This window comes from Xanthomonas sp. NCPPB 3200, assembly GCF_056393585.1.
The window spans coordinates 3,213,735-3,325,863 of the sequence record NZ_CM150785.1; the positions used below are offsets into that span (position 1 = coordinate 3,213,735).

Annotated in this window: 110 protein-coding genes, 1 other RNA gene and 1 pseudogene (1 of these 112 running past the window's edge); 64 read left to right on the plus strand and 48 right to left on the minus strand. The window is 66.4% G+C overall.

Annotated elements, in window-relative coordinates; translation table 11 throughout:
• The 5 genes in view from AC06DU_RS13985 to AC06DU_RS14005 are tightly spaced (at most 28 nt apart) and all read left to right on the plus strand, a layout consistent with a single transcriptional unit that may run on beyond the window.
• Positions 1-1,184: the 3' portion of a methyl-accepting chemotaxis protein gene (locus AC06DU_RS13985; RefSeq protein ID WP_478202666.1), read on the plus strand. The gene continues 973 nt to the left of window position 1, outside the view; the window shows 1,184 of its 2,157 coding nt (coding positions 974-2,157); the start codon falls outside the window, past its left edge; its stop codon occupies positions 1,182-1,184.
• A 10-nt stretch (positions 1,185-1,194) separates the two neighbouring features.
• On the plus strand, positions 1,195-1,722 hold the full coding sequence (locus AC06DU_RS13990) for a chemotaxis protein CheW (RefSeq protein WP_126943524.1): 528 nt from the start codon (positions 1,195-1,197) through the stop codon (positions 1,720-1,722).
• Positions 1,723-1,750: 28 nt separating this feature from the next.
• A complete protein-coding gene (locus tag AC06DU_RS13995; RefSeq protein ID WP_046343551.1) occupies positions 1,751-3,034 on the plus strand; it encodes an EAL domain-containing response regulator in 1,284 nt (427 codons plus the stop codon).
• Position 3,035: 1 nt separating this feature from the next.
• Complete coding sequence (locus tag AC06DU_RS14000) at positions 3,036-3,842, plus strand: CheR family methyltransferase (protein WP_016904063.1); 807 nt, start codon at positions 3,036-3,038, stop codon at positions 3,840-3,842.
• The gene (locus AC06DU_RS14005) at positions 3,839-4,966 is read left to right on the plus strand and encodes a protein-glutamate methylesterase/protein-glutamine glutaminase (protein ID WP_026064711.1); all 1,128 of its coding nucleotides are present in this window, start codon (positions 3,839-3,841) and stop codon (positions 4,964-4,966) included. Before AC06DU_RS14000 ends, AC06DU_RS14005 begins: the two co-directional genes overlap by 4 nt.
• Before the next feature lie 25 nt (positions 4,967-4,991).
• Here the strand turns inward: AC06DU_RS14005 and AC06DU_RS14010 are convergent, their stop codons facing one another.
• From AC06DU_RS14010 to gpmA, 4 genes are all read right to left on the minus strand, one after another.
• Positions 4,992-6,554 carry a phospholipase D family protein gene (locus AC06DU_RS14010; protein WP_478202667.1) on the minus strand — a complete coding sequence of 521 codons (1,563 nt, stop codon included), beginning with the start codon at positions 6,552-6,554 and terminating at the stop codon, positions 4,992-4,994.
• A gap of 152 nt (positions 6,555-6,706) precedes the next feature.
• Entirely contained in the window at positions 6,707-8,806 is a 2,100-nt protein-coding gene (locus AC06DU_RS14015) for a M13 family metallopeptidase (protein WP_478202668.1), read from the minus strand.
• A 249-nt stretch (positions 8,807-9,055) separates the two neighbouring features.
• The gene (locus AC06DU_RS14020) at positions 9,056-9,373 is read right to left on the minus strand and encodes a hypothetical protein (protein WP_054593000.1); all 318 of its coding nucleotides are present in this window, start codon (positions 9,371-9,373) and stop codon (positions 9,056-9,058) included.
• A gap of 165 nt (positions 9,374-9,538) precedes the next feature.
• On the minus strand, positions 9,539-10,288 hold the full coding sequence (gene gpmA / locus AC06DU_RS14025) for a 2,3-diphosphoglycerate-dependent phosphoglycerate mutase (protein WP_016904068.1): 750 nt from the start codon (positions 10,286-10,288) through the stop codon (positions 9,539-9,541).
• 103 nt (positions 10,289-10,391) lie between these two features.
• On the opposite strand from gpmA, the gene nfi reads away from it, so the two are divergent.
• From nfi to AC06DU_RS14040, 3 genes are all read left to right on the plus strand, one after another.
• Positions 10,392-11,105, plus strand: coding sequence for a deoxyribonuclease V (gene nfi, locus AC06DU_RS14030; protein WP_478202669.1), 714 nt, complete (start codon positions 10,392-10,394; stop codon positions 11,103-11,105).
• Positions 11,106-11,529: 424 nt separating this feature from the next.
• Positions 11,530-12,420 carry a pirin family protein gene (locus tag AC06DU_RS14035; RefSeq protein ID WP_039519908.1) on the plus strand — a complete coding sequence of 297 codons (891 nt, stop codon included), beginning with the start codon at positions 11,530-11,532 and terminating at the stop codon, positions 12,418-12,420.
• A gap of 251 nt (positions 12,421-12,671) precedes the next feature.
• Positions 12,672-13,133, plus strand: coding sequence for a hypothetical protein (locus tag AC06DU_RS14040; protein ID WP_047124809.1), 462 nt, complete (start codon positions 12,672-12,674; stop codon positions 13,131-13,133).
• 91 nt (positions 13,134-13,224) lie between these two features.
• Here the strand turns inward: AC06DU_RS14040 and AC06DU_RS14045 are convergent, their stop codons facing one another.
• Together AC06DU_RS14045 and AC06DU_RS14050 are read right to left on the minus strand one after the other, a co-directional pair.
• The gene (locus AC06DU_RS14045) at positions 13,225-13,656 is read right to left on the minus strand and encodes an OsmC family protein (protein WP_478202670.1); all 432 of its coding nucleotides are present in this window, start codon (positions 13,654-13,656) and stop codon (positions 13,225-13,227) included.
• A 34-nt stretch (positions 13,657-13,690) separates the two neighbouring features.
• On the minus strand, positions 13,691-14,548 hold the full coding sequence (locus AC06DU_RS14050) for a pirin family protein (protein ID WP_434981911.1): 858 nt from the start codon (positions 14,546-14,548) through the stop codon (positions 13,691-13,693).
• A 229-nt stretch (positions 14,549-14,777) separates the two neighbouring features.
• Between AC06DU_RS14050 and AC06DU_RS14055 the strand changes: the two genes are divergently transcribed.
• Both AC06DU_RS14055 and AC06DU_RS14060 read left to right on the plus strand, forming a co-directional pair.
• Positions 14,778-16,850 carry a carbon starvation CstA family protein gene (locus tag AC06DU_RS14055; RefSeq protein ID WP_054592997.1) on the plus strand — a complete coding sequence of 691 codons (2,073 nt, stop codon included), beginning with the start codon at positions 14,778-14,780 and terminating at the stop codon, positions 16,848-16,850.
• A complete protein-coding gene (locus tag AC06DU_RS14060; RefSeq protein WP_016904074.1) occupies positions 16,850-17,074 on the plus strand; it encodes a YbdD/YjiX family protein in 225 nt (74 codons plus the stop codon). The genes AC06DU_RS14055 and AC06DU_RS14060 overlap by 1 nt, the downstream gene beginning before the upstream one ends.
• 609 nt (positions 17,075-17,683) lie before the next feature.
• Here the strand turns inward: AC06DU_RS14060 and AC06DU_RS14065 are convergent.
• Complete coding sequence (locus tag AC06DU_RS14065; RefSeq protein ID WP_184614032.1) at positions 17,684-18,388, minus strand: HAD family hydrolase; 705 nt, start codon at positions 18,386-18,388, stop codon at positions 17,684-17,686.
• 240 nt (positions 18,389-18,628) lie between these two features.
• Here AC06DU_RS14065 and AC06DU_RS14070 point away from each other — a divergent pair, with 240 nt between their 5' ends.
• Together AC06DU_RS14070 and AC06DU_RS14075 are read left to right on the plus strand one after the other, a co-directional pair.
• Positions 18,629-19,393, plus strand: coding sequence for an ankyrin repeat domain-containing protein (locus AC06DU_RS14070; protein ID WP_164739558.1), 765 nt, complete (start codon positions 18,629-18,631; stop codon positions 19,391-19,393).
• Between the two features lie 36 nt (positions 19,394-19,429).
• Entirely contained in the window at positions 19,430-20,596 is a 1,167-nt protein-coding gene (locus tag AC06DU_RS14075; RefSeq protein ID WP_154832369.1) for a Tle-like phospholipase domain-containing protein, read from the plus strand.
• Between the two features lie 180 nt (positions 20,597-20,776).
• Here the strand turns inward: AC06DU_RS14075 and AC06DU_RS14080 are convergent, their stop codons facing one another.
• The 8 genes from AC06DU_RS14080 to AC06DU_RS14115 form a co-directional block, all read right to left on the minus strand.
• Positions 20,777-22,027 (minus strand): DUF819 family protein, encoded by a 1,251-nt coding sequence (locus AC06DU_RS14080; RefSeq protein ID WP_478204424.1) that lies wholly within the window; start codon positions 22,025-22,027, stop codon positions 20,777-20,779.
• A gap of 220 nt (positions 22,028-22,247) precedes the next feature.
• Positions 22,248-22,463: a hypothetical protein gene (locus AC06DU_RS14085; RefSeq protein WP_024939372.1), complete on the minus strand. Its 216-nt coding sequence runs from the start codon at positions 22,461-22,463 to the stop codon at positions 22,248-22,250.
• Positions 22,464-22,975: 512 nt separating this feature from the next.
• Entirely contained in the window at positions 22,976-23,584 is a 609-nt protein-coding gene (locus AC06DU_RS14090; RefSeq protein WP_167763945.1) for a nucleotidyltransferase family protein, read from the minus strand.
• A 754-nt stretch (positions 23,585-24,338) separates the two neighbouring features.
• Entirely contained in the window at positions 24,339-25,355 is a 1,017-nt protein-coding gene (locus tag AC06DU_RS14095) for an XdhC family protein (protein WP_167763943.1), read from the minus strand.
• Positions 25,352-27,559 carry an aldehyde oxidoreductase molybdenum-binding subunit PaoC gene (gene paoC, locus AC06DU_RS14100; RefSeq protein WP_046343579.1) on the minus strand — a complete coding sequence of 736 codons (2,208 nt, stop codon included), beginning with the start codon at positions 27,557-27,559 and terminating at the stop codon, positions 25,352-25,354. Before paoC ends, AC06DU_RS14095 begins: the two co-directional genes overlap by 4 nt.
• A gap of 1 nt (position 27,560) precedes the next feature.
• The gene (locus AC06DU_RS14105) at positions 27,561-28,511 is read right to left on the minus strand and encodes an FAD binding domain-containing protein (protein WP_016904084.1); all 951 of its coding nucleotides are present in this window, start codon (positions 28,509-28,511) and stop codon (positions 27,561-27,563) included.
• Complete coding sequence (gene paoA, locus AC06DU_RS14110) at positions 28,508-29,158, minus strand: aldehyde dehydrogenase iron-sulfur subunit PaoA (RefSeq protein ID WP_024939376.1); 651 nt, start codon at positions 29,156-29,158, stop codon at positions 28,508-28,510. Before paoA ends, AC06DU_RS14105 begins: the two co-directional genes overlap by 4 nt.
• A 552-nt stretch (positions 29,159-29,710) precedes the next feature.
• Entirely contained in the window at positions 29,711-30,718 is a 1,008-nt protein-coding gene (locus AC06DU_RS14115; protein ID WP_478202671.1) for a zinc-dependent alcohol dehydrogenase family protein, read from the minus strand.
• Between the two features lie 272 nt (positions 30,719-30,990).
• Between AC06DU_RS14115 and AC06DU_RS14120 the strand changes: the two genes are divergently transcribed.
• The gene (locus AC06DU_RS14120) at positions 30,991-32,496 is read left to right on the plus strand and encodes a sensor domain-containing diguanylate cyclase (RefSeq protein WP_478202672.1); all 1,506 of its coding nucleotides are present in this window, start codon (positions 30,991-30,993) and stop codon (positions 32,494-32,496) included.
• 311 nt (positions 32,497-32,807) lie between these two features.
• Here AC06DU_RS14120 and AC06DU_RS14125 read toward each other — a convergent pair whose 3' ends face one another.
• On the minus strand, positions 32,808-33,332 hold the full coding sequence (locus AC06DU_RS14125; RefSeq protein ID WP_016902371.1) for a single-stranded DNA-binding protein: 525 nt from the start codon (positions 33,330-33,332) through the stop codon (positions 32,808-32,810).
• A 273-nt stretch (positions 33,333-33,605) separates the two neighbouring features.
• Here AC06DU_RS14125 and AC06DU_RS14130 point away from each other — a divergent pair, with 273 nt between their 5' ends.
• Positions 33,606-34,604, plus strand: a complete 999-nt coding sequence (locus tag AC06DU_RS14130; RefSeq protein WP_478202673.1) for a polyprenyl synthetase family protein — start codon at positions 33,606-33,608, stop codon at positions 34,602-34,604.
• A 270-nt stretch (positions 34,605-34,874) separates the two neighbouring features.
• Here the strand turns inward: AC06DU_RS14130 and AC06DU_RS14135 are convergent, their stop codons facing one another.
• The 5 genes from AC06DU_RS14135 to AC06DU_RS14155 all read right to left on the minus strand — a co-directional run bounded on the left by AC06DU_RS14135 (position 34,875) and on the right by AC06DU_RS14155 (position 41,603).
• Positions 34,875-35,675: a dienelactone hydrolase family protein gene (locus tag AC06DU_RS14135; RefSeq protein WP_478202674.1), complete on the minus strand. Its 801-nt coding sequence runs from the start codon at positions 35,673-35,675 to the stop codon at positions 34,875-34,877.
• Between the two features lie 134 nt (positions 35,676-35,809).
• Positions 35,810-37,219, minus strand: coding sequence for a UDP-N-acetylmuramoyl-L-alanine--D-glutamate ligase (murD, locus tag AC06DU_RS14140; protein ID WP_102251608.1), 1,410 nt, complete (start codon positions 37,217-37,219; stop codon positions 35,810-35,812).
• Complete coding sequence (gene murL / locus AC06DU_RS14145) at positions 37,200-38,555, minus strand: UDP-N-acetyl-alpha-D-muramoyl-L-alanyl-L-glutamate epimerase (RefSeq protein WP_478202675.1); 1,356 nt, start codon at positions 38,553-38,555, stop codon at positions 37,200-37,202. The genes murD and murL overlap by 20 nt, the downstream gene beginning before the upstream one ends.
• Entirely contained in the window at positions 38,552-39,010 is a 459-nt protein-coding gene (locus tag AC06DU_RS14150; RefSeq protein ID WP_478202676.1) for a hypothetical protein, read from the minus strand. Before AC06DU_RS14150 ends, murL begins: the two co-directional genes overlap by 4 nt.
• On the minus strand, positions 38,994-41,603 hold the full coding sequence (locus AC06DU_RS14155; RefSeq protein ID WP_024939384.1) for a bifunctional aspartate kinase/diaminopimelate decarboxylase: 2,610 nt from the start codon (positions 41,601-41,603) through the stop codon (positions 38,994-38,996). The genes AC06DU_RS14150 and AC06DU_RS14155 overlap by 17 nt, the downstream gene beginning before the upstream one ends.
• 184 nt (positions 41,604-41,787) lie before the next feature.
• On the opposite strand from AC06DU_RS14155, the gene AC06DU_RS14160 reads away from it, so the two are divergent.
• Positions 41,788-42,666, plus strand: coding sequence for a PhzF family phenazine biosynthesis protein (locus tag AC06DU_RS14160; RefSeq protein WP_478202677.1), 879 nt, complete (start codon positions 41,788-41,790; stop codon positions 42,664-42,666).
• A 31-nt stretch (positions 42,667-42,697) separates the two neighbouring features.
• Positions 42,698-43,579: a PhzF family phenazine biosynthesis protein gene (locus AC06DU_RS14165; protein ID WP_478202678.1), complete on the plus strand. Its 882-nt coding sequence runs from the start codon at positions 42,698-42,700 to the stop codon at positions 43,577-43,579.
• Positions 43,580-43,706: 127 nt separating this feature from the next.
• On the opposite strand, the gene AC06DU_RS14170 is transcribed toward AC06DU_RS14165, so the two are convergent.
• From AC06DU_RS14170 to AC06DU_RS14190, 5 genes are all read right to left on the minus strand, one after another.
• Positions 43,707-44,303, minus strand: a complete 597-nt coding sequence (locus AC06DU_RS14170) for a glycine zipper 2TM domain-containing protein (protein ID WP_478202679.1) — start codon at positions 44,301-44,303, stop codon at positions 43,707-43,709.
• 144 nt (positions 44,304-44,447) lie between these two features.
• The gene (locus AC06DU_RS14175) at positions 44,448-44,888 is read right to left on the minus strand and encodes an OsmC family protein (RefSeq protein ID WP_016902361.1); all 441 of its coding nucleotides are present in this window, start codon (positions 44,886-44,888) and stop codon (positions 44,448-44,450) included.
• A gap of 252 nt (positions 44,889-45,140) precedes the next feature.
• Positions 45,141-46,088 carry an aspartate carbamoyltransferase catalytic subunit gene (locus tag AC06DU_RS14180; protein ID WP_016902360.1) on the minus strand — a complete coding sequence of 316 codons (948 nt, stop codon included), beginning with the start codon at positions 46,086-46,088 and terminating at the stop codon, positions 45,141-45,143.
• A gap of 15 nt (positions 46,089-46,103) precedes the next feature.
• The gene (gene ruvX, locus AC06DU_RS14185; protein ID WP_024939388.1) at positions 46,104-46,571 is read right to left on the minus strand and encodes a Holliday junction resolvase RuvX; all 468 of its coding nucleotides are present in this window, start codon (positions 46,569-46,571) and stop codon (positions 46,104-46,106) included.
• A complete protein-coding gene (locus AC06DU_RS14190) occupies positions 46,564-47,130 on the minus strand; it encodes a YqgE/AlgH family protein (RefSeq protein WP_011051924.1) in 567 nt (188 codons plus the stop codon). Before AC06DU_RS14190 ends, ruvX begins: the two co-directional genes overlap by 8 nt.
• Before the next feature lie 79 nt (positions 47,131-47,209).
• On the opposite strand from AC06DU_RS14190, the gene AC06DU_RS14195 reads away from it, so the two are divergent.
• Positions 47,210-49,054, plus strand: coding sequence for a DUF4153 domain-containing protein (locus AC06DU_RS14195; RefSeq protein WP_478202680.1), 1,845 nt, complete (start codon positions 47,210-47,212; stop codon positions 49,052-49,054).
• Entirely contained in the window at positions 49,051-49,596 is a 546-nt protein-coding gene (locus AC06DU_RS14200) for a DNA-3-methyladenine glycosylase I (protein WP_166770688.1), read from the plus strand. The genes AC06DU_RS14195 and AC06DU_RS14200 overlap by 4 nt, the downstream gene beginning before the upstream one ends.
• A gap of 136 nt (positions 49,597-49,732) precedes the next feature.
• Here AC06DU_RS14200 and AC06DU_RS14205 read toward each other — a convergent pair whose 3' ends face one another.
• The 3 genes from AC06DU_RS14205 to AC06DU_RS14215 all read right to left on the minus strand — a co-directional run bounded on the left by AC06DU_RS14205 (position 49,733) and on the right by AC06DU_RS14215 (position 52,983).
• Positions 49,733-50,407 (minus strand): YitT family protein, encoded by a 675-nt coding sequence (locus AC06DU_RS14205; protein WP_024940756.1) that lies wholly within the window; start codon positions 50,405-50,407, stop codon positions 49,733-49,735.
• A gap of 285 nt (positions 50,408-50,692) precedes the next feature.
• Positions 50,693-51,823, minus strand: coding sequence for a PilT/PilU family type 4a pilus ATPase (locus tag AC06DU_RS14210; protein WP_016902355.1), 1,131 nt, complete (start codon positions 51,821-51,823; stop codon positions 50,693-50,695).
• A gap of 122 nt (positions 51,824-51,945) precedes the next feature.
• Entirely contained in the window at positions 51,946-52,983 is a 1,038-nt protein-coding gene (locus AC06DU_RS14215; protein ID WP_003489919.1) for a type IV pilus twitching motility protein PilT, read from the minus strand.
• Between the two features lie 322 nt (positions 52,984-53,305).
• Here AC06DU_RS14215 and AC06DU_RS14220 point away from each other — a divergent pair, with 322 nt between their 5' ends.
• The 7 genes from AC06DU_RS14220 to AC06DU_RS14250 all read left to right on the plus strand — a co-directional run bounded on the left by AC06DU_RS14220 (position 53,306) and on the right by AC06DU_RS14250 (position 58,315).
• The gene (locus AC06DU_RS14220; protein WP_046343611.1) at positions 53,306-53,998 is read left to right on the plus strand and encodes a YggS family pyridoxal phosphate-dependent enzyme; all 693 of its coding nucleotides are present in this window, start codon (positions 53,306-53,308) and stop codon (positions 53,996-53,998) included.
• A gap of 61 nt (positions 53,999-54,059) precedes the next feature.
• A complete protein-coding gene (gene proC / locus AC06DU_RS14225) occupies positions 54,060-54,905 on the plus strand; it encodes a pyrroline-5-carboxylate reductase (RefSeq protein WP_039519851.1) in 846 nt (281 codons plus the stop codon).
• Between the two features lie 575 nt (positions 54,906-55,480).
• The gene (locus AC06DU_RS14230) at positions 55,481-55,906 is read left to right on the plus strand and encodes an HU family DNA-binding protein (protein WP_026064288.1); all 426 of its coding nucleotides are present in this window, start codon (positions 55,481-55,483) and stop codon (positions 55,904-55,906) included.
• A 135-nt stretch (positions 55,907-56,041) separates the two neighbouring features.
• The gene (locus AC06DU_RS14235) at positions 56,042-56,662 is read left to right on the plus strand and encodes a M23 family metallopeptidase (RefSeq protein ID WP_184378846.1); all 621 of its coding nucleotides are present in this window, start codon (positions 56,042-56,044) and stop codon (positions 56,660-56,662) included.
• Between the two features lie 92 nt (positions 56,663-56,754).
• A complete protein-coding gene (locus AC06DU_RS14240; RefSeq protein WP_024940752.1) occupies positions 56,755-57,063 on the plus strand; it encodes a DUF3861 family protein in 309 nt (102 codons plus the stop codon).
• Positions 57,064-57,342: 279 nt separating this feature from the next.
• The gene (locus tag AC06DU_RS14245) at positions 57,343-57,663 is read left to right on the plus strand and encodes a hypothetical protein (RefSeq protein WP_478202681.1); all 321 of its coding nucleotides are present in this window, start codon (positions 57,343-57,345) and stop codon (positions 57,661-57,663) included.
• Between the two features lie 55 nt (positions 57,664-57,718).
• The gene (locus AC06DU_RS14250) at positions 57,719-58,315 is read left to right on the plus strand and encodes a YceB family lipoprotein (RefSeq protein WP_016902348.1); all 597 of its coding nucleotides are present in this window, start codon (positions 57,719-57,721) and stop codon (positions 58,313-58,315) included.
• Between the two features lie 144 nt (positions 58,316-58,459).
• Here AC06DU_RS14250 and AC06DU_RS14255 read toward each other — a convergent pair whose 3' ends face one another.
• Together AC06DU_RS14255 and AC06DU_RS14260 are read right to left on the minus strand one after the other, a co-directional pair.
• Positions 58,460-59,002, minus strand: coding sequence for a type 1 glutamine amidotransferase domain-containing protein (locus AC06DU_RS14255; RefSeq protein WP_046343621.1), 543 nt, complete (start codon positions 59,000-59,002; stop codon positions 58,460-58,462).
• Positions 59,003-59,108: 106 nt separating this feature from the next.
• Positions 59,109-59,576, minus strand: coding sequence for an SET domain-containing protein (locus tag AC06DU_RS14260; RefSeq protein ID WP_016902346.1), 468 nt, complete (start codon positions 59,574-59,576; stop codon positions 59,109-59,111).
• Between the two features lie 174 nt (positions 59,577-59,750).
• Between AC06DU_RS14260 and AC06DU_RS14265 the strand changes: the two genes are divergently transcribed.
• The 15 genes from AC06DU_RS14265 (at position 59,751) to AC06DU_RS14335 (ending at position 75,403) form a co-directional block, all read left to right on the plus strand.
• Positions 59,751-60,209, plus strand: a complete 459-nt coding sequence (locus AC06DU_RS14265) for an SUF system Fe-S cluster assembly regulator (RefSeq protein ID WP_016902345.1) — start codon at positions 59,751-59,753, stop codon at positions 60,207-60,209.
• A gap of 16 nt (positions 60,210-60,225) precedes the next feature.
• Positions 60,226-61,683 carry a Fe-S cluster assembly protein SufB gene (gene sufB / locus AC06DU_RS14270; protein ID WP_016902344.1) on the plus strand — a complete coding sequence of 486 codons (1,458 nt, stop codon included), beginning with the start codon at positions 60,226-60,228 and terminating at the stop codon, positions 61,681-61,683.
• Positions 61,684-61,795: 112 nt separating this feature from the next.
• On the plus strand, positions 61,796-62,560 hold the full coding sequence (sufC, locus tag AC06DU_RS14275) for a Fe-S cluster assembly ATPase SufC (protein WP_039519836.1): 765 nt from the start codon (positions 61,796-61,798) through the stop codon (positions 62,558-62,560).
• On the plus strand, positions 62,560-63,822 hold the full coding sequence (gene sufD, locus AC06DU_RS14280) for a Fe-S cluster assembly protein SufD (RefSeq protein ID WP_104590126.1): 1,263 nt from the start codon (positions 62,560-62,562) through the stop codon (positions 63,820-63,822). The genes sufC and sufD overlap by 1 nt, the downstream gene beginning before the upstream one ends.
• Complete coding sequence (locus AC06DU_RS14285) at positions 63,819-65,063, plus strand: cysteine desulfurase (RefSeq protein ID WP_478202682.1); 1,245 nt, start codon at positions 63,819-63,821, stop codon at positions 65,061-65,063. The genes sufD and AC06DU_RS14285 overlap by 4 nt, the downstream gene beginning before the upstream one ends.
• A gap of 142 nt (positions 65,064-65,205) precedes the next feature.
• Entirely contained in the window at positions 65,206-65,745 is a 540-nt protein-coding gene (locus tag AC06DU_RS14290; protein WP_478202683.1) for a GNAT family N-acetyltransferase, read from the plus strand.
• On the plus strand, positions 65,742-66,071 hold the full coding sequence (locus AC06DU_RS14295) for a non-heme iron oxygenase ferredoxin subunit (protein ID WP_478202684.1): 330 nt from the start codon (positions 65,742-65,744) through the stop codon (positions 66,069-66,071). Before AC06DU_RS14290 ends, AC06DU_RS14295 begins: the two co-directional genes overlap by 4 nt.
• Positions 66,072-66,640: 569 nt before the next feature.
• Positions 66,641-68,959 carry a TonB-dependent receptor gene (locus tag AC06DU_RS14300; protein ID WP_478202685.1) on the plus strand — a complete coding sequence of 773 codons (2,319 nt, stop codon included), beginning with the start codon at positions 66,641-66,643 and terminating at the stop codon, positions 68,957-68,959.
• 48 nt (positions 68,960-69,007) lie between these two features.
• Positions 69,008-69,694 carry a Fe2+-dependent dioxygenase gene (locus AC06DU_RS14305; protein ID WP_167709259.1) on the plus strand — a complete coding sequence of 229 codons (687 nt, stop codon included), beginning with the start codon at positions 69,008-69,010 and terminating at the stop codon, positions 69,692-69,694.
• Positions 69,687-70,445, plus strand: coding sequence for a tetratricopeptide repeat protein (locus AC06DU_RS14310; protein ID WP_478202686.1), 759 nt, complete (start codon positions 69,687-69,689; stop codon positions 70,443-70,445). The genes AC06DU_RS14305 and AC06DU_RS14310 overlap by 8 nt, the downstream gene beginning before the upstream one ends.
• Positions 70,446-70,452: 7 nt before the next feature.
• The gene (locus AC06DU_RS14315; RefSeq protein ID WP_228911318.1) at positions 70,453-71,091 is read left to right on the plus strand and encodes a PepSY-associated TM helix domain-containing protein; all 639 of its coding nucleotides are present in this window, start codon (positions 70,453-70,455) and stop codon (positions 71,089-71,091) included.
• Positions 71,092-71,113: 22 nt separating this feature from the next.
• Positions 71,114-71,629 carry a DUF2271 domain-containing protein gene (locus AC06DU_RS14320; RefSeq protein ID WP_167709261.1) on the plus strand — a complete coding sequence of 172 codons (516 nt, stop codon included), beginning with the start codon at positions 71,114-71,116 and terminating at the stop codon, positions 71,627-71,629.
• A gap of 171 nt (positions 71,630-71,800) precedes the next feature.
• Complete coding sequence (locus tag AC06DU_RS14325; RefSeq protein WP_126965869.1) at positions 71,801-72,604, plus strand: DUF4198 domain-containing protein; 804 nt, start codon at positions 71,801-71,803, stop codon at positions 72,602-72,604.
• A 67-nt stretch (positions 72,605-72,671) separates the two neighbouring features.
• The gene (locus tag AC06DU_RS14330; RefSeq protein WP_167709263.1) at positions 72,672-73,646 is read left to right on the plus strand and encodes an FAD:protein FMN transferase; all 975 of its coding nucleotides are present in this window, start codon (positions 72,672-72,674) and stop codon (positions 73,644-73,646) included.
• Positions 73,643-75,403, plus strand: a complete 1,761-nt coding sequence (locus AC06DU_RS14335) for a flavodoxin domain-containing protein (protein ID WP_478202687.1) — start codon at positions 73,643-73,645, stop codon at positions 75,401-75,403. Before AC06DU_RS14330 ends, AC06DU_RS14335 begins: the two co-directional genes overlap by 4 nt.
• A 170-nt stretch (positions 75,404-75,573) precedes the next feature.
• On the opposite strand, the gene xopAW is transcribed toward AC06DU_RS14335, so the two are convergent.
• The 3 genes from xopAW to AC06DU_RS14350 form a co-directional block, all read right to left on the minus strand.
• On the minus strand, positions 75,574-76,239 hold the full coding sequence (gene xopAW / locus AC06DU_RS14340) for an EF-hand domain-containing protein (RefSeq protein WP_102251588.1): 666 nt from the start codon (positions 76,237-76,239) through the stop codon (positions 75,574-75,576).
• Positions 76,240-76,391: 152 nt separating this feature from the next.
• Positions 76,392-77,198 (minus strand): HutD/Ves family protein, encoded by an 807-nt coding sequence (locus tag AC06DU_RS14345; protein ID WP_478202688.1) that lies wholly within the window; start codon positions 77,196-77,198, stop codon positions 76,392-76,394.
• 360 nt (positions 77,199-77,558) lie between these two features.
• Complete coding sequence (locus AC06DU_RS14350) at positions 77,559-77,933, minus strand: ComEA family DNA-binding protein (RefSeq protein WP_308409822.1); 375 nt, start codon at positions 77,931-77,933, stop codon at positions 77,559-77,561.
• A gap of 157 nt (positions 77,934-78,090) precedes the next feature.
• Here AC06DU_RS14350 and AC06DU_RS14355 point away from each other — a divergent pair, with 157 nt between their 5' ends.
• From AC06DU_RS14355 to murU, 4 genes are all read left to right on the plus strand, one after another.
• Positions 78,091-79,584: a M20 family metallopeptidase gene (locus AC06DU_RS14355; RefSeq protein ID WP_478202689.1), complete on the plus strand. Its 1,494-nt coding sequence runs from the start codon at positions 78,091-78,093 to the stop codon at positions 79,582-79,584.
• Positions 79,585-79,753: 169 nt separating this feature from the next.
• Positions 79,754-80,026: a GlsB/YeaQ/YmgE family stress response membrane protein gene (locus AC06DU_RS14360; RefSeq protein WP_006452367.1), complete on the plus strand. Its 273-nt coding sequence runs from the start codon at positions 79,754-79,756 to the stop codon at positions 80,024-80,026.
• Positions 80,027-80,081: 55 nt separating this feature from the next.
• Positions 80,082-81,104 (plus strand): aminoglycoside phosphotransferase family protein, encoded by a 1,023-nt coding sequence (locus tag AC06DU_RS14365; protein ID WP_478202690.1) that lies wholly within the window; start codon positions 80,082-80,084, stop codon positions 81,102-81,104.
• Positions 81,101-81,811, plus strand: coding sequence for an N-acetylmuramate alpha-1-phosphate uridylyltransferase MurU (gene murU, locus AC06DU_RS14370; RefSeq protein ID WP_478202691.1), 711 nt, complete (start codon positions 81,101-81,103; stop codon positions 81,809-81,811). The genes AC06DU_RS14365 and murU overlap by 4 nt, the downstream gene beginning before the upstream one ends.
• A gap of 381 nt (positions 81,812-82,192) precedes the next feature.
• Here the strand turns inward: murU and hda are convergent, their stop codons facing one another.
• From hda to AC06DU_RS14385, 3 genes are read right to left on the minus strand one after another with little or no spacing between them, the layout of a single operon-like run.
• Positions 82,193-82,903, minus strand: coding sequence for a DnaA regulatory inactivator Hda (hda, locus tag AC06DU_RS14375; protein ID WP_039515168.1), 711 nt, complete (start codon positions 82,901-82,903; stop codon positions 82,193-82,195).
• Positions 82,900-84,066 carry an AI-2E family transporter gene (locus AC06DU_RS14380; protein WP_478202692.1) on the minus strand — a complete coding sequence of 389 codons (1,167 nt, stop codon included), beginning with the start codon at positions 84,064-84,066 and terminating at the stop codon, positions 82,900-82,902. The genes hda and AC06DU_RS14380 overlap by 4 nt, the downstream gene beginning before the upstream one ends.
• Positions 84,063-85,175, minus strand: a complete 1,113-nt coding sequence (locus tag AC06DU_RS14385; protein WP_478202693.1) for a DUF2066 domain-containing protein — start codon at positions 85,173-85,175, stop codon at positions 84,063-84,065. Before AC06DU_RS14385 ends, AC06DU_RS14380 begins: the two co-directional genes overlap by 4 nt.
• A gap of 22 nt (positions 85,176-85,197) precedes the next feature.
• On the opposite strand from AC06DU_RS14385, the gene purM reads away from it, so the two are divergent.
• The 5 genes from purM to AC06DU_RS14410 all read left to right on the plus strand — a co-directional run bounded on the left by purM (position 85,198) and on the right by AC06DU_RS14410 (position 89,074).
• Entirely contained in the window at positions 85,198-86,331 is a 1,134-nt protein-coding gene (purM, locus tag AC06DU_RS14390) for a phosphoribosylformylglycinamidine cyclo-ligase (RefSeq protein ID WP_478202694.1), read from the plus strand.
• Between the two features lie 14 nt (positions 86,332-86,345).
• Positions 86,346-86,804: a hypothetical protein gene (locus AC06DU_RS14395; RefSeq protein WP_065032605.1), complete on the plus strand. Its 459-nt coding sequence runs from the start codon at positions 86,346-86,348 to the stop codon at positions 86,802-86,804.
• 36 nt (positions 86,805-86,840) lie between these two features.
• The gene (purN, locus tag AC06DU_RS14400) at positions 86,841-87,494 is read left to right on the plus strand and encodes a phosphoribosylglycinamide formyltransferase (RefSeq protein WP_478202695.1); all 654 of its coding nucleotides are present in this window, start codon (positions 86,841-86,843) and stop codon (positions 87,492-87,494) included.
• Positions 87,495-87,559: 65 nt separating this feature from the next.
• Positions 87,560-88,387: a DUF3108 domain-containing protein gene (locus AC06DU_RS14405; RefSeq protein ID WP_065032583.1), complete on the plus strand. Its 828-nt coding sequence runs from the start codon at positions 87,560-87,562 to the stop codon at positions 88,385-88,387.
• A 3-nt stretch (positions 88,388-88,390) separates the two neighbouring features.
• Positions 88,391-89,074: a DUF3108 domain-containing protein gene (locus AC06DU_RS14410; protein WP_016904621.1), complete on the plus strand. Its 684-nt coding sequence runs from the start codon at positions 88,391-88,393 to the stop codon at positions 89,072-89,074.
• A 210-nt stretch (positions 89,075-89,284) separates the two neighbouring features.
• Here AC06DU_RS14410 and AC06DU_RS14415 read toward each other — a convergent pair whose 3' ends face one another.
• From AC06DU_RS14415 to AC06DU_RS14425, 3 genes are all read right to left on the minus strand, one after another.
• The gene (locus tag AC06DU_RS14415; protein WP_046343664.1) at positions 89,285-89,608 is read right to left on the minus strand and encodes a hypothetical protein; all 324 of its coding nucleotides are present in this window, start codon (positions 89,606-89,608) and stop codon (positions 89,285-89,287) included.
• Positions 89,605-90,879 (minus strand): UDP-N-acetylglucosamine 1-carboxyvinyltransferase, encoded by a 1,275-nt coding sequence (gene murA / locus AC06DU_RS14420; protein ID WP_065032584.1) that lies wholly within the window; start codon positions 90,877-90,879, stop codon positions 89,605-89,607. Before murA ends, AC06DU_RS14415 begins: the two co-directional genes overlap by 4 nt.
• Positions 90,880-90,998: 119 nt before the next feature.
• Positions 90,999-91,226, minus strand: coding sequence for a BolA family protein (locus tag AC06DU_RS14425; protein ID WP_016905061.1), 228 nt, complete (start codon positions 91,224-91,226; stop codon positions 90,999-91,001).
• A 53-nt stretch (positions 91,227-91,279) separates the two neighbouring features.
• Here AC06DU_RS14425 and AC06DU_RS14430 point away from each other — a divergent pair, with 53 nt between their 5' ends.
• The 10 genes from AC06DU_RS14430 to rapZ all read left to right on the plus strand — a co-directional run bounded on the left by AC06DU_RS14430 (position 91,280) and on the right by rapZ (position 98,889).
• Positions 91,280-92,281 (plus strand): KpsF/GutQ family sugar-phosphate isomerase, encoded by a 1,002-nt coding sequence (locus AC06DU_RS14430; protein WP_024938742.1) that lies wholly within the window; start codon positions 91,280-91,282, stop codon positions 92,279-92,281.
• A gap of 49 nt (positions 92,282-92,330) precedes the next feature.
• Positions 92,331-92,879, plus strand: a complete 549-nt coding sequence (locus AC06DU_RS14435; protein WP_024938741.1) for a KdsC family phosphatase — start codon at positions 92,331-92,333, stop codon at positions 92,877-92,879.
• Positions 92,876-93,451, plus strand: coding sequence for an LPS export ABC transporter periplasmic protein LptC (gene lptC, locus AC06DU_RS14440; protein WP_039526175.1), 576 nt, complete (start codon positions 92,876-92,878; stop codon positions 93,449-93,451). The genes AC06DU_RS14435 and lptC overlap by 4 nt, the downstream gene beginning before the upstream one ends.
• Positions 93,429-93,989 carry a lipopolysaccharide transport periplasmic protein LptA gene (gene lptA, locus AC06DU_RS14445; protein ID WP_104553050.1) on the plus strand — a complete coding sequence of 187 codons (561 nt, stop codon included), beginning with the start codon at positions 93,429-93,431 and terminating at the stop codon, positions 93,987-93,989. The genes lptC and lptA overlap by 23 nt, the downstream gene beginning before the upstream one ends.
• Positions 93,989-94,708, plus strand: a complete 720-nt coding sequence (lptB, locus tag AC06DU_RS14450) for an LPS export ABC transporter ATP-binding protein (RefSeq protein ID WP_016904606.1) — start codon at positions 93,989-93,991, stop codon at positions 94,706-94,708. The genes lptA and lptB overlap by 1 nt, the downstream gene beginning before the upstream one ends.
• A gap of 40 nt (positions 94,709-94,748) precedes the next feature.
• The gene (locus AC06DU_RS14455) at positions 94,749-96,188 is read left to right on the plus strand and encodes an RNA polymerase factor sigma-54 (protein WP_039519777.1); all 1,440 of its coding nucleotides are present in this window, start codon (positions 94,749-94,751) and stop codon (positions 96,186-96,188) included.
• Positions 96,189-96,275: 87 nt separating this feature from the next.
• On the plus strand, positions 96,276-96,593 hold the full coding sequence (gene hpf, locus AC06DU_RS14460) for a ribosome hibernation-promoting factor, HPF/YfiA family (protein ID WP_016904608.1): 318 nt from the start codon (positions 96,276-96,278) through the stop codon (positions 96,591-96,593).
• A gap of 21 nt (positions 96,594-96,614) precedes the next feature.
• The gene (locus AC06DU_RS14465) at positions 96,615-97,073 is read left to right on the plus strand and encodes a PTS sugar transporter subunit IIA (RefSeq protein ID WP_026064839.1); all 459 of its coding nucleotides are present in this window, start codon (positions 96,615-96,617) and stop codon (positions 97,071-97,073) included.
• Entirely contained in the window at positions 97,070-98,020 is a 951-nt protein-coding gene (gene hprK, locus AC06DU_RS14470) for an HPr(Ser) kinase/phosphatase (RefSeq protein WP_016904610.1), read from the plus strand. The genes AC06DU_RS14465 and hprK overlap by 4 nt, the downstream gene beginning before the upstream one ends.
• A complete protein-coding gene (rapZ, locus tag AC06DU_RS14475; protein WP_024938736.1) occupies positions 98,017-98,889 on the plus strand; it encodes an RNase adapter RapZ in 873 nt (290 codons plus the stop codon). Before hprK ends, rapZ begins: the two co-directional genes overlap by 4 nt.
• A gap of 443 nt (positions 98,890-99,332) precedes the next feature.
• Here the strand turns inward: rapZ and AC06DU_RS14480 are convergent.
• Positions 99,333-99,584, minus strand: a pseudogene (locus AC06DU_RS14480) (GNAT family N-acetyltransferase); the annotation flags it as partial.
• Between AC06DU_RS14480 and AC06DU_RS14485 the strand changes: the two are divergent.
• From AC06DU_RS14485 to AC06DU_RS14505, 5 genes are all read left to right on the plus strand, one after another.
• Positions 99,474-99,797, plus strand: coding sequence for a PTS sugar transporter subunit IIA (locus tag AC06DU_RS14485; RefSeq protein ID WP_369920304.1), 324 nt, complete (start codon positions 99,474-99,476; stop codon positions 99,795-99,797). The pseudogene AC06DU_RS14480 and the gene AC06DU_RS14485 sit on opposite strands and share 111 nt — an antisense overlap.
• On the plus strand, positions 99,790-100,059 hold the full coding sequence (locus tag AC06DU_RS14490) for an HPr family phosphocarrier protein (protein ID WP_016904613.1): 270 nt from the start codon (positions 99,790-99,792) through the stop codon (positions 100,057-100,059). The genes AC06DU_RS14485 and AC06DU_RS14490 overlap by 8 nt, the downstream gene beginning before the upstream one ends.
• Before the next feature lie 58 nt (positions 100,060-100,117).
• Positions 100,118-101,848 (plus strand): phosphoenolpyruvate--protein phosphotransferase, encoded by a 1,731-nt coding sequence (gene ptsP / locus AC06DU_RS14495; RefSeq protein WP_024938735.1) that lies wholly within the window; start codon positions 100,118-100,120, stop codon positions 101,846-101,848.
• Positions 101,849-101,991: 143 nt separating this feature from the next.
• Positions 101,992-103,353, plus strand: a complete 1,362-nt coding sequence (mgtE, locus tag AC06DU_RS14500) for a magnesium transporter (protein ID WP_024938734.1) — start codon at positions 101,992-101,994, stop codon at positions 103,351-103,353.
• 107 nt (positions 103,354-103,460) lie between these two features.
• On the plus strand, positions 103,461-104,300 hold the full coding sequence (locus AC06DU_RS14505) for a carboxylesterase family protein (RefSeq protein WP_478202696.1): 840 nt from the start codon (positions 103,461-103,463) through the stop codon (positions 104,298-104,300).
• 37 nt (positions 104,301-104,337) lie between these two features.
• Here AC06DU_RS14505 and cydB read toward each other — a convergent pair whose 3' ends face one another.
• From cydB to AC06DU_RS14540, 7 genes are all read right to left on the minus strand, one after another.
• Entirely contained in the window at positions 104,338-105,354 is a 1,017-nt protein-coding gene (cydB, locus tag AC06DU_RS14510; protein ID WP_039519768.1) for a cytochrome d ubiquinol oxidase subunit II, read from the minus strand.
• Positions 105,354-106,751 (minus strand): cytochrome ubiquinol oxidase subunit I, encoded by a 1,398-nt coding sequence (locus tag AC06DU_RS14515; RefSeq protein WP_024938732.1) that lies wholly within the window; start codon positions 106,749-106,751, stop codon positions 105,354-105,356. The genes cydB and AC06DU_RS14515 overlap by 1 nt, the downstream gene beginning before the upstream one ends.
• Before the next feature lie 185 nt (positions 106,752-106,936).
• Positions 106,937-107,013: non-coding RNA, sX9 sRNA (locus AC06DU_RS14520), on the minus strand.
• A gap of 210 nt (positions 107,014-107,223) precedes the next feature.
• On the minus strand, positions 107,224-108,453 hold the full coding sequence (locus tag AC06DU_RS14525; protein WP_478202697.1) for a dipeptidase: 1,230 nt from the start codon (positions 108,451-108,453) through the stop codon (positions 107,224-107,226).
• Positions 108,454-108,484: 31 nt separating this feature from the next.
• Positions 108,485-108,649, minus strand: coding sequence for a hypothetical protein (locus AC06DU_RS14530; RefSeq protein ID WP_478202698.1), 165 nt, complete (start codon positions 108,647-108,649; stop codon positions 108,485-108,487).
• 88 nt (positions 108,650-108,737) lie between these two features.
• Positions 108,738-110,126, minus strand: a complete 1,389-nt coding sequence (locus AC06DU_RS14535; protein WP_026064748.1) for an amino acid permease — start codon at positions 110,124-110,126, stop codon at positions 108,738-108,740.
• Between the two features lie 259 nt (positions 110,127-110,385).
• Positions 110,386-111,447 (minus strand): pectate lyase family protein, encoded by a 1,062-nt coding sequence (locus tag AC06DU_RS14540; RefSeq protein WP_046343682.1) that lies wholly within the window; start codon positions 111,445-111,447, stop codon positions 110,386-110,388.
• Between the last annotated feature and the right edge of the window lie 682 nt (positions 111,448-112,129).

The following is a 112,129-nucleotide window of genomic DNA, read 5'->3' on the forward strand; positions in this document are numbered from 1 at the left end:
TCAACCAGATGGTGGGCGCGCATATCGCAGTCAAGAAACTGGCGATGGGCGTGGTGGCCGAGTTCGGCCGCGGCAACTTCGAGGCACCGCTGGCGCAGCTGCCGGGCAAGAAGGCCTTCATCAACGACACCGTGGAGCGTGCGCGCGGCAACCTGCGCAGCATTTCCGAAGTGATCCAGGTGATGGGCGCAATGGCCGACGGCGACCTCACCCACACCGTGGAAGGCCGCTACGAAGGCGCGTTCGCCGACATGCAGCGCTACGTCAACACCACCATGAGCCGGCTGACCGAGATCGTCGATGAGGTCAACCGCAACGCCGAGAACCTGGCCAGCGCCTCCGAACAGGTCAGCGCTACCGCGCAGGCGCTGGCCCAGGCCGCCAGCGAACAGGCTGCCGGCGTGGAAGAGACCAGCGCCTCGCTGGAACAGATGACCGCCTCCATCGCGCAGAACACCGAGAACGCGCGCGTCACCGACAGCATGGCCGCCAAGGCCGCCAGCGAAGCGGCCGACGGCGGCGACACCGTGCGCGCCACCGTGGTGGCGATGAAGGACATCGCCAAGAAGATCGGCATCATCGACGACATCGCCTACCAGACCAATCTGCTGGCGCTCAATGCCGCCATCGAGGCCGCGCGTGCCGGCGAACACGGCAAGGGCTTTGCGGTGGTCGCAGCGGAAGTGCGCAAGCTGGCCGAGCGCAGCCAGATCGCCGCGCAGGAGATCGGCGAGGTGGCCGGCTCCAGCGTGGACCTGGCCGAAAGCGCCGGCCGCGTGCTCGGCGAGATGGTGCCCTCGATCCGCCGCACCTCCGACCTGGTGCAGGAAATCGCCGCCGCCTCCGAAGAACAGACTGCGGGCGTCAGCCAGATCAACACCGCCGTCGGCCAGTTGAACCAGACCACGCAGTCGGCCGCGGCCAATGCCGAAGAGCTGGCCGCGACCTCGGAGGAAATGAGCGCGCAGGCCGAACAGCTGCAGCAGTTGATGGGCTTCTTCCGGCTCGGCAACGGCTCGCGTGCGGCGGCGTCGACCAGCAGCAAGCCTGGCCCGCGCCGGATCGCAACGCATGGCAGCAGCAGCGCGGCCAGCGCACCGCCGCGTCGCAGCAACGTGCGCCAGATCAGCGCGGTGGCGACCACCGCCGATGCGATCGACGAATCGCAGTTCGCCAGCTTCTGAGGAAACGACGATGCAACCGCACAGCGCAGCCATCACCACCACACGCACCGTTGCGCCGTCATCGACGGCTCCGCAGCAATACCTGACCTTTCTGCTGGGCACGGAGATGTTCGGCCTGGGCATCCTCGGCATCAAGGAAATCATCGAATACCGCGCGCCCACCGATGTGCCGATGATGCCGCCGGCCCTGCGTGGCGTGATCAACCTGCGCGGCGCGGTGGTGCCAGTGGTGGATCTGCAGCAACGCTTCGGCCGCGACGCCAGCGCGATCACCAAGCGCAGTTGCATCGTGATCGTGGAGATCGCCCATGGCCAGACGCATCAGGTGCTCGGCCTGCTGGTGGACGCGGTGAGCGAAGTGCTGGAGATCGCGCCCGACGCCATCGCCGGCGCCCCCAGTTTTGGCGCCGGCATCGCACGCGACTGCATCCATGCGATGGCCAGGATCGGCGAGCGCTTCGTGATCCTGCTCGACGCCGACGCGGTGCTGGGCAACGACGCACTCGCCCAGCTGCCTGTCGCCGAGCTGGCAGCCTGACATGTCCAGCATGCACGCAAGGACTCCCATGCGCCCCACCCTTCTCTCCTGCAGCTGCGCGCTGGACGGCCCCGTGTTGGTCGTCGACGACAGCGTGGTCCAGCGCGAACACGCGATGGCGCTGTGCCGCCAGCTCGGCGCCGTCGCGGTCGATGGCGCGGTCGACGGCCACGCCGCGCTGGCCTGGCTCGGCAGTGCGATTTCACCATCGCTGCTGCTGATCGATCTGGAAATGCCGGGCATGGACGGCGTGCAGCTGCTCGATGCGCTGGCACGCGGCAAGTACAGCGTGCCGGTGGTGGTGGTCTCGCAGCGCGGCGGCGCCCTGATCGATGCGGTCATGCAGCTCAGCCGCAGCGCCGGGGTGCGCGTGCTCGGCGGCATCGAAAAGCCGATGCATCTGCAGGACCTGGCCAATGTGCTGGAGTGCGAACCGGGGCTGGCCACGAACGCGCCTGCGTTTGCACAGCCGGCGATATCGCCGCTGATGTCCAGCGGTGGCGCGGCGGCATCGCGGCTGGACCGGGCCATGCGCCGCGGCGAAATCCGCGTGGCCTACCAACCCAAACTCGATCTCAGGGATGGCCGCCTGCGCGGTGTGGAAGCACTCGCGCGCTGGCGCCGCCCGCAAGGCGACATGATCGGGCCGGAGCGCTTCATTCCGCTGGCCGAACGCGAAGGCCTGATCCATGCCTTGACCCAGCAGGTGATCGACCTGGCGGTTGCGCAACTGGTGGACTGGCGCGCAGAAGGCTTCGAGCTGAGCCTGGCCTTGAACCTGTCGCCCAACCTGCTCAGCGAGCAGGGCTTTCTCGAACAGCTATGCGGCAAGCTGGGCGACAACGGCCTGAGCCCTGCCGATCTGGTGCTGGAACTCACCGAAAGCGCCATCGTCGAGCCAGCCAATGCCCTGAGCATGCTGGCGCGCCTGCGCCTGCATGGCTTCGGCCTGTCGATCGACGACTACGGCACGGGGTTTTCCTCGCTGCAGCGCCTGGCCAGCATTCCCTTCACCGAACTCAAGCTCGATCGCAGCTTCGTGCATGCCGCCCATCGCAGCCGCAGCCAGCGCACCGTACTCGAATCCACGCTGGAACTGGCGCACCGGCTCGACCTCACCGCCGTGGCCGAAGGGGTGGAAACCCCGGACGACTGGCGCCTGCTGCGCGAGCTGGGCTGCGACCTGGCGCAAGGCTACCTGATGGGCTCGCCGATGCCCGGGCCGATGCTGTCGGAATGGTGGCGCGAACACGCCGTGCGCATCGCCCGCCTGTGCGGCAACGCACTGCCCAGCGATGCGGATGTCGCCTGACATGAGCACGGCCACCGCCATCACCGAACAGGAATTCGGCCGCTTCCAGCGCTTCATCTTCGAAGCGGCCGGCATCAGCATTTCCTCGGGCAAGAAGGCCATGTTGTGCGGCCGCCTGGGCAAGCGCCTGCGCGAACACCAGTTCAGCAATTACACGCAGTACCTGCAGTTGCTGGAAAGCCGCCAGGACCGCGCCGAGATCCAGACCGCGATCGATCTGCTGACCACCAACGAGACCTACTTCTTCCGCGAGCCCAAGCACTTCGAGCTGCTGCGCAAGCTGGCCGGCGAACATCGCGGCGGCCTGCCGTTCCGCTGCTGGAGCGCGGCCAGCTCCAGCGGCGAGGAGGCCTACAGCATGGCAATGGTGCTGGACGACGCCTTGCAGGGGCGGCCGTTCGAAGTGGTCGGCAGCGACATCAGTACCCGCGTGCTGGCCAAGGCGCGCACCGGGCACTACGCGCTGCAACGTATCGACGGCATTCCGCAGGCGTATCTCAAGCGCTATTGCCTGCGTGGTCAGGGCGAGTACGACGGTACCTTGCTGGTGGAGCGCCGCCTGCGCGACCGGGTCAAGTTCGTGCATGCCAACCTCAACACGGCCCTGCCGATGCTGGGCAGCTTCGATGCGATCTTCCTGCGCAATGTGATGATCTATTTCAATGGCCAGACCAAGCGCGAGGTCATCCTGCGCGTGCTGTCCAACCTCAAGTCGGGCGGATATTTCTGCATCGGTCATTCGGAAAGCCTGAGCGAACTCGACATCGATCTGGTCCAGGTGGCACCCTCGATCTTCCGCAAGGCCTGAGCCAAGGATCCGCCGTGTCGATAGCCCTCAACCGCCCTGCCGCCAGCCCCAGTCCCATCAAGGCCATGGTCGTCGACGACTCGGCGGTGGTGCGCCAGGTGCTGGTGGGCGTACTCAACGACGCGGCCGACATCGAGGTCATCGCCACCGCGGCCGACCCGTTGCTGGCGATCGAGAAGATGCGCAAGCAATGGCCGGACGTGATCGTGCTGGACGTGGAAATGCCGCGCATGGACGGCATCACCTTCCTGCGCAAGATCATGAGCGAGCGCCCCACCCCGGTGGTGATCTGTTCGACGCTCACCGAAAAAGGCGCACGCGTCACCATGGATGCCCTGGCCGCCGGCGCGGTGGCCGTGGTGACCAAGCCGCGGCTGGGGCTCAAGCAGTTCCTCACCGACTCGGCCGAGGAACTGGTCAATACGGTGCGCAGCGCCGCACGCGCCAACGTCAAACGGCTGGCCGCGCGGGTTGCCGCAGCGCCGCTGGAAGCGGAGGTCAAGCACACCGCCGATGTGATCCTGCCGGCGCAAAGCGGGCGCGCGCTGGCGCAGACCACCGAACGCATCGTCGCCATCGGCACCTCCACCGGCGGTACCCAGGCGCTGGAAGAAGTGCTGACCGCCTTGCCGCGCGTCTGCCCCGGCATCGTGATCGTGCAGCACATGCCGGAGAAATTCACCGCCGCCTTCGCGGCGCGCCTCAACGGCCTGTGCCAGATCGCAGTGAAGGAAGCGGCCAACAACGACCGGGTGATGCCGGGCCGCGCACTGATCGCGCCCGGCGGCAAGCATCTGCTGCTGCGCCGCAGTGGCGCGCAGTACTTTGTCGAAGTGATGGAAGGCCCGCCGGTCAACCGGCATCGCCCGTCGGTGGATGTGCTGTTCCGCTCGGCCGCACGTGCGGCCGGCAGCAATGCGCTGGGCATCATCATGACCGGCATGGGCGACGACGGCGCCGCCGGGCTGCTGGAAATGCGTCAGGCCGGCGCGCGCACGGTGGCGCAGGACGAGCACACCAGCATCGTATTCGGCATGCCGAAGGAAGCGATCAAACGCGGCGGCGCCGACCGCATCCTGCCGCTGGGCGCGATGGCGCGCGAGATCGTGACACAGCTGCAGTAGCGCACTGCACGCGCGCGCAGCGCAACTACAACTGCGATTCCAGCGGCAACCAGCCCATCACCGTCGCCGCGCCACGCCGCCACACACTGGCTGCCGGCTCCTGCGACCACACCTCGGGCGGTTGCGCCGCATCGTCGTGCCAGCGCAACTCGCCGTGCTCCAGGGTCACGCGGTAACTCACCGGCGCACCGATCTTGCGGTTGTAGACCTGTTCCAGTTGCGCGGCCACTGCGCGATCGTTGAACAGCAGGCCCATCTCGGTATTGAGGTTCATCGAGCGCGGATCCAGATTGAACGAGCCGATGAAGCCGCTGCCGTCGTCCACCACGAAGGCCTTGGTGTGCAGGCTGGCCCCGCTGGACCCGAACAGGCTGCCGTCCGGCTTGCCCATCGGCTTGAGCTCGTACAGGCGCACGCCCTGGGTGAGCAAGGGCACGCGGTAATCGGCGTAGCCGCTGTGGACGGCAACCACGTCGTTTGCCACCAGCGAATTGGTCAACACGCTGACGCGCACATTGCGCCGGCGCAACTGGCCGATCCAGCGCATGCCTTCCTCGCCCGGCACGAAGTACGGCGAGATCACCTTCAGCTCGCGCTGCGCACGCGCCATCTCGCCGATCAGGATTGGCGTCATCCAGTCCGCCTGCGGTGGTGCGCCTTCGGCCTTTTCCGGCGGGTCGGAGACGATGCGCGCCTGCTCCAGCCAGTACACCTGGCGCTGGCCCTGCGTCAGGGCCTGCACGCTCGGCGACTGGCGCAGCCGCTCCACGTAGGGATGCGCGCGTGCCGATGCCAGGCCGGCGTCCAGACTGCCGCGCAACGCATCCAGTGCCTGCGGCCGTGCGGTCACCAGCGCGTCCAGCGGCAAGGCGTTGGGGCTGTTCCAGTACGCATCGAAGACCTGCTCGGCCTGGCCCACGGCCGGCCCCATCAATGCCGCATCCATGTCCATGAAATTGGTGTCGCGCGCCGCATCGAAATACTCGTCGCCGACATTGCGGCCACCCACCACCGCCATCCGGCCATCGGCAATCCAGGCCTTGTTATGCATGCGCCGATTGATGCTGAACATGCGCAGCACCATCTCCACGCCGCGCATCAGCGTGCCTTCGCGCGCACGGGTGGGATTGAACAGCCGGATCTCGATCAGCGGGTGGCTGTCCAGCGCCGCCAGCACCGAATCGCTGCCGTGGATGTTCATGTCGTCCAGCAGCAGGCGCACGCGCACGCCGCGATCGGCCGCGTGCAGCAGCTCGTTGTGCAGCAGGTTGCCGGTGAAGTCCGCATGCCAGATGTAGTACTGCAGATCCAGGCTGCGCCCGGCCGCACGCGCGGTGAGCGCGCGCACCGCAAACGCGTCGACATTGTCGGGCAGGATCACCATGCCGGTCTGGCCGGCATGTGCCTGCTGCAGCGGCGCGACGACCTGATCGATCGGCGTGGCGATCGCCGTGGCAGGCAGCGCATGGCTCACCGCACCGCGTTGACGATCGGCAAAGCGCCCGTAGCCGTACAACGACAGCACGCTGCCCAGCACCAGGATCAGCACACCGATCGCGATCGCCTTGAAGATCTTTCGCCTTGTCACTGCCGCTCCCTGCCGGTCGGAGCGCAGCAGTCTAGACGCTGCACAGGCAGCCCGATGTGCAGACGCAGCCGCAAGCAGGCTCTACAAAGCCGCTAAAAACGCGGCAACTGCAGCACGCGCGGTCGCAACCGCGCGTGCTGCAGTTGCGCCGATCACCAGATCGCAACGCGTTGCTTGTCCCCACGCACCATCGCATCGCCGGGCTTGCACTGGAATGCCTGCGCGAATGCCGGCATGTTCGACGGCGCGCCATTGGCGCGGAAATTGGCCGGCGCATGCGGATCGGTGTTCAGGCGCACGCGCAGTTCGCCGTCGGTGAAGTTGCGGCGCCACACCGTGGCCCAGTTCATGAAGAAGCGCTGGTCCTGGGTATAACCGTCGATATCCTTGCCGGCGTCGGGTTGTTCCTGCAACGCCATCTGCAGCGCGTCGTAGGCCACAGTGAGACCGCCCAGGTCGCCGATGTTCTCGCCCAGGGTCAGCTTGCCTTTGACATGTACGCCGGGAATCGCCTCATAGCCGTCGAACTGCGCCACCAGCTGATCGGTGCGCTGGGTGAACAGCTTGCGGTCCGCATCGGTCCACCAGGTATCGAAGTTGCCCTTGGCATCGAACTGGCTGCCCGAGTCGTCATAGCCATGCATCATCTCGTGCCCGATCACCGCGCCGATACCGCCGTAGTTCAACGCCGGGTCGGCCTTGGGATCGAAGAATGGCGGCTGCAGGATCGCCGCCGGAAACACGATCTCGTTGCGCGTGGCGTTGTAGTACGCATTGACCGTCTGCGGGGTCATATGCCACTCGCGCTTGTCGACCGGCTTGCCGATCTTGTCCAGCATGTAGCGGTAGTTGAATGCCTGCGCGGCCTGCATGTTGGCCAGGAAGCCATCGCCGCGGGTTTCCAGGCCCGACCAGTCGCGCCATTGGTCCGGGTAGCCGATCTTGGGCGTGAAGCTGGCCCACTTCTCCAGCGCGCGCTGCCTGGTTTCCGCGCTCATCCAGTCGAGCTTTTCCAGCCGCGCCTTCAGCGCCGCCGAGAGGTTCTGCACCAGCTGCTGCATCTGCTGCTTGGACTCGGCCGGGAACGCGGACTGCACGTACAACTGGCCCAGGGCCTCGCCCATCGCCTCGTTGACCGCGTTCAAGGTGCGCTTCCAGCGCGGCAGCATGTCCTGCTGGCCACGCAGCGTCTTGGCATAGAAATCGAAATTGGCCTGCTCGAACGGTTTGGCCAGATACGGCGCTGCCTCATCCACGCTGTGGAAACGCAGGTAGGCCTTCCAGGTGTCCACCGGCGTGTCGGCCAGCATCGCATCGAGCTCGGCGAAGTAACCCGGCTGGCTCAGCGAGAAGGTCCCGGCCGGCACCTTGAGCGCGCTGAAGAACGCCTGCCAGTCGAAATGCGGCGTGACCGCATTGGCGCCGGCCACATCGACCGGGTTGTAGCGCTTGGCCGGGTCGCGCAGTTCGATGCGCGACAGCGAGGCATTGGCCAGGCGCGTTTCGAACGCCATCACCGCCTTGGCCTGGGTTGCCGCCTGCGCTGGCGCAACGCCGGACAATTCCAGCACGCGCGCGATGTAGGCCACGTACTGCTCACGGATCTTGGCCTGCGCCGGATCGGTGTAATAGCCCTTTTCCGGCAGTCCCAGACCGCCCTGGCCCGCGTAGGCGATCATCTGTTCGGAATTCTTGTAGTCGGCATTGGCGCCGAACGAGAACACGAAGCCCTGGCCCTTGGCATAGCTGTCGCGCAACCACGCGGCGATGGACGGCGCATCGGTCAGCGCATCGATCGCCTTCAGCTGCGGCTGCAGCGGCGTGATGCCGGCCTTGTCGATCGCCGCTTCGTCCGAGCCGGTGCGCCACAGGTCGGCGATCTTCGCATCCACCGAGCCGGCCGACAGGTTGCCGCGCGCCAGTTGCTCCACCAGCGCGTGCTGGATGGTCAGCGAACGCTCGGCCAGCACTTCGAAACTGCCCCAGCTGGTGCGGTCCGATGGCACCGGATTGGCCTTGAGCCACTTGGCGTTGACGAAGCCGTTGAGATCCTGGCACGCGTTGATGGCCGGATCCAGGTCGTTGACGCCGAAGGCCACGATCGGTGCATCGAGCTTGGACACATCCACCCTGGTCGGCGCAGCCGGCGTTGCGGCCGGTGCCGGCTTGGCGCTGTCGTCGGAACTGCCACACGCCGAGAGCGTCACCGCGATGGCCACCGCAAGCGACAGTGGCGCGAATTTGCTCAACATCTTTCCATTCTCCAAGGCAGACGACCGCGTCGGACGCAGTCAAAAAAGTAGGCAATCAGCGCAGACACACCAACCACACCATCATCGCAACGGCACCGCAACGCCCTGACGTCCGGTGCCGCGCCTTATCGAAGAACGCACAACGACCGACAAGACACTGCGCGTCAGCTGGGCACGCGCGTGCCAGCGCCATCTACCGCCGCGGAAACCACCCAGCAGTCCGGCGCAGCAGCGCGCCATCGACTGCCATCATTTGCGTGCGTACACCGGCGCCATCAACAGATACACCGGATACGCCAGCGCCATCAGCACCAGCGCGACCTCATGCCCGGACGCTGCCTCCGCCCAGGATTCCATCTGCCGCGACGGCCCCAGGAAACCGAACATCAGCAGCGCCACACCCATGACGCAGATCAGCAGCGCCACGCCGATCGCCGAGGCGGACACGCTGCCCCAGGCCAGCACCGCAAACGCAGCGCTGCCACCAGCCAACAGCAAACCCAACGTGACCAAATATGCGCGGCAGTAGGTGGCACTCATCTGTTGCCTATTACGCTTGCTGGACATCATGTCTCCCCTGCAAAAACACACGCATGCTGCCCTGCGGTACCCGTTCGATCCGCGAACAGGCGCCGCCTGCGTGTCAAACCCGCACGCCTCGTTCAAACGCGCATTGCGAAACCCACGCCACGCTGCGCGCCATGCACGCAGCGCAGCCGGCGGATGCGGCGATTACTTCGCCTTGCCCTGGTTGGCCACCGCTTCGGCGGCACGCTTGGCCGCTTCCGGGTCGCCCAGATAGCGGAAGCTTTGCACCTGCAGGTTGTCGTCCAGCTCGAACAGCAACGGGATGCCGGTCGGGATGTTGAGTTCCAGGATCTGCTCGTTGGAGACATCGTTGAGGTATTTGTACAGCGCGCGCAGCGAGTTGCCGTGCGCGGTCACCAGCACGGTCTGCCCGGCCTTCAACTGCGGTGCGATCGCGTCGTGCCAGTACGGCAGCACGCGCACCAGCGTGGTCGCCAGCGACTCGGTACCCGGCAACGCGTTGCGGTCCAGCGTGGCGTAGCGACGGTCGTGACACGGATGCCCCGGGTCGTTGACGTCCATCGCCGGCGGCGGGATGTCGTAGGAACGGCGCCAGATCTTGACCTGTTCTTCGCCGTGCTTGGCTGCCGTCTCGGCCTTGTCCAGCCCCTGCAGGCCGCCGTAGTGGCGCTCGTTGAGGCGCCAGCTCTTGGACACCGGCAACCAGTCCTGGTCGAGTTCCTTCAACGCGCCCTGTAGCGTGTGGATGGCGCGCTTGAGCACCGAGGTGTGCGCCACATCGAACTGCAGGCCTTCGTCCTTCATCAGCTTGCCGGCCGCAGCGGCTTCCTGGCGGCCTTGCTCGGTGAGTTCCACATCCACCCAGCCGGTGAAACGGTTGTCCAGGTTCCATTGGCTCTGGCCATGGCGCAGCAGTACGAGTTTGCGGGTCACTACGGTTCTCCGATTGGGGGCCGATCAGCCTGCGATTGTAACGGCAGCCAGCGCATCGCAGGCGTGCACGACACCGCCACGCCCGGCGCGCGATGCTGCAGCCATGCAAACGATCGATCCCGTCTTTGCCGGTTGGGATGGCAGCGTCATCCAGGCGCGACAGTTGCAACAGCAACTGGCACACCGCGTGGTGCTGCAGGACCAGGCCGGCGCAACACCGCAGCTGCTCGCCGGCTTCGACGTCGGCTTCGAAGACGACGGCCAGACCACACGCGCAGCCGCGGTGCTGCTGGATGCAGACACGCTGATGCCGCTGGAAACGCATGTCGCGCGCGTGCCCACCTCGATGCCCTACGTACCGGGGCTGCTCAGCTTTCGCGAGCTGCCGGCCTTGCTGCAGGCGCTGGCGCTGCTCTCGCGCCCGCCCGATCTGGTCTTCATCGACGGCCAGGGCATCGCGCATCCGCGCAAGCTCGGCATCGCCGCGCACTTTGGCGTGGTGACCGGCTTGCCCAGCATCGGCGTGGCCAAGCAACGCCTGGCAGGCAGCTTCGTCGAGCCGGGACCCGAGCGCGGCGACCACAGCCCGATCCTGCTGGGCGGCACGCAGATCGGCTGGGCGTTGCGCAGCAAGCTGCGCTGCAATCCGCTGATCGTCTCGCCGGGCCATCGCGTCTCGATGCAGGGCGCGCTCGACTGGACGCTGCGTACCCTGCGCGCCTATCGCCTGCCCGAGCCCACGCGCCTGGCCGATCGGCTGGCCTCGCGGCGTGGCGAAATCGCCATGGACACCGCGGCGCCCGCACAACTGTTCTAGCGCGCGGCAGTCAATCGCGATCGACCTGCTGCGTGCCTGCAGCCGTCGTCCACGACGAACGAGCTCGGCGCGCCCGCGCTGGCCGCCAGCGCGCCATGCAACGACGTTCCAGTGCGCGGCATTCAGGCAGGGCGCGCATCGGTGCTAGCGATACCGGCGCGAACTCTTCCGCAATCGAGCGATGATGCTTGCTGCGACAAGGCACGTCATCGTCGCGAAAGATTTCATTCCTCCCATCAATGCAGCACATCGCTGCACGCGGCTCGACTGCCATCGCGCGGCATGCGCCGCTCGCCCTTGAAAACACGTCGCCCGCCTCGTACGTGACACTGCCTCCGGGACGATCTGTCTTGGTGGAGCGCTCGCCCGGCCGCGTGCGCGCATGCAAAGCTGGCGACCACTCCAGCCACCGCGAGCCGCCGCCATGACCACCTTGATCGCTCCCCGCGTGCACGACATCGGCGGGCTGGAAGTCCGCCGCGCCGTGCCCACGCTGCAGGCGCGCAGCGTCGGCCCGTTCGTGTTCGTCGACCACATGGGCCCGGCGGTGCTGGAGCCGGATCACGGCATCGACGTGCGTCCGCATCCGCATATCGGCCTGGCCACGGTCACCTTCCTGTGGTCCGGCGAGATCGGCCACCGCGACACCTTGGGCTCGGACCAGGTGATCCGCCCCGGCGACGTCAACTGGATGACCGCCGGCCGCGGTATCGCCCACTCCGAGCGCACGCCCGGCCCCGAGCGCGCCCGCACGCATGCGCTGCACGGCATGCAGACCTGGATCGCACTGCCGCGCTCGGCCGAGGAAACCGCGCCCGCCTTCCATCACCACGCCGCCGCCAGCCTGCCGCAGCAACGCCGCGATGGCGTGTGGCTGCGCGTGATCGCCGGTCGTGCGTACGGCGAGGAATCGCCGGTGCAGGTGTTCAGCGGCACGCTCAATGTCGCGCTGGATCTGCAGCCGGACGCGGAGATCGACCTGGACACCGGCCATGCCGAACGTGCGCTCTACATCCTGGAAGGCGAGGCGCAGCTGGATGGCGCCGACGTGCCCGCGCGCCACCTGATCGTGCCCTCGCCCGGCAGCCGCGGGCGCCTGCGCGCCAGGACGCCGCTGAAGGCGATGCTGCTCGGCGGCGAGCCGCTGGATGGCCCGCGCCACCTGTGGTGGAACTTCGTCTCCAGCTCCAAGGAGCGTATCGAGCAGGCCAAGGACGACTGGCAGGCCGGTCGCTTCGGCAGCATTCCCGGCGACGACAAGGAATTCATTCCGCTGCCGGAAACCCCGGCGCCCAAACCGGTCAACTACCCCTGACCGCAGGCTGCCGCGCGAGCGCCGCGCAACCCACCCAGGTCTCGAAACGGGAGTGCCGGTGCGCACGACCGATTGCAGCCCGGCCTGCGAATTGCGCTTGAGCTTGCAGCCACACCTGTGGTAGTGATGTCCGCATAGGTTGGGGACAGGTTGCGTGCGGGCACAGCCGGGCGGGGAGCGCACAGGCTGATGCGGCGACACGCGCGACGACGCTGTCCCTGCGCAGACATCCAACGCCGGGGAACACTTGAATGAAGTCCGCATCCTGTCTTGTCGGCCTGAGCCTGTTGCTGGCCGCCGCCACCGTTCACGCCCAAACCTCACCGGTCTGCCCGCCGCTGCCGCCAGCCTCCGGGCTGCAGTGGAGCGAGCTTGCAGGCGCGGACTATCTGGTCTGCAAGGCCATGACCGCCGACGGTCGCCAGGTCGTCGGGGTGATGCTGACCACCCGCGACCCGGCGATGACGCTGGCGCGCGACCGCCGCGCGGAGAAAGGCCAGATCCAGCAGGAGGATTTCTACTGGTACAAGCTCGACCTGGGCGGCCGCGAGCTGCCGGGCATGGAGTCGCGCCGCGTCACCGTGGTCGAGCTGGGCAAGAAGCGCTACGCGCAGCTATGGATCGACGGCGCCAACAGCGAGGAACTGGCCTCGATGCAGTCGCTGGTGCAGAACATGGACCTGCAGCCGGCCAGCCTGGCACTGCAGCGCTGAGGCAAGCGGTCGTGACGCGCCAGGGCCGGCTCGCCTGACGCGTTCTTTCAGGCGAGCCGGCGGAGCACCCGCATGCGGCTCGCCTGCGCTTTCAAACGCCCGCCGCCGCAGCTGACGCGTCGCCGTCGCCCTGCAATGCCGTCTCGATCCGCACCTCGCCGGTGAGCAGGCGATGGATCGGGCACTTGTCGGCCACCTCCAGCAGGCGTGCACGCTGCGCAGCGTCCAGCGCGCCTTCCAGTTCGACCTGCCGTGTGATCCGCGTGCCCGCAGCGCCGCGCTGGATGTAATGCAGATGCACATGCACCGCCGTCAACGGCCACTGCTTGCGCGCGGCCACCATCGACACCGTGATCGCGGTGCAGGCACCCAGGGCACCCAACACCTGCGACTCCGGATCCGGCCCAGCGTCGGCGCCGCCATTGGCCGGCTGGGTGTCGCCGCTCCAGCTGTGCCGACCATCATGGATGCTCACGGTGTACGGCACCGCGCCGGTGCTGACACTGACGGGCCGGTCACTCATGCCGCTAACCCCACGGTAGCTGCAGCGCGCCGGCTCAAAACCGGCCTTCCTGGAAATCGACGAAGGCCTGCATCAATTCCTGCTTGGTGTTCATCACGAACGGGCCGTGCCGCATCACCGGCTCGTTGAGCGGGCGGCCCGCCACCAGGATCAGCTGCGCACCGTGCGCACCGGCCCGTAGCGTCAAGCGCTCGCCGCCGCCGAGCACCGCCAGTTCCTGCGCCGGCAGCGCACGCGCGGCATCGCTCTCGCCTACCGTCACCGCGCCTTCGAACGCATAGGCAAACGCGTTATGGCCGCTGGGCAGCACATAGTCCCAGGCCGCATCCGGTGCCAGTGCGATATCCAGGTACACCGGTTCGGTGGCCGGTTGCACGATCGGGCCACGCACCTGGCCCACTGCGCCGGCGATCACCTTGACCGTGACGCCAGGTGCCGGCTGGGCGACCGGAATGCGTTCCGGGGCGTACTCCTGGTATTTGGGGTCGGTCATCTTGTCGCGCGCCGGCAGGTTCACCCACAGCTGGAAGCCGCGCATGCGCCCGGATTCCTGCTCGGGCATTTCCGAATGGATCAACCCGCGCCCGGCGGTCATCCACTGCACGCTGCCCGGGGTCAGCAGGCCCTCGTTGCCGTGGTTGTCCTTGTGGCGCATGCGCCCGTCGAGCATGTAGGTCACCGTCTCGAAGCCGCGGTGCGGATGGCTGGGAAACCCGGCCAGATAGTCTTCGGCCTTGTCGGTGCCGAACTCGTCCAGCATCAGGAACGGGTCCAGGTCCGGCAGCTGCTGGGTGCCGATCACGCGGGTCAGCTTGACTCCGGCGCCGTCGGAGGCGGGCATGCCACGGATGGTGCGCAGCACGTGCGCCGCTGCGGTGGTGGTGGTGCTCATCGACCTCTCCCTGCGTGAATGACTGGCTCGAATAATGGATGCAGCCGGCACGCGGCCCAACCGCGACCGGCGCAACCGATCGTTCCAAAACCCGCCGGCGCCGCCGCGCGATCCGGCAGGCGGCGCCAAGACGCTCTACAACTAAAGTTTTACCCCGGCCCGGAACGGCACCATTGACCCCGGGCGGGCAGAGGGTGACCCTTGGGTGAATCGTTCCTGAGGGGCATGCATGAAAGGGTTCTCGAAGCTGGCCTGGGGCGCGCTGGCGCTGCTGGCCGCGTTCTGTCTGGGCACCGTGGCGCTACGCCGTGGCGAACACATCAACGCGTTGTGGATCGTGGTGGCGGCGGTGTCGATCTATCTGATCGCCTACCGGTTCTACAGCCTGTTCATCGCCGACAAGGTGATGCAGCTGGACGTCACCCGCGCCACGCCCGCGGTGGCCAACAACGACGGCCTGGACTACGTGCCCACCAACAAGCACGTGCTGTTCGGCCATCATTTCGCCGCGATCGCCGGTGCCGGGCCCCTGGTCGGCCCGGTGCTTGCCGCACAGATGGGCTACCTGCCCGGCCTGCTGTGGCTGGTGGTCGGCGTGGTGTTCGCCGGCGCGGTGCAGGACTTCGTGGTGCTGTTCCTGTCCAGCCGCCGCAACGGCCGCTCGCTGGGCGATCTGGTGCGCGAGGAAATGGGCCAGGTGCCCGGCACCATCGCCTTGTTCGGCGCCTTCCTGATCATGATCATCATCCTGGCGGTGCTGGCGATGGTGGTGGTCAAGGCGCTGGCGGAAAGTCCGTGGGGCATGTTCACCGTCATCGCCACAATGCCGATCGCGCTGATGATGGGCGTGTACATGCGCTACATCCGGGTCGGCAAGATCGGCGAGATCTCGGTGGTCGGCCTGATCCTGCTGCTGGGCGCGATCTGGCTGGGCGGCAAGGTCGCAGCGGATCCGAGCTGGGGCCCGGCATTCACCTTCACCGCCAAGCAGATCACCTGGATGCTGATCGGCTACGGCTTCGTGGCGTCGGTGTTGCCGGTATGGCTGCTGCTGGCGCCGCGCGATTACCTGTCCACCTTCCTCAAGATCGGCACGATCCTGGCGCTGGCGATCGGCATCCTGGTGGTCATGCCGGATCTGAAGATGCCGGCACTGACCCAGTTCGCTTCCACCGGCGACGGCCCGGTCTGGAAGGGCGGCATCTTCCCGTTCCTGTTCATCACCATCGCCTGCGGCGCGGTTTCCGGTTTCCATGCGCTGATTGCCTCGGGCACCACCCCCAAGCTGCTCGCCAATGAAGGCCACATGCGCTACATCGGCTACGGCGGCATGTTGATGGAATCGTTCGTGGCGGTGATGGCGCTGGTGGCCGCATCGATCATCGAGCCGGGCATCTACTTCGCCATGAACAGCCCCGCTTCGCTGGTCGGCAGCGACACGGTGGCGGTGGCGGCCAAGGTGTCCGAATGGGGCTTTGCGATCACGCCGGAGGTGCTGGAAGCCACGGCGCGCGACATCGGCGAGCACAGCATCCTGGCACGCGCCGGTGGTGCGCCCACCCTGGCGGTGGGCATCGCGCAGATCCTGCACCAGCTGCTGCCGGGCGAAGACACCATGGCATTCTGGTACCACTTCGCGATCCTGTTCGAAGCACTGTTCATCCTGACCGCCGTGGATGCGGGGACGCGTGCGGGCCGCTTCATGCTGCAGGACCTGCTGGGCAACTTCATCCCGGCGCTGAAGAAGACCGAATCGTGGGCGGCCAACATCATCGCCACCGCCGGTTGCGTGGCGTTGTGGGGCTACCTGCTGTACACCGGCGTGATCGACCCATTCGGCGGCATCCAGACCCTGTGGCCGTTGTTCGGCATCTCCAACCAGATGCTGGCCGGGATCGCACTGATGCTGGGCACGGTGGTGCTGTTCAAGATGAAGCGCGACCGTTACGCCTGGGTCACCCTGGTGCCGGCGGTGTGGCTGCTGATCTGCACCACCTATGCGGGGCTGATCAAGATCTTCGACAGCAACCCGGCGCAGGGCTTCCTGGCGCAGGCGCACAAGTACCAGGACGCCATCGCCAGCAACACCATCACCGCGCCGGCCAAGACGGTGGCGCAGATGCAGCAGATCGTCACCAATGCCTACGTCAATACCGGGCTGACCGTGCTGTTCCTGTTCGTGGTGGGTTCGATCCTGATCTACGCAATCAAGACCATCGTGATTGCGCGCCGCAATCCGCAACGTAGCGACCGCGAAACCCCGTACGTGGCCTTGCAGCCACACCAGATGGCGGATCTGTAATGGGCACCCAACTCGTTCTCGCCAGCCAATACCAGGTGCATCGCCGCATCTGGCGGCGCCTGATCCAGACCGCACGCCTGTGCTGCGGCATTCCCGATTACGACAACTACGTGCGCCACATGCTGGAAAAACACCCCGACAAACCGGTGATGGACTACCCCACCTTCTTCCGCGAGCGCCAGGACGCGCGTTACGGCGGCAAGAGCGGGTTTCGCTGCTGCTGACCGGATGATCGGATAGGTGGCGAGTCGGAACGCAACAGGGCGCGATTCGCATCGCGCCCTGTTGCGTTGATGGCTTGGGGTTGGCGACAGGATTCTTGCCCGCTCACCATCGCGGGACATATCGCAAGGTAGAGCGGCTGATCTGCGGCTTTGCGGATGGATCAGTTGTAGAGCGTGTGTCTGTGGCTTGGCTGCAGGGCCCTTGCCCGCCCACCCTCGCGGGACACGCCGCAAGGCAGAGCAGCTGATCTGCGGCTTTGCGGATAGATCAGTTGTAGAGCGGTGTGTCTGCGACTTGGCTGCAAGGCCCTTGCCCGCCCACCGTCGCAGGACACGCCGCAAGTACGTCCGTGTAGGCTCTTACGCGGCATCCATGCCGCGTCAGGTCCCGCGACGGTGGCCGGGCAAGGACCAGTCGAGAGAGTCGGTGTGCGTGGTTGCAAGCAGTGCATGAGGTGCATTGGTCGGATCGGTGTGCGTCGACCAGCGTCTCACCACCCCTCTGTCATTGCAGGTCGATTGCACGGTCCGGCCCAGTCGGTTGCAGAACGGGAGGGCTGCGATTGCGCCACCATCGACACTGCGTCCAAGACGTCCTGCCGGCAGCCCTCAGCCAGCGCGTTTTTGCGCCAGCCGCTCGAACAACGCAGGCAGCTCGCGCATATCGTCGAACACCGCCAGCACACCGATGCGACGCAGGGTGTCGGCGTGGCCCTGCGGAATATGGCTGGCGCCGGTAAACCCCAGCACCTGCATGCCGGCCGCCAATGCGGCAGTCGCACCGGTGGGGCTGTCTTCGATCACCAGGCAGCGCTCCGGCGCAACGCCCAGGGTGCGTGCGGCCAACAGATAGACATCCGGCGCCGGCTTGGGCCGCTCCACCATGTCGGCACTGAAGATGTGCCCCGCCGCGCGTGCGGTGAGCCCTACCCGCTCGACCGAGGCAATCACATTGTGGCGGCGGCTGTTGGAAGCCACCGCCAGCGGCAACGGAATCTGCTCCAACGCGTCACGCACGCCGGCAATCGGCTGTACCTCGGCCTTGATCAAGGCTTCGCTGCGCGCCTGGATCTGTGCCAGCAAGGTCTCCGGCAGCCTTACTGCGAAGTGTTCCTGCACGCGTAGCAATACCTCGCGCGTGGTCTGCCCGAACGTTGTGCCGAGCAGTTGCTCCAACGCCTCGGCCGGCACGAAGGTCGCCAGCGCCTCGCGCATCACCCGGTCGGCCAATATTTCGCTGTCGACAAGCACGCCATCGCAATCGCTGATCAGTAATTCGTAGACCATTGCACCCATCTGCTCGCAAAGCACCATTATGCCGGCCGCGTTGTGACCGTTGGCTGTGGCGGAGTGCATGCGCGCGTGAGACTCGTCGTGATGCATCGGCGACATGCAGATACCACGACGACAAACGGCCTCAACAAGCGAAACCTGCGGCGCCGGCATGTCACAAAATCTTACCGCGCGTCGTCCAGGCAGCTGGTAGGATCGGCCCGGCTGCGGAAGGACACACCGCAGTGCCACCAGGAATGCGATCAGGAGAAGGAGATTTCGATGCAGACGCGATTCCCCACCCTGCTCGTTCTTGCGACCTCGTTTTTCGCGGTCTCATGCACCGCCTCGCCCGGTGCCAAGGAGCAAACCACCATGTCAGCTACGCTGCAGGACCACACCGTCGCCTTCCGCGACCCCGGCCTGACCGATATCGCCAACGCCATCGCGCACGGTGATGTCGCCCGAATCCGCACACTCGCACCGACAGTCGATCTCGCCGCACACGGCGACCAGAACGTCACCTTGCTCGAGTGGGCGATCTGGAACGAACAACCCCGTGCCCTTGCGGCATTGCTCGATGCCGGCGCAGATCCGTCGTTGCCGGGCATGGACCAGGAAACGGTCGTGCATATGGCGGCCATGGCGAAGGATGCGGAATATCTGAACATCCTTTTGCAGCACAAGGCGCCGGTCGATGTGGTCAGCGCGCGCGCCGGGTGGACGCCGTTGTTCCGCGCCGTGCAGAGCAAGCGCGATGCGCAGATCGCGTTGTTGATCGAAGCAGGCGCCGATCTACAGCGCGTCGACAATACCGGCAACAGCGTGCTGCACCTGGCCGCACAAAGCGGCGCGGCAAGCCCGGCAGTGCTGCAATTGCTCGAGGCCGGGGTGGATCCCACGCTGCGCAACGCGCAACAGAAGACCTTCCAGGCGTATTTCTTCACCACCCCGGACCGCCTGCTCAATGCCGCCGGCCAGCAAGCCAGGTCGGACGTGCGCGCGTGGTTGAGCGCCCACAACATTCCCGTGGAAAGCAGCCGCTAAGCGGGCTTTTCGCACGACGAACGCAAGGAGCCGCGCATGAGCCCGTCAAATTCCTCGTCCACCCCATTCGCTGAGTCGATGCGTGGACAGCAACCGCAGCCGGAAGACCGCCAGTTCCCCGCGCTGCTGCAAGACCTCTATGCCACTGCCTCGCAGCGACGCGAAGGCGGCGCCGAAACCTTTGCGCCGCTGCCCAACGGCTGGACGCGCATGGACGACAGCACGCTGCAACGGGCGGGCATCGACCCCGGCCTGCTGCACGATGCCAAGAGCGGCTTCGATGCCGCGTTCTACCGCAACGAACAGGGCCAGGTGGTACTCGGCTTCTGCGGCACCGACGAAGGCAAGGACTGGAAGCACAATCTTGGCCAGGGCCTGGGCTTCGACGACGCGCAATACGCGTCTGCCATCCAGCTCGGCAGCCAGGCCAAGCAGGCGTTCGGCGACCAGGTGGTGATCTCGGGGCATTCGCTCGGCGGCGGCCTGGCGGCCGCGTCGGCGATGGTCAACGACATCCCCGCCGTGACCTACAACGCCGCCGGCGTCAACGACCGCACGCTGGAACGCCAGGGCCTGGATGCCTCGGCAGCCAAGGACTACGCCAGCAGCGAGTTGATCCGCGGCTACCACGTCAAGAACGAGATCCTCACCCATCTGCAGGAAGACAGCATTCCGCTGAAGTGGGCGATGCCCAATGCGGCCGGGCATCAGATCGAGCTGCCGGAACCGGACCCATTGTCGTTCGGGAGACGCCTGGTGCCGGGCATGATGTTGAAGCATCGCCTGGACCTGCACGGCATGGACTCGGTGATGAAGGCACAGGAGATGCAATCGCCCGGGCAGGCGCAAGGTGCAGGCAGCCAGTTGTTCAACGACGCGGTGGTGCGCCTCGACGGCCAGCGCGAACGCCTGGGCCTGCGTGACGACACCGCGTTTCTCAACACCGCCGCCAGCGTGGCCGCGCGTGCGAGCAGCGACGGCCTGCAGCGGATCGACCACCTGGTGCCCAACCGCGACGGCGACAGCCTGATTGCGGTGCAAGGCCGGATGGACGACCCGGCGCATCTGCGTAGCCATGTGCAGACTGCCTCGGCGGCCAACGAGCCGGCGCACGGCAATGTCGATCAGCTGCAGCAGCACAATCAGCAGCAGTCGCAGCAAAGCACGCAGCAGGAAGCGCAGCGGCGCGGCCTTCAGCAGTAATCATGACCGGGCACTGGCGCTGGCCAGCGCCCGCCTCGAGGTGGCTGACGACAGCTCCAAGTGCTCGTCGAAGGGATACAGCCGGTGCAGCCGGCACTGCGGCAATGCGTGATACCGCGCCCCCGGCACGTCCTGCCACACCTTCCCGACGACGACGCCCCCCGACCGTGCGACGGTCGGTCAGCCCGCTCCCGCCATCGCGCGCAAGGTGATGCCGACCAGATAGGCCAGATAGGTGCCGGTGGCGTAGCCCATCGTGCCCAGCAGCACGCCGACCGGGGCCAGGGCCGGGTGGAACGCGGCGGCCACCACCGGTGCCGAGGCCGGCCCACCGATATTGGATTGCGAGCCGATCGCGAAATAGAAGAATGGCACCCGCAACAGGCGGCCCAGGCCCCACAGCAACCCGATATGCACCGCGATCCAGATCAGCCCGAGCAGGAACAGCCAGGGCCGGTCCAGCAGCGCCAGCAGATCCATCTGCATGCCGATGCAGGCGATCAGGAAATACAGCAGCAGTGAACCGACCTTGGAGGCCCCGGCCCCTTCCAGCGTGCGCGCGCGGGTGAAGCTCAGCAGCAAGCCGATGCTGGTTGCCAGCACCACCACCCACACGAACGGCGTGTCCAGGCTGAACTGGCTGGACCAGCGCAGCTTGGCCTTGCACCACGCAGCCAGCGGACTGGCCAGCGCGTGCGCCAGCCCGACCCCGCCGAACGCCACCGCCACGATCACCATCAGGTCGGCCAGGCTGGGAATGCGCGCGTGTTCGGCCTGGAACCGCGCCATGCGCTCCTGCAGCGCATCCAGCGCGCGGGTATCGGCGCCGCTGCGCGCATCAATGCTGCGCGCGCGCCCGGCCAGGAAGATCAGCGCCGCCATCCACACATAACCGACGCCCACATCCACCACTGCAAACTGCCCGAAGGTGGTGGCATCCACATCGAACACCTCGCGCATCGCCAGCATGTTGGCCCCACCGCCGATCCAGCTGCCCGCCAGTGCCGCCATGCCCGCCCAGGTGTCGCCGGCGACGGTCGCCGGGTGCAGCCATCGCATCACCCAGAACGCCACCACCGCGCCCAGCATGATGCTCAGTGACGAACCCAGGTACATGGCGACCAGCTTGGGCCCCAGCCCCAGGATGGCGCGCAGGTCGATGCTCAGCGTGAGCAGGATCAGCGCGGCCGGCAACAGCACGTCGCGCGCGATCGGGTTGTACAGGCGGGTATTGGCACCGTCGATCAGGCCGACGGTGTTGTAGATGCCCGGCAGCAGGTAACACAGCAGCAGCGCCGGCACCACGGCGTAGAAGCGTCGCCAGACCCCCCGCTCGCGCGAGGAGGTCCAGAACACCGCTCCCAGCGTGGCGGCGATCAGGCCGAAGACCACGATATCGTTTTGGATCAAGGCAGAACCGGCGGCATTCACTAGGGGCGACATTCTCGACAGGGGCCGCCAAGGTGCGGATCGCAGCAAGAATGGCCGATCGGTCGTGTCCAGTCGACTGGATCCGCAGGCGACTCCCGGCGTGACTGCAAGGCCGCCGGCTGGCGCACTGCGCTAGGGTTGCCGAGTGCATGTGGTCGGCCACCCTGCCCGGCCGGATCGTCAGCGTCTCCCTTGCGCTTCCTGCAAGCGGCCGGCTCGGTCAGCCGTAGCGACGCACCACGCGCTCGCCTTCGGCGGTCTTCAACACCACGCCGCTGGGCTGACCGGTGGTCATGCAATGCAGCTTGGCCATCAATTCGGCATTTTCCAGCGCGCCCTGCTCGCGCAGATAACGCAGCGGCGACCACTGCGGCCGGGTCACCCACCAACCGCCCTGTTCGGGATGAATACGCACAACATAACGGGACTCGTCCATCAGGGCCTCCGGCCGGCAGATGCAGCGGTACAACGACGGAAGTGGGCAGCGCGCAATGGCGCAGCCCACCAGCGATGGGAGTGCCGGGGTCCCGTTCGGGATGCCGGCGCGCCCTTACTCAAGGGGCCGCGGGAGAGTGGCCTAGGGCCCCGCGTCCGGCATAGCCAGCATGTCTTTTTGCTAATGCCAACGCCGTCGGGCGGACACTGGCATGAAGGTAGGAAAATTCTTACGTGACACCGATCGAAGCTGGCGCTAAATTCGCGCTCGAGCGGCGACCAGACGTCGCGGCTGGCCGTCAACGAGCGCAGACGGCGCGGGGGAATTCGTCGCTCTTGAAGATGCCTCGGGGGAGGGGTCGCATGCATCTGCTCAGGAAGTTCCAGTTTCCGGTCAAGACCGCGATGGTGGTGGGCTATGTCCTGGTGATCAGGGAAGCGCTCGTGCTGTGGTCGTGAGACAACCTAGCCCCCAGGCTGCCGGATAGCGCGTCAAGCACCCGTCACGGTGTCTCAATCCGCATCCACCCAGCCACGCTGTTGCGCTGCGGCCAGGTCGGCGGGCGTGTCCACGTCCAGCGCGAGCGCCGGAGCGCTGACGCAACCCAAGCTCTGCACGTCCAGGCCGGCGAACAAGCCGCGCAGGCCGCTGTCGCCGTGGAGCGGCACGTCGGCCCAGGCCGCATGGGTGACCACCGCCGGGATACCACGCACACCGGCGTACCCGCTGGTGGCGCATCCGGATGCGGCCCGGTCCGCTTCTTCCAGCAAGGCGCGCAGATGCGGCGTATCCAGCGCGGGCTGGTCGCAGCCCAGGATCAGGCTGCGCCTCAGCGACGTATCGTCCTGCACATGCTGGCGCAGCGCCGCCAGGCTGGAGCCCATGCCGGCCGCCCAGTCGGCATGACGTAGCACTTCCACCTCCAGACCTTGCAGGACCTCGCTCAATGCGTCGGCATCGGCGCCCAGCACCACCACGCAGCGGCGCGGCGCCGTCTGTAGCGCGATGCGTGCGAAGCGCCGCAACAACGGTTCGCCGTCGCGCAACAGCAATTGTTTGGAACGCCCTAGCCGACGTCCTGCACCCGCGGCGAGCAGCAGCGCAACGTGATCGCTGCTCATGCGTCCGATGCCATGGCGCGCGGCGAACGATGGCGCGACGTGCGCAAGGTCGGGCACACATCGACGAGCGCACTGCCCCGGGCCTGGATGAGATGACCGGCGATAAAAGGCGATGTCAATCGAGCTGCGTCGCAAGAGACGTCGTCGTAGTGATCAAGTAATTCGGTCATGGCGACGTGGCGTGCATATTGGGGATGCGCCAGCCTAAAGAGGTAACTGTGCGCGCGGAGTGACTAAATGCAACGCATTCTCCGATCCAGGGAATGACGCTTTCCGACGTCTACCACCCGACCGTTGCGCATTGCACTGCTGCGCCAGCATGACGAAGACCAGCATGACGAAGAAATGTGCGGAGCTGCGGTAACGCTGCGATCACGACGGCAGCGACTGATTACCAGCATTGGATGGCGCAATTACCGGCAGAAGCGCGGATCACAAGCGCATGCCTTAAAAGGCATATCAAAAATTACTTACCCTCCAGACGGATACTTTTCAGCACCAGAAACTTCATCGACAACCACGCATCCACCCTGCTAGCGACTGCACATTGAAATTCGTATCGAAGTTAATGCAAACGCGCGATTGCAGTGCCCTGCCCGTTCTCACAGCGACAGGGCTCGGAGTGGCTAACGGAACGTAGCGAGCGGTCGTCAAGCCGATGCGGATGGCGCCAAGCAATCGCAGTATGAGTGGTACCTACGATTACTGTCCGCGCTCTGCATGGCGGTGAGCGCCGCCGTCTTGGTGGCCGTTCCTAGCCAGCCAACGCAGCAGCAGCCTGCCCATCGGCGACCGCCTGGGTGGCTTCGGCAATGATGCCCAGTGCAATCGTATGCGGGGAGGAGCGCCCCATACGCCAGCCCGCCGGCAACCGCAATCTGGCCAGCGCGGCATCGTCATAGCCGAGCGCACGCAGTGCCTGCAGGCGTGCTTCCCGCTTCTGGCGGCTGCCCAGGATGCCGATGCAGGCAGCCCTGGAGGCGAGCCCGCGGCAGGCGACCTGCAGGTCGCTGTCGCCGTCATGTGCGAGGCTGTAGAGCGCCGTGTCCGCATCCAGATGCAGGTCCTGCAGCGCGTCGCCCAATGCACGTCGATCGTAATGGTCGGCGGCCAAGCCGGGCGGTGGTTCGCTGGGACCATGCGGCCGCAGCACGCGTACCTCGATACCCATCTGGCTGGCCAGCGACACCAGCACCAGCAGCGCAGGATCGGCGCCGACCAACACCAGCCGCAGCGGCGGCCGGTGCGTCCGCAGGAATTCATCGGGACGCAGGTCCTGCGGGCTGACCGGGTAACGGACGGCGCCGGTGCTCCGATCCAGCGCGACATGGAACGGGCGACGATGCTGGCGCGCATTGCGCCAGCGTGCCAGATGCTCGCCCAGGTCCTGGACCGGCCAGACCAGCACACCGATACGGCCGCCGCAGCTGAGCTGGATGTCCAGCACCTGGCTGCCTTCGCCGTAGTCCAGCCAGCGCGGCATGCCATCGCGCAAGGCGGCGCTGGCCTCGTGCGCCACTGCCGCTTCCACGCAGCCGCCGGAGACGTAGCCGGCCACCCGGCCATCGGCACTGATGGCCATCTCGCTTCCCAATGGGCGCGGCGAGGAACCTTGCACGTCGATCAGCGTGGCAATGGCCACGCGCTGCCCCGCCCGATGCCAGGCGGTCAGCGTGGGCAGCAGGTCATCGTGCAGGGCATAGCTCGGCCATGCCGGCCACGCCGGCTCGGCCGGCGCTGCATGCGTGACCGGGGCCACCACCGCACTCACGCGCGCAGCAACTCGGGCAGATGCGGCAGCAGCTTGTCCAGCGTCACCGGGTAATCGCGGACGCGCACGCCGGTGGCGTTGTAGACCGCATTGGCGATCGCCGCTGCCACGCCGCAGATGCCCAGCTCGCCGACCCCCTTGGCCTTCATCGGCGACGACATCGGGTCGCTTTCTTCCAGGAAAACCACTTCCTGATGCGGGATGTCCGCATGCACCGGCACTTCGTAACCGGCCAGGTCGTGATTGACGAAGAAGCCCAGCCGCTTGTCCACCGCCAGCTCTTCCATCAGCGCCGCACCCGCGCCCATGGTCATGCCACCGATGACCTGGCTGCGCGCAGACTTGGGGTTGAGGATGCGTCCGGCCGCGCACACCGCGAGCATGCGGCGGATGCGCACCTCGGCGGTGGCGACATCCACGCCGACTTCGACAAAGTGCGCGCCGAAGGTGGACAGCTGATGTGTCTTGGACAGCTCGCCGAACTCGATCTTGTCCTCCACTACCAACGCGCCATTGGCCGCCGCATCACCCAGCGCGATGCGCTTGCCGCCGGCACGCACATGGCTGTCGGCGAATTCGGCCTTGGCCGGGTCCAGCCCCAGCTGCTTGGCGACGGCTTCGCGCAGTTTCACTGCCGCGGCATACACACCGGCTGTTGAACTGTTCGCACCCCACTGTCCACCGGAACCGGCCGAGGCGGGAAAGCTGGAATCGCCCAGGCGCACGTCCACCCAATCCAGCGGCACGCCCATCATCTCCGCAGCGGTCTGCGCAATGATGGTGTAGGAGCCGGTACCGATATCGGTCATGTCGGTTTCCACTACCACCCGGCCGCCCTGCTCCAGCCGCATGCGTGCACCGGAGGTCATCACCGGCGCGTTGCGGAACGCGGCCGCCACGCCCATGCCGACCAACCAACGCCCATCGCGGTTGCTGGCCGGCTTGGCCTTGCGCTTGGACCAGTCGAAACGCTTTGCGCCGTCTTCCAGGCACTTGACCAACTGACGCTGCGAGAACGGACGCTGCGGGTTTTCCGGATCCACCTGGGTATCGTTGACGATACGGAACTTGACCGGATCCATGTCCAGTTTCTCGGCCATCTCGTCCATGGCCACTTCCAGCGCCATCAGACCCGGCGCTTCGCCAGGCGCACGCATCGCGTTGCCTTCGGGCAGATCGAGCACCGCCAGGCGCGTGGAAATCAGCCGATTGGCACCCGCGTACAGCAGCTGGGTCTGCGCGGCCGCGATTTCCGGGCCGCCCTCGGGCAGGTCGCCGGACCAGCTCTCGTGCGCGATCGCGGTGATCTTGCCATCGCGCTGCGCACCGATACGAATGCGCTGCACGGTGGCCGGGCGGTGCGTGGTGTTATTGAAGATCAGCGGCCGCGGCAGCATCACCTTGACCGGGCGTCCGACCTGGCGCGCGGCCAGCGAGGCGAGCACCGCATCGGCACGCAGGAACAATTTGCCGCCGAAGCCGCCACCGATGTACGGCGACATCAGACGCACGTTTTCGCGCGGGATCCCCAGCGTCTTGGCCAGATCGCCCGCGCTCCAGTCGATCATCTGGTTGGAGGTCCACACGCTCAGCTTGTCGCCTTCCCACATGGCGATCGATGCGTGCGGCTCCATCATCGCGTGCGAATGATCTGGCGTGGTGTACTCGGCATCCAGCTGCACCGGCGCTGCCACAAAGGCGCTATCGAAATTGCCGACCGCACTGTTCGGCGCCCCGCCCTCCTTGGTGACCTTGGCGCCATCGCGGGCTTTTTCCAGATCGTAGGCGCCGACGTGACGACCGTAGTCGACCTTGATCAACTGGCCTGCGGCACGTGCCTGCTCGAAGGTTTCGGCCACCACCACCGCAATGGCCTGGTGGTAATGCTGGATCTCCGGGCCGCCAAGCAGTTTGGCCGTGTTGTACTTGCCTTTCTGCAACTTGCCTGCGTTTTGCGCAGTCACGATGCCGAGCACGCCCGGCGCATTGCGCGCGGCGCTCAGATCGATGCTGCGAATGCTGCCCTTGGAGATGCCGGCGCCAACGATATGGCCATAGGCGGCACGGCCAGGCAGATCGTGATGCTCGTACGCATATGGCGCCTGCCCGGTGGTCTTGAGCGGACCGTCGATACGATCGACCGGCTTGCCGACCACCTTGAGCTGGTCGATGGGATTGGTACTGGCGGGAGTGTCGAATTTCATATCAGGCCCTCGTGTCGGCCAGGATCGCGGTCAAGGTGCGCTCAACCAGCGGCAGCTTGAAGGCGTTGTGTTCGGTGGGTTGTGCGCCGTCGAGCAGCACGGAGGCAATCGCACGTGCGCCCTGGCGCGACTGTGCTTCGGCCGCCTCGCTGCGCCACGGCTTGTGGGCGACACCGCCGACGCCGACCCGCACGCTGCCGTCGCGTTGCACGACCGCCGCAACCGACACCAGGGCGAATGCGTAGGAAGCGCGATCGCGCACCTTGCGGTAGACATGCGTGCCGCCGAGCGGCTTGGGCAGGCTCACCGCGGTAATCAATTCGCCGCGTTCCAGCACCGTTTCCAGGTGCGGCGTCTTGCCAGGCGCACGGTAGAACTCGGACAACGGCAGCGCACGCGTCTGTCCATCCGGACGCACCGTTTCGACCACCGCATCCAGCACGCGCATGGCAATGGCCATGTCGCTGGGATGGGTGGCGATGCACTCCTCGCTCACGCCGATCACCGCCAGCTGCCGGTTGAAGCCACCGATCGCCGCGCAACCGCTGCCCGGCAGACGCTTGTTGCATGGCTGGTTGGTGTCGTAGAAATACGGGCAACGCGTACGTTGCAGCAGATTGCCTGCGGTGGTGGCGCGGTTGCGCAGTTGCCCCGACGCACCTGCCAGCAATGCGCGCGACAGCACGGCGTAATCGCGACGCACACGGGCATCGGCTGCCAGATCGGTATTGCGCACCAGGGCGCCAATGCGCAGGCCGCCATCGGGTGTTTCCTCGATGGTATCCAGGCTCAACCCGTTGACATCGATCAGGTGCGAGGGCGTCTCGATCTGCAGTTTCATCAGATCGAGCAGGTTTGTACCGCCAGCGATGAACTTGGCACCCGGCTGGCGTGCCGCCTTGGCCGCAGCGTCGGCGGGCGAAGTCGCACGCTCGTAGCTAAACGCCTTCATGCGCGCTCTCCCGCAACATCATTGATCGCATCGACGATGTTGGAATACGCACCGCAGCGGCAGATGTTGCCGCTCATGCGCTCCTGCAATTCCGGCGTGGTGAGCCTGGTCTTGGCAGTCAGATCGTCGGTGACATGGCTGGGGATGCCGCGCTTGACTTCGTCCAGCACCGCCACCGCCGAACAGATCTGCCCGGGCGTGCAGTAGCCGCACTGGTATCCATCGTGCTTGACGAAGGCCGCCTGCATCGGATGCAGCTTGTCCGGCGTACCCAGGCCTTCGATGGTGGTGATCTTGCCGCCCTGATGCATCACCGCCAGCGACAGGCAGGAATTCATCCGCTGCCCATCGACGATCACGGTGCAGGCGCCGCATTGGCCATGGTCGCAGCCCTTCTTGGTGCCGGTCAGATGCAGGTGTTCGCGCAGGGCATCCAGCAAGGTGGTGCGATTGTCCAGGGTCAGCGTCACCGGCTTGCCGTTGACTTCGAACGCGACCTGGCTCGATGCGTTGGCAGGCTCGACTGCCTGCCGCTGCGACATCGCATTGGCTGCAGTGGCGGCCATCGACTGGGTTGCGGCAACGCTGGCTGCCGACGCCGTGCCAGCGATCAGTACCTCGCGACGGGTCATCTTGATATCTCTCATGGCTGGCATCTCCAACAATGCTGGCTTATACAGTTCTTAAATAATGTGCAGCGCGGCCGGTCACAATCGCGTGAGCATGCGGCGAGTGTGTGCGGGCGCGAATCGGCGGTATGGCCCGATTCTAGAGGCGCTGCAGGCGGGCATTGACGGCATGGACTGCATGCGCCTATGAAACGCGCTCATCATTGTTGGAATGGGTTGCCTACTCGCTGCACAACGATCGTGTGTGCTGCTGGCAGCTCGCGTTTTGCAGCGCGCCCCAGGTTCTTGAATGGTTCGAGACCTTTACAGGTGCTGACAACGACGATGTCATCTGCGTCAGCGCACTTGCTTCCGTCTCCACCACGCGGTGCTTGTCTTCCGAATCCGGATGCGCTGTATCGAGAACATCCGGATGCGAACGACCACTCTTGAGCGACCGCCAGCGCGTGGCGATCGGCCGTCAGCCGAGTGTGGATAGCGCGGAGTTGCAGCGTGCGCGAGTGACACCTGCCGATCCCACGCAGCGGCCGCGCCCGCCTGACGGCAAACGCGGCACGTTTTCAACCGCTTCTAGAATTCCAGCACGATCTTGCCCAGATGGCCGCCTTCCTGCTGCAGCGCGAAGGCGTCGGCGATATCGTCGAGTGCGAAGGCGCGATCGATCACCGGCCGCAGCGGCAAGGCATCCAGTGCACGCACCAGCTGCTGTTGATGCGTGCGACTGCCGACCACCAGCCCCTGCAGGCGCTGCTGCCGGCCCATCATTTCCGCGGTCGGCACCGGGCCCGCGGCACCGGTCAATACGCCGATCAAGGCGATATGTCCGCCAACCCGCGCAGCGCGGATCGATTGCGCCAACGTGCCCGGCCCACCGACCTCGACCACGTGATCCACGCCACGGCCATTGGTGATCTCCAGCACCTGCGCCGACCACTCGGCATGCTGTCGATAATTGATGACATGGTCTGCGCCCAGCGCGCGCGCCTTTGCCAGTTTCTCGTCGGACGACGATGTCGCGATGACGGTGGCACCCATCGCCTTGGCGAACTGCAATGCAAAGATCGATACGCCGCCGGTGCCGAGCACCAACACGCTGTCGCCGGCCTTGAGTCCGCCGTTGACCACCAGGGCGCGCCATGCGGTGACGCCGGCCGTGGTCAGGGTCGCCGCTTCGGCATGGCTGTAGCCGGCCGGGGCGTGTGTGAACGCATGGGCGGCGGCCACCACCGCAGAGCGTGCATAGCCATCGACGCCATCGCCGGGCGTGGTGGCAAAGCCGGCATGCAGCGGCTCGCCATCCAGCCACTCGGGGAAGAAGGTGGACACCACATGATCGCCAACGGCGAATTCATCCACCTCAGGCCCGACGGCCTCGACCACGCCGGCACCGTCGGACATCGGGATACGGCCGTCAGCGGTCGGCATCTGCCCTGACACCACGCCAAGGTCATGGAAATTCAACGAGCTTGCATGCAGCCGCACCCTGATCTGACCGCGTGCCGGCTGCCCGGGGTCGGGCAGGGCAACACCATGTAATGCATTCAGGCCTGCAGGCTGAGCTAAACGAATCGCGCGCATGGGGCGCTCCTTGCTGTGATCGATCTTCGGGATAACACGCCGGGCGTTATCCGCATGCAGTCGAGCTGGCTTTGGAATCTGTTCTGGGCTCGCGATTTCGTCGCAGCATCGAGCGCGCAACGACAGCAGGCTGGACAGCAGCGCAGTCGCACGCCGGGTGAGCTGCCGTACAACGCATGAGGCATCAATCACAGATCGGCATTGCGCCACATGATGCAAACGATTCCACACGGCGCCCACGGCTAAGCTGGCACAGCGGTTGCAACACCCTGATGTCCAAACAGGTAACTCACGTGACATCACCCGGCAAGCGGCGACGGCAACGAGCACAACGCATCGCGTTGCACTTTGTGCTGAGCATTTCGTGCCTGCTGCTGCTTGGTTCGGAATACTGGTCCATCCACGACGAGCGCACGAGTGCGCTGCGTACCGCCGAAGCGCAATCGTTGAACCTCGCCAATTCGCTGGCGCAGCATGCCAGCGACACCCTGACGATCGCCGATGCCGTGCTGTCCGGACTGGTGTCGCGGGTGGAACACGACCAGGGCTCGGCCAGTGCGGGACCGGTCATGCATGACTTCCTGGTGCATGAAGCGCGTCGTTCGGACCGGCTGCATGGCATCTTCATCTATGCAGCCGACGGCGACTGGGTGAGTTCGTCACTGGACAGCACGCCCAGGAAGCACAACAACGCCGATCGCGCCTATTTCAAATATCACCGCGACCATCGCGACGCCTTGTCGCTGGTCGGGCCGCCGGTGCAGAGTCGCTCCGATGGCAGTTGGGTGCTCACCTTGAGCCGGCGCCTCAATACCCCCCGCGGCGAATTTGCCGGCGTGGTCCTGGTCACGCTGCAACTGAAGTATTTCCAGAACTACTACAGCACCTTCGAGGTCGGCCCGAACGGCACCATCGGCATGACCAATGACGACGGCATCGTGCTGGTGCGCCGGCCCGACAAACCGGGCGTGATCGGCACCTCGATCGCAGGCACCTCGATCTACGTCACCATGCGCGCGCGCAGGCACGGCACTGCCACCTATCGTTCGCCGATCGACGGCGTGGAGCGCATTTCCAGCTTTGCGCCAGCGCAGGCCTATCCATTGACCGTATTGACCGGGGTCGCCGTCGATGACGCGTTGGCCAACTGGCGGCAGTCCGTGCGCCAGCGGATCGTGATCGCCACCCTGGGATGCGCGTTGCTGCTGGGCGTCGGTATCTGGCTGGATCTGCAGTTGCGCCGCATGCATCGCAACGAGGACAAGCTCAGCTCCGAAGCCTGGATAGATGCACTCACCGGCATTGCCAACCGCCGTGCGTTCGACCACCGGCTCTCGCGTGCCTTGCAGCAGGCTGTGCATCGACAGGCGCCGCTGTCGGTGCTGATGATCGATGTCGATCATTTCAAGCTCTACAACGACACCTATGGCCACGTCAACGGTGACGCCTGCCTGTGCCTGGTCGCAGGCGCGATTGCCGGTTGCTCACGGCGCAGCGAAGACATTGCCGCGCGCTACGGCGGCGAAGAGTTCGGCATGATCCTGCCGCAGACAGATGCCGCCGGCGCACTACGGCTGGCCGACGCAATCCGCAGCGCCGTCGCCGGGCTCGGGCTGATGCACCTGTCCAGCCCGACCAGTGCACACGTCACCGTCAGCGTCGGCGTAGCGACGTTCGAACCGGGCGAAACGCCACGCACCCCGGATGCCTTCGTGCACGACGCCGACTCGGCCTTGTATCGCGCCAAGCAAAACGGCCGCGACCGGACGTCGGCGTAGCGCAACTGGCAGTAAGAACTGCCCGTAACGTCAGGTGGGCGCGGCCCATGTCCGGAATCGGCATGTGTCAGGCAGACATTCCATGGGTGTTGGGTGTGCGGCGTTCTCAGCCACCTGGCGATTGCGCGCGAGGTGCTGTTAGCCACGCTTGGTGGACAGGTCAGTGGCGCCGTCGTACTGGTCAGGCAACCTGCGCGTCCAGGGCGCTTCGGATCGGAACAGCACGGCCCGCGTCGATATCACCAGTGCAGAGCAAGCAAAAGGCCCGCGCAATGCGGGCCTTTTGAATGACAACCAGGCTTGGCTACCGATCAGAACGGGATATCGTCGTCGGCAAAATCGTCCATCGGCGGTGCCGACTGCTGCTGGGCCGGCTGCTGACGACGCGGGGCGTAATCCTGACCGCCACCCTGACCACCACCGCCACCGCCTTGCTGCTGGCGCGGCGCCTGGCTGCGCTGCGGGCGATCGCCGCCCATGCCGCCACCACCGCCGCCTTCGCCACGGCCGCCGAGCATCTGCATCTCATTGGCGACGATGTCGGTGCTGTACTTCTCCACGCCGTCCTGGCCGGTGTACTTGTCGTAGCGCAGTTCGCCTTCGACGTACACCTGCGAGCCCTTGCGCAGGTACTCGCCAGCGATCTCGCCCAGCTTGCCGAAGAACACCACGCGGTGCCACTCGGTGCGCTCCTGGTTGTTGCCATCGCGGTCCTTGCGCATGCTGGTGGTGGCCAGACTCACGCGCGTGATCGCCATGCCGGCCTGGGTGTACTTGGTGTCGGGATCGTTGCCGAGGTTGCCGACGAGGATGACTTTGTTGATGCCGCGGGCCATAGATGCTTCCGAGATGGTGCGCCGGCGCCAATGGGCGCGGCGGTGAATGTCTTGGTGCCAATGTTACCGCACCTGCCGGCCACGGTCCCGGCGGATCGCCGCAGCGCCGGGCCGGGAAATGCCGCGCCGGCAGGTCGGAATCCGGACGCTACCGGACAGGCCCGACGCTGGCGCTGCAAGGGTTTGCGGCCACGCTGGAGGCCGTCGGACACGGCCAGCGGGACGGATCTGGCCCAGACACCTATAATCGGCGCACATCACGAACGCCTGCGCATGACCATCGCCGAAGACCTCCCCACCGTCCTGGGCCTGCCCCAGATCCAGTCCCTCGCCGCGCCCGACATGGCCGCGGTCGACGCGCTGATCCGCCGCCGTCTGGCCTCGGATGTCGTGCTGATCAACCAGATCGCCGATCACATCATCTCCGCCGGCGGCAAACGCCTGCGTCCGATGCTGGTGATGCTGGCCGGCCACGCCGCTGGCGGCTCCGGCCCGGAGCACCATCAACTGGCGGCGATCATCGAGTTCATCCACACCTCCACCCTGCTGCACGACGACGTGGTGGACGAATCGGACCTGCGCCGCGGGCGCAGCACCGCCAATGCGCTATGGGGCAATGCGCCCAGCGTGCTGGTCGGCGATTTCCTGTATTCGCGCAGCTTCCAGCTGATGGTGGAGCTGGATCGCATGGAAGTCATGCAGATCCTGGCCGACACCACCAACCGCATCGCCGAGGGCGAGGTGCTGCAGCTGCTACACGTGCACAACCCCGACACCGACGAAGCCGCCTACCTGCGCGTGATCGAGCGCAAGACCGCGGTGCTGTTTGCCGCCGGCACCCGCCTGGGCGCGCTGGCCTCGGGCGCGGATGCGCAGGTGCAGCAGCGCCTGTACGACTACGGCATGCAGTTGGGCTTTGCCTTCCAGATTGCCGATGACGTGCTCGACTACGCTGCCGACGCCGCGGACCTGGGCAAGAACCTGGGCGACGACCTGGCCGAAGGCAAGGCGACCCTGCCGCTGATCCACGCCATGGCGCACTCGGATGCGGGCACCCGGGAGCGCCTGCGCCAGATCGTCGAACAAGGCGATGCGAGCGCAATGCCCGAAGTGCTGGCGGCGATTCATGCCACCGGCGGCCTGGATTACAGCCGCCAGCGTGCCGCCGAATATGCCGCCGCTGCCGAACAGGCGCTGTACACGTTGCCGCCCAGCCCCGCAGTTGCCGCATTGCGCGGCCTGGCGCGGTATGCGGTGCAACGCACGCATTGAGCCGGGTGGCGGCAGGTTCGCCTGCCGCGCTCACTGAACGGGCTGACAGCCGACGGTCACCCTCGCCTTTCCGGCGGAAACGCTGCCGCAACCCATGCCAGGGTTGCGGCGCCTTGTCACACGGCCTCTGAACGCGTCACACACCGATGCTGCGTGCGCCATCCGATCCATGTCCGGGATCGGCACCCCACTCCCGCACCGCATGTCTGCGCGCCATCCGCCATACCCGACGACCGCCAGTGCGGCGGTCAGCCGCCTCTGGCCACCTCGTCAATCGCCAAAGCGTTCGTCGAAGAAATCGCCGAGCATGCGGTAGGCACGTTTCGCCGCACGCGGGTTGTACAGGCAGCCTGGCGGGCTGTTGGCATCGGCTTCGGCAAAGCAATGCACTGCGCCGCTGAAATTGACGAACTGCCAGTCCGCGCCGGCCGCATTCATCTCGGTTTCGAAGGCGGCGATGTCCGCCTTGCTCACGCTCTTGTCGTCGGCGCCATTGAGCACCAGCAGCGGCGTCCTGGCCGAACCGGCCGTCGCCGGGCTGGGCGTGGCGATGCCACCGTGCAGGCTGACCACACCGGCCAGCTGCGCACCGGCGCGCACCAGCTCCAGCACCGTGGTGCCGCCGAAGCAGAATCCCACCGCACCGATGCGCGATGCATCCAGCGGCGCCTTGCCGGCCTGCGCCTTGAGCACATCCACCGCCTTCAGCGCGCGGGCGCGCAGCGTCGGCGGGTCCTTCTTCAGGGCACCGGCAAACTGCCCGGCCTCGCTGTCGTTGGCCGGACGCTTGCCTTTGCCGTAGACGTCGGCAACCAGCACCACGTAGTCGTCGCCGGCCACTTGCTTGGCCTTGGTGACCGCCGAATCGTTGACCCCGCGCCAGTTTGGCACCATCACCAGCCCTGGGCGCTTGGCGGCACCGGCGTCGTCGTAGACCAGCACGCCGCTGAAGGTGTCCTTGCCGATCGTCCATTCCAGCGGTTTGGCCTGCATCGCTGCGGCGGCGGGCAACGCCAGCGACGCCAAGACACCGAACAACCCAACGCCACGCCATCTCCATTGCTTGTGCATGTGCCTGCTCCCGGGAAGGTCCGGCGAGTGTAGGCGCTGCCGCCGTGCAGGCCAGGTCATCGTGGTCGCCGACGGACCGATTGCATCGGCGTTCTGCCAAAGCTGTCGAAAAACCCGGGGCGAGCAACGCAGCGCTACTGCACGCCCAAGCCGGGAATCGCGCTGATCGCCGCCGGATCGAACCCGGCCAGCTGCGCAAAATGGCGGCCGCGCGCAACGTAGTCGCTATACGCGCCGAAGCTGGGCGCACCCGGCGACAGCAGCACCACGCCGCCCTGCTCGCCCAGCGCCTGGCGCGCCAGCCGCATCGCGTGCTCCAGGTCGTCGGCAGCATGCAGGCCGAAGCGACCGCTCGCGGCCAGCGGCGCCAGCAACGCATGGATCCGCGGCCCGTTCGCGCCCATGGTGACGATTTCCAGCGGCGCCTGCTGCGCCATCTGCGCGGCAAAATCCTGCCAGTCCAGCCCGCGATCGTGGCCACCGACCAGCAAGGCCACACGGCGTTGCGCAAAGCATGCCAGCGCTGCCAGTGAAGCATGCGGGGTGGTACTGATGGAGTCGTTGACGTAGCTGATACCGTCCACGCTGCCGAGCAACTGCAGGCGGTTCGGCAACGGGCGGAAGCTCGCTGCGGCCGGCGCCAGCGCCGCCGCGTCCAGCCCCAGGGCTTCCAGCGCTGCCAGCACCGCGCACAGGTTGCGCCGATTGTGTTCGCCGGGCAGCGGCACGTTGGCGGTGTCGAACACCGGCTGCTCGCCGCGATACACCACATCGCCGCGCAGATGCCAGCCATCGGGATGGTTGAACCAACGCACCTCGCTGTCGGGCAACTGCAACTGGGTCAGATGCGGATCGGCGGCATTGAGCAAGGCAATGCGCGGGCGGCCTTCGGTGACCAGCGCCAGCTTGTCGCGCACGTAGCGCGCCTCGTCGCCATGCCAGTCCAGATGCTCGGGAAACAGGTTCAGCACCAGCGCCAATTCCGGACGCGCGCCGCTGCGCCCCACTTCGCCGGTCTGATAGCTGGACAACTCGATCGCCCAATAGCCCGGCGGCGGTTGCGGCGCCAGCACTTCCAGCAAGGGTTGGCCGATATTGCCGACCAGGGCGGTGCGATGGCCGGCCGCGCGCAGCAGATGCGCCAGCAGCGCGGTGGTGGTGCTCTTGCCCTTGGTGCCGGTGACGCAGATGGCGCCAGGCACATAGCCGTCAGGCTGCGCATGCTCGGCAAACCACAACGCGGTGCCGCCGATGAATTGCGTGCCGTGCTCGGTTGCGGCGGTGTGCGCCTCGGGACGATACGGGCTGATGCCGGGCGATTTCACCACCACATCGAACCGGCCCAGCGCCCGCGCGCTGGCGTCGGTTTCCACATGCAACGCAGCATCGGCCAGCGTCTCGAGCTCGCGCGCTTCGTCGGCGTTGCAGAACACCGTCAGCGTTTGCGTGGGCAACGCGGCGCGCAGTGCGCGGTACGCGGCGCGTCCCTCGCGCCCCCAGCCCCATAACGCAACCGCCTTGCCCTCAAGCTGCGAAATTCGCACGCACGCGCTCCCACAGCGCCGACGGAATCCGGTGTTCGCCGTCGATCGCCAGCAACGGCTCCAGCTGCAGCGCCTGCTGGTCCAGCTGCGGCTGGATCTCGCGGATGAAACGCAGCACCAGCGCGTCTTCCTTCCATTCGGCACGACTGGCCAGCACCGCCATTGCCGCGCGCGATTCGCGCCCTTCGCCGACGCATTCGAACGGCTTGTGGTCCTGGAATTCCAGCAGCGCATCGTAGCCGCCGGCCTGGGTTGCATCGTCGAGCAGATTGCGCCCGAAGATCTTGACCAGCCGCGTCTTGGGCATGAACGGTGCCAATGCCAGGAACACGAAATGGCACTTCGGGCAAACCCCGCACCAGCGATGCACCGGGCGCTCGCCCATGATGTGGAAGTTGCGGTTGCAGCTGGAAAAATGCGCGTCGTAGTGATCGGTCTTGGCGAACTGACGCGCCACCGCCAGTTCCGACAACGGCCGCAGCAGCGAGTAATAGCGCAGGTCGGCCGCCACATGCCGCTGCACGTAATCGCCGAACGCCTGCTCGAACGCCCAGCCCTTGGACCACTGGTGATTGACCTCGCCGGTGCCGGGAATCTGGCTGCCGTAACTGGCCGAACGCTCGTTGGAAAACACCACCTGGTCCACGCCGTTGAGCAAGGCCGACAACACCAGGATGGCCGAGTTCACCGCAGTGACCGGGATATGCCCGTTCCAGGCGCCCTGGCGATTGAGCTCGAACAATTCCGGCGCCAGCACGCGGCCGATATTGAGCACCGGCAGACCGGTGCGCTCGGCGCAGGCCCGGATCAGCTGCGAGCCGCCGATCCAGCTGACGGTCTGGTCGATGCCGGCATGCCGCAGCGCTTCGATGCTGACCAGCGAATCCTTGCCGCCACCGATCGCAACCAGGGCGTGCTCGCGCAGGCCCAGCGCCGGCGCATCGCCGGCAGCCGGTGCAGCCACCGGCAAGTGGATCTTGCCGTGCAGGTTCAAGCCATTGCGATAGGCGAACTCGCCCAGGCCGTGCAGGTAGACGCTTTCCACCAGCGCAGCGGTATCGGCATCGATGCCGTAGCTGTCGATGGCAATGGTCGGCGGCACTGCGGCCTTGTAGTAACTCACGCCCGCGATGAGGTGCAGCAACTGCAAGGCCCGCTGCACGGCGGCGGCACGCGCGCCGTCCAGCACGAATGGCGCGCCGGGCACGGCAACGGTTTCCACAAGTTCCGGCCCCTGATCGAAGGCATACACCAGCGTCGCCACGCCGGTCTGCGCGTCGAGTGCGCAACGCACGAAACGGAAGGTGGAAATCTGGTGTTTGTCGAAAGCGCTCATGGACTACCTGCAGGAACACGTACGCGACGCAGATAACGCCGGCACAGGACATATTCAATCATGGAAAACGGCACCGCAGCCCACAGCAGCGGCATGCAACCGAACAGCACCGCCAGCAACAGCACATCCGGACGTGCAGCCGTGGCATCGCCGGACACCGCGAAGGCGATGGCGAGATACAGCGCCACCACCGGCACATAACTCAGCGCGCTCAACAGCACCGTGCGCACCGCCATCCCGCCACTGCGACGCGTGGGATCCCGCGCGTCGCGCCGACGTTGCCAACGCCCGGCCAACCATGCGCCGATACCGGCGGCGACCAGCGCGGGCAGCGCCCATTTGAAGGTGTCGCTCCACGGCATGCCCAGGCTCAGTTGCTGCAGCGCGGTGGCGAACACGATCGCAGCACCACCGGCCAGCGTACTGAGTGCAATGAACTCAGCCTGCGGGCGCATCGATCACCTCTTCGCGCGGCAATTCACGCTGGTTGTAAGTGCTGGCCATCGAGTAACCGTAGGCACCGGCATCGGCCAGCAGCATCACATCACCCGGCGCGGTGGCGGCAGGCAGACGACGGCGCTTGCCGAACACATCGGAGGATTCGCAGATCGGCCCGACGATATCGAAGCTGCCATCGGCCGGCGCATCGAGCTGGCTGAGGTTTTCGATGTCGTGCCAGGCGTCGTACAGCGCGGGGCGGATCAGCGTGTTCATGCCTGCATCCAGGCCCACGCGCTGCACGCCGTCCTTCTCGATCACCTGGGTCACCTGCGCCAGCAGCACGCCGGCTTCGGCCACCAGGTAACGGCCCGGCTCGATCGCCAGCCGATAGCCCGGATGCACCGCCTTGACCTCGGCCAGGCCCTTGGCCCACAGCTCCAGATCGAACGGCTCGTCCTCGGCGCTGTACGGAATCGGCAGGCCGCCACCGATATCGATGGTCTCCACCGTGCCGATGCGGCGCGCGAAGCCGGCCAGTTCGTCGTACATCATCCGCCAGTGTTCGCCGGTCTCCACGCCACTGCCCAGGTGCGCATGCACACCGGTGATGGTGACCTCCAGCGTGCGCGCCACCTCCACGAACTCATCCACGCGCGTGGACGACAAGCCGAACTTGGACGCCTTGCCGCCGGTGTTGACCTTCTCGTGATGGCCGTCGCCATGCCCCAGGTCGATGCGCAGCCACACGTTGCGGCCACGGAACACCTCCGGCCAGCGCCGCAATGCTTCGACGTTGTCGACGGTGACGGTCACGCCCAGCGCAAATCCGGCTTCGTATTCCGCCTTGGGCGCGAAACTCGGGGTGAACAGCACGCGTCGCGGCGACAGCTCGGGCAAGGTATCGAACACGCGGCGCAGCTCGCCGTGCGAAACGCATTCCAGCCCGAACCCGGCCTGTTCCAACGCCATCAGGATCGCCGGATGCGCATTGGCCTTGATCGCGTAATAGCGCTGATCCACCGCCGCAATCTGCGCCAGCGCCTGCGCCCGCGCACGCACCGTGGGCAGGTGATAGACGTAACGCGGCGTGCCGGCCTTGGACAGTGTCAGCAGGTGCGCGCGCTCGGCATGCCACCACGGCGTGGGCCGCGGGCGCACCGAGCCGATGATCTCGCGCCAGCGCGGCCCGAACACCTCGCCTTCGCTCACCGGCATCGCACCGCTGTCGATCAGTTCCGCATGCAGGATCGGCAGCAGACCATCGGCATCGGCTTCGTCGATGACGAAGGTCAGATTCAAGTCGTTGGACGACTGCGAGATCATGTGCACGCGCTCCTGCCCGAACGTGGCCCACACGTCGGAGAGCTTGTGCAGCAGCGAGCGCATGCCGCGCCCGACCAGGGTGATCGCCGCACACGGCACGATGATCTTGACCTTGCAGATCTGCGACAGATCGGCCGACAACGCCGCCAGCACATCGGTGTTGACCAGGTTCTCGGACGGGTCCAGCGACACGGTGACATTGGTCTCGGCCGAACCGATCAGGTCCACCGACAGGCCATGTTTCTTGAACAGGGTAAATACATCGGCCAGGAAGCCCACCTGCTGCCACATGCCGATGCCTTCCATCGACACCAGCACGATGCCGTTGCGCCGGCTGATCGCCTTGACGCCCGGCACCGGCTCGGCATTGCCGTCGATGCTGGTGCCGGGCAGATCGGGGCGCTCGGTATCCAGGATCGCCATCGGCACGCCGGAATCACGGCATGGCTTGATCGACCGCGGATGCAGCACCTTGGCACCGGTGGTGGCGATTTCCTGCGCCTCGTAATAGTCCAGGCGGGTCAGCAGCCGCGCGTCCGGCACGTCCTTCGGGTTGGCGCTGAACATGCCGGGCACATCGGTCCAGATTTCCACCCGGCTGGCGCCGAGCAGCGCACCGAAATACGCCGCCGAGGTATCCGAACCGCCCCGCCCCAGGATCGCGGTGCCGCCATCGGCGTGCCGCGAAATGAAGCCCTGGGTGATCAACAGGCGCGTGGGCTGCGCAGCGAAACGCGCGCGCCAGTCGGCGTCGGACTGCCACTGGCAGGACACCGACAGACGCTTGGACCATTCGCTCTGATTGGGCTGCGGCGGCAGCGCCGACAGCCACTGGCGCGCATCCAGCCAGCCCATGTCCAGGCCGCTGGCATGCAGATACGCCGCACCGATGGTGGAAGACAGCAACTCGCCCTGCCCCAGCACCTCGGCCTGCCAGTCCAGCGTGCGGGTTGCCGCGCGCGCGTCGCCGATCAATGCATGCAGCGCGGCAAGGCGCTCGCCCAGCACTGCATCGGCATCCAGTTCCAGCTCGGCCAGGAACTCGCGATGACGCTGCTCCAGCGCCGCCACGCGCTGCGCGCTGTCGGCGGCGCCATCGGCAATCGCGGTGAGTTCGTTGGTCACGCCCGACAGTGCGGACACCACCACCAGCACGCGGCCGCCGGTCTCGTTGGCCCGTTTGCTCGCCAGTTTTCCAATCGTGTCCCAGCGATGACGACGCGACACCGAGGTGCCGCCGAACTTGAGGACGATCCAACGATCGGTAGAGTGGGGAGCTGACATGGAGATAGGCGTTTAGGATGAGGGGGAAGACGCCCGGTACGCCGGGCGGAACCTCCGATTCTACTGCCAATGTCGCCCGCATGACCCCGTGTACGGTCACAGCCTGCCGGCGGCCACGGCCATCACCGCAACGGTTTGCGCTGCAACCATCGACGCGCCTTCCATCGACCGAGATCCATGCCCCATGAGCAAGCACCGCTACCTGCAACTGGATGTGTTCGGCGGCCAGGACGGCCACGGCAATCCGTTGGGCGTGGTCCTCAACGCGCAGACGTTGTCGTCGGAGCAGATGCAGCAGATGGCCGCCTGGCTGAACCTGTCGGAGACGATCTTTTTCCTGCCGGTCAGCGCGCCCGATGCGGACTACCACATCCGCATCTTCACGCCACGTGCCGAGCTGCCGTTCGCCGGCCACCCCAGCGTGGGTGCGGCGTGGGCGGCGACGACGCACGGGCTGGTGGCGTTCAAGCCCGACGGCCGGATGCGCCAGCAGTGCGCTGCCGGCGTGCTGCCCGTAGAGGTGATCGACCGGCATGGCGCCCTGCTGGTGCGGCTGCGGGCACCGCGTGCGCAAGCAGTCGAAACCGGCGATGCACATTTTGCGGCATTGCACGAGGCCTGCGCCGGCCTGCGCATGGCCGAACGCCCGGCCGCACTGTGGAACAACGGCCCCGGCTGGTGGCTGCTGGAACTGGCCGACGCGCAGGCGGTACGCCAGGCGCTGCCCGATCTGGCGGCGATCAGCCGCCTGACCCAGGCCAGCGCAGCCACCGGCCTGGCCATCTACGCCCCGCAGGCCAATGGCGATGCGGACCTGGTGGTGCGCGCCTTCTGCCCCGGCGACGGCATCCCGGAAGATCCGGTCACCGGCAGCGCCAACGCCTGCATTGCCGCGCGCCTGCACGGCGAAGGCCGCGTGCCCGGTCAGGCGTCGCGCTATGTCGCCAGCCAGGGGCGCGAAGTCGGCCGCGACGGCCGTGTGCACGTGGAGGTGGATCACGAAGGCGAAGTCTGGATCGGCGGAACGACCAGGCAAGTGATCGAAGGCCGCATCGATTGGTAAGCTGCCGCGCCCTGTTCGCGGACCCGCCACCATGACCACTCGCCGTTTCCTGCAACTGGATGTGTTCTCCGCCCGCCCCGGCAGCGGCAACCCGCTGGCGGTGGTGCTGGATGCCCAAGGCCTGGACGATGCCGCGATGCAGGCCATCGCACGCTGGACCAAGCTGCCGGAAACCACCTTCGTGTTTGCGGCGCCGGATGCGCACAGCAGCTATCGGCTGCGGATGTTTTCCCCGCAAAAGGAAGTGCCGTTTGCCGGCCACCCCAGCGTCGGCACCGCCCACGCGGTGCTGGAAGCCGGCCTGGCCGCACCGGACGACGGCGTGCTGATCCAGGACGGCATCGCAGGCCAGCTGCCGCTGCGCGTGGAGCAGATCGCAGGCCACCGCAGCATCGCCATCCGCACCCCACGTGCGCGCGTGGCCGAGCAGGTGGAGGCCGACGACCCGCGCCTGCGCGATGCGGTGCGCGGCTGGCCACTCGGCAGCCTGCCGCCCGCCTTGATGGACGGCGGCCGCACCTGGTGGGTGGTGGAGCTGGCCAGCGAAGCGGCGCTGCGCGGCCTGCAGCCGGACTGGGGCGCGATCGCCGCGCTGGCCGAATCCACCGGCAGCATGGGCGTGTTCGCCTATGCCCGCGCCGCAGCGCCCGGCGCCTACGATCTGGCGGTACGCGCCTTCGTCGGCAATGGCCGGCGCTTCGAAGATGCCGCCTCCGGCGCGGCCAATGCAGTGCTCGCCGCCTGGCTGGACAGCCGCCAGGCATTGCCGGGCAAGGAACGTCGCTACGTGGTCAGCCAGGGCCGCGAGATCGGCTTCGACGCCTTGCTGGAATTGCGCATCGATGCCAATGGCGATGTGTGGTCTGGCGGCCAGGTGCAGACGGTGATCCGCGGCACGCTGGATTGGGCGTGATCGCGCCTGATCCCGCAGGCTGAAGAGTGCCTGCGCGGAAACAAGAAACGCTGCGGTCACCCGCAGCGTTTTTTCATTCAACCGGCCGATGTCGATCGCCTGACCGCAGCGTGCGGCAGCGCGGCGGTCAGTCTGGGCGCACGTCCACGCGCACGCGGATGCGGTCGCCCGGGTTGTAGTCGCTACGCGTGTGATAGGTGCGGCCCGCGTATTCGTAGGTCACGTCGTAGCCATCGACCCGATCGCGTTCGCGCCGGTATGACACCGGCTCGCAGACGCTGACGTTGCCCTGATAGTTGCGATTATTGGCTTCGTAGATCGAGCGGCCCGCCGCGACGCCGGCCATGGTGCCGACCGCGGTGCCGACCAGGCGGCCATTGCCGCCACCGACCTGGCTACCAAGCACCGCACCGGCGATACCACCGATCACGCTGGCCACGCCACGGTTGGACACACCAGCCTGGCCATAGCTGCCGCCATCGCGGTAGTAGCCGTCGTCGCGGGTGTAGTAGCCATCGGCCGGGCGGTTGTAGCAGCGCTCGCTGCTGCGCTCGTTATACGAATCGGTCACGATGATCGGGTCCACGCGCACTACCCGCGCATATTCGTAGCGACCATCCTCATCGCTGCCACGTCCGTAGTAGCCGCTGTCATAGCGCTGCGCCGTTGCATTGCCTGCAACTGCCAGACCCATCACCAGAGCACCAAGCACAAGAGTTTTCATTGCGGCAGCTTCACAGGGAGGACACGCTGCCGATGCTCGGCCTGCGCCAGTGAAACCGCCCTGAACCAAACCGCCCTTGCAACGCCCTATTCAGGTCGCCGCCAGCTGCGTGCGCCGGCAGCCATCGCCGGCGCACGCAGGGAATCACGCCTGGTTGGAAAACTCGCTTTCCAGACTGATCGGCACAGCGCTCAGCGCCTTGGACACCGGGCAGTTCTTCTTCGCGGTGTCGGCCAGTTCGCGGAACTTGGCTTCGTCGATCCCCGGCACCACGGCCTTGAGCTTGAGACGGATCTGCGACAGCTGCGGGCCGCCTTCCATCGACAGATCCACGTCTGCGCGCGTATCCAGCGAGGTCGGCGGAAAACCGGCTTCGCTCAGCTGTGCCGACAGTGCCATGGTGAAGCAGCCGGCATGCGCGGCGGCGATCAGCTCTTCCGGGTTGGTGCCCTTCTCGTCGCCGAAGCGGCTGCTGAAGGCGTAGCGGGTCTTGTCCATCAGCCCGCTTTGCGGCGTGCTGAGCTGGCCCTTGCCGGTCTTGAGGTCGCCTTCCCAGTGAGCGGTGGCGTGACGCGAAATACCCATTGCGATCTCCTGCGATGAAAGGAGCGGCCACGATAGGCGAGTGGATGTTATGGCGTGGTGGCTGGATTCGGGATTCGGGATTCGGGATTCGAGAATCGGGAATCGGGAATCGGGAATCGGGAATCGGGAATCGTAAGAGCAGGCCGCGTGCGGGTTCTGATGGCAAGGGCTTTGCGAGAGTCTGCGCGAAGACGCTCGGCCGGCGGCGACCGCGACCGCAGTGTGGGTGCGCAGTCGCGTCGCCGGGCTCGCTCAACCCAGCAGGGTTTCCAGTACGGCCATGCGCACCGCCACGCCGTTGGCGACCTGGCGCAGCACGCACGATTGCGCGCCGTCGGCGACTTCGTCGGTGATTTCCACGCCGCGGTTGATCGGGCCCGGATGCAGCACGGCAGCGTCGCGGCCGGCGCGTGCCAGGCGCTCGCGGGTCAGCCCATAGACGGCGTGGTACTGCTCCAGCGACGGCACCAGGCCTTCTTCCATGCGCTCGCGCTGCAGGCGCAGCATCATCAAGGCGTCGGCACCTTCCAGCATGGCGTCGAAGTCCTGGCCGACCACGCAACCATCCAGCATGTCGTCGTCGGGCAGCAGGCTGGCCGGACCGCAGACGCGGATCTCGCCGGCGCCCAGCGTGCGCAGTGCATGCAGGTCCGAGCGCGCAACGCGTGAGTGCTTCACGTCACCGACAATCACCACCTTGAGCTTGGAGAAATCGGTGCCCTTGGCCTGGCGCAGGGTGAGCATGTCGAGCAGGCCCTGGGTGGGATGCGAACTGCGTCCGTCACCGGCGTTGATCAAGGCAGTGCCCTCGCCTGCGGCCGCGGCCAGCGCTTCCACCGCACCGTCGTCGGGATGGCGCACCACGAAGCCGCGTACGCCCATCGCCTCAAGATTCTTCAGCGTGTCGCGCGCGGTCTCGCCCTTGCGGGTGGACGAGGTGGAGGCATCGAAGTTGAGCACGTCCGCGCCCAGCCGCTGCGCAGCCAGATGAAACGAGCTGCGCGTGCGCGTGGACGGTTCAAAGAACAGCGTGCACACCGCGGTGCCAGCGAGCACGCTGCGCTTGCCCACGCGCCCCACCGCCGCATCGCGGATCTGGCCGGCACGATCGAGCAGCTGCAGCAGCGTGGTGCGCGGCAGTCCTTCCAGGGTGAGCAGGTGGCGCAGTCGTCCGTCCGAATCGAGTTGCATGGTGGTCATCGCAGGTCGGGAGTGTCAGGGAAGAAGAGTGGCTTGGTCGGGCGCGGCCAACCAGCGTTCGACGATCACCGCGGCCGCCATCGCGTCCAGCGCCTCGGCATCGCGGCGGCGCTTGCGCCCGTCGGCGCGCTCGCGCGCGAAACGCTGCGCGGCCTCGACCGAACTGGAGCGCTCGTCGATCAGCACCACCGGCAGCGCATAGCGCTCGCGCAGTTGGCGGGCGAAGGCATGCGCGCGCTTGCGTGCGGGCTGGTCCTTGTCGTCCAGGGTCAGCGGGTCGCCGACCACCAGGCCGTCGGGGCGCCATTGCTTGTGCACGCGATCCAGCGCGACCCAGTCCGGGCCATTGGCATGCACATTGATGACGGCAACTGCACGCGCACCGGCGCCGAGCGCAGTGCCGATGGCCACGCCGATGCGGCGCGATCCCACGTCGAAGCCCAGCACCGTGCCATCCGGGCGGATCGCGCCCGCCTCAGGCATGCCCGGAATAATCCGTCAGCCGGAACAGATCCACGCCGATGCGCCCGGCAGCGGTCTGCCAGCGATCTTCCAGCGCGGTGGCGAACAGCACATTGGCATCCGACGGCGCGGTCAGCCAGCTGTTCTCGCCCAGTTCGAATTCCAGTTGACCCGCCCCCCAGCCGGCACAGCCCAGCGCCACCAGCGCATTGCGCGGGCCTTCGCCGGCCGCCATGGCTTCGAGAATGTCGCGCGAGGTGGTCAGATAGACGCCCTGCCCCACTTCCAGGCTGGAATCCCAGTCGCGCGCATCGTCGTGGATGACGAAACCGCGTTCCGGGTGCACCGGCCCGCCGCTGAGCACGATCTGCTCGCGCAGGTGCTCGTCGACGGTGTCGATGCCCATTTGCGACAGGACCTCGCCCAGCGTGTATTCGGAGGGCCGGTTGACCAGCACGCCCATCGCGCCGTTCTCGTCGTGCTGGCAGATCAGCGCAACGCTGCGCGAAAAGGTGGGATCGGACAGCGCCGGAAGCGCGATCAGCAGTTGGTTGGCCAGAGGCGTGGGCAAAACAGACATGGCCGCATTCTAGCCGTTCGTTCTGCCGCGCGCAGAGCCGATGCGATACTGGGGGGCAGACTAACGCCAAGGACCGACGATGCAGACCACACCAGAATCCGTCACCGCGGTCGCCGATGCGCCATTGCCCCGCCGGATCCGCACATTCATCGTGCTGATCGCACTGCTGCAGGGCGGCCTGCTGTATCTGGCCGCACTGGGCCAGCAACACGGCGTGTGGCCCTTCACCGACTTGGGCGCGCGGATCTGCTGGTACACCGTGGTGCTGACGGTGCCTGGCCTGGTGCTGCTGAGCGTGCAGGATCTTCGCGATTGGCGGTTGTGGCAGCACGTGGCGGCAAGCACGCTGGTATTGGCCGCCCTGGGCAGCTGGGCGGCGTGGAGCGCCACCGGCGCGCCGACCCTGCAGATCGCCACGGTGCTGTGGTCGTTCGGCTTCACCGTCACGGTCGGCTGGTTCGTCGCCCTGCCCTGGCTGCAGCACCGGCAACTGCACGGTCATTGGCGGGCGGGCTACCACGCCCTGTTCGAATACGCCTGGCAGAACGCGCTGACGCTGGCGCTGGCACTGCTGTTCGTGGGGGTGTGCTGGATGGTGCTGGGGCTGTGGGCCAGCCTGTTCGCGCTGGTCAAGATCAGCTTCTTTGCCGAACTGTTCCGCGAACAGGCGTTTGTCTACCTGGCGACCGGCGTCATCACCGGGCTGGGCATCCTGATCGGGCGCACCCAACACCGCGCGGTGCAGGTGTTGCGGCAGATCCTGTTCGCCCTGTGCACCGGTCTGCTGCCGCTGCTGGCCGGCATTGCGCTGCTGTTCCTGCTGGTGCTGCCGTTCACCGGACTGCAGGCGCTCTGGCAGACCCGTTCGGCCGCCACGATCCTTATCAGCCTGGTGTTCGGGCTGGTGCTGTTCACCAACGCGGTGTACCAGGATGGCAGCGGGCTGCCGCCGTATCCGCGCTGGTTGCGTCGGATGATCGAGGCCGGCCTGCTCAGCCTGCCACTACACGCAGCGCTGGCCGCATACGCGGTGGGCCTGCGCATTGCGCAGCACGGCTGGACCAGCGACCGCGTCTGCGCCGCATTGCTGGCCGCACTGGCGCTGGCCTATGCGGTGGCCTACGCGTTGGCGGTGTTGCGACCACGCGCCGATCGTTGGCTGCCGCAGCTGGCCGGCGGCAACAAGGTGCTGTCGTGGGTGGTGATCGGCCTGGCCGTGCTGGTCAACACTCCCGTGCTCGACCCCTACCGCATCACCGTGCAGAGCCAGATGCAGCGCCTGGCCAGCGGCACGCAAGAGAGCGTAGACAAGAACCTGGAATTCCTGCGCTTCGAAAATGGCCGCCGCGGCTATCTGGCGGTGCAGTCGCTGCGCCAAACCCCCGCCTTTGCCGGCAACCCCGCACGCAAGCAGAAGCTGGAACAGTTGCTGGCGCGCACCAGCCGCTGGGGCGGCAATGACAGCGTGGAAGATCAGAAGGACAAGCAGCTGACCGACCTGGCCAAGATCCGCCAGCATGTGACCGTGGCAGCCGGCCAGGCAGACCCGCCGGCGGACTGGTGGCAGTACCTGATGAGCTCCAAGCCGCTCTCGGGCGCTTGCACCCAGGGCAACACCAACTGCGTGGTCAGCAGCAGCGACATCGATGGCGACGGCCAGCTCGATCTGCTGCTGTGCAATCTCAACGGCGACTATGCGGTCGCCTGCGAGCTGCAGACCCGCAACCGGCATGGCTGGTATCAGGCCGGTACCGCACAGCTCTATTCCCTCGACGACGAGGCCATGAGTGAAGTGAGCCAGGCGCTGCGCAAAGCTCAGATCCAGACACGGCCCACCCGCTGGCCGGACCTGGCGCTGCCGGGAGACCGACGCATCCACATCCGACCCAGCGAAGAAGGCATCCGTCCGGAGTCCCGGCCATGAGCGGCTATTGCGCCATCGCACCGGGCCACCCGATTCATGGCCATTACCACGACCACGAATACGGCTTCCCGCAGCGCGACGAGCGCGAGCTGTTCGAGCGCCTGGTGCTGGAGATCAATCAGGCCGGGCTGAGTTGGGAAACCATCCTGCGCAAGCGCAGCAACTTCCAGCGCGCCTACGACGGCTTCGACGTGGACACGGTGGCCGCCTATGGCGAGAGCGACATTGCGCGGCTGCTCGGCGATGCCGGCATCATCCGCAACCGGTTGAAGGTGCTGGCGGCCATCCACAATGCGCAGGTCATCCAGCAGTTACGCGCTTCGCACGGCAGTTTCGCGCAATGGCTGGATGCACAGCATCCGCTCGACAAAACCGCCTGGGTCAAGCTGTTCAAGAAGACCTTCCGCTTCACCGGCGGCGAGATCACCGGCGAATTCCTGATGAGCCTGGGCTACCTGCCAGGCGCGCACCATGCCGATTGCCCGGTGTTTAAGCGCATCCAGGCGCTGTCGCCGCCGTGGCTGCAGCACGGCAAGGCCTAACGGCGGCATCAGCGCGCAGACGCCGGCAGGCAGTTGCCCTGCCGCAGCTGCCGCGGGCATGCGCACATACCGCTCCGGCGTGATGGGTGCCGCTGCCGATCGCAGCGGCACCAAGGGATTCAGGTAACGCGTTGGATCAAACGCCCATATAACGATGCGGGCGGTGATTGAACATCAGCACCAGGCTCAGCATCAACGCGCCCAGCGCCGAATACAGCACCTTGTCCGGGGTGAGGACACTGAAGGCGACCAGCATCAGCATCGCATCGAAACTCATCTGCACCTTGCCGGCGCTCCAGCCGCGCTCGCGCTGCAGGTACACCGCCAGGATGCCGATGCCGCCCAGGCTGCCGCGATGGCGAATGAAGAACAGGATGCCCAGGCCCGCCAGCGCGCCGCCGACGATCGCCGAAAACAGCGTGCTGATGTGCGCGTAATCGGCCCAGCGCGGCAGCAGGTCGGTGAGCGCACCGCAGGCACCCACCGCGGCAAAGGTCTTCAGGGTGAATTCCCAGCCCATGCGGCGCACGCTCAGCCAATAGAACGGCAGGTTGACCAGCACGAACACCAGGCCGAAGTTCCAGTGCAGCGCGTAATGCAGCAGGAACGCCACGCCGGCCATGCCGCCGATCATCAGGCCGCCCTTGGCGAAGATCGCCAGGCCCAGCGAAGCCACCAGCGTCGCCAGCACCATGCCCTGCACGTCCTCGGCCACCGAGTGATGAAACGCGTGGTCGTCGGCCGGGGTGCCGGCCGAATCCGGTGGCGGCGTCAACGGACCGGAAGTCATCACTGTGCCGTCGTCGGGCAACGGCTGTTGCTCCGGACGGAGATCGGAATCGGGAAGGCTCACGGGCTGGGCACTGCGGTGGGGTGCGGATATTAGACACTATCGGCCCGCCTGGTTACATCTGAAACATCACCCCACGCGTGCGTTGCGCCGCTGCACGTTCATCGGCCATGGCGGCGCCCGCCGCCGGCATCGCGCGCGAAACAGCTGCAAGCAGCACGCTGGATCGGATCCAGCGCAGACCATCCCGCTTCCTTCCATGCACGCCTGGCCATCCGCCACGGCGTGCAGCGCTCCTGCAGGCGCTCAGCGAACCTCGGCGATCTCCACGCCATCCAGGCCCTGCGCCAGGGTCTTGGCGTCGCCGCCCTGCGACAGCTTGATGCGCAGGCGCACCTCGTTCTGCGAGTCGGCGTAGCGCAGCGCGTCTTCGTAGCTGATCTCGCCGGCCTGGTACAGCTCGAACAGGCTCTGGTCGAAGGTGCGCATGCCCAGGTTGGTGGACTCCTTCATGATCTCCTTGAGCTTGTGGATCTCGCCGTCGCGGATGTAGTCCTGCACCAGCGGCGTGCCCAGCATGATCTCCATGGCCACGCGGCGGCCGCGGCCATCCGGGGTTGGAATCAACTGCTGCGCGACCACGCCCTTGAGATTGAGCGACAGGTCCATCAACAGCTGGTTGCGCCGGTCTTCCGGGAAGAAGTTGATGATGCGGTCCATCGCCTGGTTGGCGTTGTTGGCGTGCAGGGTGCACAGCACCAGATGGCCGGTCTCGGCGAAGGCCACGGCATGATCCATGCCTTCACGGGTGCGCACCTCGCCAATCATGATCACGTCCGGCGCCTGGCGCAGGGTGTTTTTCAGCGCGTTTTCCCAGCTATCGGTATCGATGCCGACTTCGCGCTGGGTGATGATGCAGCCCTCGTGCTTGTGCACGAATTCGATCGGGTCTTCGATGGTGATGATGTGCCCGGTGGAATTCTGGTTGCGGTAACCGATCATCGCCGCCAGCGAGGTGGACTTGCCGGTGCCGGTGGCGCCGACGAAGATGATGATGCCGCGCTTGGTCATCGCCAGCGTCTTGATCACCGGCGGCAGGCTCAACTCTTCCACCGTGGGGATGCGCGTTTCGATCCGGCGCAGCACCATGCCGACCTGGTTACGCTGATAGAAGCAGCTCACGCGAAAGCGCCCGACCCCGGACACGCCGATGGCGAAATTGCACTCGTGGGTCTTTTCGAATTCTTCGCGCTGCGACGGCGTCATCACGTTCAACACCAGATCGCGGCTCTGTTGCGCGGTCAGCGGAGTCTGGGTGATCGGACTGATCTTGCCGTGCACCTTGATCGCCGGCGGCATCCCCGAGGTGATGAACAGATCCGACGCCTTCTGGTGCGCCATCAGCTTGAGGAAGGAGGTGAAGTCGATGGTGCTCATGGCGTGCTCCTTCGGAGCCGGAAATGGGGAATCGAGAATCGGGAATTGGAAAAGCCGGGAGCCGGGACCGGTCAGGGGTGCGTGCTTTCGCGATTCCCCTTTCCCGATTCCCTATTCCCGAATCACTCGAATATCCGCTTGTCCTTGGCGTACTCGCGTGCCTGGTTGCGCGTGATCAGGCTGCGCTTGACCAGGTCCTGCAGATGCTGGTCCAGCGTCTGCATGCCGTATTGCTGGCCGGTCTGGATCGAGGAATACATCTGCGCCACCTTGTCCTCGCGGATCAGGTTGCGGATGGCCGGGGTGCCGACCATGATTTCCCAGGCCGCGGTGCGTCCGCCGCCGACCTTCTTCAGCAGCGCCTGCGAAATCACCGCGCGCAGCGACTCGGACAGCATCGAGCGCACCATCGGCTTTTCGCCGGCCGGGAACACGTCGATGATGCGGTCGATGGTCTTGGCCGCCGAGCTGGTGTGCAGGGTGCCGAACACCAGGTGGCCGGTTTCGGCGGCGGTCAGCGCCAGGCGGATGGTCTCCAGATCGCGTAATTCGCCGACCAGGATGATGTCCGGATCTTCGCGCAGCGCCGAGCGCAGCGCCTCGTTGAAGCCGTGCGTATCGCGGTGCACTTCGCGCTGGTTGATCAGGCACTTTTGCGAGGTATGCACGAATTCGATCGGATCCTCGACCGTGAGGATGTGGCCGTATTCGTTCTTGTTGATGTAGTCGATCATGCCGGCGAGCGTGGTCGACTTGCCCGAACCGGTCGGGCCGGTGACCAGGATCAGACCCTGCGGCTGGTCGATCAACTGGCGGAAGATCGGCGGGCAGCCCAGGTCTTCCAGCGTCAGCACTTCGGAAGGAATGGTGCGGAACACCGCACCGGCGCCGCGGTTCTGGTTGAACGCGTTGACGCGGAAGCGCGCCAGCGACGGAATCTCGAACGAGAAGTCGACCTCGAGGAATTCCTCGTAATCGCGACGCTGCTTGTCCGACATGATGTCGTAGACCAGCGCGTGCACCTGTTTGTGGTCCAGGGCCGGAATATTGATGCGACGGACATCGCCATCGACACGGATCATCGGCGGCAAGCCGGCCGACAGATGCAGGTCCGATGCCTTGTTTTTGACGGAAAACGCCAATAGTTCAGCGATATCCATGCGCTGCTTTTCCCCTAGGCTGCGATTGGAAGGTACTCCCCGAGCGGCAGTATAGCGTTCTGGCTGCTGGCGGGAAGCGGCGCGCGGCCGGTTCAGGCCGGCACCGTCGGGCACGCCTGAAGGCGTTGGTTTGCGGCCGCGGTGCGGGCACGGTCCTTGCCTGGGCCAGCGCCGCGCCGATCGCCAGCTCGCCCCGCCTGTGGGCAGGCTCGGCGCGGGCTGGCGCCACTGCAGCGTCATCGCCGGCCCGATCCGACGCGCCGGCTGGAAGGACGCAGCCGGGGGCGGCACTATAGCGTTCCTTTCCCGCCTGGATTGCCACGTGCCGGCTTCGTCGCTGCAGCAGATTCTCGACGCCATCCACGCCGCCGCGGCTCGGCACGCGCGCGCCGATGTGCGCCTGCTGGCGGTGTCCAAGACCCGGCCGGCAGATGCGGTTGCCGCGCTGGCGGCGCAGGGCCAGCGCGCATTCGGCGAAAACTACGTGCAGGAAGCGCAAAGCAAGATTGCCCAACTGCAGACGCTCGGCCTGGAGTGGCACCTGATCGGCCACCTGCAATCCAACAAGGCCGAACTGGCCAGCCAGTGGTTCGACTGGGTGCAGACCGTGGATCGCGCCAAGCTGATCGCGCCGCTGGCCAACCATCGGCCGGCCGGTCGCGCACCCTTGAATGTGCTGATCCAGGTCAACATCGACGACGAGGACAGCAAGCACGGTTGCGCGCCGGAGGCGGTCGACGGCCTGGCCGCGGCCATCGCGCTGCAGCCGCGGCTGCAACTGCGCGGCCTGATGGCGATTCCCGCGCCATTCCCCGAGCAGGCGCGCCGCATGGCAGCGTTTACCCGCATGCAGGCACTGTTCGATGACCTCAAGCGCCGCTACCCGCAGGTGGATACCTTGTCGATGGGCATGAGCTCGGATTTTGCCGAAGCGATCGCGGCCGGCGCGACCATGGTGCGGGTCGGGACTGCGTTGTTCGGCGAACGCGGCTCGTCGGCTGCTGCAGCATCCTGACCGTCCGTCCCGATCGGCCTCGCGTAGCACATCGCCGTTTCCTCTTACTTAAGGTGTCGCAATGACTCTGCCCTCCTCGCCCGCGCCTTCCGCTGCAATCACCGCATTCGTCGGCGGCGGCAACATGGCGCGCAGCCTGATTGCCGGGCTGATCCGCCAAGGCGTGCCCGCGGCCAGCATCCGCGTCGCCGAGCCGGTGGCCGAACTGCGCGATGCGCTGTCGCGCGACTTCGGCGTGCATGCGGTGGAGCAGGCGCGCAGCGCCGTGGACGGCGCAGCCATCTGGGTGCTGGCGGTCAAGCCGCAGGTGCTGCCAGCGGTATGCGCGCAGCTGGCCGATCTTGCTCAGGCGCAGCAGCCGCTGCTGCTGTCCATCGCCGCCGGCATCACCGCTCCGCAGCTGGAGCGCTGGTCCGGCGGCGAGCTTGCGGTGGTGCGCGCAATGCCCAACACACCCGCCCTGCTCGGTGCCGGCGTCACCGGCTTGTATGCCAATCCACGCGTCTCCGACGCGCAACGCGCGCAGGCAACCGGCCTGCTGGAGAGCGCCGGCGTCACCGTCTGGATCGACGACGAGGCGCAGATGGATGCGGTGACCGCGGTCTCCGGCAGCGGGCCGGCCTATGTATTTCTGCTGGCCGAAGCGATGGAAGCCGCCGCGCAGGCGCAAGGCCTGCCAGCCGACACCGCACGCACGCTGGTGCTGCAGACCCTGCTCGGTGCCTCGCGCATGCTGACCGAATCGGGCGAAGCACCGGAGCTGCTCCGCCGCCGGGTGACCTCGCCCAACGGCACCACGCAGGCGGCAATCGAGACATTTCAGGCCGGCCAGTTCGAAGCGCTCACCGCCAAGGCGATTGCCGCAGCGACCGAGCGCGGCCGTAGCCTGTCGGCGGCCAATGATTAGTCGACCGGTGACGGGACATCGTCCAAAGCAGGAATGTCTCGCAGCGGCCAGCCGTGACGCGCGCGGGAGTGCCACGGCGACCGTGCAGTGGAACCGTCACGACACGTCGCGCATCGGCGCCTGCCAGGTGCAGGAGAAAACCCGGCGCACGTGACTGGCGCAGATGGCAGCAACAGCGCGAACGCAGCGGGTCGACGGATCGAAGCCGGCAACGCCAGACGTCTCCTGCAAGGCGTAGCCACGCAGCAACGCTGATCGCGGCAGCGAACGCCACCGCCAGCTGCACGCCGTAGCCACTCCTCAGCGGCGAGCGCGATGCAAAACGCACACAGGGCTTCGCGCAAACGATCTGCTGCTATGCGTCAGACACGGCATCGCCCTGCGCCTCGCAGCCGTGTCGACAGCGCTTTCGCGGAGGTTTTCTGCCGCCGGTGAACGAATCCCCGTCAAAAGACGCTTTTTTTCGGTTGTTTCATCGTTTCCCTATTGGCGGCGCGCAGCAGTTGCCCTACATTTCGCGTTGCCGACTGGGTCGGCAGACCCAACACCACCAACGATCACGGAACACATAACTCATGGCAAAAACCGCCGCTAAGAAGGCTGCCCCCAAGAAGGCAGTGAAAAAGGTCGCCGCGACCAAGACCGCAAAGCCGGCCAAGGCCGCTGCTGCCAAGTCCGCTGCGCCGAAGCCGATCAAGGAAGCGCTGAGCAAGACCGGCCTGGTCGCGCACATTGCCGAATCCACCCAGCTGGCTCCGAAGGACGTCCGCGCTGTTCTGGCGACGCTGGAATCGGCCGCTCATTCGTCGCTGAGCAAGAAGGGCGCCGGCTCGTTCACCCTGCCGGGCATGCTGAAGCTGACCAGCGTCCATGTGCCGGCCAAGCCGAAGCGCAAGGGCATCAACCCGTTCACCAAGGAAGAGCAGACCTTTGCAGCGAAGCCGGCCAGCTTCAAGGTCAAGGCTCGCCTGCTGAAGAAGTTGAAGGACGCCGCGCTCTAATCGAGCACGTCTGCGTTGTCACGAAGGCGGCCTGCGGGCCGTCTTTTTTGTGCGCGCGCGTGACCGCCCGCATCACTCCCCACATGCTGCTCATCGCCGCTTGCCTACCCTGCACGCTGATTTGCAACGCAGCAGGTGCATGTGACCGATCCGTCGTCTCCTCGCCCACCCACACCGCCGTCATCGGCAACCCGCAGCCCCGCGCGCCGGGTGCGCCGGCTGCTGGTGTCGATCGCGCTGCTGTGCGCCCTGGGTGTGGCCGCACGCTGGGCATGGCAGTTGCCAGTTGCCGAACAATTGCGGACTAGTTGGGAGCTGTCGCGCATGCCGCCACCCGTGCAGTTGTCGGTTCCGGTCGAAGGCGTGCAGGCGCGCCGCATCGCCGACACCTTCGGCGCACCGCGCGGTCGCGACCGACGCCATGCCGGCGTGGATATCTTCGCGCCGCGCGGCACGCCGGTGCTGTCCGCAACACGCGGGGTGGTCAGCGCCATCCGCGATCAAGGCCTAGGCGGCAAGCAGGTCTGGGTGCTCGGGCCGGCGATGGAACGCCATTACTACGCGCACCTGGACGATTGGGCCGCCGGGCTGACCGTTGGCGATGTCGTCGAGCCCGGCACACCGCTCGGCATGGTCGGCACCACCGGCAACGCGCGCGGCACGCCGCCACATCTGCACTATGGTGTCTATGGGCGCAACGGTGCGTACGATCCACTGCCGCTGCTGCGCAAACCCGTGCCACAGCCGGCACAGTGAGCATGCTGGAACACTGCGTCATGGCCTGAGCTATCGAGGCCGTTGCTGGCTACGCCTATGGTGGAGTCAGCCCAAGGAACGACGCCCCCTCCATGTCCCGAAAACGCTATCGCATTACGGTCACGCCCATCGAGAGCGATGGCCGCCCCTGCAGCGATCGCTGCACCATCGAATTCGAACAGCGCTCGCGGGCCGACTGGATGCGGCTGCTCGAGGAGCTGCACCTGCGACGCGATCTGAGCAGCGACGAATGCGCGGCGCTGACGGTCGGCTCGCAGCTGCTGGAAGACCTGGCCGCCCGCCCGCGCGCGCAGCCAAGCGATGCACTGGAGGCCTTGCGGCCAAAACTGCAGTTGCTGCTGGAGCGCCTGCAACGCGTGCAACCGGCCGCCGGCACCTGAGACCGGCGTCGCGGCGACCGCTACACTGCGCGCATCGGGGATGGGAGATGCGCCATGCGTGGGTTGGGGATCGTCATGCTTGCAACGGCAATTGCCGGTTGCAGTTGCCATCGCAGCGCTGACAAAGAAACGGGCAACGCGGCAGCGTCCTCGCAAGTTGCAGCGGCGACGCAAACGCCGACTACCGCCACCACAGACAACACGCCCGCACGACCCGCAAGCGATGCAACCCCTGACGATGCGGTTGCGCGCGCCAACTTCGCCAAAGCAAGCGCGACCGTGCAGCGATACCTGGGCGCGTTGCCAGGTGCGGCACGTGGTGATGCCGATGCACTGTGGAGCGGCGGTCGTCCTGCGCCGGTGCCGGACGATGCGGCGCTGCGCGGTATCGGCAATATCCAGTCGATGCGTATCAATAACGACGCGCCCATCGCACTGGATCAGGAACAGCCCCCGCGCCGGATCGAAGTGCCGGTGCAAGTGATCGTGCGCACCGACACCGGCACCCAACGCCTGGTCGGCGCCTACCGGCTGCAGCCGCGCAGCGGCAGCGACGACTGGGAGATCTACTCGGCCACCCTGCACCCGGTATTGCGCTAACCCACGGTTCACCGGCACCGACTAAGGTGATCGCACCTGTTGCCGGAGTCACCCGATGAAACTGCGTTCGCTTGCCGGATCCATGCTTGCCCTCGCTCTGGCGCTACCCACGACCAGCGCGTGGGCAACGCCGCAGATCCAGGGACACCAGATCAGTGTACAGGGCAGCGACCTGCAGCAATTCCTGGGTGGCCGCTTCCCGCAAACGCACGATGCGCTGGGCGGCCTGGTCGAGATGACGGTCAGCAATCCGGCACTGTCGCTGCCGCCGGGCGACCGGCTCAAGATGGCCTTCGACCTGGCGCTCGCCACTGCCGGCGGCGCGCCGGCACCGGTCGGCAATGTGACCCTGACCAGCGCACTGCGCTATGACACGGCCAAGCAGGGCTTTTATCTCGATCAACCCACCATCGATGATTTCCGGCCGGCCAACGCTGGTGCAAAACTCGACCACAGCACCCGCCAGCTGCTCAATGCCTGGCTGGCCGATTACGCGCGCAAGGAGCCGATCTATCGCATCGATCCGGCCATCGCAGCGGTGATGGGCAATGTGCAGGTGGAGTCGGTCGGCATCCAGAACGGCCGCGTCGCGGTGAATTTCAACCAGAACATCGAGCAGCTGGTGCCGGCCGCTGCACTGTCCGGGAAATAGGCTGACGCGCCAGTTGCGACGCATGGCTTGAAACACGCCGTCATGCCGTCGCGCCGATCTGCGCAAGCGGCCCTCGGATCAAGACAAGGGCCCGGCATCACCACGCCGGGCTTTTGTTTTCATCTCAACGTTGCAGGGGACCGATCAGGCCACCAGGGCCTTGGCCACTGCAGCGGTAAAGGCCGGGATATCGTCGGGCTTGCGGCTGGTGATCAGCGACCCGTCGACAACCACCTCCGCATCCTGCCAGCGTGCGCCGGCATTGCGCAGGTCGGTCTTGACCGACGACCACGAGGTGACGTCACGGTCGCGAACCAGATCGCTTTCCACCAGCAGCCACGGGCCGTGGCAGATCGCGGCGACCGGCTTGTCGGCACTGGCAAAGGCCTGGATGAATGCGATCGCCTTGGCGTCGCCGCGCAAGGTGTCGGGGTTGAGCACCCCGCCGGGCAGCACCAGCGCATCGTAGCTGTCGACCTTGGCCTGATCCAGCCGCTGGTCCACCGGCACCGAATCGCCCCAGTCGGTCTTGTTCCAGGCGCGGATCTGCGCAGCGTCGCCGGGCGCAATCACGTCGACCTTGGCGCCCCAGGATTCCAGCAGACGCTTGGGCTCAATGAGTTCGGATTGTTCGAAGCCATCGGTGGCCAGCACTGCGATGGTCTTGCCGGAGAGCGAATACGACATGTGGGGACTCCTCACTGAAAAGAAGCCCGCACGCTAGGCGTGCGCCTGTTGCGCACGAGTGAATCGATGTGTGCGCCGCGTCAGTGCGGCGCCAGGATATCGGTGCTCAGCGCTTGGGCTGCAGCATCGTGCCGGTGCAGTTCTTCGACCCGCAGCGGCATGCCCAGATCTTCTTCAGACGCGGCGTATGCCGCTCGGCCAGGGTGATGCCGTAGTTGTAGGTGAGCTCTTCGCCGGCCTTGATCGCGCGCTTGGCCTCGATGAAGATCTTGTCCTTGCTGCGGTCGTCGCCTTCGGCCTCTTCGATCACCGCCTCGCAATTGGGATTGCAGCTGTGGTTGATCCAGCGCGCGACATTGCCTTCGTAATTGGCATCCAGCACGTAGTCGTCGCTGAGCGTGAACAGGAAGGTGTGGCCGCTCTCCACATCGCCGGTGTCATCGGCATCCACTTCCGCATGCGTGCGCAGGCGCCCCTTGTACTGGATGATGCGCTCGCCCTTGCGGAGCGCGGCGAGGGCGAACATGCCATTGCCGTGGATACGTGACTTGCGGGCGGCAACTTTGCGCGACATGAAGGGGTCCAGTGATGGGGCCGCTCATTGTGACTGCAGTGCGACGATGCGCCAAGCACAAGCGCAGCAGTACCCGCAACGGCTGCTGCTTGCCGGCGGCTGAACCAGGCAGGTGGCCCTGCCCCGGCTAAAAGCGTACAATTTCGGTCCGCTTTCGGATTTATCGCCTTCCTCATGTTGCGCGTCACCAAACTCACCGATTACGCCACCGTCGTGTTGACCGTCCTGGCAGCGCGCTGCGGCCAGGTGCTCAGCGCCAGCGAACTTGCCGAGCAGGCCGGCCTGGAAGCGCCAACCGTGAGCAAGATCCTCAAGCCGCTGTCGCAGGCGGGCCTGGTCGAAGGGCTGCGCGGCGTGCACGGCGGCTACCGGCTGGCGCGCGCGGCCAGCGAGATCACGCTGGTGGAAATCGTCGAGGCGATGGAAGGCCCGCTGGCGATCACCGAATGCAGCCAGGACCACAGCCAGTGCGGCATCGCGCAGACATGCGGGGTGCGTTCCAACTGGCGCCTGATCAACGACGTGGTCGGCGATGCATTGCGTCGCGTCACGCTCGCACAGATGTTGCAGCCCCTCTCTCTCCCTGGCGACAGCCGTCGGCGTTCCATCGCCGCACGCGTCGCGACCACCTGACCCTGTAGGCAGCCCGATGGCCACCGAACTTGCACCCCCGCAGAATGCCGAAATTATCGAACGGCTGGGCCGACGCTACGACGCCGGCTTCATCACCGAGATCGAATCGGACTCGCTCCCGCCCGGCCTGGACGAGGACGTCATCCGTGCCTTGTCGGCCAAGAAGGACGAGCCGCAATGGATGACCGACTGGCGTCTTGAGGCGTATCGGCACTGGCTGAAGATGCCGATGCCGGAATGGGCGAAGCTGAAGGTCTCGCCGATCGACTTCCAGGCGCTGAGCTATTACTCCGCGCCCAAGGGCCCGAAGTACGCCTCGCTGGACGACGTGCCCAAGGAACTGCTCGACACCTACGACAAGCTCGGCGTGCCGTTGCACGAGCGCGCCCGGCTGGCCGGCGTGGCGGTGGACGCGGTGTTCGACTCGGTCTCGGTCGGCACCACCTTCCGCAAGGAACTGGCCGAAAAGGGCGTGATCTTCTGTTCGATGTCCGAGGCGATCAAGGAACATCCGGAGATCGTCAAACAGTACCTGGGCAGCGTGGTGCCGGTCGGCGACAACTATTTCGCCGCGCTCAACTCGGCGGTGTTCTCCGACGGCAGCTTCGTGTTCATTCCTGCGGGCGTGCGTTGCCCGATGGAACTGAGCACCTATTTCCGCATCAATGCCGGCCACACCGGGCAGTTCGAGCGCACCCTGATCGTGTGCGAGGACAAGGCCTACGTGTCGTATCTGGAAGGCTGCACCGCACCAATGCGCGACGAAAACCAGCTGCACGCGGCGGTGGTCGAGCTGGTGGCGCTGGAAGATGCCGAGATCAAGTATTCGACCGTGCAGAACTGGTACCCGGGTGACGAGGAAGGCCGTGGCGGCATCTACAACTTCGTCACCAAGCGTGCCGAATGCCGTGGCGCGCGCAGCAAGGTCACCTGGACCCAGGTCGAAACCGGCTCGGCGATCACCTGGAAGTATCCGTCCTGCGTGCTGCTCGGCGACGATTCAGTCGGCGAGTTCCACTCGGTGGCGCTGACCCATCACCGTCAGCAGGCCGACACCGGCACCAAGATGATCCACATCGGCAAGCGCACCAAGAGCAAGATCGTCAGCAAGGGCATCAGTGCAGGCCGCGGGCAGAACACCTATCGCGGTCTGGTCAAGGTGGACCGCAATGCCGACGGCGCGCGCAACTACACCCAGTGCGACTCGTTGCTGATCGGCAAGCAGTGCGGCGCGCACACCTTCCCCTATATCGAGGTGAAGAATCCCGGCGCCACCGTCGAGCACGAGGCCACCACCTCCAAGATCAGCGATGACCAGCTGTTCTATTGCCGCGCGCGCGGCATCAGCCAGGAAGACGCGGTGTCGTTGATCGTCGACGGCTTCTGCAAGCAGGTGTTCCGCGAGCTGCCGATGGAGTTCGCGGTGGAGGCCAAGAAGCTGCTGGAAGTCTCGCTGGAAGGCAGCGTCGGCTGACGCCAACGGAATCGGGAGTGGGGAATGGAGAATCGGTATCGGTTCTCTTTCCTGCTCCTTGCCGCGCCAACGTCTCGCATTACCCATTCCCTATTCTCGATTCTCTATTCCCATGCTTACGATCAACAACCTCCACGCCAGCATTGCCGGCAAAGACATCCTCAAGGGCCTGTCGCTGGACATCCAGCCGGGCCAGGTGCACGCCATCATGGGGCCCAACGGCGCGGGCAAATCCACGCTGGGCAACGTGCTGGCCGGGCGCGACGGCTATGAAGTCAGCGCCGGTACCGTGCAGTTCGAAGGCAAGGACCTGCTCGAGCTGCCGCCGGAAGAACGCGCCGCCGCCGGCCTGTTCCTGGCCTTCCAGTACCCGGTGGAAATCCCCGGCGTCAACAACACCTACTTCCTGCGCGCCGCACTCAATGCGCAGCGCAAGGCGCGTGGCGAAGACGAGCTGGACTCGATGCAGTTCCTCAAGCTGGTGCGGCAGAAGCTGGCCGTGCTGCATCTGAAGGACGAGCTGCTGCATCGCGGCGTCAACGAAGGCTTCTCCGGTGGCGAAAAGAAGCGCAACGAGATCTTCCAGCTGGCCGTGCTCGAGCCCAAGCTCGCCATCCTGGACGAGACCGATTCGGGCCTGGACATCGATGCGCTCAAGAGCGTTGCCGACGGCGTCAACGCGCTGCGCTCGCCGGAGCGTTCGTTCCTGGTGATCACTCACTATCAGCGCCTGCTCGACTACATCACCCCGGACGTGGTGCATGTGCTGGCCGAAGGCCGCATCGTGCAGAGCGGCGGCCCGGAACTGGCGCTGGAGCTGGAAAAGCACGGCTACCACTTCCTGAAGGACCGCGTGGTGCCCGAGGCGGCTGCCTGATGAGCGCCCTGCTGGAATCCCTCGCCCGCGGTTTCTGCGGTAACGATGCGCGCCGGGTCGAACTCGATGCCGCGCTGCAGGCCGGCCTGCCCGGCCCGCGCGCCGAAGCCTGGAAATACACCTCGCTGCGGCAGCTGGAGCGGCGCAGCTTCCAGCCCGCGCCGCTGGTGCCGACACTGATCGACGCCGCGCTGCTGGACGAGATCCCATCGCCGCGGCTGGTGTTCGTCAACGGCCGCCCGTCCGACGCATTGAGCGACCTGTCGACGCTGCCGGACGGCGTGCAGCTGGACACCTTGTCAGCGTCGCTGGCCGCCGGCGACGAGGCGCAGCAGTTGCTCGGCCGCCGTTTCGACGGCAGCGATGAGATCTTTGCGCGCCTCAACGCCGCACTTGCCGACGAAGGCGTACTGGTGCGCGTACAGGACGGCGCGCAGATCGAGGCGCCGCTGCATCTGGTCTTTATCGGCGTGGCCGGCGAGCACGACCTGTCCTGGCACCACCGTCACCTGATCGAACTGCGTGCCGGCGCGGCATTGAACGTGGTCGAGCACCACCTGCATGTCGGCGATGCCGCGCATCTGCACAACAGCCTGATGCATGTGCATCTGGCCCAGGATGCGGTGCTGTCGCATGCGCGCGTGCAGGCCGACAGCGCGCACGCAACGTCGCTGCTGCGCACCGATGCAGTGCTGGCGCGCAATGCGCGCTACCAGCGCGTGGACCTGGAACTGGGTGCCAACCTGTCGCGCCACGAGCTCAACGTGCGCCTGGAAGGCAACAACGCCCAGCTCACCGCCAATGGCGTGCTGCTCGGCAACGGCCGCCGCCATGTCGATACACGGCTGGGCATCGCGCACATCGCACGCGACACCACCTGCGAGCTGGTCTGGCGCGGCGTGGGCGCCGATCGCAGCCGGGTGGTCTTCCACGGCGGCATCAACATCCGTCCGGGCGCCGATGGCACCGACGCGCGGCTGTCGAACAAGAACCTGCTGCTGTCGGCCAATGCCGAGATCGACACCCAGCCGGTGCTGGTGATCGATGCCGAGGAAGTGCAGGCCGCGCATGGCGCCACCGTCGGCCAGCTCGACGACAATGCCTTGTTCTACCTGCGCTCGCGCGGTCTGCCGCAGGCCGAGGCGCAGCGTTTGTTGAGCGCGGCATTCTGCCACGAGCCGCTGCGCGTGCTTCCCCCCGCGCTGACTGCGGTGCTGGCGCTGCAGCTGGACCGCGCACTGGCCTCGGCAGGCGTGGCATGAACACGCCCGCCGCCACGCAACTGGCCGCGCCGGACTGGGAGCGCGTGCGCTCGGATTTCCCGCTGCTGATGCGGCAGGTGCATGGCAAGCCGCTGATCTATTTCGACAACGCCAACACCGGGCAGAAGCCGCTGCAGGTCATCGCCGCGACCGACGAGTTCTATCGTCGTCAGAACGCCAATGTGAGCCGCGCAGTGCATGCGCTGGGCACCGAGGCCACCGACGCCTTCGAAGGCTCGCGCAGCAAGCTCGCCCGCTTTCTCAACGTGCGTGCCGACGAACTGGTGCTGTGCAGCGGCACGACCTTTGCAATCAATCTGGTGGCCTATTCCTGGGCGCTGCCGCGCCTGGGCGCCGGCGATGTGATCCTGATCTCGCGCATGGAGCACCACGCCAACATTGTGCCGTGGCAGCTGGTGGCACAACGCACCGGCGCGACCATCCGCGTGGCCGAGATCACCCCGGACGGCGCACTGGACCTGGACGCCTTGCGCAAGGCGATGACGCCGGAGGTCAAGCTGCTGGCGATCACGCATGTGTCCAATGTGCTGGGCACGGTCAATCCGGTGCGCGAGATCTGCCGCGAGGCGCGCAAGCGCGGCATCGTCACCGTGGTGGACGGCTCGCAGGCGGCGCCGCATCGGCGTATCGACGTGGCCGGCATCGGCTGCGATTTCTACGCCATCACCGGCCACAAGATGTGCGGGCCCACCGGCACCGGCGCGCTGTGGGCACGGCGCGAACACCTGCAGGCGATGCCGCCGTTCCTGGGCGGCGGCGAGATGATCAAGGAAGTCAGCTTCGAGGGCACGGTGTTCAACGATGCCCCGCACAAGTTCGAAGCCGGTACGCCCAACATCGCCGGTTTCATCGGCCTGGGCGCGGCAGTCGATTACCTGGAGTCGGTCGGGCTGGCGCACGTGGAAGCGCGCGAGGCCGAGCTGCTGGCGCATTTCACCGAAGAACTGCAGCGCATCGACGGCCTGCGCATCTTCGGCACCACGCCGGACAAGGCCGCTGTTGTGTCGTTCCTGATCGAAGGCGCGCATGCCCACGACCTGGCCACCCTGCTCGACCTGGAAGGCGTCGCGGTCCGCTCGGGCCAGCACTGCGCGCACCCGCTGCTGCAGTACTACGGCGTCGCCGCCACCTGCCGCGCCTCGCTGGCGTTCTACAACACGCATGACGAGATCGAGCGCTTCGTTGCTGCGTTGGTGAAGGTGCGTCGCCTGCTGGGTTGATTGGAATCGGGAATCGGGAATGGAGAATCGGAAAAGCGGCTGTCCCGCATACTGATGCAGTTCGACATGTTGGAAGTAGCTCATCGAGCGGCGCAACGCTATTCCCGATTCCCGATTCCCGATTCCCGCTAAACTGCTCCCCATGCAGACCACCACCTTCCGTACCGCCACCGTCGACGACATCGACGCCCTTGTGTCGCTGGTGACCTCGGCCTATCGCGGCGATGTCAGCCGCGTTGGCTGGACCACCGAGGCCGATTTTCTCGACGGCGCGCGGATCGATCCTGCGGTGTTGCGCGAGGACCTGTTGCGCGACCGCAGCCTGGTACTGCTGGTCGAACAGGACGGGCGCCTGCTGGCCTGCGCGCATATCGCCGACGACCACGGTGCCGGCTACTTCGGCATGTTCGCGGTGGACCCGTCGCTGCAGGGCGGCGGGCTGGGCAAGACGCTGCTGGCCGAGGCCGAGCGTATCGCCTACACCGAGTGGCAGCTGCCGGTGATGCGGATGACGGTGATCGACATCCGCGACGAGTTGATCGCGTTCTACGAGCGACGCGGTTACCGCCGCACCGGCGTCTTCAAACCGTTCCCGTATGGCGACAAGCGTTTCGGCGTGCCGCTGCGCCAGGACCTGCGCTTTGAGGTGCTGGAAAAACCGCTTGGCGGCGCAGCGCTGTGAGCGACACCTGGACCTTCGTCTGCGCCAGCGAGGCGCTGCTGCCCGGCGAGCTGCATACCGTCTGGGATGAGGTGACCGATACCCCAATCGTGATCTTCAACCTCGACGGCGAGCTGTACGCGCTGGAAGACCGCTGCAGCCACGAAGACTACGAATTGTCGCCGGGCACGTTCGACCCGGCAGAAGGCAGCATCGAGTGCCTGCTGCACAGCGCCCGCTTCGACATCCGCGACGGCCGCCCGCTGTGCGCACCGGCCTACACCGCGGTGCCCAAGTTCCCGGTCAAGCGCGAACACGGCGGCATCTGGACCCGCGACGACCGCTGAGACCAGCCGGACCCGTGGGTGACGCGGTCGCCATGAGCTCAGACCGCTCAGGACGCTGATCAGCAGTCTCGGTCCCGTCCGGCGCTTGCCCCTGGAGTGCGTAGATCCGCGCCCCGCAGGAAAAGGACGCGCTGCCACGCCAGCGAGCGGGACCAGCCGTGCAAGCGCCACCTCGGCCGGCCAGCAGGCGCAAACCCGTGCGGGTCCCCATGCAAGCCCGCAGTGATCGCCGCAATGGCCTGACGCCTCAGCCAGCGCGATTGCCCGGTGCATGTCGCCAGCCGACAAAGATTGCAAAGAAGAATGATTTGCATTTAAGATCGCAACCCTTCAGGCCTTCTTAACAACTGGCCTGCCCTGCGATCCCATGCGCCCAGCTCTGCTCGACACTTTTTTCCCGATCCTGCCCCGCATGCGCCTTGCTGCGCAGCGCCTGTGCGTGTCCGGAGACTGGTCGGGCCGACTGGCCGCCTCGGGCTAGCGGGCGCGCATTCCCCGATCCACTTCCCTTCCCGCATCCGCCGAGCCATCGCCAGGCCGGAGCCTCGCTTTCCTCTTCGAGACGCCTCATGACTCCCAGGATTTCCCCGCTCACCTCGGCCGTGTTGCTGACGCTGTCCGCTCCTGCCTTCGCCCAGCCTGGCGATGCGCCGGCGCCTCCGGGCGCGGTCGATCTGGACGCCATCCGGGTGCAGCAGGAACGCGCGCAGAAGCCGTCCTCGCCCAAGTACACCGAGGTGCTGCGCGACACGCCGCAGACGATCACCGTGGTGACCAAGCAGACCATGGACCAGCAGAACCTGCTGTCGCTGCGCGATGTGCTCAGCACCCTGCCCGGCATCACCTTCGGCGCCGGCGAAGGCGGCGGTGGCTATGGCGACAGCATCAACCTGCGCGGCTTCACCGCCAGCAGCGACATCACCACCGATGGCGTGCGCGACAGTGCGCAGTACAGCCGCAGCGACATCTTCAACCTTGAAGCGGTGGAGCTGATCAACGGCGCCAACTCGGCGATGTCCGGCGCCGGCTCGGTCGGCGGCAACATCAACCTGGTCACCAAGACCGCCGGCCAGGGCGACTTCACCAACGTCGTGGTCGGTGGCGGCAGCGACCGCTATGGCCGGCTGACTGCCGACAGCAATTACGACTTCGAAAACGGCACCGCGGTGCGCCTGAACGCGATGGGCCACACCCAGGACGTGCCGGGGCGCGATGAGGAGTTTCGTCATCGCTGGGGCTTTGCGCCGTCGGTGGCGTTCGGCCTGGGCTCGGATACCCGCTTCACCCTGAGCTACCTGCACCAGCACGACAACAACCTGCCGCAGTACGGCGTGCCGTTCGCGCTCAGCCCATTCAACGACGGCCCGTTGCCGGGCGTGGACCCGGAAACCTTCTTCGGTTACCGCAATACCTCGCGTCAGGAAATCGACGTGGACATGCTGACCGGCGTGCTGGAAATGGATTTCGACGACAACGTCAAACTGCGCAGCCTGGCGCGCGTGCAGCGCGTCGACCAGAGCACCAATGCCACCGCACCGCAGGGCACCTGGTGCCTGCCCAACGGCACCGACCCGTACACCGGCCGCGCCTGCGTCGGCCAGCCGGCGGCCAGCTGGAACCCCAACAGCGGCCCGCGCGGCCTGGTCCGCGAGACGGAAAACTTCATCGCACACAGCCAGACCGACCTGACCGCCACCTTGCACACCGGCGCCATCGAACACCGCGTGGTCGCAGGCGTGGCCTTCAGCAAGGAAGACTTCGAACTCAATAGCGGCACCACCTTCCGCAATGCCGATGGCTCGACCACCGGCATCACCTACCCGGTGCAGTCCTTCGACAATCCGTACAACATCTGGACCGGCCCGCAGAATTACTTCCGCACCGGGCGCAGCAAGGGCAGCCTGACCAATCAGGCGGTGTACCTGTTCGACACGCTGCAGTTCAACGAACAGTGGATGCTCAACCTGGGCGGCCGCTACGAGCACAACGAAGGCGACAGCACCACCTACACCGTCAACGCCGCCGGCAACGTCACCGGTGTGAGCGCGGGCTTCCCGGCCGGCAGCGAAGAGGACCTGTTCTCGTATCGTGCCGGCCTGGTATTCAAGCCGGCTGAGAACGCCAGCCTGTATCTGTCCTACGCCAACAGCAAGACGCCGTCCAAGGCCTCGGTCAACGGCTCGTGCACGCCGATCGCCACGGCCACCGCCGGCGCCAACTGCAATGTCGAGCCGGAGACGGCGGTCAACATCGAACTGGGCGGCAAGTGGGACGTGCTGGACCAGCGTCTGGCACTGACCGCTGCGCTGTTCCGCAACGAGCGCGAAAACTACAAGGTCAACAGCGGCGATCCGCTGATCCCCGAGCAGGTGCTGGATGGCAAGGCACGCGTGGACGGCATCGCGCTCGGCGCCGCCGGTTACCTGACCGACCGCTGGTCGATCTTCGCCAACTACACCTTCCTGGACAGCGAAGTGCTGCAGAGCGTGTCCAACCGCACCGAGAGCCTCACCGGCGACCCGGTGGCCGGACGCGACCTGGTGCAGACCCCGCGCAATGCCGGCAACATCTGGACCACCTATACGCTCAATCAGTGGACCTTCGGCTACGGTGTCACCTATCAGGGCGGTTTCTATCCCAACAACGCCTCGGCCGCGGCCTATCGCAAGACCGACGACTACTGGGTGCACCGCGCGATGGTCGGCCTGCGCGTCAACGACTGGCTCAGCCTGCAGTTGAACGTCAACAACCTGTTCGACGAGGAGTACTACACCAGCGTGCGCAACAACCTCACCGTCAATGCGGCCGGCACCGTCACCGCCGGCAGTGGCTGGGCACTTCCGGGCGAAGGCCGCTCGGCGGTGTTGAGCGCCACCTTCAGTTTCTGACCCACTGACACGCCGCCCGCACGACGCGGGCGGCGTGGAGACCACCGCATGTTGCTGCCCATTCCCGATGTGCTCAGCCCCGCCCAGCTCGCCGAGCTGCGCGCGCGGCTGGACGCGGCCGACTGGGCGGACGGCCGCATCACCGCCGGCCATCAGTCGGCGCAGGCCAAGGACAATGCACAACTGCCCGAAGACAGCGCCGTCGCACGCGAGGCCAGCGCGCTGGTGCTGGACGCGCTCTCGCGCAGCAGCACGTTCTTTTCGGCGGTCTTGCCGCGGCGCATCTATCCGCCGCTGTTCAATCGCTACAGCGGCGGGCAATCGTTCGGCTACCACGTCGACAACGCGATCCGCTACGACCGCAGTCGCGGCGGCGCAGATCCCGTGCGCACCGATGTCTCCGCTACCTTGTTTCTCAGCGACCCGGACAGCTACGACGGCGGCGAGCTGGTGATCGAAGACACCTACGGCACGCAGTCGGTAAAGCTGCCGGCCGGGCACCTGGTGATCTATCCCGGCACCAGCCTGCATCGGGTGATGCCGGTGACCCGCGGCGCGCGTGTCGCCTGTTTCTTCTGGACCCAAAGCATGCTGCGCGACGATGCGCAGCGTCGCCTGCTGTTCGAACTGGATGTGTCGATCCGGCGGCTCACCCAGGACACCCCCGGCCATTCGTCGCTGATCCAGCTCACCGGCGTGTATCACAACCTGTTGCGGCAATGGGCCGATGTCTGAGCCCGCACTGGACCCGGCGCAGCTGATCGAGCTGCTGCACACGCAGCCCGATCGCGCGGTCGCGCTGCTGCGCAAGGCCGCCGAGCGCCAGGATCTGGCCGCGCAACTGCTGCTCGCCCAGCTCTACGCCGAAGGCCGCGGCATCTCCGCCGATCCGGCCATGGCGATGCTGTGGTACGAGGTGGCCGCCAATGCCGGGCATGCGGAAGCGATGAACCAGTTGGGGCGCTGCCACGAACTGGGCTTCGGCACCGCGTGCAATGAGGTGCTGGCGGCGCTGTGGTACCGCCGCGCCGCCGAGCATGGGCTGGATTGGGGCATGTACAACCTCGCCCATCTGTACGGCTCCGGCCGCGGCGTGGCGCAGGACCACGCGCAGGCGTTGGCGCTGTATCGCACCGCCGCCGATCGCGGGCATGCCAAATCGATGAACTTCGTGGCGCGCTACCTCGACCAGGGCCTGGCATGCGCTGCCGATCCGGTCGCCGCGCGCCACTGGTACCGACGTTCCGCCGAAGCCGGCGATTTCCGCGGCCAGGCCGGTTACGCCACCTTGCTCGCAGACGCCGGCGACATCGATCAGGCCGAGCGATGGATGCGCCGTGCGATCGCCGGCGGGCATGCCGGCTTTCTGCAACAACTCACGCCATTGCTGGCGGGTGCAACGCAGCCACGTCTGCGCGCGTTGCTGAGCGAAGTGGCCGCGCGGCAATCGCACCTGCAGCCGTCGCTCGCAGTGGATGTGGCCTGAGCGCGCCATGGCGACCTCCAACGACACGCTTGCCACCTCCCAGCAACGCCGCGGTTTCTGGCTGCGCATGCTGCATCAATGGCACTGGATCAGTTCGGCGCTGTGCCTGATCGGCATGCTGCTGTTCGCCATCACCGGGCTGACCTTGAACCATGCCGCGCGCATCGAAGCCAGCCCTTCGACCGAACACCGCACGCTCACGCTGCCGCCGGCCCTGCTCAAGTCCCTGGGCAGCCGCGAGGACGGCGATGCCCCGCTGCCGCCACGCGTGGCGCAATGGCTGGGGCGTGAGCTGGATATCAGCATCGGCACGCGTGCCGGCGAATGGTCGGCCGACGAGGTGTATCTGGCGCTGCCGCGTCCTGGCGGCGATGCCTGGCTGAGCCTGGACCGCGGCACCGGCGCGATCGAATACGAGCGTACCGGGCGCGGCGCCATCGCCTATCTCAACGATCTGCACAAGGGACGCAATGCCGGGCCGGCCTGGGGCTGGTTCATCGACGTGTTCGCCATCGCCTGCCTGGTGTTCTGCATCACCGGGCTGTTCCTGCTGCATCTGCATGCCCGCCAGCGCCGCATGACCTGGCCATTGGTCGGCCTGGGTCTGCTGATTCCGTTGCTGCTCGCCCTGCTGTTGATCCACTGACTTTTTCCTACCGGAGACGATCATGCGCGCCACCCTGACCATCGCCCTGAGCGGCCTGCTCGCCATGCCGGCATACGCCGCCACGCTCGACATCAACGTCGAGATCCCCAAGCTCAACGTCGCCGAATATCACCGCCCGTACGTGGCGATCTGGCTGGAAGGTGCGGACCAGAAGGTCGCCGCCAATCTGGCGGTCTGGTATCAATCCAAGGACACCGCCGAAGGCCACGGCACCAAGTGGCTGCCGGACCTGCGCCAGTGGTGGCGCAAGAGCGGGCGCACCCTCGAGGTGCCGGTCGACGGCGTCACCGGCCCCACCCGTCCGGCCGGCGCGCATGCGTTGTCGTTCTCCGACACCAAGGGCGCGTTGAAGTCGCTCCCGCCCGGCCAGTACACGCTGGTGGTGGAAGCCGCGCGCGAGGTCGGCGGCCGCGAGCTGGTCAAGGTGCCCTTCACCTGGCCGACGACGTCTGCGCAGACCGCCAAGGCCAGCGGCAGCAGCGAGCTCGGCGCCATCAGCCTGGTCGCCAAACCCTGAACATTGCCTGCTGGTGGCGGCCGCGCGCAGCACACGCGGCCGGCCACGGCGCAGCTGCGCAATGCATCGCGTTGCCAGACACATTCGCTTCCCACGCATCCACGCAGCGCCATACCTGCGCGCTGATCAGACACGTGACCCACCGTCCTCATCGTCCTTCAAGGAGTTGTCATGAAACGTTCGCTCGTCCTGATCGCCATGCTCGCCGCACTGCCGCTCAGCGCACTCGCCCACAAGGCCTGGTTGCTGCCGTCGCAGACCGTCATCGCCGGTGAGGCGCCGTGGATCACCGTGGATGCAGCGGTGTCCAACGACCTGTTCTACTTCAACCACGTGCCGCTGCGCCTGGACAACCTGAGCATCACCGCGCCCGATGGCAGCGCGCTCAAGCCGGAAAATCCGGCCACCGGCAAGTACCGCAGCGTGTTCGACCTGCAGCTCACCCAGCCCGGCACCTACAAGCTGAGCATCGTCAATGCCGGCCTGTTCGCCAGCTGGAAGGAAGACGGCAAGCCCAAGCGCTGGCGTGGCGACGAAGCCCGCTTCGCCACCGAGGTGCCGAAGAACGCGCAGGATCTACAGGTCTCGCAGTCCTTCAACAGGGTGGAGACCTTCGTCACCCGCGGTGCGCCGACCACCACGGTCTTCAAGCCCGCCGGCAAGGGCATCGAGTTGATTCCGGTGACTCATCCCAACGATCTGGTCGCCGGCGAAGCGGCGCAATTCACGCTGCAGCTGGATGGCAAACCGGCCGCCGGGCTGGAGGTAGAGATCGTGCGCGGCGGCACCCGCTATCGCGATGCGCAGAACGAGATCAAGCTCAAAACCGATGCCAAGGGCGGCTTCAGCGTGACCTGGCCGGAACCGGGCATGTACTGGCTGGAAACCACCACCGAAGACACCAAGACCTCGCTGCCGCAGGCCAAGCAGCGCCGCCTGGGCTATGTCGCCACCCTGGAAGTATTGCCGCAGTAATCTGCCGGCACGCGGCAGGAGCGCACACAGCGTGCATCCTGCCGCCCCATCCTCATAAGACCCGTCCATGCCCGCATCGTCTTCCGCCGACCACGCCATTGCCACGCTCGGCGGCCGCAGCATGGGCACCACCTGGAGCGTGAAGCTGGTGGCGCCGCGCGGACGCGATCTGCACCCCTTGCATGCGTGCATCCAGGCCGCGCTGGATCGCGTGGTCGCGCAGATGAGTACCTGGGAGGTCGATTCGGATATCAGCCGTTACAACCGCGCACCGTCGGGCAGCTGGCACCACCTGCCCGACGAATTCCACGCAGTGCTGAGCACAGCATTGGAGATCGCACAGGCCAGCGAGGGTGCCTTCGATCCCACGGTTGGCCCGATGGTCGAGCTATGGGGCTTCGGCGCCGCCGGCACGCGCCGGCGTGTGCCGGAAGCGCAGGCGATCGCATTGGCGAGCCTGCGTTGCGGCTGGCAACGCCTGCAGTTGGATGGCAAGCGGATGCTGCAGCCGGGCGCAGCGGCGCTGGATCTGTCCGGCATCGCCAAGGGCTTCGGTGTGGACTGCGTGCATCGCGCATTGCTGCAGTCGGGTATCGACAGTGCATTGATCGAGGTCGGCGGCGAATTGTTCGGCTACGGACGCAAGCCCGATGCCAGCGCTTGGCGCGTGCTGGTCGAATCCGCCCCCGACGAAGATGCCGGCAGCGCGCTGCCACCACGCGTGCTGGTGCTGGACGGCCTGGCGGTCGCCACCTCCGGCGATCGCTGGCACCGCTTCGATGCCGATGGCACACGCTACACGCACACCTTCGACCCACGCACCGGCGCGCCCGTTCCGCATGCCCCTGCGGCGGTCACCGTACTCGCGCCCGATGCGATGCAGGCCGATGCCTGGGCCACCGCGATGACCGTGCTTGGCGTTGATGCCGGTCTTGCCCATGCACGCAAGGCGGACCTGGCCGTGCGATTCCTTGCACGCAAGGACGGCATCCTGCTCGAATCCATGAGCCCGGCATTCGAACGCCACCTGTCCGCGTCATGAGCAACACCACCTCACGCGTGTGGCTGGGCAACGGGCTGGCTCTGCTGGCGCTTGCGGTCATCGTCGGCTGGCTGGCCGGCCTGCATGAGGGCGCATGGTGGAGCCCACCCACGCCGCATCGCTGGCAACTGGCAGCGCTCGGCCTGGCAATGTATCTGAGCCTGTGCGCGGTCGTGCTGCTGCGTGCCCGCAAGCGCGTCGGCGCACAACGCGCAGACGCTAGCGGCGTGTTGATCGTCTGGGCAAGCCAGACCGGATTTGCGCGTGAGCTGGCGCACCGCAGCGTTGCCGCGCTGCAATCGGCAGGCGTCGGTGCGCATGCGCTGCCGATCGAAGCCGTCGATAGCGATCAACTCGCACGCGTGCCGCGGCTGCTGTGCATCGTCAGCACCACCGGCGAAGGCGATGCGCCCGACCATGCGCAGGCCGCCGAGCGCGCCTGGCGTGCCGACCACGCGCAGGATCTGACGGCGGTGCAGTACGCAGTGCTGGCGCTTGGCGACCGTGGTTACGCGCACTACTGCGCGTTCGGCCGACGCCTCGACGATCGCCTGCAGGCGCGCGGCGCCACTCGCCTTTTCGAACGCATCGAGGTCGATAACGCTGACCCGAACGCCCTGCAGCACTGGCAACGCCGTCTGGCGGAACTGGCGCCCGCACTGGCGACGCAACCCGACTGGAGCCTGCCCACCTACACCACCTGGCAGCTACGCGAACGTGTCCACGTCAATCCCGGCAGTGCGGGTGCGCCGATTTACCGGCTGCGCCTGACGCCATGCGATGGCGCGTTGCCGCAGTGGAGCGCAGGCGATATCGCGGAGATCGCACCGCGTCACGCCCCTGATGCGGTCGAGTCCTGGCTGCGGCGCAACCACTACGATGGCGCGCAGCACGTCGACGGCCGCCCCCTGCGCGACTGGCTCGGCGGCGCGCAACTTCCCATCGATGCCGATGCCGCTCTCGGTATCGGTGTGGGTGCCGGTGCCAGCCTCAGAGCTAGTGCTAGTGCTAGTGCTAGTGCTGGCGCCAAAGCCGAAGCCAGAATCGACCCAACTACGGACACAGGTAAAGGCACTGATACAGCTACGGGAACAGCCACAGGCACAACTTCACCACTGGACGCAGATGCGTTGGTGCGCAGTTTGGTCACCCTGCCCCATCGCGACTATTCGCTTGCCTCTATCCCCGAGGAAGGCCATGCCGAACTGCTGGTGCGCGAGCATCGGCACGTCGACGGCAGCCTGGGGCTGGGTAGCGGCTGGCTCTGCGTCCATGCACCGATCGGCGCAGCCATCGCGCTGCGCTTGCGCAGCAACCCCGGCTTCCACCCACCCGCACCCGACCAGCCGATGCTGCTGATCGGCAACGGCACCGGCATCGCCGGTCTGCGCGCGCATCTACGTGCACGCATCGCAGCCGGCGCGCGGCGCAACTGGCTGCTGTTCGGCGAACGCAATGCCGCGCACGACGCGCTGTATGCCGACGAGTTGCAGCAGTGGCATCAGGACGGCTGGATCGAACGCCTGGAGCTTGTCTACTCGCGCGATCAACCACAGCCACCGCATTACGTCCAACACGCACTGGCCGCAGCCGCCGATCGCCTGCGTCATTGGATCGATCAAGGTGCCTGCATCTACGTCTGCGGCAGCCTGCGCGGCATGGCACCCGAACTCGACCGCACGCTGGATTGCATCCTCGGAGCCGATGTCAGACAGGAACTGCTGGGCAGCGGGCGCTATCGCCGCGACGTGTACTGAACCATCGCACGCGGCACCGCCAAAAGCGCTCAACAAAGCGATTACGCAGATACTCACAGCGCGTCTGCTGCTGAAATCCGCAACATCCCTGCTTGCGGTGGCTGCGCGCTAGACGCACCGGCTGATCCAGGACCGCGCTCCGGCTTCCCCATTCTCTCTCGATCACCGCATTACGCTGCCAGATCGACCAGATTGCTCGTTGTCGCGCTGCCGCCAATGCTGCGGTACTGCCCCACGGCCATCTGCATCAACGCTGCATAGGCCTGCTGTGTGCCGTCGCTGCTGGATGCATCGGCCGATGACGGCGGTCGCGGCGGCGGATCGCGTGGCTGCATCGCCTCCTGCAGTTCCTGCAGACTCAGCGCCCCGCTCTTGTCGCTGTCGAGCAGGTCCAGCAGCTGCGTGCTCGACGCACTGTCGCCATTGACCAGCGTGCTCAATTCACCGCTGCTGACACTGTCGTCGCCATCGCTGTCCAGGCCGGCAAACAACGACTGCACATCCTGTCCTTGCTCACCCGGCGGTGGCGGAGGCGGCGGCAAGGCCTGCGCCAGTTCGCTCTCGCTGACGGTGCCGCCACCATCCTGATCGAGCATGCTCAGCAGCCCGTCGATGTCGATCTTGCTGTCGTCATCGCTATTGGACGACAGCGCGGTCGATAGCTCGGACGCGGTCAGGCTGCCATCGCTGTCGCTATCGATGGATTTGAACAACTGCGTCAGCGGATTGGTTTTTTCCGCCTGTGCGGCGGATGCGGCGTTGCCGGTGGTCGCACTGCGGCTTGCATAGGACGTGTAGGCGGCATAGCCGGCTCCGACCGAGCTGATGGTACTCATTGGTTTCCCCCTGGAATTGCCGGAACCACTCCCGGCGCCTGCACCGTTCCCTAGCCAGGTGGCACAGCGATGCCGTCGCTTGTCTGCGTTGACACGAATGCATCCGGGCGCGTGCCAGGAGGCGCGCCCTGCTCGCAGATACGTGAAAGGCCCTAGACCGGGCTCACCCGGATCGCCAGCAGCTCGCCGCCGCCGTCGAGCACATGGCGCGTGCGTGTGGAGGCGCTCAGCCACGCGGTATCGCCGGCAGCCAGCGGTGGCAGGCCACTCTCGCGCCCGAAGCTGGCCTGGCCTGCCAGCAGGTGGATCGCCCAGGCGCTGCCCGGGTCGGCGAAAAACAGCATGGTGCCGACCAGCGGCCGGTGCAGCAGTTCGGTCTGCAGCCGATCGCGCCGCCACATCAGGTTGAAATCCTGGGTCGGCCCGTCGAGCAGCGTGGCATGTACCGTTTCCTCGCCTGCAAATCGGACGCGCTGGTGCGGCGGCAGCAACTCGCAGCTGCGATGACTGCTGCCAGGAACGTCGGCAGCGGCGCCGGCGGCATGGTCGCCCTGGTCAGCGCCACTGGCCTTATTGCAATTGCAATTGCAATTGCCACTGCCGCTATCGCTTTTGCTGACACCGCCGCTAGTAGCCGTGCCGATGCCAATGCCTGCATCGGTGCCTGTGCTGGTGTCGTTGCCTGTGCTTGTGTCGGTGTCGCTGACCCTACCGCTGACAGCATCGCCAAACTGCAGCCGCATGCCATTGCCGTGCAACAGCACCAGCTCGCGATCGATGCCCGGGAACGCGGAAAACGCCGCATCCTGCTCGATCTCGGCAATCGACAGGCGTAGCGACCACGCATCGGCGTCGCCGAGGCGCAGGATCTCGCGCGTCCAGCCCAGTTGATTGCGCCACCGCTCGCGGCGGTATTCGGTGGCCGGAATCACCCGGCTGCTCAGGTCTGTCAGCTGCATGGGCGCATTGTGCCGCAAGCGCGGCGCCAAGCCGTCATGCGGTGCTTCAGGGCTACTGAAGTGCCTGAGCCTCAATGCCAAGTTTCAACTCGAGGGTGTGGCCGATACCCACGAAGCGGCTGGTGCCTCACGGAGTGAGTAGCGCTTCATGCGGAGGGCGCTGGTTTCCCGCAGTAATCGATGCTTGCGTGCGCTCGCAACCCACGCGGACCCAAAACGAAAAACGCCCGGCTGCACATCCAAGTGCAACACCGGGCGATTCCACGTCCTTGTCGGCTTCCAGCCATCCCCCAGACATCCTGTCCAGTTAGGTTGCGGCCACGCATCCTCGCGTCGAACCGTATCTCGGATCCTTTCCCGTTAACGCCGTCCCACCGGTTTCACCGCCGCCCCCTTGGCAGCCTTCTTGGCGGGAGCCATCGTGGCTCCCACTTCGATCAGGTCTCGATTCCGTTCGACCGTCTTGAGTCCGATGCCCTTGACCAGTGCCAGTTCCTCGGCACTCTTGAAGGGACCGTTTGCCTGTCGGTGCTCGACGATTGCCTCGGCTTTTGATCGCCCGACGTTCGTCAGCACCTTGTCCAATTCCTCAGCAGACGCGGTGTTGATATCGACCTTGTCGAGTGCATACGCATTCGAGGACAACAGCAACACCAGTAGCAGGGACTTCAGGGCTACGGTAAATGACTTCATTGCAACGCTCCTTGTGGCTTGGGTGATGGTCCTAGCCAGCATTCCTGCCGGCCGAGCCAGTGTCCCGCGCCACATGCAGCAATCCTATCGCCAACGAACTTTTCACACAGCCGGTGAACTGCGCGCCGCCTTGTAGGGAAATACCTACCCCCAGGCACGGGCGTAGAATGTGCCGTTACGTCACGTATTCGGAGCCTCCATGGACAGCGCCAAGATCGACCAATTCATCAGCGACACCTGGGACCGCGAGATCGTCCCGCAATTGGTCGATTACATCCGCATCCCCAATAAATCGCCGATGTTCGACGCCGATTGGGTCGCGCACGGCTACATGGAGCAAGCGGTCACCCTGATGGAAACCTGGGCGCGCGCGCAGGCCATCGAGGGCATGCAGGTCGAGGTGGTGCGCCTGGGAGGCCGCACGCCGTTGATCTTCATCGAGATTCCGGCAACCGGTGCCGAATCGGGCGACGACACCGTGCTGCTGTACGGCCACCTGGACAAGCAGCCGGAAATGACCGGCTGGGATGCGGACCTCGGCCCATGGGAGCCGGTGCTGCGCGACGACAAGCTGTACGGGCGCGGTGGCGCCGACGATGGTTACGCGATCTTCGGTTCGCTGGCGGCGGTACTGGCGCTGCGCACCCAGGGCCTGCCGCATGCGCGCTGCGTGGTGCTGATCGAGGCCTGCGAGGAATCCGGCAGCTACGACCTGCCGGCCTACGTCGACCATCTGGCCGCACGCATCGGCAAGCCATCGCTGGTGGTGTGCCTGGATTCGGGCTGCGGCAACTATGAGCAGCTGTGGTGCACCACCTCGCTGCGCGGGCTGACCGGCGGCAACCTGAGCGTGAAGGTGCTGGAGGAAGGCGTGCATTCGGGCGATGCCTCCGGCGTGGTGCCGTCCAGCTTCCGCCTGCTGCGCCAGCTGCTGTCGCGGATCGAGGACGAAGCCAGCGGCCGCATCCTGCTGGACGGACTGCATGTGCAGGTGCCGGCCGAACGGCTGGCGCAGGCCAAGGCCGCTGCGGCGACGCTGGATACCGCCATCTTCGACAAGTTCCCGATGGTCGAGGGCCTGGTGCCGATGCACGACGACCTCACCGAGCTGGTATTGAACCGCACCTGGCGCCCGGCGTTGTCGATCACCGGTGTGGATGGCATGCCGCCGCTGGCGTCGGCCGGCAACGTGCTGCGTCCGCAGACCGCGGTGAAGCTGTCGCTGCGTCTGCCGCCAACCGCCGACGGCAAGGCCTGTGGCGAACTGCTGAAAGAGGCCTTGCTGCGCGACCCACCCAACGGCGCACAGGTGACCCTGGAACTGGAAAAGGCCTCATCGGGCTGGAATGCGCCCGAGATGGCGCCATGGCTGGCAAAAGCCATCGACGACGCCAGCCTGGCGTTCTTCGACAAGCCGGCGATGTACATGGGCGAAGGCGGCTCGATCCCGTTCATGGGCATGCTGGGCGAGAAGTTCCCCGGCGCGCAGTTCATGATCACCGGCGTGCTCGGCCCGCATTCCAATGCGCATGGCCCCAACGAGTTCCTGCATATCCCGATGGGCAAGCGGGTCACGGCCTGCGTGTCCAAGGTGATCGCCGAGCACCACGCCGCCTGCCTGCGCGGCGAGACCAGCGGCTCGCCGGTGGCGGCCGACAGCGGCACCCGTCATGGTGGGCATGGCTGCTGCTGATTGCCCCCTGGACCGCCCCGCGCATGCCGGGGCGGCCCAGTGGCATTGCCGTGCGCTGCGGCACGCGCATGGACATAACCCCAACGCCTTCGTCGCAGTCGGTGCTGCCCATGTGGTTGCCGCAGCGGCGAATGCTAGTCTGCCGCTCCCACTTCCCTCGGTGCCTGCGATGAACAATCTCTTCGGTAGCGACAGCTGGCTTTACATCATTCTGGTCGGCTTCGTGGTCGGGCTGCTGGCGCGTTTCATCACGCCCGGCACGCAGCGACTGGGTTGCCTGCTGACCATCGTGCTGGGCATCGCCGGTGCAGTGGTGGCCAGTTGGTTCGGCCGCTACATGGGCTGGTACCACGCTGGCGAACCGGCCGGTTTCCTCGGCGCGTTGCTGGGTGCGATCGCGATCCTGGCGCTGCTGCGGCTGTTCAGTGGCAGCAAGCGTTGACCGACCCGGCGTCGCTGCCGACCTGGCGCCTCACTTCACGACACAGCATTCACCCATGACGTCATCGTTGACTCCCGATACCGCGCGCGCTGCGCTTCGTCTGCAATGGGCGCGGCAGGCGTTGAACGACTCTGAGGTCACGCTGCAGCGTGCCTCGGTCGATGCGGGATTCCGCAGTTACTGGCGTACCCAAGGACGCGGCGTGGACCGCATCCTGATGGATGCGCCACCTGCGTTGGAAAACGTGGCGCCCTGGTTGCGCATGCGCGCCCTGCTGGGCACCCACGGCGTGCGCGTGCCGCAGGTGCTTGCGCAGGATCTTGAGACAGGCTTCCTGCTGCTGGAAGACCTGGGCGTGCCGACCCTGGCGCAGGTGCTGACCGACGCCAATGCCGACGCGCTGCTGGATGCTGCGATCAGCCAGTTGCTGCTGCTGCAGCGCATTGCGCCGCCTGCCGACAGCGGCGTGTTCGGCGAGGCGCTGCTGCTACGCGATGCCGGACTGTTCGAAGAATGGTTTCTTGGCCGCCACCTCGGCCTGCAGCTGGATTGCGGCCAGGCCGAGCAGCTGCAGTTGATGCAGCGCCGCTTGATGGACAACGCACTGGCGCAGCCGCGCGTCTTTACCCACCGCGATTTCATGCCGCGCAATCTAATGCCGGTCGGCGACGGGCCGGCGGTGCTCGACTTCCAGGATTGCGTGATCGGGCCGATCGCCTACGACCCGATCAGTCTGTTCAAGGACACCTCGGTGAGTTGGCCGCTGCCGCGCGTGGATGGCTGGCTGGAACGCTACCACGCGCGTGCCGCAGCGGCTGGATTGCCGGTGCCGCCGCTGGCGCAATTCCTGCGTGATGCGGACTGGATGGGCGTGCAGCGGCACCTGAAGAATCTCGGCATCTTCTCGCGCCTGAGCCATCGCGACTGCAAGCACTGGTATCTGGATAACGTGCCGCGTTTCATTGTTTATCTGGACGAGGTGTTGCCGCGTCATCCCGAGCTTGCGCCGCTGATCGGCCTGCTGGAAGACCTGGTCAAACCTGCCCTGGCGGCACGCTCCGCGCGGGCCGGCGCATGAAGGCACTGATCTTCGCGGCCGGTTTCGGCGAGCGCATGCGTCCGTTGACCGAGCGCACGCCCAAGCCGCTGCTGTCGGTCGGCGGCACACCGCTGATCGTCTGGCATCTGCGCAAGCTGGCCGCGCTGGGCGTGGACGAGGTGGTGATCAATACCTCGTGGCTGGCCGAGCAGTTTCCACAGGGACTGGGCGATGGCAGCGCGTTCGGGCTGCGGCTGACGTACTCGTTCGAGGGCGACACCCCGCTGGAAACCGGCGGCGGCATGCTGCACGCGTTGCCGTTACTGGGCGAGGCCCCGTTCCTGCTGGTCAACGGCGATATCTGGACCGATTTCGATTTTGCGCAGCTGTCGGTTGCGCCGGCGGGCCTGGCGCAGTTGGTGCTGGTCGATCAACCCGCCTATGCGGCGCGCGCAGACTTTGCGCTGGATGCCGATGGCAAGGTGCGCGCAGATCTACCCGCGACGCTGACCTACGCCGGCATCGGCATGTATCGACCGGCGTTGCTGCGCGATTGGCAATCGGTCATCGGCCAGCTCCCGGAGCACACCGGCACCGCGCCGCGCTTCGCGCTGGCGCCGATCCTGCGCGCGCAGATGGCGGCAGGTCTGATCGATGGCATCCACCATGCCGGGCGCTGGACCGATGTCGGCACGCCGCAGCGATTGGCGGAGCTGGATGCCCGGTTGCTGCACGACGGCGGCTGATCGCAGCCACGCCCATGCAAATTCCGGGCCGCGCGTCGCGCATTGCTAGAACTCCAAGCACCGACCATCTCGCCGGACTTGCAGCCAAACCGCCGGCGCCGCTCCTGCTCTTGTCCATGCGCACCGACCATCCCGACAGGTCCTTGCCCGCCTACCGTCGCGGGACCTTACGCGGCATGGATGCCGCGTAAGAGCCTACAAGGACGTACTTGCGGCGTGTCCCGCGACGGTGGGCGGGCAAGGGCCATGCAGCCAACCCGCAGATCAGCTGCTCTACAAGCTTCAGGCGATGTGCCTCGAATGCCCGGACACGGCGATAGATGTGCAGATGGCAAGCGCTAAGCAACCTGCGCCTACCTAGCGCTGAGCGCAGTAATTCCGTCAGCTGCTCGAAGAGCCGCGATCCTCCAGCACCCGCCGCAGAAACGGCACGGTGATGCGGCGCTTGGCAGCCAGCGATTCGCGATCCAGCCGGTCCAGCAATGCCACCAGTCCTGCCAGTTCGCGTTCGCTATGGGTCAGCAGCCAGTCGATTGCCGCCTCGTCCAACGCCAGTCCGCGCCGTTGCGCACGATCACGCAACACCGCCGCGCGCCCTGCGTCGTCGAGCACCGGCAGGCTGATGCGGATGCATTGCGACAGCCGCGAGCGCAGATCCGGCAATACCAAGGCCAGGCCGTCGGGCATGTGCCGCGCGGTGTACAGCAAGGTGGTGCCGGCAGCGCGCGCGCGGTTGTGGAAATCGAACAGCGCCACTTCGTCGTCGCGCTGTCCGGCAATGCTTTCCACGCCGTCCAGTGCGACCAGGCTGCGCCCTTCCAGCGCTTCCAGCGCATCGCGCAACCGGCCAGTGGCGGCGTGCAGAGGCAGGTATGCCGGGGCACGACCGGCCTGCTCGGCTGCCGCGCACAACGACAACGCCAGATGCGTCTTGCCGGTGCCGGCGGGGCCGGCCAGATACAGCCAGTCGCTCACCTGCCCGACCGCCAACGCCTGCAGTTGCGACAGCAGGCCGTCGGGCGCGGCGATGTAACTATCGAATCGCTGATCGGGCGGCGCGCGTAGCGCCAGTGGCAACTGCGGAACGCTCACAGCCGGTCCGTGTCCTTGCCTGGGTCGATGATCACGCTGCGCTCGTTGGTGGACTGCAGCACGATGCCGGCACGTTCGCCCGCATACAGATCGCTGCGCGTGTACTGCTCATGCGCATAGCGCAGCAGCACATTGGCCACCGCCGCCACCGGCAGCGCCAGCAGCATGCCGAGGAAGCCGAACAACTGGCCGCCCGCCATCACCGCGAAGATCACCGCCACCGGATGCAGGCCGATCTTGTCGCCGACGATGCGCGGCGTCAGCACATAGCTTTCCAGCAGCTGGCCGACGGTGAACACCACCCCGACGCCGATCAGCAGCTTCAGGTCGAAGCCCTGTGCCTGCACCACCGCCGCCAGCAAGGCCAGCACGATGCCGGTGGTGGCACCCAGATACGGAATGAAGCTGATCAGGCCGGCGATGATGCCGATCAACAGGCCCAGATTGAGCCCGATGATGGACAGGCCGGCGGCGTAGATCGCCCCCAGCGCCAGCATCACCAGGAACTGGCCACGGATGAAGCCACCCAGCACGTCGTTGGATTCCTGCGCCAGCCGGCTCACGGTGCCGATGTAGGCGCGCGGAATGACCGCGGCCACACGCTCGACCAGGCGGTCCCAGTCACGCAGGAAATAGAACGCCAGGATCGGCAGCAATGCCAGGTTGATCACCCAGGTCACCATCGCAAAACCCGACCGCTGCACGTAGCCGAAGAAGGTCTTGGCGGCGCCGCCGGCCTGCTCCCAGTGGCTGCGGATCCAGTCGATCAGACGTTCCGGGTCCAGCCAGCCCATCAGCTCCACGCCGGTCTTGGCTTCCAGCCACGGGATCGCGGTACTGATGGCCCAGACACGCATCTGCGGCAGCGCGTCGATCAGGGTCATGATCTGGCGCTCGATCATCGGCACCAGGATCATCAGCGCCAGCACGAACAGCAGCAGCGCCAGCACGAATACCAGCACCACCGCGATGTTGCGGGAGCGGCCGGCGCGCTCGATACGGTCCACCAGCGGGTCGCCCAGCCAGGCCAGCAGCAGCGCCAGCACGAACGGCGTCAGGATCGGCGACAGCAGCGATACCACCCACAGCACGCCGACAGTCACCGCCACCCATTTCAGGCGGCGCAGAAACAGGGCGATCTCGGCTTCGGGAGTCAAAGTCATTTCAGGCGGTACTCGGCGTGCTCGTTTTCGAGAATGATCGGGCCCTCGGTCGGCACCGACACGGGCACCAACGGGCTGTTCTCGCCGAGCATACGGTTGAGGCCGGAAATGCCCGTGAGCAATTCCAGGTCCACTTCCATGCGGTCGCCATTGGCACTGACCGGGCGGATGCTGCGCACCACCGAAACGCCCTGCAGTGCGGCAGAGACGCGCAGGTAATCGTCGGCGCTGCTGATGCCGGTGATCACCGCGCGATAGACCCCGGGCACGCCCGAATCCACGCGCTTGGCGTAGCGCTTGACCAGCGCATCGGCGGCACCGTCGGCACCGGCAGCCATCGCGCGACGCGCGTCGGCGTCGCTGCTGGTCCAGCTGGACAGCACGTTGCCGTTGTCGACGAAGACCCAATCGGCGGTCCAGCCGGCGTCATTGCGGTAGAGCTTGCCGATCAACTGCATCGGCGGGCTGTACTTGGCCGAGGCGCGTGCCACTGCGGCGGTGTCCTTGCGCCAGATCGCGCCGGCCAGCACCTGCTCGGCGGCGGCACCGCCAGGCAGGCCGAGCCGGTAGCCGCGCTCGATCGCCCGGTCCAGCACGCTGCGCGCGGCATTGGCCTGCGCCACGCCGACCAGGCGCGGGCCGCTGCCGTCGTCGATGGCCAGCCACAGCACCGGCTTGGGCCGCGGCAGCGGCCACACCGGCAGGCCCAGCGCGGCGATCAGGCCATCCACGTCCGATTGCCGGAAGCGCGCCACCAGCACGGTGCGGAAGGTCGGCGCGCCGGTGCGCGAGGTGCCCTGGTCCTGACGGTAATCGTAGTTTTCGACATAGCCCGGCGCGCCGCGTAATGCCTGCGAGACGCCGGGGCGGCTCATCACGCCGCGGTCGCCGGAGACCTTGCCCAGCACCGCGCCGAGCGCGCGCGCCAGCGCACCGGGGCGATCGGACTCGCTCTGGCTGTTGACCGGCACTTCGGCCTCGTAGGCACTTTGCGCCTTGGCGACGTCGCCTTCGGTGCGTAAATCGGCCTGCGCAAAGGCTGGCGCGAGGGGCATGGCGACCACGAGGGCGAGAAAGAAAGCGAGACTGCGGCGCATCGACGGTTCCATGACGTAAGCGTATCCGGGTGAATTGTTGCCCGAATGGGACGCCAGCGCCAACGTGGCTGCTAAAATCGCCGCCTTTACAGCCGAGCCCTCCCCGCCCGTGACCAGTCCAACGCCTTCCAATCCCTCGCCCATGACCTACCGTGAGGCAGGTGTCGACATCGATGCCGGCAATGCATTGGTCGAACGTATCAAGCCGCTGGTCAAGCGCAGCTTCCGGCCAGAGGTGATGGGCGGCCTGGGTGGTTTTGGCGCCTTGTTCGACATGTCCGGCAAGTACCGGGAGCCGGTGCTGGTGTCCGGCACCGACGGCGTCGGCACCAAGCTCAAGCTGGCGCAGCAGCTGGGCCGGCACGACACCATCGGCATCGACCTGGTCGGCATGTGCGTCAACGACGTGCTGGTGCAGGGCGCCGAGCCGTTGTTCTTCTTAGATTATTTCGCCACCGGCAAGCTGGACGTGGACACCGCCGCGGCGGTGGTCGGCGGCATCGCGCGCGGCTGCGAGCTGTCCGGCTGCGCCCTGATCGGCGGCGAAACCGCCGAGATGCCCGACATGTATCCGCCGGGCGAGTACGACCTGGCCGGCTTCACCGTCGGCGCGGTGGAAAAATCGCAGCTGCTGGACGGCGCACAGGTGCGCGCGGGCGACGTGCTGATTGGCATCGCCTCGTCCGGCCCGCATTCCAATGGCTACTCGCTGATCCGCAAGATCTACGAACGTGCCGGCTCACCCGCCGAGCTGGTGCTGGACGACGGCGTCAGGCTGATCGATGCGCTGATGGCGCCCACCGCGCTGTACGTCAAGCCGATCCTGGCGCTGCTCAAGTCGCACGGCGAGACGATCCACGCCATGGCGCACATCACCGGCGGCGGGCTGACCGAAAACATCATCCGGGTGATCCCCGACGGCCTGGGCCTGGACATCGACGCCAAGGCCTGGACGCTGCCGCCGGTATTCGCCTGGCTGCAGCGCGAAGGCGCGGTGGCCGATGCCGAAATGTGGCGCACCTTCAACTGCGGCATCGGCTTCGTGCTGATCGCCGCCCCCGAGCAGGCTGCCGCGCTGGAACAGGCGCTGGATGCGCAGTCGCTGGCGCATTGGCGCATCGGCCAGGTGGTCCCGGCACAGGGCGACGAGCGCGTGCGGATCGGTTGATCGAGGAGAGCTGCATGGACGCTTCCCCACGCGCACTGCCGGCATCGGCCAGCGCTGACGATCTCCAGCACCTGAAACTGCTGTCGGTCTTTCACTATGTGCTGGCCGCGATCACTGCGCTGTTTTCGCTTTTCCCGTTGATCCATCTGTTCATGGGAATTGCAATCATCACCGGGCACCTGCCCATGACACATGCCAATGCGGACGCACCATCGATGGATCCGCGATTGTTCGGCTGGTTCTTCGTGGTGTTCGCGGCTGTGTTCATTGGCTGCGGCCTGACGCTGGCGGCGTTCATGGCCTACGCGGGCCGCTGCATCGCCCAGCGCAGACGGCATCTGCTGTGCCTGATCGTGGCCGGCATTTCCTGCTCCTTCATGCCGTTCGGTACCGTCGTCGGCGTGTTTACGCTGGTGGTGCTGCTGCGCCCGCAGGTCAAGGCCTTGTTCGCGCCGACCGCCACCGCTGCGTGACGCGCCCTGCCCCATGACTTCAGCGAATCCAGCCCCGTGAGCCTGCGTCTGGCCGTCCTGGCCTCCGGCCGTGGCAGCAACCTGCAGGCCATCCTCGATGCCATCGGCAGCGGCCGGCTGCCGGCCGAGGTCGTCGGCGTGTTTTCCGACCGCCCGCAGGCGCCGGCACTGCACAAGGTCGATGAGGCATTGCGCTGGAGCGCCAGCCCGCGCGACTTTGCCGACCGTGCGGCCTTCGACGCTGCGCTGGGCGATGCAATCGCCGCCGCGCAGCCGGACTGGGTGATCTGCGCCGGCTACATGCGCATCCTCGGCGAGCCGCTGGTGCGTCGCTTTGCCGGGCGCATGCTCAACATCCACCCCTCGCTGCTACCCAAATACCGCGGCCTGCATACCCATGCCCGCGCACTGGAAGCCGGCGATACCGAACATGGCGCCAGCGTGCACCTGGTGGTGCCGGAGCTGGATGCCGGCACGGTGATCGCGCAGGCGCACGTGCCGGTGCTGCCCGGCGACAGCGCCGAGCAGCTGGCCGCGCGCGTGCTGGCGCGCGAACACCCGCTGCTGCTGGCCACGCTGGACCTGCTCGCCAGTGGGCGCGTGGAGGTGCGTGGCGATGGCGTCCATATCGACGGTCAGTGCCTGTTTACGCCACTGCGACTAGAGTCCGCTGACACCGCACTCGCCTGAATGCGGATACGCCCTCCTCATCCTGTCTCGGACATCCTGGCGGCCCCGTGCCTCCCTCCCAGCGCATGAAACTCCTCCCGATCGCGACCGCGCTGTTGACCACCGCCCTGCTCGCCCCGGCCGGTGCCGGCCGTGCGCAACAGGCGCCTGCCGTGCCCGCGCCAGCGGCCCCCGCACCCGCTGCGGTGCCACCAGCGGCGCCGGCCTCTGCAGCGGCCCTGCCTGCCAGCACCTGGACGCCGCCGCCACTGCAACCCTTCGTGGCCACCTACCAGGCGTTCTACCGCGGCAAGGAAGCCGGCGATGCCACCATGCAGGTCAGCAACGGCGAAGGCAGCCAGTGGCGTATCGACATGTCGGTGCGCGGCCGCAAGGGCTTTGCCAGCATCCTGGGACTCAATCTGGAACAGAGCACGGTGTTCCGTGTCGATGGCGACACCTATGTACCGTTGAGCCAGAGCACGGTGCGCAAGGCGATGTTCTTCGGCAAGAAGGTCACTGGCGTCTACAACTGGCAAACCGCCAGCGCCCAGTGGGACGGCGATCTGAAGAAGGAGCGCCAGCAGGCGATTCCCCTGCAGCGCGGCGACCAGAGCGCGCTGTCGCTGAACCTGTCGCTGATGCGCGACGCGCAACCCGGACGCAGCCTGAGCTATCGCTACGTCGATGTCGGCCGGGTGCGTAAGTACGACTACAAGGTCGCCGATGCCACCGAGGTGATACAGGTCGGCGACCTGAGCTACGACGCGTTGCGCGTGTACCGCGTCAATAGCGGCGACAACGAAACCATCCTCTGGATCGCCAACGGCGTTCCCACGCCGGTGCGCATCCTGCAACGTGACAAAGGTGAGGATCAGGTCGATCTACGCCTGGTCGAATATCAAGGAGCCTGACCCATGCACACCGTTTCCCGCACCTGTTCGCTGATCGCCGCTGCTGCACTGGCCGTGGCAAGCCTGCCCGCGTTCGCCATGCAGCCGTTCCAGGCCGATTATTCGGCCAACTACATGGGCATGCAGGCCAACGGCACCATGACCCTGGCCGCCGCCGGCGCCAATCAGTGGCGCTATACGCTCACCATCCAGAACCAGTTGGCCAACCTGACCCAGAGCACGGTCTTCGAAGAGAGCAACGGCCAACTGCGTCCGGTCAGCAGCAACGACACCTCGTCGATGATGGTCAAGCGCCGCAACGTCACCGCCAATTACGACTGGAAAACCAGCCAGGCGACCTGGGGCGGCGACATCAAGCCGGACCGCCGTGGCCCGGTGAAGTTGCAGCCTGGTGACATGGATGCGCTGCTGATCAACCTGGCCATTACCCGCGACCTGGCCGCCGGCAAGCCGCTGAACTACCGCATGGTGGACGAAGGCCGCATCAAGCCGATGAGCTACAAGGTGGTCGGCAAGGAAACCATCACCGTCAACGGCAAGCAGGAACAGGCGACCAAGGTGTCGCGCGTGGATGGCGACAAGGAATTGATCGCCTGGGTGGTCAAGGACCTGCCGGTGCCGGCACGCCTGCTGCAGAAGGAAAAAGGCCAGGACGCACTGGATCTGACCATCAAGGGCCTGCGCTAAGCGCCAGGCGCGCCTGGTAGGAGCGTGCCTGCGCGCGACGGGGCTTTATCGGTAACGCCCCGTCGCGCACGGGCACGCTCCTACCAGGGCATGGGACCTGTTCCCGGCATTCTGCCTCCGACAGCGATGAAGAGCCCGGCTGCGAGCCGGGCTTTTTCCTTCCGATCGGCGTGCGGCGGACGCTGCGCAGCACGCAGAAACGCTCGACTCTCAGGGCTTGGCCGCCGCCTTGTCGTCGCCGCTGGAGAACACCGTGCGGCAGTCCACGCGGATCTGCTCGCCAGTGCTGCGCCAATAGAACAGGTCGCAATGGCGCTTGCCTTCGACAGTCTTCTTGACCGCCACCGCATAGAACGACTGCGCGATCTCGTCGCGGCTGGCGGTGCCGTCGTTGTTCCAGTCCATGTCCTTGAACTCGACGCCCTGGGTGATCGCCATGCCCACCGACCAGGCATAGGCCAGCCACGCCAGGATCAGCACGATCACGCCGAGCAGGATCTTGCGCCGGGTGGTGAAGCGCCCGCGCAGGATCATGCGATGCGCCGGATGGTCGCGCCCAGCGCCCCCAGCTTCTCCTCGATGTTTTCGTAGCCACGGTCCAGGTGGTAGATGCGATCGATGGTGGTATCGCCGTCGGCCACCAGGCCGGCCAGGATCAACGATGCCGACGCGCGCAGGTCGGTCGCCATCACCGGCGCGCCGCTGAGGCGCTCGGCGCCGCGCACGATCGCGGTATGGCCTTCGACCTGGATGTCCGCACCCAGGCGCAGCAGTTCGTTGACGTGCATGAAGCGGTTTTCGAAGATGGTTTCGTTGATCACGCCCACCCCGTCGGCCACGCAGTTGAGCGCCATGAATTGCGCCTGCATGTCGGTGGGGAACGCCGGATACGGCGCAGTGGTCAGGTTGACCGCACGCGGGCGCTTGCCGTGCATGTCCAGCGTGATGCTGTCGGCAGTGGTGGTGATGCTGGCACCGGCTTCGGTGAGCTTGTCCAGCACCGCGTCCAGGGTGTCTGGACGGGCGCGGCGCACGGTGACGCTGCCGCCGGTCATCGCCGCAGCGACCAGGAAGGTGCCGGTCTCGATGCGATCCGGCAGGACCGCATGGTGCCCGCCGCCCAGGCGCTCCACGCCCTGCACCACGATGCGCGGCGTGCCGGCGCCTTCGATCTGCGCACCGAGTGCGATCAGGCAGTCGGCCAGGTCGGTGACTTCCGGCTCCATCGCCGCGTTCTCCAGCACGGTGGTGCCTTCGGCCAGCACGGCGGCCATCAGCACGTTCTCAGTACCGGTGACGCTGACCATGTCGAACACGTAGCGGCCGCCCTTCAGGCGCCCGTTGCTGGTGGCCTTGATGTAGCCGTTCTCCACGCTGATCTCCGCACCCAGCGCCTGCAGGCCCTTGATGTGCTGGTCGACCGGGCGTGAGCCGATCGCGCAGCCGCCGGGCAGCGACACTTCGGCGGTGCCGTAGCGCGCCAGCAGCGGGCCGAGCACCAGGATCGAGGCGCGCATGGTCTTGACCAGCTCATAGGGCGCGACCTGGTGGGTGACCGAGCGCGGGTCGACCAGGATCGAGCGGCCCTTGGCCAGCGTGCCTTCGTCGATGGTGACCTCGGCGCCCAGTTCGCTGAGCAGTTTCACCGTAGTGATCACATCGTGCAGATGCGGCACGTTGCTGATCTCCACCGGCGCATCGGCCAGCAGGGTCGCGCACAGGATCGGCAGCACCGCATTCTTGGCGCCGGAAATATTGACCTCACCGTGCAGCGCTTGGCCGCCGGTCACTACGATTTTTGCCATGGGAGCTTGGGAAATCCGAGAAGGGATGTCGGGGGAATGGGAAGCGTCGCCAGGAGCCGGCCGGGCCGCTGGCAGTCGGGGCGCAGGCGCAGCCCGACCGGCCAGGACCCGGCTGACGCTCAGCCTTCGTCGGGCGTCAGCGTCTTGAGCTGCAGCGCGTGGATCGCGCCGCCCATCAGTTCGCCCAGGGTCGCGTAGACCATGCGGTGGCGCGCCAATGGGGCCTTGCCGGCGAATGCGGGGCTGATCACGGTCGCCTCGAAGTGCACGCCGTCGTCGCCGTGCACGTCGACGCGGGCTTCGGGCAAGCCGGATTCGATGAGTTTACGGATGGTTTCGGCGTCCAAAGGGCGTTTCCTCATAAAATGAGCGCACATTCTACTCTTCACCCGAGTCCCGCATGGCCGTCTCGCACCTGCCCTCCGCCACCGTCAGCGACGCCAGCCTGGTCGCCAGCGGCCAGCGCGTGCTCGAGATCGAGCGCGAGGCGCTGGCCAGCGTGGGCGCGCGGATCGGCAGCGACTTCGCCGCGGCCTGCCGGCTGGTACTGGCCTCGCGCGGGCGCGTGGTGGCCACCGGCATGGGCAAGTCCGGGCATATCGCGCGCAAGATCGCCGCCACCCTGGCCTCCACCGGCACGCCGGCGTTCTTCGTGCATCCGGGCGAAGCCGGGCACGGCGACCTGGGCATGATCACCGAGGCCGACATCGTGCTGGCGCTGTCCTACTCCGGCGAATCGGACGAGGTGCGCATGCTGCTGCCGGTACTCAAGCGCCAGGGCAACCCGATCATCGCCATGACCGGGCGCCCGAACTCCTCGCTGGCGCAGGCCGCCGACGTGCACCTGGACGTGAGCGTGTCGGCCGAAGCCTGCCCGCTGCATCTGGCGCCCACCTCCAGCACCACCGCCTCGCTGGCGATGGGCGACGCGCTGGCCGTGGCGCTGCTGGACGCGCGCGGCTTCACCGCCGACGATTTTGCGCGCTCGCACCCGGCCGGCAGCCTGGGCCGGCGCCTGCTGCTGCACATCACCGACGTGATGCACAGCGGCGATGACCTGCCGCGCGTGCGCGAGGACGCCAGCCTGAGCGAGGCGCTGATGGAAATGAGCCGCAAGCGGCTGGGCATGACTGCCGTGGTGGACGCGGACGGGCGCCTGATCGGCCTGTTCACCGACGGCGATCTGCGCCGTGCGCTGGACAGCGACATCGACGTGCGCAGCGCCGGCATTGCCCAGGTGATGACGCGCAACCCGCGCACCATCGGCGCCGACCAGCTGGCCGCCGAAGCCGCACGGCTGATGGAGGATTACAAGATCAACGGTTTGATCGTGGTCGACGCGCAGCAGCGCGCGGTGGGCGCATTGAACATTCACGACCTGTTGCGCGCCAAAGTGGTTTAACAGGTTCAGTTTTCTACCGTTGGAACCCCGTTCTCACCGATTCGTGCCGATGCCCTATTCCCCTCTGCAACACCTGCCCGCCGACATCACCGACCGCGCCGCGCGTATCCGCCTGGCCTGTTTCGACGTCGACGGCACCCTGACCGACGGCCGTCTTTATTACGACCATGCCGGTAACGAGAGCAAGTCGTTCAATGTGCTCGACGGTCAGGGGCTCAAGCAGCTCGACCATGCCGGCATCCATGTCGCGCTGATCACTGCGCGCGCCAGCCTGTCGGCGGAAAAGCGCGGCCAGGATCTGGGCCTGCACGTGCAGATCGGGGTCAAGAACAAGCGCCTGGCAGTGCTGGCCCTGTGCCAGGAGCACGGCCTGTCGCTGGACCAGGTGTTGTTCATGGGCGACGACCTGCCGGACCTGCCGGCCCTGCTGGCGGTCGGCCTGCCGGTGGCACCGGCCAACGCGCACCCGTGGATCGCCGAGCGCGTGCAGTGGCATACCCGGGCACGTGGCGGCGAAGGCGCCGCGCGCGAGGTCTGCGATGTGGTGCTGGCCGCGCAGGGCCAGGTCGAGGGCATCATCGAAAGGTTCTCCGCATGAGCTGGAACTGGCGCACCACCCTGGGCGTGGCGCTGTTCGCCGCCGCGGTGATTTCCGGCTGGTCGGCGTGGCAGCAGCGCGCGCGGCCGGTCGCCGCGGCGACGGACGATGCGCGCGCCGACTATGTGCTGCGCGACTTCGAACTGATTGCGCTGGACAAGGAAACCGGCAAGGAATCGATGACGCTGCGCGCGCCCGAGATGCATCGCAACCGCGCCGATCGCACTTCCGAAGTCACCACCCCGGTGTTCCTGCTGCCTGACAACACCAATCAACCGTGGACGCTGCGCTCCAAGACCGGCTGGATCAGCCCCACGGGCGACGAGCTGCGCCTGCGCGGCGATGTCGAGGGCGACAGCCCCACCGGCGGCGCGACCCCGCCGACCACGTTCCGCACCCAGAGCCTGGACGTGTTCCCGAAGCAGAACCTCGCCAAGACCGCGGCCCCGGTGAGCATGAGCCGGCCGGGTATCATGCAGAGCGGGGTCGGCTTCGAGGCCGATCTCAAATCACGCCAGTACAAGCTCCTTTCCCAGGTCAAGACCCGCTATGAACCGAATGCTGCCCGCTAAACTGGCGTTTGCCGCGCTGCTGCTGCCCGCCCTTGCGATGGCCAAGACCAGCGACCGCAATCAGCCGATGGCGATCGATTCCAATGCCAACGATTGCAACATGCTCGACGACAGCGGCAAGTGCCGCTTCAGCGGCAATGTGGTGATCACCCAGGGCACGCTGGAAATCCACGCCGACACCGCCGACATCTTCCAGAAGAACGGCCAGACCGACCGCGTCGTGCTGACCGGCAAGCAGGCCACGCTGAAGCAGCAGATGGACGATGGCGCGATGATGAACGGCCAGGCCGACAACATCGAGTACCAGGTCGCCAACGAAGTCATCGTGCTGACCGGCAATTACAAGGTCGACTCGCCCAAGGGCACCAACGCCGGTCAGCGCATGGTCTACAACACCAAGACCGGCAATATGCAGAGCGGCGGCGACGGCAGCCGCGTGCGCACGATCATCCAGCCCAAGACCTCAGCGCCGGCGGCAGCAGCGCCTGCGGCGACGCCGGCCGCCAAGCCCGCGGCCAAGCCGCAGGGGAAGAAGTAATGCTGGTCGCCACCGGTCTGCGCAAGAAGTACAAGCAACGCGAAGTGGTCAAGGAATTCGGCCTCACGCTCGAGGCCGGTGAGGTGGTCGGCCTGCTCGGCCCCAACGGTGCCGGCAAGACCACCTGCTTCTACATGATCGTCGGCCTGGTCGAGGCCGATGCCGGGCGTATCGAGCTGGACGGCCGCGACCTCACCGCCGAACCGATGTACGCCCGCGCCAAGCTCGGTGTCGGCTATCTGCCGCAGGAGCCGTCGATCTTCCGCAAGCTCACCGTGGCCGACAACATCCGCCTGGTGCTGGAGCTGCGCGAAGAGCTGGATGGCGCCGGCCGCGAGAAGGAACTGGTCTCGCTGCTGGAAGAACTGCAGATCACCCATGTGGCCGACCAACTCGGCGCCAGCCTGTCCGGCGGCGAGCGGCGGCGCTGCGAGATCGCGCGGGCGCTGGCGGCCAAGCCGCGCATGATGCTGCTCGACGAACCCTTTGCCGGTGTCGATCCGATTTCGGTCGGCGAGATCCAGCGCATCATCATCCACCTCAAGGAACGCGGCATCGGCGTGCTGATCACCGATCACAACGTGCGCGAAACCTTGGGAATCTGCGACCGCGCGTATATTCTCGCCGAGGGGGGCGTGCTGGCGCAGGGGGCACCAGATGCGCTGCTAGCCAATCCCGACGTCCGTCGCGTGTATCTGGGGGAAACTTTCCGCCTTTGAGCGCGTCGCCGCGCCATCGATTCTTCCAGTCAGTGCCCGCATGAAAGCCCGGCTCCAGACATCGCTAGGACAGCAGTTGGTCATGACGCCGCAGTTGCGTCAGGCGATCAAGCTATTGCAGATGTCCACCACCGAGCTGGAACTGGAAATCGCCGAAGCGGTGGAGACCAATCCGCTGCTGGAATGGGCCGACGAGGCCGCGCATGCGGCCAACGAGCTGCCGGTGGACGCGTCGTCGGCCGCCTCCACCGACGACACCCCGCGTGAGGAACCGGCACCGGCCGAGCGCGATGACGACTGGTCGCAGGACGAACTGCAGTGGACCGGCTCGGGCAGCGGCGGCAGCTTCGACGACGACGAGTCCGGCGATGCCGCCGAGCGCGTGGCCGAATCCGAAACCCTGGCCGACCACCTGCTGTGGCAGCTGCACCTGTCCCCGCTGTCGCCACGCGACCGCCAGATCGGCGCGCTGCTGATCGATGCGCTGGATGAGGACGGCTACCTGCGCGAGCCGCTGTCGGCGATTCTGGAAACGCTGGCGCTCGGTGCGGCGGTGGACGAGGCCGAAGTGCTGACCGTGCTGCACCAGATCCAGCGCTTCGACCCGGTCGGCGTGGGTGCGCGCACTCTTGGCGAATGCCTGGCACTGCAGCTGGCGGTGCTCGACCCGGCCACTCCGGGGCGCGAGCTGGCGCTGCAGATCGTCGCCGGCCCGCTGGAGCGCCTGCCGCGCAGCGGCGTGGCCGGCCTGGCGCACGAACTCAAGCGCTCCACCGCCGATGTCGAGCAGGCGGTCCAGCTGGTGCGCTCGCTGGACCCGCGCCCGGGCAAGCAGATCGGCGACCTGTCGCAGGACACCTACGTGGTGCCGGACTGCGTGATCTGGCGCCAGCGCGGCGTTTGGCGGGCCTCGCTGGCCGGCCGCGCGCAGCCCAAGGTCACCATCCACCGCGGTTACGAGAACCTGATCCGCAGTTGCGGCGAGTCCGACGCCGGCTACCTGCGCGGCCAGCTGCAGGAGGCGCGCTGGCTGCTCAAGAGCCTGGAGGCGCGCGGCGAGACCCTGCTGCGGGTGGTGCGCTGCCTGCTGCAGCACCAGGCCGGGTTCCTGGAATTCGGCGCGCAGGCCCTGCGCCCGCTGACCCTGCGCGAGATCGCTGGCGAGCTCGGCCTGCACGAATCCACCATTTCCCGCGCGATCGCGCGGAAATACGTGCGCACCCCGCGCGGCACCATCGCGCTGCGCTCGTTCTTCGCCTCCGGCATCGACACCGACAGCGGCGGCGAGGCTTCCAGCACCGCCATCCAGGCCATGATCCGGCGCCTGATCGAGGCGGAAAACCCGCGCAAACCGCTGTCCGACGCCAAGTTGGCCGATCTGCTGAAAACTTCCGGCGTACCAGTGGCGCGGCGCACCGTTGCGAAGTATCGTGAGGCCATGAACATTTCCGCCTCCCACGAACGCGTCCGTATCGCCTGACGTTGCACCCACCGCAACGCCGGCCTGCGCCGGGTGAGTCGGAGCACCGGAAAGGTTCATTGGCCCACCGACCAATGGAGGTATCCGATGCGTATCGAGACGTATGGCCACCAGCTTGAAGTGACCCCCGCGCTGCGGGAGTACGTGGCAAGCAAGCTGCAGCGACTGCAGCGCCATTTCGACCAGCACTGTGAAGTCCGAACCCAGCTGGCCGTTCGCAAGCCAGACCATCACGTGGTCGCCACCGTCAACCTTCCCGGTCGCACTCTGCACGCAGATGCCAGCGGCTCCAGCATGTATGCGGCCATCGACCTGCTGGTCGACAAGCTCGACCGCCTGGTGCTCAAGCACAAGGAAAAGAAATGTAACCACCATGCACGCGAGGTGCGCGACAATCCCGCATGACGCTTCCCGCTTGATGCCCTCATGCCTTTAACCGATCTGATGGCGGCCGTGCGCACCGTGGTGTCGCCGGCCGCCGATCGCGACACCGTCCTGCATGCCGCCGCCGACCTGCTGTCCTGCCGCCAGGCCGGTGCCGACGAGCTCTACGCCAACCTATGCGAACGCGAGGCCCTGGGCAGCACCGCCATCGGCCACGGCATCGCCATCCCGCACGGGCGCTGCCCCAACCTCACCGAGCCGCGTGGCGCATTGCTGCGCTTGGACACCCCGGTGGCCTTCGGTGGCGACGAGCCGGTGGACCTGATCTTTGCGATGGCGGTGCCTGCGCACTACACCCACCAGCATCTGATGCTGCTGTCGGAACTGGCCGAGCGGTTTTCCGACGCGGACTTCCGTCAGCAGTTGCGCGCCGCCCCCAATGCCGACGCCTTGATGGCGCTGCTCACCGACGCACCGCCAGCACAGGCCAGCGCCGCATGAATACCAGCATCACCGCACGCGAACTGTTCGACCAGCAACGCGACAAGCTGGCGCTGCGCTGGGTGGCGGGCCAGAAAGGCGAGCACCGCGAGATCGAGGCCGGCAGCAACAACGCACGCCGCCCGTCGCTGGCCGGCTATCTCAATGTGATCTATCCCAACAAGGTGCAGATCCTGGGCACCGAAGAGCTGGCCTGGCTGGATTCGCTGGATGCGCGGCAACGCTGGGAAACCATCGAAAAGATCATCCAGGTGCAGCCGCTGGCGCTGGCGATCAGCAAGAACCAGTCCTGCCCGGAAGACCTGCGCGCGGCCGCCGACGAATCCAACACGCCGCTGTGGATCTCGCCCAAGCGCGGCCACGAGTTGCTCAATCACCTCTCCTACCACCTGGCGCGCACGCTGGCGCCGCGGGTCACGCTGCATGGCGTGTTCATGGAGATCTATTCGATCGGCGTGCTGATCACCGGCGAGGCCGGTTCGGGCAAGAGCGAGCTGGCGCTGGAGCTGCTCAGCCGCGGTCACCGGCTGGTGGCCGACGACGCGCCCGAGTTTACCCAGATCGCCCCCGACGTACTCGACGGCACCTGCCCGGAACTGCTGCAGGACCTGCTGGAAGTGCGCGGCCTGGGCGTATTGAACGTGCGCGACATGTTCGGCGACACCGCGGTGAAGAAGAACAAGTACCTGCGCCTGATCGTGCACCTGACCCGCCCGATGACCGAGCCCACCCCGTCCGGCTACGAACGCCTGACCGGCGATTCCGGCAGCCGGCACGTGCTGGATCTGGACGTGCCGCTGATCACCCTGCCGGTGATGCCCGGGCGCAATCTGGCGGTGCTGACCGAAGCGGCCACGCGCCTGCATATCCTGCGCACCAAGGGCATCGACCCGGCGGCGATGTTCATCGCCCGCCACAGCAACCTGCTGGAGCGACGCACGCCATGAGTACCGCGCCCTCCACGTTGATGATCGTGAGCGGGCTGTCCGGCTCGGGCAAATCGGTCGCGTTGAAGACCTTCGAGGATCTGGACTACTACTGTTCGGACAACCTGCCGGTGGAGCTGCTGCCGGATTTCGTGCGCAGCCGCCTGCGCGGCAATCCGCTCGGCGACCAGCGCCTGGCGGTGGGCATCGATGTACGCAGCCGCAGCGACCTGACCCAGCTGGCGCAATGGCGCCAGGCCGCGCAGGAATACGGCATCGAGGCGCGGCTGCTGTTTTTCGAGGCCGGCGACGAGGCGCTGATCAAGCGCTACGCCGATACCCGCCGCCGCCACCCGCTCAGCCATCTCGGCCTGGCCTTGCCGGAAGCGATCACCCGCGAGCGACAGTTGACCGAACCGCTGCGCACGCAGGCCGATGCCATCATCGACACCAGCGCGCTCAACGTGCACCAGCTGCGTCGCCGCGTGGTCACCGAGTTCGCGCTCGGCAGCAGCGACCGGCTGTCGCTGCTGTTCGAATCGTTCGCCTACAAACGCGGCGTGCCGGCCGAGGCCGACTTCGTGTTCGATGCGCGCGTCCTGCCCAATCCGCATTGGGACCCGGAACTGCGCCCGCTGACCGGCCGCGATGCCGGCGTACGCGAGTATCTGGACAAGGAACCGGACGTGGTGCGCTACAGCGCGCAGATCGTGGACCTGCTCGACACCTGGCTGCCACGGCTGCGCAACGACACCCGCAGCTACGTGACCATCGCCTTCGGCTGCACCGGCGGCAAGCACCGCTCGGTGTATCTGGCCGAACGCATGGCGCGGCATGCGCGCGAGCAGGGCTGGCCGGAGGTGGCGACGTTTCATCGTGAGCAGGATTGAAGGGCTGGGATTGGGGAATCGGGAATCGTCAAAGCGGTGTCATGCGGCTTGGAATGTGCGAACGGTCGATGACAGCTGTGCTTTGAAGCTTGGCCTTGCGGGTTGGCCTCGGCATCGGGTCCCTGCCCCACGCTTGCTGTCGAGGGTTTGATCTTGGTGGCTCATTTGGAGCTGCAGGGCGTCCTTGTCACTGCTGCTTCCCTGTCTTGCTGCGGGCGCAGATTGTTCGGCCTGGCGCAGGCATTGGGTCTGCGGGAAAAACTTTTGATCGGTGCATTCGTCTGCGCGTTCTGATCGGGGACTGCCTGGCAAGTGCGCGCTGCAGCGTTCGCTTGTGATGCGGTTCGCATCGGCAGACTGCGGGCGTCGCGATCATTGCCATGCGGGCAGCGGCGCGCTTGCTGCATGCAGTGCACGCGACACGCTGCAGCGGTCCTAAACGGCTATTCATTTCGCAACACATCGGTGCCGGCAGACGCTATCGCGCGGTCATGCCGACCTGTTAACGTTTCGGCATGGCCTGTGGCATTCTCCTCATTACTCATCCCGGCATCGGCGCGGCGTTGTTGAACGTGGCGACGGGGCTGTTGCGGCAGTTGCCGCTGAAGACCGAAGCGTTCGATGTGCCGCTCGATGCAGACCTGGACGCCTTGTTGCCCCAGGCCTCGTCGGCGATGCGACGGGTCGACAGCGGCGACGGCGTGCTGGTCATGACCGACCTGTACGGCGCCAGCCCCAGCAATCTCGCCAGCCGGTTGGCAAAGCTCGGCACGCCGGTTCGCCGGGTGTCCGCGCTCAGCCTGCCGATGCTGCTGCGGGTGATGAACTACCCCGAACAAGGATTGCAGGAGCTGCCCGCCACCGCGGCGGCAGGCACCCGCAACGGAGCGATCATCGACGATGCTTGAACGCGAACTCATAGTTTCCAACCGACTCGGACTGCATGCGCGGGCAACCGCCAAGCTGGTGCAGACGCTGTCGTCCTATCGCAGCAACGCCACCCTGGCGGCCAAGGGCCGCGAGGTGAATGCCAAGAGCATCATGGGCGTGATGCTGCTGGCCGCCGGCCAGGGCACCAGCGTGGTGGTGCGGCTGGATGGCGAGGACGAAGCGCAAGCGCTGCAGGCGCTGGTGGACCTGTTCGAGCGTCGTTTCGACGAGGACAGCTGAGCATGCGCCGCGTCGGTGCGGGGCTGACCGACAGGGCGCGTCCGCGCCAGGGCCGCACATGAGCCTGCGTTTGCGTGGACATGCCGCCTCGCGCGGCAACGCACTCGGACGCGCGCGCGTGCGCCAGAGCCACACGCTGGAAGTGGCCGAGCAACGCGTGCCCGCCAGCCAGGTGGAAACCCAGCTGCAGCGTCTGCACGTGGCGATCGAGGCAGCACGCACCGAGATGCAGCAGCTGCGCGACCGCCTGCATGGCGCGCTTGCGCGCGAGGTCGGCGAGTTCCTCGAACTGCATGCGCTGCTGCTCGACGACCCAGAGCTGCTGCAAGGCCTGGACGAGTTGATCCGCACCCACCGCTACAGCGCCGACTACGCCTTGCGCGTGCAGCGCGACCGGTTGGCGGCGGTGTTCGACGGCATGGAGGACGCCTACCTCAAGAGCCGCATGGACGACCTGGATCACGTCATCGGCCGCATCCATGCGTTCTTGCACAAGCGTGCGCCCGACCTCAAGGGCGTGGCCGGCGAGATCCTGGTCTGCGACAACGTGGCGCCGTCGGAGCTGGCGCAGCTGCAGGCGCAAGGGGTGGTCGGCATCGTCACCACCGCCGGCAGCGCGCTGTCGCACAGCGCGATCCTGGCGCGCAGCCTGCACCTGCCGCTGGTGGTGGGGGTGAGCGATGCGGTCCAGCGGATCGACGATGGCGACGTGTTGATCGTCGATGCCGGCTCCGGCCAGGTGATCGTCGACCCCAAGCCCGAGCATCTGCGCGACTACCGCGAGCGCCTGCGCGCGCTGGCCAAGGAACAGCGCGAACTCGGACGGCTGCGCTCCAAACCCACGCGCACACGCGACAACGTCGATATCACGCTGCTGGCCAATGCCGAATCGCTGGAGGACGTGGCCAGGGCGCACGCGCTCGGCGCCAGCGGCCTTGGCCTGTATCGCACCGAGTTCCTGTTCCTGCAGCGCAGCGAGTTGCCGGACGAAGAAGAACAGTTCCACACCTATCGCGACACCGTGCTGGGCATGAGCGGGCGACCGGTCACCATCCGCACCCTGGATCTGGGCGCGGACAAGGCCGACCGCACCGGCCTGACCTTGAGCGATGAGGACAACCCGGCGCTGGGCTTGCGCGGGGTGCGGTTGTCGCTGGCCCGCCCTGCGGTGGCGCAGGCGCAGTTGCGCGCGATCCTGCGCGCCTCCGGCTACGGACCGGTGCGCATCCTGGTGCCGATGGTCAGCGGCCGCGAGGAAGTCCAGCTGCTGCGCCGGCAGATCAAGAAGCTGGCCGCGCAATTGCGCGAACAAGGCCACGAGATCGCCGAGCACATTCCGCTGGGCGCGATGATCGAAGTGCCGGCTGCGGCCCTGGCGCTGGACTGCTTTATCGACGACATCGACTTCCTGTCGATCGGTACCAACGATCTGGTGCAGTACCTGCTCGCGGTGGATCGCAACAACGAGGCATTGGGCGAGCTGTATTCGCCGTTGCATCCGGCGGTGCTGCGCCTGATCGCGCAGGTGATCGCCACCGGGCGCGCGTACGCCAAGCCGGTGGCGGTGTGCGGCGAGATCGCGGGCGACCCGCGCTTCGTGCCGATGTTGCTGGCGCTGGGGCTCACCGAGTTCAGCCTGCATCCGGCCACGCTGCTGGAAGTGCGCCGTGCGGTGCGCGACATCCACCTGGGCGAGTTGCGCGTGCAGGGCGACAAGCTGCTGCGCGCGCGCGACCGCAAAGGTATCGAGAAGTGGCTGACTACCGTCGCGCAGGGCCTGGCGCGCTGAGCGATCGCGTCATCGCGCAGGCGATGTTCTAACGCGTTGCGAGCGGCACTGTATGTTTCGTCACCGTGCGCAAGCGATAATGCCGTGCTGACTCAGCAGCGCGTCTTCCATCGGGACGTGTCCACTCTTCCAGGGAGCCGCGCATGGCCGAAGCCGTCCGCCACGACAAGACCGCGCGCCAGCTGCGACTGCTGTCCGATGCGCTCGATAGCGGACGCCTGGGCCCGGTACGCCGGCTGGTCAATACGCTGGCGCCGGCGGAGATCGGCAACCTGCTGGAGTCGCTGCCGCCCGGCAAGCGCGAAGTGGTGTGGGGGCTGGTCGACCCGGAAGACGACGGCGAAGTGCTGCTGCATGTCGGCGATGAAGTGCGCGAAAGCCTGCTGGCCGACATGGACACCGACGAGATCGTCGCCGCGGTCGAAGACCTCGACATCGACGATCTGGCCAATCTGGTCGAAGACCTGCCCGACACCGTCATCGACGAAGTGCTCAAGTCGATGGACCGCGAGAACCGCGAGCGGCTCGAACAGGTGCTGTCGTACCCGGAGGACACTGCCGGCCGCCTGATGAATCCGGACGTGGTGACGGTGCGCGCCGACGTCAATGTCGATGTGGTGCTGCGCTATCTGCGCCTGCGCGGCGAGCTGCCCGACCACACCGATCACCTGTATGTGGTGAGCCGGCGCCACCAGTACCTGGGCCGCGTGTCACTGGCCGCGCTGGTCACTCATGAGGACAGCACGCCGGTCAATCGCCTGATCGACGACGAACAACCGGCGATCGATGTCGGCGATGGCTCCGACGAGGTCGCACGGCGCTTCTCGGACCACGACTGGATCTCCGCGCCGGTGGTGGACGACAACAACATCCTGCTCGGCCGCATCACCATCGACGACGTGGTCGACATCATCCGCGAACAGGCCGAACACCAGGCCATGAGCGCGGCCGGTCTGGACGAGGACGAGGACATGTTCAGCCCGGCGCGGCGCGCCTTCCGCCGCCGCCTGATCTGGCTGGGCATCAACCTGTGCACCGCGTTCATTGCGTCCAGTGTGGTCAGCCGGTTCGAAGGCACGATCGAGAAGCTGGTGGCGCTGGCGGCGTTGATGCCGATCGTCGCCGGCATGGGCGGCAACGCCGGCACCCAGGTGCTGGCCCTGATGGTGCGCGGCCTGGCGCTGGGCCAGATCGGCTCTTCCAACGTGATGACCCTGCTCAAGAAGGAGCTCACCGTCGCGCTGATCAACGGCCTGGTACTGGGCGTGGGCCTGGGCCTGATCGTGCTGGCCTGGTTCCAGCAGCCGATGCTGTCGCTGGTGATCGGCACCGCGCTGACCTTGAACATGCTCACCGCCGCATTCGGCGGGGTGCTGGTCCCGGTGACGCTGAAACGCCTTGGCTTCGATCCGGCATTGGCCGGCGGGGTGATCCTGACCACGCTGACCGACGTGATGGGGTTCCTGAGCTTCCTCGGCCTGGCGACGCTGATCCTGCTGCCGTAGTCGCCGTGTCGGGCCGTTGCGATCAACGTTGCACCGAGCACACCGCAGCGACAATCAGATGAATATTCGACAGAAATCGCCGCAATGCGACATGCCAGCACAGCTGCATGCGGCGATACTGCGGGTATGTCATCGGTCAGGGGGTGTGCGTGATCCGTCGTTGTCTTGCTCTTGCGATTCTTGCGCTGCTGCTGGCCGGCTGTTCCAGCATGGCTGAGCGCCACCACGACGGGCGCCGCGGCCATTTCGTCACCCGCACGCTGCAGCTGGAAGGACGGCTCTACCGCTATCAGGTGTTCGTGCCGACCTCCAAGGCGCCGCAACCACGCCCCATCGTGCTGTTCCTGCATGGCTCGGGCGAACGCGGCGACAACGGGCGCGATCAGGCCGAAGTGGGCGTCGGGCCTTACCTGAGCGAACACACCGCCGAGTTCCCGGCGCTGGTGGTGCTGCCGCAGGTGCCCGATGACGAGGAGTGGCTGGGCATCAATGCACGCATGGCGATCGCCGCGCTGGATGCGGCCAGCGCCGAATTCGGTGCCGACCCGCAGCGCACCTATCTCACCGGCATCTCGATGGGCGGCTATGGCGCCTGGGAAATCGGCCTGATGCAGCCGCAGCGCTTTGCCGCGATTGTGCCGATCTGCGGTGCGCTCAAGGCGCCACGCGATGAGCGTCGCACGCTCTACGTCAGCCTGGTGGCCAAGGAAGCCGACCCGTACACCGCTGCGGTCACCCAGCTCAAACACGTGCCGATCTGGATGTTCCATGGCGCCAAGGACGACTCGGTGCCACCGCATGACGACCGTGCGCTGTACCGCGCCGCCAAGGGCATCGGCGCCAACGTGCGCTACAGCGAATATCCGGACGGCAACCACAACGCCTGGGATGCGACCTACGCAGACCCGGCGATGTGGGAGTGGATGTTCAAGCAACGCCTGCGCTGAGCGGGCGGCGCATTGCACCGATGCGGCCTGCGCCCGCTCAGTGGTGATAGCCGGTATCGGCGGTGATCTTGCCGCGGAACACGCGGTACGACCACACCGTGTAGCCCAGGATCAGCGGCAGCAGCACCACCAAACCGATCAGTGCGAACAGCTGCGACGACGGCGGCGCGGCGGCCTGCCAGATGGTGTAGACCGGCGGCACCAGATACGGCCACATGCCCAGCACCAGGCCGAGGAAACCGAGCACGAACAGGCCCATCGCCAGCAGGAACGGCGGCGTATCCGGCCGCCCCGCTTCGGTGCAACGCCAGAGCGCGAAGCCGACGATGGCGACCAGCACCGGCACCGGCATCAGCCACAGGTAATGCGCACCGCTGAACCAGCGGTCCATCACATGCGATTGCAGCGACGGCAACCACGCACTGACCAGGCCGATGAAGATCAGCACGCTGATGGTCAGCGGCCGGCTCAACTGCCGCGCGAGCTGCTGCACATGACCTTCGGTCTTGAGGATCAGCCAGGTGCTGCCGAGCAGCGCGTAGCCGAACACCAGCGCCGCGCCGGTCAGCATCGCGAACGGACTGAACCAACCCCAGATGCCGCCGACATAGCGGTCGTCTTCGATCGGCAGGCCCTGCACCAGCGCGCCCAGGATCACGCCCTGCGCAAACGTGGCCAGGATCGAGCCGGCAGCGAAGGCATTGCTCCACAGCCGCCGCGAGCGATGCGCCTTGAAGCGGAACTCGAACGCCACGCCGCGGAACACCAGCGCCATCACCATCAACAGCACCGGCAGATACAGCGCCGACAGGATCACCGCATACGCCTTGGGAAACGCCGCCAGCAGCCCTGCCCCGCCCAGCACCAGCCAGGTCTCGTTGCCGTCCCAGATCGGCGCGGCGGTATTCATCATCAGATCCAGCTGCGCTTCGTCCTTGCGGAACGGCGCCAGGATGCCGATGCCGAGCACGAAGCCGTCCAGCACCACGTACATCAGCACCCCGAAGCCGATCACCGCGAACCACGCCACCGGCAATACGCTGCTCATGTCCATCATGCGGCTCCGTCGATCGGTTCGTCGGCCGCCGACAGCGGCCGCGCCGGGGTGTGTTCGCCGTGGTCAAGCTGCGGCGCGTCATGCGGGGTCGGGCCGATCTTGCCGATCTTGACCAGGTACCAGATGCCCCAGCCGAACACGAACGCATAGCCGACCACGTACACCGCCAGCGAGATTGCGGTCATCAGCGTCGATTGCGGGCCCACGGCATCGGCAGTGCGCAACAGGCCATAGACCACATACGGCTGCCGCCCCATCTCGGTGACGAACCAGCCCGACACCAGCGCGATGAAGCCGCTCGGCAACATCCAGCGCCAGGTCGCCAGCAACCAGCGCCACTGCAGCAACTTGCCGCGCCACCAGGCGAACGCCGAGACCCAGGCCACCAGCAGCATCAACGAGCCCAGCCCGACCATGATGCGGAAGGCGAAGAACACCGGCAGCACCGGCGGGCGATCGGCCGCCGGCACCGAGGTCAGCGGCGCGATGCTGCCTTCCGCACTGTGGGTCAGGATCAGGCTGCCCAGGCGCGGGATCGCCACCTCGTAATCGTTGCGCTCGGCCTGCGCATTGGGCAGCGCGAACAGCACCAGCGGAAACCCCTTGCCCTGGCCTTCGTCATGCCAGTGCGCTTCCATCGCCGCGATCTTCATCGGCTGGTGCTTGAGCGTGTTCAAGCCATGCATGTCGCCGACGAAGATCTGCAGCGGCACGGTGATCGCCGCGAAGGCCACCGCCAGCTTGAGCATGCGCAGCCCGGCCTCGCGGTGCACGCCGCGATGCAGATACCACGCCCCCACCGCACCGACCACGAAGCAGGTGGTGATGAACGAGCCCAGCGCCATATGCGCAAGCCGGTACGGGAACGAGGGGTTGAAGATGATCTTCAGCCACGCCACCGGATGCACGATGCCGTTGACCACCTCATAGCCGGCCGGGGTCTGCAGCCAGCTGTTGGACGACAGGATCCAGAACGTGGAAAACAGCGTGCCCAGCGCCACCATGCAGGTCGCCAGGAAATGCAGGCGCTCGGAGATGCGCCCCCAGCCGAACATCATCACGCCCAGGAAGCTGGCTTCGAGGAAGAACGCGGTCAGCACCTCGTAGCTCAGCAACGGGCCGATCACGCTGCCGGCGATCCGGCTCAGCTCCGGCCAGTTGGCCCCGAACTGGAAGGCCATCACGATGCCGCTGACCACGCCCATGCCGAACGACACCGCGAAGATCTTCTGCCAGAAGAAATACAGCTCGCGCCACACCGGCAGCCGGGTGCGCAGCCAGCGCCATTCGAGAAATGCCAGCAGGCTGGACAGCCCGATGGTGAACGCGGGAAACAGCACGTGGAATGCGATGACGAATCCGAACTGGATCCGCGATAACAGCAAGGCATCCATGGAGAATCCTCCAGGAAAAAGATGGGGCAGCATCAGCGCACAGGCTGCAGGTCGATTGCCGAACACCAGTGCCGGTCGATCGCGACCTGTGCGCTACGGGATCATGATAAGGACGGTCGTGCTCGTTCCCGATGCGACACGGCGTCGCATCTGCGGCAAATTGCCGCGCTTGTGCAGCCAGCAGCGACCCACAACCCGCCGCGGGTGGTCGTCAGGTGGGTGCGGACGGCGCGCCCGGAACCGCAGCGCAGGCGTGGCTCATGCCGATTCGTAGCACCGGCCGCGCCTGCCTGACGTTGTAGCCTTGTTGGCCCTCTCGGCGATGCTACACCCGGTGTGCACTGCAGCGCGCATTCCTTGCACGCAGACGCGTTACGCACAGCGATGCACCCGGCTATCCCAGGTACACCGGCACGCGATGGAGGGTCGCCGCGCTCCCCCACCGCACCCGCACGCAAGTCGCCGGAAAACGCTACGGCCGCACCCGCTCCCAGATCCGCAGGAAATTGCCGCTATACACATCGACGATGCGTTGCGTGGGCCAGCCGGCATCCAGCATCGCCTGCGTGAGCCTGGGCAGATCCGCGCCGCTGCGCAGACCGGTCGGCAGGCTGGAAATGCCGCCATCGAAATCGCTGCCGAAACTCAGGTGCTTCCACGGATCCTCGACGATCTCCATGGCGGCGATCTGTCGGGCGAAGGCTTCGTAGTAGCCGACGACAAAGGCGAGATCGGCATCCATGTTCGGCTTGCCGTCGGCCAGATAGGCATGTTGCAGAAAGTACGGCGCCAGGATGACGCTGATGCAGCCACCGGTCTGGACGATGGCGCGGATCGCCGCGTCGTCGAGCCCGCGGTCGAGATGACGCGACGGCCGCGTTTCGGCGCCACGGGTGACGCTGCGCGAGGCGGCATGCGAGGCGAAGGCCGGCACGTTGCGACGGACGCAGATGGCGCAGGCATCGAGGACGCCCTGGCTCGAGGTATGCGAAAGATCCACCAGCAGTCCGGCATCGATGCAGCGCTCCACGACCTTGCGGCCGAATTCCGACAGCCCCGCCCCTTCGATCCCGCGCCACGGATTGAGCGGCGCATAGCCGGCCTGGGAGATGTCGGTATGGCTGAAATGGTTGAGCGTCACATAGGCGGCGCCGGCGCTGGCAGCGATGTCCAGGCGCTCCAGCCGCAGCGCCTGGCTGCGGACTCCGCGTGGGCCGAGCATATGCGCACCCTCCAGCGACAGGATGGCGCAGCAAAGACCCTCGGCCCGAACCGCGCGCAGCTCGGCGGCGCTGCGTGCCAGCCGCATCCGACCCTTGCTCGCGGCCACCATCTCCTCGACATAGCGCTGATGCTCCACCCAGTTGTTCCAGGGGTCGAGAAACGGCGCGCCGAAGAGGTTCTCCCACAACGCGTGGGCGCTGAAGCAGGCAGCGCCGTAGCCGCCGGCCAGAAAGTCCGGGCCGCTGACGTGGTACATCAGCGGTTGGTTGCGACCTCTTGGCGAGGTCCTGGACATCAGCCAGAGGATCAGCGAGCGTCGATGCGCTTTCCAGTCGCCCTTCCAGTAATCGAAGCCACCCAGGCGCGACAGATACAGGGAGTCCAGATGCGTATCGACCGGATAGGCCAGCGCATGCACTGCCTCCAGGGTGCGGGCGGCAGGCAAGGCAGCAGAATTCTCGGACGAAACGGCATGCATGCACGAACCCCGGCGATGATTGCTGAAACAATCAAGGAATGAAGCGATGCATTTTCATCGTCGCGCGCTGGCGCGCCGATGATTCCAGCCAACCGATGCAACGAACAGAATCGGCCAAATGACAGTAGCCGAGCTGGATCGGCAGATCCAGCCACTCGCCTGTCTGATGGCAGCGAAACCGCAAGACTGCTTGCATGTTCTCGCTTCGACGGTGTGCAACAGCGCAGTGCAGCCGCATTTGCGCCGCTGGACGATCACGCACTCAGCCGCGTTGACCTACACGTTCATGTCCGCGCACGCACGCGTCGCGCCACTTCGCTGACCACGGCGATGAAGACAGTCAGACCGACCATCGACAGGAACTGCGCGCGGGTGTCCGCCGAAGACGCCAGCAGCACGAAGATCACCGCCAGGATCGCCAGGGCCAGCAGGGTCAGAAACGGATAACCCCGCATGCGGAACGGCAACGCGATGCCGGCGCGGTCGGCGCGTGCGCGCAGGATCAGCTGCGACAGCAGCGAGATCGTCCACACCAGCAGGCAGGTGGCGCCGACGATGTTGAGCAGCATCGGCAACACCTTGTTGGGGTACAGCAGTTCCAGCGCGGCTGCGGCAAATCCGAACAGCACGCTGGCGATGACCGCCACCAGCGGCACCTGCTCGCCGCTGGTCCTGCCAAGCAGCCGTGGCGCTTCGCCGCGCTGCGCCAGTGAAAAGATCATCCGCGAGGCGCCGTACAGATTGGCATTGAGCGCCGACAGCAAGGCCACCACGGCGACCAGGGTGATGGCGGTGGCCGCGCCGGGAATGCGCGCCACCTCCAGCACGGCGGCAAACGGCGAGCTGAGCGCCGCGCTGGTCCACGGCACCACCGCCACGATCACGCTGATCGAGCCGATGTAGAACACCAGGATGCGCCAGGCCACGGTGCGAATCGTGCGTGCCAGGCTGCGGCCCGGGTCGGCGGTTTCCGCCGCAGCCACTGCGACGATTTCCGTGCCGCCGAAGGCGAACACCACCACCAGCAACGCCGAGCCGATGCCGGCCAGCCCCTTGGGTGCGAATCCGCCGTTCTGGGTGAAGTTGGACAGCCCCGGCGACACCACGCCGGGCAACCAGCCGGCCAGCAGGGCCACACCGATCAGCAGGAACACCACGATCGCAACAACCTTGAGGATGGCGAACCAGAATTCGAACTCGCCGAAATTGCGCACGCCGAGCAGATTGATCGCCGTGAAGGTGGCCATGAACACCACCGCCAGCAACGGCACCGACAATGCCGGCCATACCGAGGCGAGCAGGCCCGCCGCGCCGACCGCCTCGGCGGCGATCACCACCACGATCTGCAGCCACCACAACCAGCCCACCGTCGCACCAGCGGTCGGCCCCATCGCGTCGGCTGCGTATACCGAAAACGCACCGCTGGCCGGCTTGGACGCGGCCATTTCGCCCAGCGCGTTCATCACGATGATCACCAGCGCTCCGGCGATCAGGTACGACACCAGCACTGCCGGCCCCGCCGCGTGGATCCCCACGCCCGAGCCCAGAAACAGCCCGGCGCCGATCGCCGTGCCCAGGCCCATCATCATCAATTGCCGCGGTTTCAGCGCGTGGCGCAAGGTGGGCGCGGCGGACGGAGCGTGCTCAGCAACGGGATCGGTTGGAAGCGGCATGGACAGGCTTGCATGGATGGGATCGCGACACGATACCGCGTCGCGGCGCCTGCCGCGCCTCTTGACGCCAGCGCCGGAGCGAGGTCGATCAACCTTGGGGGGCGCTTGCCTGCATCCACCGCCAGGGATTCACCGCCACGTGCAACCACCGGTGGCCGCCGTGCCTTGCCGCGAACCGGCCAGGCGCGAACCAGCTGCATCCCACAGACAAGAATCCCCGGCCAGGCCGGGGATCCATGTGACCGCACCCTGTTGCCGCTTACTCGGCCAGGTTGGTGCCCGCACCGGCGGTGGCGATCACCTTGGCCTTGACCTGTGCGGCCGGGGTGATGCTGTAGGTGTAGCCCAGCGGTTCCGGGAACACCTTGGTGGTGATCCAGTTGGTGGCGTTGGCGTACGGCTTGCTGCCATCCGGGGTGCCCCAGGTGATGCCGCTGCCGACGTAGTTGTTGATCAGGTCCCAGTAGCCGATCTCGCTGCTGTCGCGCGAGGTCACCGGGTTCTTGATGTTCTCGAAGTAGTTGGACTCGATCTTGGCCACCCCGCCCATGCGCACGTTGATGCCCGAGGTGGTGACGTTGTTGAAGTAGTTGTTGTAGATGTGGCTCAGTCCACGCCGTTGCAACGGCACGCGCGATTCGACGTTCTCGAAGCGGTTGTGGTGATAGGTGGTGCGCGCAGCCGAATTCTTGGTGTCGCTGTCGCTGTATCCGTTGAGCGCGACCTTCTGGTAGTTGTAGACGTGGTTGTAGGACACGGTGACGTGATGGACGCCCTTCTTCATGTCGATGCCGCCATCGAAAGACGCATCGCCGGCGCCCGAGCACTTGGTCAAGGAGGCGAACACGGTGTTGTGGTCGACCCAGATCTTGGACGGCGAGCCGCTGGAATTGCCTTCCAGCGAGATCGAGTCGGCATCTTCACCGCCCTGCAGCAGGCCGATGGTCATGTTCTGGATGATGACGTTGCTGGAGTTGCCCACCACCCAAAGCCCGAAGTTGGCCGACGAGCCGTTGGCCCCCTTGATGGTGATGTTGCTCTTGTTCTTGATCTGCACGGTCTTGGCCGGCAACTTCCACTGCGCGCAGACGTCCTTGATGCTGCTGAAGTCGAACTTGCCGGTGTAGTTGAGCACCAACCCGCCGCTGCCGGAATAACTGTCGATCGCAGCCTGCATCGCCTCGAAGGTGGTCACGGTGACCGGTGTTTTGTTGCCGCCGCCGGTGGTGCCGGCACCGTACCCGACCGGGCCGGCGATGGCGCCCGCAGCGCAGGCGGACAGGGCAAGCGCAACTGCGCCCTGAAATGTCTTGATGATCATGCAGCCTCTCCCAAAGTGTGGAAAAGCGATGCGTGCTGCCTGCGCCGGAGCGACGACAACAGCAAAGCGGTGCGTGGGGGCCGCATTCTTCGCGCGATTTAAAACATAAAACAATTATCCATCACTGAAACTTTGACGCACCACGGTGTTCTCCGTGCAGGACATGCAAAAGAGACAGCACGAGACACCCGGGACAGGACACCATTGTGGCGTGCACGGTGTTTTGCTCTGTATGCAGATGTGTTTTTCATGCATGCAAACGCAGGCCGATGCCGGTTTGCTCACGCGCGCGTTCGACCGCAGTTGCTGGTGGCAAATGCGTTTTCTAGGCATCGAAGTGCGACACGCAATGCTGCGCGGCGGTCACTGCACACGAACGTGTGTTGTGAGCATCATTGGTGCGTAGCAGCAGCGTCATCGCAGGCCCATGCGGTTTGCGAGGTTTGTGTGGTTTGTGTGGTTTGTGTGGTTTACGCCACGTCAGATGGTGCTTTGCAGAAGACGATGCGTGCTTGCGCTTTTGGCGCAATCGCGGCGGTTCGCGAGCGCTGGCGCTACGCCCAGCCTCTCAAAGATGTCAGGCCGCTTCGGTCCGACCACGTGTGCGTCAGGTGGTGTTCGACCGTAGCTGGCAATCCGCATTGGATGTGTCGGCTCAACGACACGCGGTTGAGGCACAGCT

What these genes read in the sequence shown, in the direction of transcription:
- AC06DU_RS14535 (WP_026064748.1), bottom strand. Translation starts at nt 110,126, where the DNA reads ATGCCGCTTCCAACCGATCCCGTTGCTGAGCACGCTCCGTCCGCCGCG.
- AC06DU_RS14055 (WP_054592997.1), top strand. Translation starts at nt 14,778, where the DNA reads ATGAAAGGGTTCTCGAAGCTGGCCTGGGGCGCGCTGGCGCTGCTGGCC.
- ruvX (WP_024939388.1), bottom strand. Translation starts at nt 46,571, where the DNA reads ATGCCTGAGGCGGGCGCGATCCGCCCGGATGGCACGGTGCTGGGCTTC.
- AC06DU_RS14300 (WP_478202685.1), top strand. Translation starts at nt 66,641, where the DNA reads ATGACTCCCAGGATTTCCCCGCTCACCTCGGCCGTGTTGCTGACGCTG.
- AC06DU_RS14070 (WP_164739558.1), top strand. Translation starts at nt 18,629, where the DNA reads ATGCAGACGCGATTCCCCACCCTGCTCGTTCTTGCGACCTCGTTTTTC.
- AC06DU_RS14310 (WP_478202686.1), top strand. Translation starts at nt 69,687, where the DNA reads ATGTCTGAGCCCGCACTGGACCCGGCGCAGCTGATCGAGCTGCTGCAC.
- AC06DU_RS14035 (WP_039519908.1), top strand. Translation starts at nt 11,530, where the DNA reads ATGACCACCTTGATCGCTCCCCGCGTGCACGACATCGGCGGGCTGGAA.
- AC06DU_RS14210 (WP_016902355.1), bottom strand. Translation starts at nt 51,823, where the DNA reads ATGAGCACCATCGACTTCACCTCCTTCCTCAAGCTGATGGCGCACCAG.
- AC06DU_RS14355 (WP_478202689.1), top strand. Translation starts at nt 78,091, where the DNA reads ATGGACAGCGCCAAGATCGACCAATTCATCAGCGACACCTGGGACCGC.
- AC06DU_RS14455 (WP_039519777.1), top strand. Translation starts at nt 94,749, where the DNA reads ATGAAAGCCCGGCTCCAGACATCGCTAGGACAGCAGTTGGTCATGACG.
- AC06DU_RS14415 (WP_046343664.1), bottom strand. Translation starts at nt 89,608, where the DNA reads ATGATCCTGCGCGGGCGCTTCACCACCCGGCGCAAGATCCTGCTCGGC.
- AC06DU_RS14175 (WP_016902361.1), bottom strand. Translation starts at nt 44,888, where the DNA reads ATGGGTATTTCGCGTCACGCCACCGCTCACTGGGAAGGCGACCTCAAG.
- AC06DU_RS14150 (WP_478202676.1), bottom strand. Translation starts at nt 39,010, where the DNA reads ATGCGCCCGCAGGCTGAGTTCATTGCACTCAGTACGCTGGCCGGTGGT.
- AC06DU_RS14045 (WP_478202670.1), bottom strand. Translation starts at nt 13,656, where the DNA reads ATGAGTGACCGGCCCGTCAGTGTCAGCACCGGCGCGGTGCCGTACACC.
- AC06DU_RS14195 (WP_478202680.1), top strand. Translation starts at nt 47,210, where the DNA reads ATGCAGACCACACCAGAATCCGTCACCGCGGTCGCCGATGCGCCATTG.
- AC06DU_RS14165 (WP_478202678.1), top strand. Translation starts at nt 42,698, where the DNA reads ATGACCACTCGCCGTTTCCTGCAACTGGATGTGTTCTCCGCCCGCCCC.
- proC (WP_039519851.1), top strand. Translation starts at nt 54,060, where the DNA reads ATGACTCTGCCCTCCTCGCCCGCGCCTTCCGCTGCAATCACCGCATTC.
- AC06DU_RS14215 (WP_003489919.1), bottom strand. Translation starts at nt 52,983, where the DNA reads ATGGATATCGCTGAACTATTGGCGTTTTCCGTCAAAAACAAGGCATCG.
- AC06DU_RS14325 (WP_126965869.1), top strand. Translation starts at nt 71,801, where the DNA reads ATGAAACGTTCGCTCGTCCTGATCGCCATGCTCGCCGCACTGCCGCTC.
- AC06DU_RS14160 (WP_478202677.1), top strand. Translation starts at nt 41,788, where the DNA reads ATGAGCAAGCACCGCTACCTGCAACTGGATGTGTTCGGCGGCCAGGAC.
- AC06DU_RS14060 (WP_016904074.1), top strand. Translation starts at nt 16,850, where the DNA reads ATGGGCACCCAACTCGTTCTCGCCAGCCAATACCAGGTGCATCGCCGC.
- AC06DU_RS14250 (WP_016902348.1), top strand. Translation starts at nt 57,719, where the DNA reads ATGAAACTGCGTTCGCTTGCCGGATCCATGCTTGCCCTCGCTCTGGCG.
- AC06DU_RS14050 (WP_434981911.1), bottom strand. Translation starts at nt 14,548, where the DNA reads ATGAGCACCACCACCACCGCAGCGGCGCACGTGCTGCGCACCATCCGT.
- hpf (WP_016904608.1), top strand. Translation starts at nt 96,276, where the DNA reads ATGCGTATCGAGACGTATGGCCACCAGCTTGAAGTGACCCCCGCGCTG.
- AC06DU_RS14180 (WP_016902360.1), bottom strand. Translation starts at nt 46,088, where the DNA reads ATGACCACCATGCAACTCGATTCGGACGGACGACTGCGCCACCTGCTC.
- lptB (WP_016904606.1), top strand. Translation starts at nt 93,989, where the DNA reads ATGCTGGTCGCCACCGGTCTGCGCAAGAAGTACAAGCAACGCGAAGTG.
- murA (WP_065032584.1), bottom strand. Translation starts at nt 90,879, where the DNA reads ATGGCAAAAATCGTAGTGACCGGCGGCCAAGCGCTGCACGGTGAGGTC.
- AC06DU_RS14075 (WP_154832369.1), top strand. Translation starts at nt 19,430, where the DNA reads ATGAGCCCGTCAAATTCCTCGTCCACCCCATTCGCTGAGTCGATGCGT.
- AC06DU_RS14125 (WP_016902371.1), bottom strand. Translation starts at nt 33,332, where the DNA reads ATGGCCCGCGGCATCAACAAAGTCATCCTCGTCGGCAACCTCGGCAAC.
- AC06DU_RS14105 (WP_016904084.1), bottom strand. Translation starts at nt 28,511, where the DNA reads ATGAAGGCGTTTAGCTACGAGCGTGCGACTTCGCCCGCCGACGCTGCG.
- AC06DU_RS14540 (WP_046343682.1), bottom strand. Translation starts at nt 111,447, where the DNA reads ATGATCATCAAGACATTTCAGGGCGCAGTTGCGCTTGCCCTGTCCGCC.
- paoA (WP_024939376.1), bottom strand. Translation starts at nt 29,158, where the DNA reads ATGAGAGATATCAAGATGACCCGTCGCGAGGTACTGATCGCTGGCACG.
- AC06DU_RS14115 (WP_478202671.1), bottom strand. Translation starts at nt 30,718, where the DNA reads ATGCGCGCGATTCGTTTAGCTCAGCCTGCAGGCCTGAATGCATTACAT.
- AC06DU_RS14380 (WP_478202692.1), bottom strand. Translation starts at nt 84,066, where the DNA reads ATGACTTTGACTCCCGAAGCCGAGATCGCCCTGTTTCTGCGCCGCCTG.
- AC06DU_RS14515 (WP_024938732.1), bottom strand. Translation starts at nt 106,751, where the DNA reads ATGGATGCCTTGCTGTTATCGCGGATCCAGTTCGGATTCGTCATCGCA.
- murL (WP_478202675.1), bottom strand. Translation starts at nt 38,555, where the DNA reads ATGAGCGCTTTCGACAAACACCAGATTTCCACCTTCCGTTTCGTGCGT.
- AC06DU_RS14315 (WP_228911318.1), top strand. Translation starts at nt 70,453, where the DNA reads ATGGCGACCTCCAACGACACGCTTGCCACCTCCCAGCAACGCCGCGGT.
- AC06DU_RS14260 (WP_016902346.1), bottom strand. Translation starts at nt 59,576, where the DNA reads ATGTCGCGCAAAGTTGCCGCCCGCAAGTCACGTATCCACGGCAATGGC.
- AC06DU_RS14015 (WP_478202668.1), bottom strand. Translation starts at nt 8,806, where the DNA reads ATGTTGAGCAAATTCGCGCCACTGTCGCTTGCGGTGGCCATCGCGGTG.
- AC06DU_RS14530 (WP_478202698.1), bottom strand. Translation starts at nt 108,649, where the DNA reads ATGCAAGCAGTCTTGCGGTTTCGCTGCCATCAGACAGGCGAGTGGCTG.
- AC06DU_RS14360 (WP_006452367.1), top strand. Translation starts at nt 79,754, where the DNA reads ATGAACAATCTCTTCGGTAGCGACAGCTGGCTTTACATCATTCTGGTC.
- AC06DU_RS14090 (WP_167763945.1), bottom strand. Translation starts at nt 23,584, where the DNA reads ATGAGCAGCGATCACGTTGCGCTGCTGCTCGCCGCGGGTGCAGGACGT.
- sufB (WP_016902344.1), top strand. Translation starts at nt 60,226, where the DNA reads ATGGCCACCGAACTTGCACCCCCGCAGAATGCCGAAATTATCGAACGG.
- AC06DU_RS14290 (WP_478202683.1), top strand. Translation starts at nt 65,206, where the DNA reads ATGCAGACCACCACCTTCCGTACCGCCACCGTCGACGACATCGACGCC.
- AC06DU_RS14155 (WP_024939384.1), bottom strand. Translation starts at nt 41,603, where the DNA reads ATGTCAGCTCCCCACTCTACCGATCGTTGGATCGTCCTCAAGTTCGGC.
- rapZ (WP_024938736.1), top strand. Translation starts at nt 98,017, where the DNA reads ATGAGTACCGCGCCCTCCACGTTGATGATCGTGAGCGGGCTGTCCGGC.
- AC06DU_RS14490 (WP_016904613.1), top strand. Translation starts at nt 99,790, where the DNA reads ATGCTTGAACGCGAACTCATAGTTTCCAACCGACTCGGACTGCATGCG.
- AC06DU_RS14130 (WP_478202673.1), top strand. Translation starts at nt 33,606, where the DNA reads ATGACCATCGCCGAAGACCTCCCCACCGTCCTGGGCCTGCCCCAGATC.
- AC06DU_RS14505 (WP_478202696.1), top strand. Translation starts at nt 103,461, where the DNA reads ATGCGGCGATACTGCGGGTATGTCATCGGTCAGGGGGTGTGCGTGATC.
- sufC (WP_039519836.1), top strand. Translation starts at nt 61,796, where the DNA reads ATGCTTACGATCAACAACCTCCACGCCAGCATTGCCGGCAAAGACATC.
- AC06DU_RS14335 (WP_478202687.1), top strand. Translation starts at nt 73,643, where the DNA reads ATGAGCAACACCACCTCACGCGTGTGGCTGGGCAACGGGCTGGCTCTG.
- AC06DU_RS14085 (WP_024939372.1), bottom strand. Translation starts at nt 22,463, where the DNA reads ATGGACGAGTCCCGTTATGTTGTGCGTATTCATCCCGAACAGGGCGGT.
- AC06DU_RS14065 (WP_184614032.1), bottom strand. Translation starts at nt 18,388, where the DNA reads ATGGTGCTTTGCGAGCAGATGGGTGCAATGGTCTACGAATTACTGATC.
- AC06DU_RS14265 (WP_016902345.1), top strand. Translation starts at nt 59,751, where the DNA reads ATGTTGCGCGTCACCAAACTCACCGATTACGCCACCGTCGTGTTGACC.
- mgtE (WP_024938734.1), top strand. Translation starts at nt 101,992, where the DNA reads ATGGCCGAAGCCGTCCGCCACGACAAGACCGCGCGCCAGCTGCGACTG.
- AC06DU_RS14430 (WP_024938742.1), top strand. Translation starts at nt 91,280, where the DNA reads ATGGCCGTCTCGCACCTGCCCTCCGCCACCGTCAGCGACGCCAGCCTG.
- nfi (WP_478202669.1), top strand. Translation starts at nt 10,392, where the DNA reads ATGCAAACGATCGATCCCGTCTTTGCCGGTTGGGATGGCAGCGTCATC.
- AC06DU_RS14435 (WP_024938741.1), top strand. Translation starts at nt 92,331, where the DNA reads ATGCCCTATTCCCCTCTGCAACACCTGCCCGCCGACATCACCGACCGC.
- AC06DU_RS14285 (WP_478202682.1), top strand. Translation starts at nt 63,819, where the DNA reads ATGAACACGCCCGCCGCCACGCAACTGGCCGCGCCGGACTGGGAGCGC.
- AC06DU_RS14230 (WP_026064288.1), top strand. Translation starts at nt 55,481, where the DNA reads ATGGCAAAAACCGCCGCTAAGAAGGCTGCCCCCAAGAAGGCAGTGAAA.
- murU (WP_478202691.1), top strand. Translation starts at nt 81,101, where the DNA reads ATGAAGGCACTGATCTTCGCGGCCGGTTTCGGCGAGCGCATGCGTCCG.
- AC06DU_RS14120 (WP_478202672.1), top strand. Translation starts at nt 30,991, where the DNA reads ATGTCCAAACAGGTAACTCACGTGACATCACCCGGCAAGCGGCGACGG.
- AC06DU_RS13995 (WP_046343551.1), top strand. Translation starts at nt 1,751, where the DNA reads ATGCGCCCCACCCTTCTCTCCTGCAGCTGCGCGCTGGACGGCCCCGTG.
- AC06DU_RS14405 (WP_065032583.1), top strand. Translation starts at nt 87,560, where the DNA reads ATGAAACTCCTCCCGATCGCGACCGCGCTGTTGACCACCGCCCTGCTC.
- AC06DU_RS14040 (WP_047124809.1), top strand. Translation starts at nt 12,672, where the DNA reads ATGAAGTCCGCATCCTGTCTTGTCGGCCTGAGCCTGTTGCTGGCCGCC.
- AC06DU_RS13990 (WP_126943524.1), top strand. Translation starts at nt 1,195, where the DNA reads ATGCAACCGCACAGCGCAGCCATCACCACCACACGCACCGTTGCGCCG.
- xopAW (WP_102251588.1), bottom strand. Translation starts at nt 76,239, where the DNA reads ATGAGTACCATCAGCTCGGTCGGAGCCGGCTATGCCGCCTACACGTCC.
- lptA (WP_104553050.1), top strand. Translation starts at nt 93,429, where the DNA reads ATGAACCGAATGCTGCCCGCTAAACTGGCGTTTGCCGCGCTGCTGCTG.
- AC06DU_RS14020 (WP_054593000.1), bottom strand. Translation starts at nt 9,373, where the DNA reads ATGTCCAGCAAGCGTAATAGGCAACAGATGAGTGCCACCTACTGCCGC.
- AC06DU_RS14410 (WP_016904621.1), top strand. Translation starts at nt 88,391, where the DNA reads ATGCACACCGTTTCCCGCACCTGTTCGCTGATCGCCGCTGCTGCACTG.
- AC06DU_RS14365 (WP_478202690.1), top strand. Translation starts at nt 80,082, where the DNA reads ATGACGTCATCGTTGACTCCCGATACCGCGCGCGCTGCGCTTCGTCTG.
- AC06DU_RS14465 (WP_026064839.1), top strand. Translation starts at nt 96,615, where the DNA reads ATGCCTTTAACCGATCTGATGGCGGCCGTGCGCACCGTGGTGTCGCCG.
- sufD (WP_104590126.1), top strand. Translation starts at nt 62,560, where the DNA reads ATGAGCGCCCTGCTGGAATCCCTCGCCCGCGGTTTCTGCGGTAACGAT.
- AC06DU_RS14170 (WP_478202679.1), bottom strand. Translation starts at nt 44,303, where the DNA reads ATGAAAACTCTTGTGCTTGGTGCTCTGGTGATGGGTCTGGCAGTTGCA.
- AC06DU_RS14000 (WP_016904063.1), top strand. Translation starts at nt 3,036, where the DNA reads ATGAGCACGGCCACCGCCATCACCGAACAGGAATTCGGCCGCTTCCAG.
- AC06DU_RS14190 (WP_011051924.1), bottom strand. Translation starts at nt 47,130, where the DNA reads ATGTCTGTTTTGCCCACGCCTCTGGCCAACCAACTGCTGATCGCGCTT.
- AC06DU_RS14135 (WP_478202674.1), bottom strand. Translation starts at nt 35,675, where the DNA reads ATGCACAAGCAATGGAGATGGCGTGGCGTTGGGTTGTTCGGTGTCTTG.
- AC06DU_RS14350 (WP_308409822.1), bottom strand. Translation starts at nt 77,933, where the DNA reads ATGCTGGCTAGGACCATCACCCAAGCCACAAGGAGCGTTGCAATGAAG.
- AC06DU_RS14320 (WP_167709261.1), top strand. Translation starts at nt 71,114, where the DNA reads ATGCGCGCCACCCTGACCATCGCCCTGAGCGGCCTGCTCGCCATGCCG.
- AC06DU_RS14240 (WP_024940752.1), top strand. Translation starts at nt 56,755, where the DNA reads ATGTCCCGAAAACGCTATCGCATTACGGTCACGCCCATCGAGAGCGAT.
- hprK (WP_016904610.1), top strand. Translation starts at nt 97,070, where the DNA reads ATGAATACCAGCATCACCGCACGCGAACTGTTCGACCAGCAACGCGAC.
- AC06DU_RS14305 (WP_167709259.1), top strand. Translation starts at nt 69,008, where the DNA reads ATGTTGCTGCCCATTCCCGATGTGCTCAGCCCCGCCCAGCTCGCCGAG.
- AC06DU_RS14330 (WP_167709263.1), top strand. Translation starts at nt 72,672, where the DNA reads ATGCCCGCATCGTCTTCCGCCGACCACGCCATTGCCACGCTCGGCGGC.
- lptC (WP_039526175.1), top strand. Translation starts at nt 92,876, where the DNA reads ATGAGCTGGAACTGGCGCACCACCCTGGGCGTGGCGCTGTTCGCCGCC.
- AC06DU_RS14395 (WP_065032605.1), top strand. Translation starts at nt 86,346, where the DNA reads ATGGACGCTTCCCCACGCGCACTGCCGGCATCGGCCAGCGCTGACGAT.
- AC06DU_RS14385 (WP_478202693.1), bottom strand. Translation starts at nt 85,175, where the DNA reads ATGGAACCGTCGATGCGCCGCAGTCTCGCTTTCTTTCTCGCCCTCGTG.
- AC06DU_RS14200 (WP_166770688.1), top strand. Translation starts at nt 49,051, where the DNA reads ATGAGCGGCTATTGCGCCATCGCACCGGGCCACCCGATTCATGGCCAT.
- AC06DU_RS14525 (WP_478202697.1), bottom strand. Translation starts at nt 108,453, where the DNA reads ATGCATGCCGTTTCGTCCGAGAATTCTGCTGCCTTGCCTGCCGCCCGC.
- AC06DU_RS14345 (WP_478202688.1), bottom strand. Translation starts at nt 77,198, where the DNA reads ATGCAGCTGACAGACCTGAGCAGCCGGGTGATTCCGGCCACCGAATAC.
- cydB (WP_039519768.1), bottom strand. Translation starts at nt 105,354, where the DNA reads ATGGACATGAGCAGCGTATTGCCGGTGGCGTGGTTCGCGGTGATCGGC.
- ptsP (WP_024938735.1), top strand. Translation starts at nt 100,118, where the DNA reads ATGAGCCTGCGTTTGCGTGGACATGCCGCCTCGCGCGGCAACGCACTC.
- AC06DU_RS14255 (WP_046343621.1), bottom strand. Translation starts at nt 59,002, where the DNA reads ATGTCGTATTCGCTCTCCGGCAAGACCATCGCAGTGCTGGCCACCGAT.
- paoC (WP_046343579.1), bottom strand. Translation starts at nt 27,559, where the DNA reads ATGAAATTCGACACTCCCGCCAGTACCAATCCCATCGACCAGCTCAAG.